Raw genomic sequence first — 113,693 nt, 5'->3', positions numbered from 1 at the left:
TTCCAGGCGCGGGTCGATGGCGATCGCCGACTTCAGGGCCCGGGCGAGCGCCTTGAAGCAGCTTTCGGCAATGTGATGGGCATTCGAGCCATAAAGCGTCTCGACATGCAGCGTGATGCCGGCGTTCATGGCGAAGGCCTGGAACCATTCGCGCACCAGTTCGGTGTCGAAGGTGCCGATCTTCTCACGCGGGAAATCGACCTTGAACACCAGGAAGGGACGCCCCGAAATGTCGATGGCGGCGCGCGTCAGCGTCTCGTCCATCGGCAGATAGGCGTCGGCATAACGCGTGACGCCCTTGAGGTCGCCCAGCGCCTTGCGGATGGCCTGTCCCAGGGCGATGCCGGTATCCTCGACCGCATGGTGGTCGTCGATATGCAGGTCGCCCTTGGTGCGCACGGTGATGTCGATCAGCGAATGGCGCGCGAGCTGGTCGAGCATATGGTCGAAGAAGCCGACGCCGGTGGCGATGTCGTGCTTGCCGGTGCCGTCGAGTTCGACGGCCACGGACACCGACGTTTCATTGGTGACGCGCTCGATCGACGCGCTGCGCATGGCGGACCCCGCTGGAACCTGGTGCCGAAAGGCGGTGGCGACTTTCGGCGTGGGCGATGCAACGACGAGAGCAAGGCGCGGTTTCTCGCTTTGCTCTGGGAGACATGGCCGGATTCGCTGGCCGAGCCGCGACCATGACCCCCAAGGGGCAGCCTTATAGCGGGGCGGGGGGTGCGGGGAAAGCCCGTATTGTGCGGTGCATTCACGCAGAAAGGTGCTCTGCGATACAGCGCGTCCATGGCATCATGCTTAACTGGGGCAAGTGACCGGGCATTGATGCCCGTTGAGGAGGATGGGGCATGGGCCGCCGCGCAGAGTTTGCAGTATCGAGGAGAGCCTTGATGATCCTTGGCTTGCTCGCCGCCATGCCGCTGCAGGCGGGGGCCGCACCCAAGTCCAAATCGTCAGATGCCAAGCCGGCCGAGAAGGCGCAATCGGCCCCGAGCGCCGTATCGCAGGCCTCCGCCCGCTTCGGCTTCGATCTGCTCGTCGCGCAGGGCAAGGCGGCGGCGGGCGAGCCCAACCTCGTGGTTTCCCCGGCCAGCCTGGCGGCCGCCTTCTCGCTGCTCGACCTCGGCGCCAGCCCGAAACTGCATGCCGCGCTGCTCAAGACGCTGCGTCTCGAAGGCAAGGCCGGCGATTTCGCTAAGCTGCGCCAGGCCCTTTCGCCCCTGATCGCGGGCAGCAAGGATGAAAGCCCGCTGGCCGGCATCGGCGCGGTCTATTTCGACCGGGAGGCCGCTCCCAAGCCGGCCGCCCTGGCGAAACTGAAGCAGGCGGGCGCGACGGTGGAGGTCACCGACATCGCCAGTCCGGCGACGCGCGATGCCATCAACGCCCTGGTCAAGGAGCGCACGCGCGGGCTCATCCCCAGCCTCATCGACAATCCCCTGCACAAGGGAGGCCTCGTCCTGCTCAACGCCTTGCATTTCAAGGACGAGTGGCGCATGGCCTTCGATCCCGCCCAGACCGGCGAGGCCGATTTCCATCGTGCCGATGGCGGGGCGGCCAAGGTGGCGATGATGCATTCGGGTTCGGCCTCGCGGCTGGCCCGCCAGGACGGGCGCTTCGTCGGCGTTTCCCTGCCCTACCGCACCAAGGGCTATGCGCTGATCCTGATCACCACCACGGACAAACCGGCCGGCCTTGCCGATTTTTCGGAGGTCTCCGGCTGGCTGACGGGGGAGGGGTTCGCCGAGATGACCGGCAGCGTTGCCCTGCCGCGCCTCACCATCAAGGCCGGTGGCGATCTCAGGGCCAGCCTCGATGGCCTCGGGCTCGATCCGGCCGCCGGGGCACCGGACGCGCTGCGCCAGTTCTCGGCCAAGCCGCAGAAGATCGACGAGATCATCCAGAAGGTCGCCATCGCCATCGACGAGAAGGGGACCGAAGCTGCGGCGGCTACCGCCATCACCTCGCGCAGTCTTGCCGACAAGCCGGAGCTCTCCTTCGTCGCCGACAAGCCCTTCCTGTTCGCCTTGCGCGACGAGACCAGCGGTCAGACCCTGATGGCCGGCTATGTCGGCGATGCATCCAAGGCGAAGTAGCGTTCCCAGGAGGGTCGATCTCCTCAGCCCCATCGAGAGATGGAGCGAGATCGACCATTTTGGTCTCCTCGGCTCCGTTTGCGAACATTGAGTCTGGCTCTGGTGATCGACCCTCGTCGATGTCTCCCGCTCTCGATCAAATCTTTTTGTCGTAAGCCGTCCCGGCGTCTGTTGCGGCGCGGCGTCGGCGGCTATCTAACTAGCAGTCCTTTTTCGATAGCCTGGAAATCCGAGGAATTGGCTGATGAAGCTCACCGTTGCCGTGCAGATGGACCCGATCGAGCGCATCAACATCAAGGGGGATTCCACCTTCGCGCTGATGCTGGAGGCGCAGGCGCGCGGCCATTCGCTGGCCGTCTACACGCCCGACACCCTGTCCCAGCGGGGCGGCGTCGTCTCCGCCCAGGTCAGGCCGGTCACCGTGCAGGATGTCGAGGGTGATCACGTCAAGGCCGGCGCAGAAAGCCGTACCGATCTGTCCGGCTTCGACGTGGTGCTGCTGCGCCAGGATCCGCCCTTCGACATGGCCTATGTCACCACCACCCATATGCTGGAGCGCATCCATCCCAGGACATTGGTGGTGAACGACCCCTTCCATGTGCGCAATGCGCCCGAGAAGATCCTGGTCACCGAATTTCCGGACCTGATGCCGGCGACGCTGATCACCCGCGACCGCGCCGAGATCGAGGCCTTCCGGGCCGAATATGGCGACGTGGTGATGAAGCCGCTCTATGGCAATGGCGGCGCGGCCGTGTTCAAGGTGAGCAGGCAGGATCCGAATTTCGGTTCGCTCTACGATCTCTTCGCTTCGCTGTCGCGCGAGCCCTGGGTGGTGCAGCATTTCCTGCCCAAGGTCTCCGAAGGCGACAAGCGCATCATCCTGGTCGACGGCGTCGCCGCCGGCGCGGTCAACCGGGTGCCGCAGCCGGGCGACATCCGCTCCAACATGGTGCGCGGCGGCGCCGCCAAGCCGACCGACCTCTCGCCACGCGAACGGGAAATCTGCGATCGGATCGGGCCGGCGCTGCGGGAGAAGGGCCTGCTGTTCACCGGCATCGACGTGATCGACGGCCATCTTACCGAGATCAATGTGACCTCGCCGACGGGCTTGCGGGCGATCAAGCGGCTCGGTGGCCCCGATCTCGCCGCCCAGATCTGGGATGCGATCGAGGAAAAACGGCGCTGAGTGATTTTTGGGTGCATTTCTCTACGGTTTCCGTAGGGAAAGCCGCACTTTGCGGTGGCGCCTGCCGGCAAATCATGCCCTAATATTCCACGCTTGTTTCGACCAGCAAATAACTGCGTCCGATGCATCGTGATTCAGGAGGAATGCGCACCGATGTCTGATCTGGCTACCTACGTCGCTGATATCAAGAAATACACCTCCAATGTGAACGAAGCCGCTGTGGCCGGTGTCGTGAAACATCTCGGTATTGCTCTGCGTAATCGCGACTCTTCGCTCGTCGCCGGCAAGGATCCCGCGGAACTTGCCCGTGTCCGCGACAGCTTCCTCAAGAAGAAGCTTGCCTTGACGGATGCGGACGACAAGCTCGACGCGGCCGTCGTGGCGGTGATCGAGAAGTTGAAGGCCGACAATTCGAAATCACGCGTGACGGTCTATTATCTCCTCGCCGAGCATTTCAAGAAGCTCGACCTCTTTGTGAAATCCGCCTGATTCTTGTCGCGACGCGTCCCGTCGCGCCGCCCGCTCGGGTAACTTTATGTTACAGAAAAGCCCCGTGGAATTGTCGCGGGGTTTTTCTTTGGCGCTTCCTGATACAAAAATTACAAACGCCACGGAAATGTCAGATTCCGATTGCCGAAAACGCATAAAAAGGCTTCCATACGCGCCAACTGGGCAAGGGGCGTAACGTCGGGTATGGTTTGGAGCTAGATGAGGCCGAAAATGGCCGGTGAGAGCGCAAGCGCGGCCGGGACATGCTTCCTGGCAGGCGCAGCCGCGCTGCGGAGGGCCATTCATCGCCTCACCGCCTTCGGTGGCGCTGCGGCTTTGGCCGATGAGCAGGTCGTTTCGGCCATGGGTTTGGCCCATGGCGGACGTGGCAAGCCGCAAGGCTGGCGTCCTCGAGCGTCTGCTCCTCGGCTCGAAACGCTTTTGTCTGGCCTGAAACAATGACCGACGGTACGCCCTGAATGCCCGTTCGGCGTTTGCGTTCGCTTGCAGGCGGACGGAACAATGCACCATGACAGTGGGGAACAAATGTCAAAACTGCTGAAGACAGGCCTTCTGGCGGCCGGCTTTGCCGCGTTGCTGGGAACGACGGCAATGGCCGCGACCAAGACGCTGGTTTATTGCTCGGAGGGAAGTCCCGAGAACTTCACCCCGGCCCTGAACACCACCGGCACCTCGCTCGATGCCGCCCGGCCGGTCTACAACCAGCTGGTGGAATTTGCACCGGGCACCACCGATCTGCGGCCCGGCCTCGCCGAGAAGTGGGATGTTTCCAAGGACGGCACCGAGATCGTCTTCCATCTGCGCAAGGGCGTGAAGTTCCACTCCTGGAAGGGCTTCAAGCCGACCCGCGACTTCAACGCGGACGACGTCCTGTTCTCCTTCAACCGCCAGTGGAAGGATGACAATGCCTATCACAAGGTTTCCGGCGGTTCGTACGACTACTTCAACGACATGGATATGCCCGGTCTGTTGAAGTCGATCGAGAAGGTCGACGACTATACCGTGAAGATGACCCTGACCAAGCCGAATGCGCCCTTCATGGCCAATCTCGGCATGGACTTTGCCACCATCCATTCGGCCGAATATGCCGATTTCCTGCAGAAGGCCGGCACGCCCGAGAAGTTCGACCAGGAGCCCGTCGGCACCGGCCCCTTCCAGTTCGTCGCCTATCAGAAGGATGCGGTGATCCGCTACAAGGCCTTCCCGCAATATTGGAACGGCAAGGTCAAGCTCGATCAGCTCGTCTATGCGATCACGCCGGATGCGGCTGCCCGCTATGCCAAGCTGCAGAAGAACGAATGCCAGGTCATGGTCGGCCCCAATCCCTCTGATCTCAAGTCGATGGAGGCCAACAAGGACATCAAGGTCCTGACCAATGAAGGCCTGAACGACATGTACTTCTCCTTCAACACGGAGAAGCCCCCGCTGGACAAGAAGGAAGTGCGCCTGGCCCTGGCCAAGGCGATCAACCTGAAGGCGATCCTCTCGGACGTCTATGAAGGCAGCGGCAAGCCCTCGACCACGCTGATTCCCTCCTTCATGCTCGGCTACAACGACAAGATTCCCGAATATGGCTATGACCCCGAGGCTTCCAAGAAGCTTCTGGCCGATGCCGGGGTGAAGACCCCGATCGACATCGACCTGTGGTACATGCCGGTCTACCGGCCGTACAATCCCAACGGCAAGCGCATGGGCGAACTGATGCAGGCCGATCTGGCCAAGATCGGCGTCAACGCCAAGCTCGTCACCTACGAATGGGGCGACTACCGCAAGCGCCTGCAGAACGGCGAGGCCTCGCTGCCGCAGATGGGCTGGACCGGCGACAATGGCGATCCCGACAACTTCTTCTTCCTGTTCGCCTGTGACATCGAGAAGAAGAAGCCCGTCTCGCAGAACTATCCGCGCTGGTGCAACAAGGACCACCAGGAACGCCTGGAGAAGGCCCGCGCCAGCTTCGACAAGGCCGAACGCACCAAGCTCTACCAGGAGATGCTGCAGATCGCCCATGACGAGGTTCCCTATCTGAACATCGCCCATACGGTGGTCTACACGCCCGTTCGCAAGAACGTCGAAGGCTTCAAGCCCTCGCCGCTCGGCCGCTTCGAGTTCTTCGATACCGATCTGAAGAAGTAATCACGCTTTCAGGCTGCCAGGTCTTCATCGGCCCGGCAGCCTTTTTGTATCCTGTTTTCTACTGCTGACCCGCGAGCGCCCATGCTGACTTTCCTGCTCAAGCGCGTCGCCATGACCGTTCCGACCTTCATCGCGCTGGTCGCCTTGGCGTTTTTCGCCATTCGAATGGTTCCCGGCGACCCGGTCGAAGTGCGTGTGGGCGAAAGAGGTATTTCGCCCGAACGCCTGGCCGAATTCCGCCACCAACTCGGTCTCGATCAACCTGTCTACGAGCAGTTCGGCCGCTATCTCTGGCAACTCCTGCATGGTGATTTCGGCACCTCCCTCGTCACCCAACGGCCGGTGCTGAGCGAGTTCTTCACCCTCTTTCCCGCCACGGTTGAACTGGCCTTCGCGGCCATGATCTTCGCCGTCGGACTCGGCATTCCCTTCGGAATCCTCGCGGCCCTCCAGCGGGGCAAGTTTGCCGACTACATCGCCACCGCTTTCGCCGTGATCGGCAATTCCATGCCGATCTTTTGGTTCGGCATCCTCCTGATCCTGCTGGTGTCGTTGAAGCTCGATCTGACGCCTGTCGGCGGGCGTATCGACACGATGTTCTATTTCGACGAGGAAACCAGCACCGGCTTCATGCTCTGGGATGCCTTCTGGTCCGATCAGGAAGGGGCCGTCTGGTCGGCCTTGCAGCATCTCATCCTGCCCGCCATCGTGCTCGGCACCATCCCCCTGGCGGTGATCATGCGCATCACCCGCTCCGCCATGCTGGAAGTGCTGAACGAAGATTATGTCCGCACTGCCAGGGCCAAGGGGCTGGCGCCGGTCCGGGTGATCGGGCTGCATGCCTTGCGCAACGCCATGATCCCGATCGTCACGGTCGTCGGCCTGATGATCGGCATGCTGTTCGCCGGCGCGGTGCAGACGGAATCGGTGTTTTCCTGGCCCGGCGTCGGCAAGTGGCTGATCGATTCCTTCTCGCGCCGTGACTATCCGGCGCTGCAGGGCGGCATCCTGATCATCGCCATCCTCGTCACTTTCATCAATCTTTTCGTCGACCTGCTTTACGGCGTCATCAATCCAAGGATTCGCCATGGCCGCTGACACGCAAGCCGCGGCGGCAATCCGCCCGGCCAAGCCGCCTTCCGCCGCCGCCGAGATCTGGGACTCGCTCAAGCAGAACAAGGGCGCCGTTGCGGGCCTTGTCGTGCTCGTCCTGGTGGTTCTCGTTGCTGTTTTCGCCGACTTCCTGGCGCCCTATGCACCCTATAACGCGCCGGGCTGGCCGGATGCCGGCCATCCCGGCCATGTTGGCCAGCCGCCGGCCTGGGTCGAGGGCGGGAGTTGGGAGTTCATCCTCGGGACCGACAAGAGCGGTGGCCGCGACGTGCTTTCGCGCCTGATCTATGGCGCCCGCTACTCGCTCGGCATCGGCCTGACCGTGATGGCGGTCTCGATGCTGCTCGGCGTCATCCTCGGGCTGATCGCCGCCTATCTCGGCGGCTGGTTCGACTTCGTCCTGATGCGTCTGATGGACCTGATCATGTCGATCCCGGATCTGGTGCTCTCGATGGTGATCGTCGCCATCCTGCAGCCCGGCCTGGTGCCGACCGTCGCGGCCATCACAATCGTCTTCCTGCCGCGCTATGTCCGCATCGTCAGGGCGGCCGCCCTCGGGGAATTGTCGAAGGACTATGTCACCGCCGCCACGGTGGTGGGGGTCAAGCCGCCCCGGCTGCTGTTCCGCACCATCCTTCCCAATTGCATGGCGCCGCTGATCGTGCAGGCGACGCTCGGTGTCTCCGACGCCATCCTGCAGGCTGCAGCACTGGGCTTTCTCGGCATGGGCGCGCAGCCGCCCATTCCCGAATGGGGCGCCATGCTCTCCGACGTCCGCCAAGACATCCAGAGCGCGCCCTGGCTCGCCATCGCGCCCGGCATCTGCATTCTGGTCACAGTGGTCGCCATCAATCTGTTTGGCGACGGCCTGCGCGATGCGCTCGATCCCAAGTTGAAGCGAGGGTAGGACATGGCGCTGCTCGAAATCTCCAATCTCACCGTCGAGTTCCAGGTCAAGCACGGCTTCTTCCGGGCCGTGGACGGGGTCTCGCTCTCGATCGATCCTGGCGAGATCGTCTCCATCGTCGGCGAGTCGGGATCCGGCAAGTCGGTTGCCATGCTGGCGCTGATGGGGCTCCTGCCCAAAACGGCCCGCATCACCGCCGACAGGCTCTCCTTCAACGGGCAGGACCTGCAGAAGATCACCCCGCGCGAGCGGCGCAAGATCATCGGCCGCGACATGGCGATGATCTTCCAGGAGCCGATGACGTCGCTCAATCCCTGCTTCACGGTCGGCTTTCAGCTCACCGAGGCCATACGCACTCATATGTCGATATCGCGGCGTGAGGCGCGGGAGCGGGCGGTGGACCTGCTGAAGGCCGTCGGCATCACCGATCCGGCGCGCCGCCTGTCGGCCTTTCCGCATCAGATGTCGGGCGGCATGAGCCAGCGCGTGATGATCGCCATGGCGATCTCCTGCAATCCCAAGCTGCTGATCGCGGACGAGCCGACGACGGCGCTCGACGTCACCATCCAGGCCCAGATCCTCGATCTCCTCGTCAAGCTACGCGAGGAACGCGGCATGGCCGTGGTGCTGATCACCCATGACATGGGCGTGGTCGCCGAAACCGCCGAGCGCGTGGTCGTGCAATATGCCGGACAGCAGGTCGAGATGGCCAAGACGGGCCCGTTGTTCCACACGCCGCGCCATCCCTATACGTCGGCCCTGCTGGCGGCCTTGCCGGAGCGGGCCACCTCGCAGATCCTGCCCTCGATCCCCGGCGTGGTGCCCGGCCAGTATGACCGCCCGCGCGGCTGCCTGTTCTCGCCGCGCTGTTCCTATGCCACCGATGAATGCCGCGCCGCGCCGCCCAAGCGGGCCGGCGTGGACTACAACCAGGCCTTGTGCATCCACCCGCTGGCGGGTGGCGAAGCGGCCCGCATGGAGGCCGTGTAATGGCAGCCCTCGTCGAAGCGCGTGACCTCGCGCGCTCCTATGAAGTCAAGCGCGGCATGTTCGGCGGCACGGCGGTCGTCAAGGCGCTGGCCGGCGTCAGCTTCTCCCTGGAGGCCGGCAAGACGCTGGCGGTGGTGGGCGAGTCCGGCTGCGGCAAGTCGACCCTGGCGCGTCTGCTGACCATGATCGAGCAGCCCAGTGCGGGGTCGCTGACCATCGGCGGCATCGATGTGAAGCTGGCGACGGCAGAGCAGCGCAAGACCCTGCGCCGCGAAATCCAGATCGTGTTCCAGAACCCCTTCGGCTCCCTCAATCCGCGCCAGACCATCGCGCAGGCGCTGGAGGAGCCTCTGCTCGTCAACACCCGGATGAGCGCGGGCGAGCGGCGCGAGGCCGCCCTTGCCATGATGAGGCGGGTGGGCCTGCGCCCCGAGCAGGCGCTGCGCTATCCCCATATGTTTTCCGGCGGCCAGCGCCAGCGCATAGCCATCGCCAGGGCCCTGATGCTCAGGCCGAAGATCCTGGTGCTGGACGAGCCGGTCTCGGCCCTGGACGTGTCGGTGCGCGCGCAGGTGCTCAACCTGCTCGCCGAACTGCAGCAGGAGTTCAAGCTCGCCTATATCTTCATCAGCCACGACCTGTCGGTGGTGCGCCACATCGCCGACGACGTGATGGTGATGTATCTGGGGCGGGCGGTCGAGATGGGCTCGCGCGACGCGCTGTTCTCGGCGCCGCAGCACCCCTATACCAGGGCGCTGATGTCGGCGACGCCGCAGGCCGATCCCGACCGCAAGCGCGAGCGTATCGTATTGCAAGGCGAGTTGCCCTCGCCCTTCGCTCCGCCGGCCGGGTGCGCCTTCAACCCGCGCTGTCCGATCGTCAAACCCCATTGCCGGGACGAACGCCCGGGGCTGGAGCTGAAGCACGATCGCCTGGTTGCCTGCTTCGAGGTTTGAGGGGAGCGCCGGCACCCCTCATCCGGCTGCCGCCACCTTCTCCCGCAAGGGGAGAAGGGGTTTCATTCGGCTCGTTTTATCCCACTCGAGTCCCTTCTCCCCTTGCGGGAGAAGGTCCCGGCAGGGGGATGAGGGGTTATGCAGCCCGCTCCTTACTTCCCCGGATTGAAGAAGAAGTCCTCGCCCGGCAGCGAGCCGTAGGTGAAGGGCTCCTGCTGGCGTTCGGTCGCCTTCATCACGTCGTCGCGCACCAGGCGGAAGAGCTTTCCGATCTCGACATTGGGCTTGCGCAGATTGGTGTCGAGCGCGGTGACGAAGGGCGAGTTGCCGTCCGCCCCGTCCAGGGCGACCTGGCCGGCCTTGGCGGCATAGACCACCAGGGTCGCGCCATCCGGCTCGACCCGGCTGAGGCCGCGCGTGACGGCGCGGGTCGCGCTCTTCTTGGCCATGCTGCCCTCGAAGGGGTTGTTGCGGCAGGCGTCGAGGATGACCAGGCGCAGCGACTTGGCGCCTTCGCCTGCCGCCATCACGCGATCGAGCGGCACGGCCTCGAAGAGGATGTCGCGTTCGCTCTTCAATTTGACGTCGATTGGAAGGAGATAGTTGACGTTGTCGACCTCCATGCCATGGCCGGCATAGTAGACCACCGCCCAGTCGGCCTGCGCCGCCTTGTCCGAAAACGCCTGCAGGGCCCGGTTGAAGCCTTGGTTGTCGAGGTCTTCCGCCAGGGTGACGTCAGTGAAGCCGATGCTGCGGAAGGTTTCCGCCAGCCTGGCGGCGTCGCGCTTGGGATTGGGCAGCGGGCTGGTGCCGGTATAGGCGCCGTTGCCGATGATGAGGGCGATGCGCTTGCCCATCGGCGCGGGAGCTTGCGCGGGCTGTTGCGCACCGCCAGTGCCTTCGCCCGAGGCCGGCGGCGTGCTGGTCCCGAACTTCTGGACCACCGCCTGCTTGGCTTTTTCGAGACCCGAGGCGGCCAGCGCATTGGTTGGAAACTGGTGCAGCATCGCCAGGTAATCGGCGGCCGCCAGGTCTGGCTGGCCGGCGGCGAGATAGGCATCGCCGCGCTGGCGCAGGATGAAGCTCTTGCGGCCCAGCTTGATGGCCTGGGTATAGTCCGCGATGGCCGCGTCGTAGTTTTGTTTGGCCGCGTTGGCCAGCCCGCGGGCGTGGAAGGCTTCCGGGGATTGCGGCGTGGCCGCCAGATAGCGCGTCGCGTCGGCGATGGCGCCGTCCGGGTCGTTGCCATAGGCCCTGGCCATGGCCCGGTACATCAGGCTGTAGGCATTTCTGGCGGGATCCGCAGCGAGGTCCTGGTTTGCAAGCTCCACGGCGCGGGTCAGATCCGACGTGGCTTCGTCCTTGCGGCCGAGCTCGAGCAGGGCCACGCCGCGATTGAGGTAGTCGGGGGTGACCGCCTTGCCGCCGGCGACCACCGAGGTGATGTTGTCGACGCTTTCCTGCAGGCGGCCGAGCCTGAGGGCGGCGGAGGCGCGATAGCTCAGGAGCTCGGTCCTGTCGGGCTTCAGGCGCAGGGCCTGGTCGAAGTCGGCAATGGCCTGCGCATTGTCGCCCTTGGCGAAGCGGGCATAGGCACGCCCTGAGAAGGGGAGGTCGTCATCCTGGCGCAGGGCGATGGCTTCGTTGTAGTCGACGATGGCCGTGTCGTAGTCGCCCTTGAGGTAGAAGCCCCAGCCCCGGTTCGAACGAGTTTCGGCAAGTGTCTGGGGCAGCAGGAGGTCACCGACCGCCAGCACGTCGCTGCAAGCCTTGATGATGTCGTCCGCAGCCTTGGCCCGTCCACAGAGCTGGCGATTGGCCCTGAGGTCGGCGGCTTCGGACACCGGCGCTGGCGCTGCCGAGCTGCTATCGTCGTCATCCAGCCGCAGCGAACCGATCATCACCCCAAAGGCGTCATAGGCCTCGAACATCTCCACCATCTGCGTGGTGTCCTTGCCGGTGTCGGCGTTCCAGCGGATGATCATGCCCCGCGCCGAACCGTCGGCACCCTTGATGAAGCGGGCATAGAAGCCCAGGCTGTCCTTGGTGCCGAACAGCACGAAATAGGTCGGGTTACGCTCCGCCCGTGCCTTGAAGAGCTTGGCCTGAACGATCCGGGTCACCTCCGGCGTGGCCTTCATGGCTTCGAAACGCGCCTCGAACGGCATGTCTCCTGCCGAAAAAGCCTGCAATTCCACACTCATGTCCCAGCGTGGCGCCCGCAGGCGCAGGCCCGTCGGCGTTTCTTCGCGGCTCGGCAGCAGCGAGGCGGGGTAGTCGATGGTCATGCCCTGGGCGCTGGCGGTCCTGAAGTCGAGCAAGGCTTTCTGCTTGGCTGCCTTGGTACGGGCGAGCTTGATCAATTCGGGCGAGGGAATGCTGTTTTCCTCGAACGGCTTGATGTTCAAGCTTCTCTGATTGTGCGATTGGAAGTTCCGGATCGCGACGAAGGTCGCCTCGTCGAAATTGCCCCAGAGGGGGAAATTGGTGAGGCTGTTGTAGCCAGTGTTCCACGACAGGTCGGATTGCAGCTGGCGCAGTTGCGTGCTGCTCAACTGGTCGCCGATCCGCTTGGCTGTCTCGAAGCGGGAATAATCGATGATCTGCGCCGTGGCCGGCGTGGCGATGGCCAGCGTCAGCCCGATCAGGGCGGCAATCGTCTTCAAGCGCAACATTACAGAACCCCGGATCGGTAGATTGGGCCAAGTCTTTGATCGTCAGGCCGAAGAGACCTGAGTTTGGGCGCATACCTGCATCCTGGGGCTTCTCGCCACAACCACAGGACATTGCAGTTCCCTGGTGAACACAGCTGCTCCATGGCCTATCCCTCAGCCCGGATTGAAGACGAAATCTTCGCCGGGCAGGGAGCCGTAGGTGAAGGGCTCCTGCTTGCGGTCGGTGGCCTTCATCACGTCGTCGCGCACCAGGCGGAACAGCTTGCCGATCTCGATTCCGGGTTTCTGCAAATTGGCGGTCAGGGCGGTGACGAAGGGCGAGTTGCCGCCGCTGCCGTCGAGGGCGACCTCGCCGGCTTTGGCGGCATAGACGACGAGCGTGCCGCCATCCGGCTCCACCCGGCTGAGGCCGCGCGAGACCGCGCGCGTGGCCGTCTTGCGGGTCATGTTGGCGAGGAAGGGATTGTTGCGGCAGGCATCGAGGATGACCAGGCGCATGCCCTTGGCGCCCTCGCTGGCCGCCATCACCCGGTCGAGCGGCACGGCCTCGAAGGTGACGTCACGGTCCGAGGCGAGCCTGGCATCGACCGGCACGAGATAATTGGTGTTGGCGATCTCGATGCCGTGGCCGGCATAGTAGATCACCGCCCAGTCGGCCCCGTCGGCCTGGCCGGCGAAGTCCTGCAGGGCGCGGTTGAGGCTGCGGAAATCGGTGTCCTCCACCAGCGTCACCTCGGCAAAGCCGATCTTGCGCAGGGTGTCGGCGACCTTGGCCGCGTCATTCTTCGGGTTCGGCAGGGCCGCGACATGGGCATAGGCGGAATTGCCGATCACCAGGGCGACCCGGCGGCCGAGCTCGGCCTTGGCCTGCGAGGGCGGGGCCCCGAGCGTGGCCGGGGACGTATTGCCCTGGGGAGGGACGGTGGATGCCTGCAGCTTGGCCGCCATCGCCTGCTTGGCCTTTTCGAGCCCCGCCATGGCAAGGGCATTCCCGGCTATCTGGCTCAACTGGGCCTGATAGTCGGCGATGGCCAGTTCCGGCTGCCCTGCTGCCAGATAGACATCGCCGCGCTGGCGCAGGATGAACAATTTCTTGCGGTCCAGATTGATGGCCTGGGAAAAGTCGGCCAGCGCATCCCGGTAGTTCCGCTTGGCTGCGTAGGCGAGGGCCCTGGCTTGAAAGGCATCGGCGGCCTGGGCCTGGGTCGACAGATAGCGGGAGACATCGGCGATGGCGCCATCCGGATTGTCGCCGAGCGCCCGTGCGAAGGCGCGGTCGACATACAAATAGGCCTCCGGCGTGCCGGTTCCTTCGATCTTCGCCGTGGCAAGCGCTTCGGCCTTGGCGAAATCGGCTTTGGCTTCGTCCGGTTTGCCCAGTTCGATCAGAGCAAAGCCGCGATGGGTGTAATCGCCCGGAATGACATTGTTTCCTCCCTTTTCGATCTGAAAGGTGAGGTCGGCGACAGCCTCGTTGATCCGGCCCAGCCGCAAGAGCGTTACGCCGCGATAGCCGTGAACCATGGCATTGTCGGGCGCCGTGCGCAGGGAGGTGTCGAAATCGGCAAGTGCCTTCTCATAGTTGCCGACGTCGAAATAACTCCTGCCGCGGTCGGCATAGTCTCCCGCGCCTTTCGCGCCCTTGTTTACCGCCTCGTTGAAATCGGCGAGGGCCAGATCGTTCTTGCCCTGTTTTCTGTAGAGGAGCGCGCGCAGCGTGTAGTGTCGCGCCGATTGAGGCGTGAGAGCGAGCGCCTTGGTGACATCGACGACCGCCGGATCGAATTGCAGGAGCTTGGTGTAGCCGATCGCGCGGCTATAGAGCACCATGGCGCGGTTGGGCTTCGACAATTGCTTGTCGCTGGCGGAGAGGGCGGCCGTGCAGGCCGCGACGTTCTCGTTGCCGTCCTTGGCCTTGAAGCAGATGTCGATATAGCGTTGCAGTTCGGCGGCGGAGAGTTTCGTTTGCCCCAGCGCCGTCGTGCTGCCGATCGTGCCTATGCCGAGGACCACGACAAGGAATGTCCCGAGAATGGGCCGTTTCAATCGGCGCATCGCGGTGTGTCCCGGTTTCTCAAGCCAATCCATGGCCTATCCCTCAGCCCGGATTGAAGATGAAGTCGTCGCCGGGCAGGGAGCCGTAGGTGAAGGGCTCCTGCTTGCGGTCGGTGGCCTTCATCACGTCGTCGCGCACCAGGCGGAACAGCTTGCCGATCTCGATTCCGGGTTTCTGCAAATTGGCGGTCAGGGCGGTGACGAAGGGCGAGTTGCCGCCGCTGCCGTCGAGGGCGACCTCGCCGGCTTTGGCGGCATAGACGACGAGCGTGCCGCCATCCGGCTCCACCCGGCTGAGGCCGCGCGAGACCGCGCGCGTGGCCGTCTTGCGGGTCATGTTGGCGAGGAAGGGATTGTTGCGACAGGCATCGAGGATGACCAGGCGCATGCCCTTGGCGCCCTCGCTGGCCGCCATCACCCGGTCGAGCGGCACGGCCTCGAAGGTGACGTCGCGGTCCGAGGCGAGCCTGGCATCGACCGGCACGAGATAATTGGTGTTGGCGATCTCGATGCCGTGGCCGGCATAGTAGATCACCGCCCAGTCGGCCCCGTCGGCCTGGCCGGCGAAGTCCTGCAGGGCGCGGTTGAGGCTGCGGAAATCGGTGTCCTCCACCAGCGTCACCTCGGCAAAGCCGATCTTGCGCAGGGTGTCGGCGACCTTGGCCGCGTCATTCTTCGGGTTGGGTAGGGCCGCGACATGGGCATAGGCGGAATTGCCGATCACCAGGGCGACCCGGCGGCCGAGCTCGGCCTTCGCCGCAGGCTGCAGGGCGGCCAGCGTGGCCACCTGTGGCGAACCGGTCGTGGCCGGGGCACCGCCGCCCTGCGGGGGGCTGGCCAATGCCAGCGATTTGGCGGCCATCGCCTGCCTGGCCTTTTCGAGGCCGACCATGGCAAGGGCATTGCCGGGGGTGAGATTGAGCTGGGCCTGATAGTCCGCAATCGCCTGTTCTGGCTGGCCAATTCTCAGATAGACATCACCACGCTGGCGCTGGATGAACAATCGCTTGCGCCCCATGCTGATGGCCTGGGAGAAATCGGCGATCGCCTTGGTGAAATCCTGCCTGGCCACATTGCCGAGCGCGCGCGCGTGGAAGGCTTCGCTCGCCTTGGGGTCGATGGACAAATATTTGTCCGCATCGGCAATGGCGCCCTCGCCATTGCCGATAAAGGCGCGGGCGAAGGCGCGATAGACGAAATTGTAGTTGTCCGTCTCGAGCTTCGCGGTGGCGATCTCCTCGGCCTTGACGAAGTCGGGCCTGCCTTCGTCGCCGCGTCCAAGCTCGACCAGTGCCTCGCCGCGATTCTTGTACTCGCCGGCACCGACCTTGTCGCCGCCCCGCTCGATGGTGAAGTTCAGATCGGCCATGGCTTCGGCCGGCCGGCTCAGCCTCAGCAGCGCCGACCCCCGAAATGCGTGGGTATCGACATCGTTTGGATCCAGGCGCAGCGACGCGTCGTAGTCGGCGACGGCCTTCTGGTAGTCCTCCAACCCGTAATAGCTGTTGCCGCGATAGGTGTAGTCGGCCGCCGTCGGCGTTTTCTTGGCGAGGGCCTGGCTGTAATCGGCCACCGCCGCGTCATATTTCGCCTGGCCGTAGCGGATATGTCCGCGCTGCGTGTAATAGCTCGCCTGATCGGGATCGAGGGCGATGGCCTGGTCGATATCGGCAAGAGCCAGATCGGCCTTGTTCTGCCTGTTATAACCGACAGAGCGATTGTACAGGACGGTCGGCCGGTTGTTCGCCAGCAGCGTGCTTGCCGAGAGTGCCGTCGTGCAGGCCGTAACGATCTCGGCGGCGTCCTTCGATTTGGCGCAGATCTCGAGCTGCCGGTTGATTTCGGCGGTGGAGATCACGCCATCTGCCGAAGCCGCATTGGCCGTGCCGTCGCCCGCCGCCCTGAAGGACAGCGCCATGGCCGAGGCATGCACGTTGAAGAAGGGGCCGGCACTTTCATCGTCCCAGCCGAGCGTGAAGCCGCGCGAACCGTCCCGGGTCTGCAGGAAGCGAATATAGAAGAACTGGCTGCCGTTCTTGCCATAGATCACGAATTGATAGGTGCCCATATAGGGATTGCCGAATGTGTCGGCATAGAGGACCTTCTTGCCGCCCTGCGATTTCCGCAGCCGCTGGAAGAGGGCGTCGAAGCTTTCCTTGCTTGTGGGTATAGTGAGGATATCGAGAACGACGTCGCCCGCCGGCGATTTGAAGCGCGGCCCGGAGGCGCGATCCTCGCGGACGCTCATGAGCGAAGCGGCGTAGCCGAGCGTGACGCCGCGCTCGGTGATTTCCTTGAAGCCGACCGTCTTGCGGAAGGCATCGGCCTGGCTGCGCACCGCGGCAATCAAAGCCGGCGTGATCGTGCCGCTATCGGCCATGCCCGACTTGCGTTCGAATTGGCGAATGGCCTGGAAGGTGGCGCTGTCGAAGCTGCCGAGTTCTGGCAGAGTGCTGAGATCGGCGAAGGCATCGACCCAGGGAAGGTCACTCTGAAGCGCCGTGATTTCCTCCCGGCTGTACTGGCCGGCGGCCCTCTGGGCCGATGAGAAATCGGCTTCCGCCCTCGCGGGCGACGCTAAGGGTGCCGAGACGAGCAGCAATGCAAGGATCACGGCAAACCGAGCACCGATCGCTTTCATGCCAATTTTCCTAGCGTTCCTCAAACCCGCACGGCGGTTCAAAGCCATGCAGGGCCGAAAGGTGAAGTTTTATAGCCTGAGCCATTTGTTACAACGATCGGCAGTTGTTGAATAATGAAAAATTGCAACCGCGATGCACCGGTAAGTGTCGTAGCGGAGCTTTGCCGAAGATCGTCGCGGCAGCCGGTCATTTCTTAACCGGAAGGCTCGTCTTTAAGGCTCGGGACGGCCGACGTTAAGGCTTGCCGGGGCTGCACGTCAGGCTGGCGGTTGCCTTGGTCGGATCACCCCCGCGTTCAGGAGGAGTAACGCCGGCGGCGCGCAGGAAGGCGGTCACGAACAATCCCTTCAGGGCGGTCGGCTCGCCATTGGCGGCGGCAAGGCCCGCCAAAGCCCCGTCCTTGTCGATCAGCGCGCCGGGCGCACCTGACGCCAGCGAAACTCGGCGGCTGTCGTCATGGCTGCCGGTCAGAGCCGTGACAGTGGTGGGGGTGGGCGCCGCGCCTGTCAGCAGCGACACGGCCTCGCCCTCCGTCAGCGCAGGCTGGCGCCAGGCCAGTGCCGCCAGGCCAGGGGCTGGGCTTGCCCGCACCAATGCAATGTCATTGCCGAAGTCGCCGCCGACCACCTTGGCCGTGGCCCCGCCCTGCAGGGTCACCGTTTCGCATCCGGCCACGAGGCCGGCATAGGTCAGAATGTCCCCGTTCGCCGATACCACGACGCCGATGCCGACCTTGGCCGCCGTCGAAGCGCCTGGCGGCAGGGGAATGGGCGGGCCCACGGGCTTGGGCGGCTCGGCGGGAGGCGCGGGCGGTTCCGCGGGCTTGGCCGCCGGCGGGACGTGGGCCGGCTGGTCGCCGTCCGCCAATTTCATCGAAGAGGCCATTGCGATGGCAACCCGGTCGAAGCCCGGGGAAAGCGCCGGGTCCCAGCCGAGGGCGAAACCGCGTGAATCGGCATCGGTCTTGACGAAGCGCAGATAGAAGCTCTTGCCGTCATTGGTGCCGGCGACCACCAGAAAATCCGGGCGCAGCAGCGAATAGGTGACCTTGCGTCCCGGCCGCTCCGTCTTGAGCCGGGTGAACAGGGCCTCGAAATTCTCCTTGTCGGCGGGGATGGCGAGGATGTCGAGGGTGACGTCGTTCTTGGGCGTGGCGAAATGAGGGCCGTTCTTGCCGTCCGTCCGGACCGTGGTCAGCTTGGCCGGATAGCCCAGCGTGATGCCGCGTTCCGTGATGGTTTCGAAGCCATAGCGCGCCGTGAACTTGGCGGCGTGCTGGGCGAGAGTGATGCGCTGGGGCGGCGTGAATATGCCGGTTTCCTTGGCCTTGATGCGCTTCTGGAAGGCACGGATCGCCTCATAGCTGCGCTTGCCCATCTCGCCGGATGGCAGGGAGTTGAGATCGCCGGTCCAGATCAGGTCCTGCTGGATGGAGGCGAAATCTTCCGCGCCCATCGCCGCGGCCGCAGCCTTGGCGGCCTCGAAAGCGGGATCGGGAACAGGGGCTGCCGGAGCCGGCGGGGCGGCCGGAGGCGGCTTGGTCTGGGCGGCGGCATGGCCGGCCCAGACGGTCGCAATCGCCAGCACGCAAGCGCCGATCGTCCGTGTCCGCCGCATTTTCGTGGTCCCCCCGTCACCCAGCTGCACCAGTCTTTGTATAGCGCCGCTCCATGACGGCAAGCGTTCTTCAGGAAACAATCGGGTTGGCGGCCGTCAATTTTTCGCGGAGCCGGGTCCAGCGCCGGCGCCCCATCGCATTTTCCGCTGCCAGCCGCAGAGCCCGCTTTTCGGCGACCACCACCACGAGGCGCTTGCCGCGGGTAATGGCGGTATAGAGCAGGTTGCGGGCCAGCATCGGGTAATGCGCGTTGGAGATCACCACCACCACCGCCGGATATTCCGAGCCCTGGGCCTTGTGGATGGTGGTGGCATAGGCCGGCACCAGGCTGTCGAGCTGCGCGGTGGTGTAGTGGACGTCGCGTCCGTCGAAGGTGACGGTGAGCTGCCCCGCCTTCACATCCGTGCGGGTGACGAAGCCGATATCGCCGTTGAAGATTTCGCGGTCGTAGTCATTGTCGATCTGCATGACCTTGTCATGCGGGGCGAAGGTACCGAATTCGCGCACGATCGCGCCTTCGCGGGCCGGATTGAGGACTTCGCGCAGGGCCTGCGTCAGGGTCTGTGAGCCGAGCGGTCCCTTGTTCATCGGGGTCAGCACATGGATGTCCCTGACGGGATCCAGGCCGAAGCGGCGTGGCAGGCGGTTGGTGACGATGTCGATCACCTTGTTGGCCCCGTCCTCGGCCGTCGCCATGTCGACGACGAAGAAATCGCCGTCCTCCGGGCTCTTGGCGCCTTCCGGCACCTCGCCATGATTGACGGCATGGGCCGCGGCGATGATGCGGCTGGTCTCGGCTTGGCGGAACACTTCGGTGAGCCGCACCACGGGAATGACCTCGGAGGCGATGATGTCGGCCAGCACCTGGCCGGGGCCGACCGAGGGCAGCTGGTCGGCATCGCCCACCAGGACGAGGGCGGCGCGCGGCGACAGGGCGTCGAGCAGGGCGCGCATCAGCTCGATATCGATCATGCTGGCCTCATCGGCGATGACGAGGTCTGCATCGAGCGGATAGGCCCGCTGCCGGCGGAACGTGCCGGAGAGCGGGTCGATTTCCAGCAGGCGATGGATGGTCTTGGCTTCCTGGCCGGTGCTTTCGGCCATGCGCTTGGCGGCCCGGCCGGTCGGCGCGCACAGGGCGATCGTCACGTCCTTGCGCTCGAGCGCCTTGATGATGGTGTCGATGATGGTGGTCTTGCCGACGCCGGGGCCGCCGGTGATCACCAGCAGCTTGGAGGCCAGCGCCGTTTCTACCGCCAGGGCCTGGGCGGGGGCGAGGCGCTTGCGGGTGCGTGCCTCGGTATCCAGCACCGCCTGATGCAGGCCTTCCTGTCGCCAGGGCGGGCTGCCGCCGGCCATCTGCTTCAGCCTGGTGGCAACGGCTTCCTCGGCATTCCACAGCGCCGGCAGGAAATAAGAGGGTGCCCCCTCGATGGTGTCACCGATGATCGAGCGGGTCTGCAGCAGGCGCGTGGCGGCATCGTTGAAGAGATAGTCGTCCACTTCCAGGACCCGGCCGGCCCGCTCGAACAGAGCTTCGCGCGGCACACCGCAATGGCCGTTGGTGGCGCCCTCGCCCAGCGCCCAGAGCAGACCGGCGGTCAGGCGCGAAGGATCCTCGCGCTCATGTCCGAGACTGAGAGCGAACTGGTCGGCGGTGCGAAAGTCGAAGCCCTTGACCTCGCGCGAGAGCCGGTAGGGATCGGCCTTGATCAGCTCGACCGCATTGTTGCCGAGCGCCTTCTGCACGCTGGCGGCGCGCGTCGCCCCGAGTCCATGCTCGGTGAGGAACACCAGGACGTCACGGAACTCCTGCTGGGCGCTCCAGCCTTCGCGGATCAGCCGGATGCGCTGGGGTGACAGGCCGGCGACCTCGCTCAGCCGGTCCGGCTCGCTGTCGAGGACCTTGAGCGTGTCCTTGCCGAAGGTGGCCACCAGCTTCTTGGCGGTTTCCTGGCCGATTCCGCGGACCAGTCCGGAGGCGAGATAGCGCTCTATGCCAGATGCGGAGCCGGGCGGGGTGGTGCGGATGGCGTCGGCGCGAAACTGCAGTCCACGCTCGGGATCGACGCTCCAGCGCCCGTCCGCTTCGAGCTTTTCACCGGGCGCGATGGCAGCGGTGCGGCCGATCACGGTGGCAAGGTCTTTGCGCCCCTTGACCTTGACGCGCAGCACGGCGAAGCCGTTCTCGGCGTTGTGATAGGTCACCCGGTCGATGATGCCGGAGATCGTCAGGTCGGCCGGCACTTCGCCGGGAGGGGGCGGCTTCGAATCGCGTTTGAAGGAGGGCGTACGCATGTCAGCACCATGGGCAGGCCGGTGCCACTTGTCGAGGCATGTCGTGCGGGTCGGATGACCCGGCTGTCGAAGAGGGCCGGTTGCCCTCAGGCGCTCCCGCTCGGAAAGCGGTCGGCATCGCGCAGCGGCTTGAACAGGCGCGACCATATCAGCGCGACGAGGATCGTGCCCAGGCCGCCGAGCACCACGGCCTCCACCGGGCCGAACAGCGCGGCGGTAACGCCCGATTCGAACTCCCCCAGCTGGTTCGAAGTGCCGATGAACATGGCGTTGACGGCGCTGACTCGCCCGCGCATCGCGTCGGGCGTGCCGAGCTGGACCAGGGTCGAACGCACCACCACGCTGACGACGTCGGCCGCACCCATGACCATCAGGGCCGGCAGCGAGAGAGCAAACCAGGACGACAGGCCGAAGACGACAGTGGCCAGGCCGAACAGAGCGACGGCCCCGAACATCTTCAGGCCAACCCGCCGCTCCAGCGGCCAACGGGCCAGAACCAGGGACATGAGGAGGGCACCGATGGCCGGGGAAGCCCTGAGCGCACCGAGGCCTAAGGCATTGGTGTGGAGGATGTCACGGGCATAGATCGGCAGCAGTGCCGTCGCGCCGCCGAGGAGTACCGCGACCATGTCGAGCGAGATCGCCCCGAGAATGATCGGCCTGCTCCGGATGAAGGAGAAGCCAGAAAACACCGATCTGAGTGTGGCCGGCTCGCGCGCAGCCGGCGGCGCGAGGACGCGGAGCCGCGAAACCAGGATCGAAGCCAGGCCGTAGAAGAAAGCGACGAAGAGATAAGCGGGGCCGGGGCCGACGATATAGAGCAGGCCTCCCAGGGCGGGGCCAATGATGGTGGCGGTCTGGATGGCCGAGGCGGACAGGGCCAGGGCTCGCGGCAATTGGCCGGGACTAACGATCATCGGCAACAGAGCTGCCGTCGTCGGCATCTCGAAGGTACGGCCGGCGCCGATCACGACGGCGGCGGCGAAAATGATCGCCGGGTTGATCAGGCCTTGCCACGAAGCAAGAGCGAGCGCGGCTCCCGTCAGTCCCGCCACCATCTGGCAGCAGCGCACGACGGTACGCCGGTCGAAGCGATCGGCGATGTGACCGGCCGGAATGGTGAGCACCAGCATCGGCAGGAATTGGCACAGGCCGACCAGACCGAGATGGAGGGCCGAATGGGTGAGATCATAAATCTGCCAGCCGATCACCACGGAGACGATCTGGAAACAGCCGGTGGAGAGCACGCGGGCCGACCAGAACTGTCTGAAACCGCCATGGCGAAGAAGGGAGGGCGTGTCCTGTGCGGGGGCGGACATGTCGGGACTTTCAACGGGATAGTGGAAAATGGATTGAAATAAGGGATTGCCGTATCGGCTTGAAAAAGGGCCTTTCAGTGTTCCTGCCAGAGTGGCGTCTTAGGCACTACTCCGGACAAAGAAAAAGCCCGGCGAGGCCGGGCTTTTCCTGCACATTGATCCAGTTACGCGGATCAGAACTTGTAGCTTGCGCCGATGGTGGCGTTGACCGCATCGAACTTGGTCTTGACGCGAGCGCCCTGCACGAGCGAGCTGTCCTCGCCGAGGTCGACATAGCGCACGTCGCCGCGCACGATCCAGTTCTGGTCGATGGCGTATTCGACGCCGCCGCCGGCCGTCCAGCCGACGCGGGTGTCGCTGACCGATCCCAGGCCTGCCGCGCTGGCCTTCACGCTGCCGTAAGCGACACCGCCGCTGAGATAGGGCAGGATGTTGTCGAAGGCGTAGCCGACGCGGGCGCGGGTCGAACCCTGCCACTCGTTCTTGAACTCCGTGCGGGTGCCAAGGACGGTCTTGCTCTTCTTGAAGCTCGAATAGTCGATATCGGTCTCGAGGCCGACGACGAAGCCGCCATCGAACTGAGCGTTGTAGCCGAGATGGGCGCCGCCCAGGAAACCGGTGGCATCATAAGAGGCCCGGGCCGGGATGGACGGAACTTCGGCCTTGCCCTTGCCGAAGGTGGCGCCGGCATGCAGACCCGCATAGAAGCCGGTCCAGTTGTAGACCGGAGCGACGACCGGAGCGACCGGCTCGACAGCCTGGGGCGCCAGGTCGGCAGCGAAAGCCGAGGTCGAGGTGAGGAGGAGAGCCGCGAGGGCCAAACGCATTTTCATTACTGGAACTCCAAGACCGAAATTCAATGTGAAGGTATATAAGCAGAAGCTGCTGGGAGAGTCTGTAGCATTCCGGCCACACTGCTAGACAAACGACCGAAGCCGGAGCGATGCTCGTTTCCGAAATTCAAAAATGCGATCGCCGAAGTAAGGTTAAAATTTCATTAGATTTAAGAGTTAAGTACTTAATATTGGAGTTATTCGAAATAAATTTCGGATATGGAAATGCGATGCAGTGCGGTTGTATCGGATAAGGCCAGTCGTGCCATCTTGAATCCAGGTACAGCGCCGGGACTAGCTTTGCGGCAACCGCCCCGCGATAGAGATCGGCCTTGCCAAAGGCTCGTACGGTACCAGTACATTCCGGTGCAGGGGCCAAGAGCGAACTGCAACATCCCGTGGCTGGCGCGAAGCGCAATATGTTCTTTTTCAGCACGTTCAGCCGAATGGATGCGCAGTCGGAACATGTTGTTCCAGGACTCGCTGGAGCTGTCGGAAAGCCGGGCTGTCCTAAGCGGCGTCCGCCGTGATGACAGCCGCTATTTTGGCGCGACCGTTCTGCAATCCGCCATCGGGCAAAGAAAAAGCCCGGCTTTCGCCGGGCTCTTCCTTACGCAATGATCCAGATACGCGGATCAGAACTTATAGCTCACGCCGAGGTTCAGGTTGACGGCGTCGAACTTCACCTTCGTGCGGTTGCCGGCAATGGTGACGCTCTTGTCGCCGAGATCGACATAGCGAGCTTCGCCACGGACGATCCAGTTCTGGTCGATGGCGTATTCGACGCCAGCACCAGCCGTCCAACCCACGCGGGTGTCGGTCTTGGAACCGATACCGGCAATGCTGGTCTTGACGTTGCCGTAAGCAACACCGCCCGTCACGTAGGGCAGGATGTTGTCGAAGGCATAGCCGAAGCGAGCGCGGGTCGAACCTTGCCACTCGTTCTTGAGGGTGCCACGCAGACCAGCAGCGTCCGTCTTCGACTTCTTGAAGCTGGAATAATCGATGTCGGTCTCGAGGCCGACAACGAAGCCGCCGTCGAACTGCGCATTGTAGCCGGCATGCGCGCCGCCGAGGAAGCCAGCACCGTCAGCCTTGACCGAGCCGATCTTGCCCTGAGCGATGGTAGCACCGGCATGGACACCGGCGTAGAAGCCGGTCCAGTTGTAGACGGGAGCGACGACCGGAGCGGCCGGCTCGACGGCCTGGGGAGCCAGGTCGGCAGCGAAAGCCGAGGTCGAGGTGAGCAGGAGAGCCGCGAGGGCCAAACGCATTTTCATAGTTCGATACTCCAAAAACCGGAAAATCACAGTGGCTGGATATAAGCAGAAAGCGTTGACGGAGTCTGTAGCGTTTTCGCCACACCGGCTTTCGAACTGGTGACAGGCCCGCGCAGATTTCAAGGCGAAAATAAGACCGCCGCGATGGCATCACATAGTTAAATTGTAATTAAATGACTTTATTTTTTTAAAATTTTCTCTCAATAAAACCTAAGAATGGAGATAATTCCTCAAATTTTGAAATCTATACGTGTTGCTTGAATCGAACGTCGAGGAATTAGCCGCGGAATATCGAGGGTAGCGGAGGCAAAGAGGGGAGAACTATGCTTGCGAGACGCTTCATGCTGCTGTGCAGCACGTTTCATGGCAAGTCGATCCTCCCGGCAATTGTGCAAAGAACATGCCCTATTTGCGCCACATTATGGCACCGAATGTGACGTTGGATTGCTTTGCTGCAATGAAGGGGCAGGCTTGCACCTTTTGCATGGCTGCCCGATTTTCCCTCAAAAAGGCACGGCTGGGCCACTGCCGCCCCCGATCCGCAGCGTGATTCCGGCTTCGAGGCGGGACGCCAGCCATTGCTTGGCCTGTTGGATCGAGTCGGCGAGCGTACAGCCCCGTGCGAGGTTTGCCGCGATGGCCGAGGAGAGGGCGCAGCCCGTCCCGTGCAGGTTTGCGGTTCTGACCCAGGCCCCGGCAAAGCGCCGGATGCCATTGCGACCGGCGAGAATGTCGACGGCCTCGCCGAGATGACCATGCCCGCCCTTCAGCAGCACCGTCTGCGGACCGAGTGCGAAGAGGGCTTCGGCTTGCTCGATCATCTGTGCTTCAGTCTCCGCCAGTGCCCCGCCCAGCAAGATCGCCGCTTCCGGCAGATTCGGTGTGAGGCAGGTGGCCAGCGGCAGCAGATGGGCCTTGAGCGCTGCGAGCGTACCCGTCTCACCGAGCAGCCGGCCTGTGGTCGCCGACATCACCGGATCGAGCACGATGGGCAGCGCCCGGCCCGTCAGCAATTCGGCGATGATCCGCGCGTGCCCGGCGCTCGGCACCATGCCGACCTTGACGGCGCCGACCTCGAAATCGGCAAGCACGGCCTCGATCTGCGCGGCGAGCATTTCCGGCGGCACCACATGGACGGCGCTGATGCCAAGGGTATTCTGCGCCGTCACGGCAGTAATCGCCGTGGTGCCGAACACACCGAAGGCGCGGAAGGCGGCAAGGTCGGCCTGGATGCCGGCCCCGCCGCCCGAATCGGAACCAGCAATGGTGAGGGCGATCGCCGTCATGCCTTCACTGCTGCAGGCCGGGTTGCCGCCAGCCATGCCTTGATCCGCGCATCCGGGTCGGGATGACGGGTGACGTCGCTGACCATGGCGATGACATCGGCGCCGGCAGAAAGGCAATCCGCAGCCCGCTCGAGCGTGATGCCGCCGATGGCGATCAGGGGCAGGTCGCCGATCAGCTCCTTCCATTCGCCGATGCGCTCGAGCCCCTGCGGGGCGAAGGGCATGACCTTGAGGGTGGTCGGGTAAATCGGGCCCAATGCCACATAATCAGGTTCGCATGCGAGCGCGCGCGCGAGTTCACCATGATCATGGGTGCTGATGCCGAGCTTCATGCCCGCGGCGCGGATCGCGGCGAGATCGGCGGTGTCGAGGTCGCCCTGGCCGAGATGGAGGAAATCGGCGCCGGCCGTGATGGCTGCCCGCCAGTAATCGTTGACCACCAAGTCGGCGCCATGAGCGCGGCAGATGGCGAGGGCCGCGCGGATGTCGGGCAGAGCGGTCTCGTCGTCGCGGTCCTTGATGCGCAACTGCACGAGCCTGGTGCCTTGCCGCACCAGGCGCTCCACCCAATCAACGCTGTCGACCACGGGGTAGAAGGGATCGAGCCGCCAAATATGATCGACGACGCTCATGCCAGCACCGCCTTGCCGAGCACTGGCGTCGAGGGAGCCGCCATGTCGCGTGGCGTCATGGGATCGGCGAGAAAGGCGAGGCGCCCGGCCTCGATGGCAAGGGCGAAGGCCCGCGCCATGGCGGCGGGGTCGCCTGCCTTGGCGACGGCGGTATTGAGCAGCACCGCATCATAGCCGAGTTCCATGGCGTGCGCCGCATGCGAGGGCGTGCCGATGCCGGCATCGACCACCAGGGGAATGCCGGGGAAATGCGCCCGCATGCTGCGCAGCCCATAGACATTGTTGAGGCCGCGCCCCGAACCGATCGGCGCGCCCCAGGGCATCAGGACCCGGCAGCCGGCCTCGACGAGGCGTTCGGCGACCACCAGGTCCTCGGTCGTGTAGGGAAAGACGTCGAAGCCTTCGGACACGAGGATGCGGGCAGCCTCCACCAGGCCGAAGATATCGGGCTGCAGGGTGTCGGCCTCGCCGATGACCTCCAGCTTGATCCAGCTGGTGCCGAAGACCTCGCGCGCCATCTGGGCCGTCGTCACAGCCTCCTTCACGCTGTGGCAGCCGGCGGTGTTGGGCAGCACCCTGACGCCGAGTTCGCGGATGAGGCTCCAGAAGCTCTGGCCGCTGCGTTCTCCACCGGATTCGCGCCGCAACGAGACGGTGACGATACCGGCGCCGGACGCCCGCACGGCCTCGGCGAGAATGGCGGGCGAGGGATATTGCGCCGTACCCAGCAGCAGGCGGGCGGTGAAGGGGGTATCGTAGAAGGTAAGGATGTCGGTCATGGTGTCATTTCCGGGTCCGCGGACGTCTCGTCCGCTCTTGGAAGCGCGTGTGTGCGGAAAGAAAGGTGCGGGCGCCGCGACATGCACGCATGTCGCTGTGACACCCGCGCACCCGGGATCATCCCCCCTGCCGAGGCGCAAGGATCTCGACCGCATCGCCGTCCTTGAGAGCGGTCCGCTCGCGGTCGACGGCCCTGATGAAGCGGCCATTGAGGGCGGTGGCCACCACGCTGTCGCCGAGTTCGAGCGCTTCGAGCAGGCAGGCCAGGGTGGCAGCCTCGGTTTGCTGGCGCTCGCCATTGATGATGAGGGTCATGCGCAAACTCCTTGCTGGGCTGTCCGCGCCGGGAGAATCGTGTCGGCTGCCTGCTGGGCCAAGGCCGGCGAGAGCAGGAAGCCGTGGCGGAACAGGCCGTTGAGCGAGAGGACGCGCCCTGTAACGGTGAGGCGCGGCAGATTGTCGGGAAAGGCGGGGCGCAGCCCAGCTTCGAGCTCCAGGATCTCGGCCTCTCCGAAGGCCGGATGCAGGCTGAAGGCCGCCGCCATCAGCTCCATGGCCGAGCGCACAGTCGGCGGCCCGTCATGCTCGCTCTCGATCATGGTGGCGCCGATCATGAAGCGATTGTCGGCCCGCGGCACTATATAGAGCGGAAAGCGCGGGTGCAGGAAGCGTACGGGGCGGGAGAGGGTCACGCCCCGTGCGTGGACCACGACGGCCTCGCCCCGGACACCGCGCAGATCCGGCAACTCGGCGCGCGCGGCAAAGCCCCGGCAGTCGATCACGGCATCCGCATCGAGGGCATGCGGTTCGGCCTCGGTGCCGAAGCGGATGGTCACGCCGAGCGCGGCGAGACGCCCGGCCAGCACCTCCAGCGCCCGTCTCGGGTCGAGATGGGCCTCGCGGGGAAAGAACAGGCCCTGCTGGAAGCGGCCGGCGAGGTCCGGCTCGAGCGTGGCGATGCCCGGCCCGTCCACCGGGACATGCGCCTTTGTGCGGCGGGCGAAACGGGCGATCTCGCTGCCGTCGCGGGCCGGCGCGACCACCAGGGTGCCGCGCTGCACGGTTTCGCGCACATGACGCGGCCACCAGGCCAGCGCGAGTTCGCCGCGCCGCTCGACCTCGATCTCGGCGCTTTCGCGTTCGCACCAGGGCGCCAGCATGCCCCCCGCCAGCCAGGAGCAAGCCTGGGCGCCGAGCACCTGGCTCCGCTCCAGGATCTCGACCTCGGCGCCGCGCTCCGCGCATTCCATCGCCGTGACGAGGCCGGCGACGCCGGCCCCCACCACGGTGACGCGCTTGACGTCATTCGGCCGGGACATAGAGGGCCCCGCCCTGTTCGAGAAATTCGCGCGATTTCTCAGCCATGCCCTGCCGGGCGGCTTCTTCCATCGCCCGGACCTCCTCGCGCAGATCCTGGGTGATCTTCATCGAGCAGAATTTCGGCCCGCACATCGAGCAGAAATGCGCGACCTTGTGCACGTCCTTGGGCAGAGTCTCGTCGTGATAGGCGCGCGCGGTATCCGGATCGAGCGAGAGGTTGAACTGGTCCTCCCAGCGGAAGTCGAAGCGGGCTTGCGACAGGGCGTCGTCCCGGATCTTGGCGGCGGGGTGGCCCTTGGCGAGATCGGCGGCATGGGCGGCGATGCGGTAGGTGATCACGCCGGTCTTGACGTCGTCGCGGTTGGGCAGGCCGAGATGCTCCTTGGGCGTGACGTAGCAGAGCATGGCGGTGCCGAACCAGCCGATCATCGCCGCGCCGATGCCGGAGGTGATGTGGTCGTAACCCGGCGCGACATCCGTGGTCAGCGGCCCGAGCGTGTAGAAGGGCGCTTCGCCGCAGGCGGCAAGCTGCTTGTCCATATTCTGCTTGATCTTGTGCATCGGCACGTGGCCGGGGCCCTCGATCATCACCTGGCAGCCCTTGTCCCAGGCGATCCTGGTCAACTCGCCCAGGGTCTCCAGCTCGGCGAACTGGGCCGCGTCGTTGGCATCGGCGATCGAGCCGGGACGCAAGCCGTCGCCGAGCGAGAAGGAGACGTCATAGCGGCGCATGATGTCGCAGATGTCGCCGAAATGCTCATAGAGGAAGCTCTCGCGATGGCCGGCCAGGCACCAGCGCGCCATGATCGAGCCGCCGCGCGAGACGATGCCGGTGACGCGGCTGGCGGTGAGCGGCACATGGGCGAGGCGGACGCCGGCATGGATGGTGAAATAATCGACGCCCTGCTCGGCCTGCTCGATCAGCGTGTCCTTGAACACCTCCCAGTCGAGCTTGAGCGGGTCGCCGTCGACCTTCTCCAGCGCCTGGTAGATCGGCACCGTGCCGATCGGCACCGGCGAATTGCGCAGGATCCAGGAGCGGATGTTGTGGATGTTGCGCCCGGTGGAGAGATCCATCACGGTATCGGCGCCCCAGCGCGTGGCCCAGACCAGTTTCTCCACTTCCTCCGCCGCGCCGGAAGTGACGGCGGAATTGCCGATATTGGCGTTGACCTTCACCAGGAAGTTGCGGCCGATCACCATCGGCTCGAGTTCGAGATGGTTGATATTGGCGGGCAGGATGGCGCGCCCCAGGGCGATCTCGTCGCGCACGAATTCCGGCGTAACGAATTCAGGAATGGCCGCGCCGAAGTCCTCGCCGTCCGCACGGCGCTCGGCTGCGCCGTCAAGGGCTTTCTCGCGGGCGAGGTTCTCACGGAAGGCGGCATAGACCATCTCCTCGGTGACGATGCCGGCCCTGGCGAATTCATACTGGGTTACGCGCTGGCCGTCGGCGCCGCGGCGCAGCTTGCGTGTCGCCGGGCAGGGGGCCACCAGCCTGTCGGCGGAGACATTGCCATTGTCCTCGGGCCTGACGGCCCGGCCCTCGATCGCGCCGAATCCGCGGGCGGCGATCCAGTCTTCGCGCAGGGTCGGCAGGCCCTGCTTCAAATCGATGCTGGCATTGTCCTCGGTATAGGGGCCGGAGGGGTCGTAGACGCGGATGGGGGCGAGCGAAGCATCGCTCAGCGCGATCTCGCGGAAGGGCACCCGCATCCGGGGATGCGAAGCGGGAGCCGCATAGACTTTGCGAGAGCCGGCGATCGGCCCCGTGGTCACGCTTTGCGGCGCGGCGATCTTGTTTTTGGGATTTTGGATGTTCATGGATCTCCTCCTCGTTGCGAGTCATGGAGATCCGGGGCGACGATTGTCTGGGCCGAACCGGCGTCTCAGCCGGCTCCGGGACTTTAGCCAAATAGTATGGCAGAAGCCCTGTTCCCGTCCCTTCGCCGGCATGACCCGGATCAGGTTCGAAGGGTTCGGCTCTCGGCCATCTCAGCCCCGCTCGCGCAGGACACCCCTCGGAACGGGTTCAAGGTTAGACCTGGAATCGGGCTGCGTCCAGAGGGAAGGATTGTCGCATTATTTTGGAAGATCGAAAGGCTGCCTTCTCGGCGATCGTCACGTCGGCGCGCCGGTGTCGCCGGCATCGAAGTCGTCCATCGTGGATGCGCCGAGTTTCCTGAAACCCATTTCCGACCGTCCCCTTTGGTTGACAGGGCCCCGGCCGTCGGGGAAGCTGCCGCAAAAGGCGCCTGAGCGCCGGCACGATTGGGGGAGCAAGCGCCATGACCATTGGCCTTCGGGGCAAGCAGGCGACGAAGATCACGGCCGCCGAAGCGGCGGCGCTGGTCAAATCGGGCATGTGGCTCGACTATGGCTTCGGCCTGACTCAGCCCGATGCGTTCGAGGTGGCCCTTGCCGCCCGGCGCGATGAGCTCCATGACGTCAAGATCCGCCACTGCCTCACCATGCGCCCGCGCGCCACGCAGGAATGCGACCCCAATGGCGAGCATTTCGGCTGGTTCAACTGGCATTTCTCCGGCTATGACCGCAAGCAGCACGATGCCGGGCGCTGCAATTACATCCCGTTCAATTTCGGCGAGGCGCCTGACTTCTACCGCCGTTTCATCGATCCCGTCGATGTCGCGGTGATCAAGACCGCGCCGATGGATGCCGAAGGCTATTTCAACTTCGGTGGCGGTGCCACCTATGTCGAGGCCATTCTCGAGCGGGCGCGCACGGTGATCGTCGAAGTCAACGAAGACCTGCCCTATGTCTATGGCGAGGGCAACGCCATCCATGTCAGTTCGGTCGACCATATCATCGATGGCGACGGCCAGAAGACGCCCGAGATCGGCAATCCCGAGCCGAGCGAGATCGACCGGGCGGTTGCCGCGCGCATCGTCGAGGAGATCGACGACGGCGCCTGCCTGCAGATCGGCATCGGCGGCATGCCCAATGCCGTCTGCACCATCCTCAAGGACAGCGGCATCCGTGATCTCGGCATCCATACCGAGATGATGACGGACGGCATCGTCTCGCTCTACGATGCGGGCCTGGTGACCGGCGCGCGCAAGACGATCGACCAGGGCTGCGCCGCCTTCACCTTCGCGGCCGGTTCACGCCGTCAATATGAGGCGATCAACCGCAACCCGCATTTCAAGTCCTATCCGGTCGATTACACAAATCTGCCGCACAACATCGCCAAGAACGACAACGTCGTATCGATCAACAACACCACGCAGATGGACCTGCAGGGCCAGGCGGCTTCCGAGAGCGACGGCCATCGCCATATCAGCGGCACCGGCGGCCAGCTGCAGTTCGTGCGCGGCGCCTACGCCTCCAAGGGCGGCAAATCCTTCCTATGCATGTCCTCGACCTTCGACAAGCGCGGCGATCGCCGCAGCCGGATCGTGCTCAATCTGACGCCGGGCAATGTGGTGACCACACCGCGCACGGACGTGATGTATGTCGTTACGGAATATGGCATAGCCAACCTCAAGGGACGTTCGGTGGCCGAGCGCGCCAAGGCGCTGATCGGCCTCGCTCATCCCGACTTCCGGGAGGGCCTGGAACGCGAGGCCCGCGAGAACGGCCTGATCCCGCGCTTCTGCTACGGCATGGTGTGAGTGGTTTTCGGGTGCGCGGGCATCTTGCCCGCTCCTGGAAGCGCTCGCTCGCGGAGAGGAAGAGGCGGACGAGACGTCCGCGCACCCGGGAAAGTGGCCTCGCTTGGCACTCTTCCTCGCCTGCCCTAACTTGCCCGGCTTCCGAATGAGGACGTTTTCATGACGCAAGCCATTGACCGGGTCCGGCAGGCCCTGCTGCAGGCCGGGCATCCCGACACTATCGCCATGTTCGCCGAGGGCACCCATACCGCGGCCGAGGCTGCCGCTTCGGTGGGGTGCAGCATCGCCCAGATCGCCAAATCCATCATCTTCCGCTCCGGCGAGACGCCGATCCTGGTGGTCGCCTCCGGCGTCAACCGCATCGACCGCGCCAAGGTCGGCGCTGCCCTCGGGCGCAAGGTCGAGAGGGCTGACCCGGCCTGGGTCGAGGCCACCACCGGCTTTGCCGTGGGCGGCGTGGCGCCGGTCGGCCATCTGGCGCCGGCCCTCATCCTGATCGACGAGGATCTGCTGGCCCTCGATCCCGTCTGGGCCGCGGCCGGGTCACCCAGCCATGCCTTCCGCACCACCCCTGCCGATCTCGTGCGGGTGACTGGCGGTTCGGTGGCCAATGTGAAGGCTTGAGCATTTCCGGTCTCACGGGTGCATTTTCGCGCCCTTGACGATCTTGTCGACGACCTTCTTGTCGGCCCGCAGCGCGATGCCCACCACCTTGGCATCATCGACGGCGAAATCGGCGAAAACAGCGCGGTTGGCGGCATCGTGGCCCGTCCGGAACATCTCTTCGATATAGAGCGAGGTCCTGACGTTCCGATCGAGAGAGCGGCGATGGATCGCGCTCATCGTTTCCGCGTCCGCCGCCAGCATGATCGCCGGCTGCACCGACAGGGCATTGTAGAAACGCCCGGCCCGGTCGCGGTAGGGGTCGCCGATCATGTCGGGTGCCTGGGCGACGATGCCGCTGGTGAGGAAGGCGGTGACGTTGAGCGCCTGCCAGGACGCAAGATCGTCTCGCAACACGATGGCAAACTTGGTATCGAACATGAATGACGACCTTCGAGTCAGAGTCTTCGAGCGGGGCTAGCCCGGCCATAGGACGCCAAGCCTACCAGGGTCTTGAACGTTCGTGCGGCGACAGCATTCGTACTGCACCGCCGCTGCCCGGCATCGAGCGCATGGAAGCCTGGTTCCAAGGCAATGCCTTCGAACTGCATCGCCACGATACCTATGCTGTCGGCGTCACCCTGGAAGGTGTCCAGAGCTTCCATTACCGCGGCGTCGCGCGTGCCAGCCTGCCAGGGCAGGTCATGGTGCTGCATCCCGACGAGCTGCATGACGGCGGGGCTGGCACCGAAGCGGGACTGCATTACCGCATCCTCTATCTGGAGCCGTCGCTGCTGATGCGCGGTCTCGGCGAGGGCGCGGTGTCGCTGCCCTTCGTGCGCCAGCCGGTGTTCAGCGATCCGGCGCTGCGCGAGGACATTCTCGGATTGCTCGGCCCGCTGGATCGCGGGCTGGAGCAGCTCGCCGCCGATGATCTCATTGCGCGTCTGGCACAAGGACTCGCCAGGCACGCCGGCCAGCCGCTCAAACCCATCGGCAGCCTTGCCTGGCGGCAAGTCGACCGGGTGCGCGACTATCTCGAGGCGCATGCCCTTCACGCCGTGCGCTCTCAAGACCTCGAGGAGATTGCCGGGCTGGACCGCTACGCCCTGTCACGGCATTTTCGTGCTGCTTTCGCCACCAGCCCGCACCGTTTCCTGGTGATGCGGCGCCTGGGCCGGGCTCGTGCCCTGATTGCGGCCGGCGAACCGCTCGCCGAGGTCGCCGTCGCCACCGGCTTTGCCGACCAGAGCCATCTCACCCGCCATTTCAAGAAGGCCTATGGCATGACGCCGGGGCGCTGGGCCGGCTTGGTCGAGACGGGACGGCGGCCGGATTCGGCCGCTGCCTGACCCGGCGGCCCAACTTATGGCCCCTGGCTCCCCTTCCTTCGGCCGGTGGCCCCGCCGGGATGACGGTCAGGCTTCAATTACCCACGCGTCCCGGCATATCTGTCCATGCCTACATCCTGGGCCGTGGCGCGGCGATGGATCTCGTCGAAATAGGGAAGGAAGACGCTGTTGCGGGCCTCGATCTCGGCATGCTCGGCCAGGAAGGCCGGCATGGCCTGCCGGATTTCGGCGAGAACGGCGTCCTCGTCGATGCGGGTCAAGCGGCCCTGCTCCACCACGATCTCGCCCTCGACCATCACACGTTCGATCGAAGCGCCGTTCTCGGCATAGACGAGTTGCCTGACGATGTCGTTGAGTGGCGTGAAGGCCAGGCTGTCGAGCCGGAGCATGATCAGATCGGCGCGCTTGCCGACCTCCAGCGAACCGGTACGTTCTTCCAGAAGGGCGGTGCGCGCGCCACCCAGCGTGGCGGCCTTGAGGACTTCCTGTGCCAAGACCCAGCGCTCATGATCCGGGCCGGTGGCGCTTTGCACCAGGGCGGCCGTACGCATCACGTCGAAGATCCGGGCCGTATCGTTGGAGCAGACCCCGTCGGTGCCGAGGCCTATGCTGACGCCGGCATCGATGAGGCGGCGCAGCGGCGCAATGCCGGCGCCGAGCTTCAGATTGGAGACGGCATTGTGGGCCACCGAGCAGCCCGCCGCGCCCATCATGGCGATGTCGTCGTCGTCGACCCAGACAGAGTGGGCGATGGTGATGCCGGCATGCAGCAGGCCGAGATCGTGCAAATAGCGGATCAGGCTCTTGCCGTGGAAAAGCTGGCCGGTCACCGCCTGGACCTTGGTCTCCAGGACATGGGTGTGGAAGGGCACGTGCCATTGCCGGGCCAGCTCGTCGCAGGCCAGCATCAGGTCGGGCGTGCAGCGCTGGGGCGCGGAGGGCGCGATCATGAAACGCAGCCGCCCGGCCTTGTCCTGGAAGGCCGCCAAGGCGGAGCGGCAATAGTCGATATAGCCGGCAGCGCTGATCGGCGGGCCGAAATCGAGGCGAGCCTGCAGCTCGGGCGGCATGGTCCGCCGGCCATGGGCGATGGCGTCGAGCGGGTGGATGTTCATCACCGCGCTGGAGACATTGGCGCGGATGCCCGCATCCTCATAGGCCCGGAACACGGTGCCGAGCCGATCGAGATCGTGATGGGGCGGGTCGAAGAAATCGTCGCACAGCAGGGTGACGCCGCCCTTCAGCGATTCCATCGCGAGCAGCAGCGTGCGCAGATAAAGCAGGCGCGGCGGCAGGAGCGGGCCCATCAGCAGCGGATAGGCATAGAGCAGCCACAGTTCCAGCGGCAGGCGCTCATAGCGGCCTCGGAAGAAGGTTTCGCCGGAATGGGTATGGGCGTTGACGAGGCCCGGCATCACCAGGCGGCCGCGCCCGTCGATCAGCTTCGAGCCGGGGGGGTCGCCGAGGTCGGGGCCGATGGCGGCGATGCGATTGCCCTCGATCAGGAGATCGCCGCTGAAGGGCGTACTGCCCTGCTCGCCGCCCATGGCGAGGATGGTGGCGTTGCGGATCAGGATGGTGCTCATGCCAGTTTCCCCGGGGCGCCGCCATCCAGCCAGGCATAGAGCTCCCAGACTTCCCCGTCAGGGCCGGCGAAATAGCAGCAGCGTGCGTTCCAGGCATAATCCGCCGGCGGCCTTTGGAAGCTCACGCCCTTGGCGGTGAGTTCGGCATGGCAGGCATCGAGCTCGGCGGGAGACGACATCAGCACGGCAATCAGCACATTGTGGTGGCCCGAACCGCGCTCGGCCGACAGGCCGGCATGCTGGCTAATATGGCCGATCTCCCATAGCGCCAGGGTCAGTCCGGCGCCGTTGAAATCGGCGAAGCCGGGAGCGCGGTGCTTCAAGGCGAAGCCGAGCTTGCCGGTGTAGAAGGCGATTGAGCGTTCGATATCCGCGGTGAGGATGCAGACATCGCTGATCGCATGGCGCTGGGCAAAGGCCGTCATTGTCAGTAATCCCGTAATTCGCCGCCCGTCGCGGCCGCCTTGACGCCGCCGCGCAACTGCCCGCTGATCCACACGCCCAGCACGGTGGCGAGATAGGGCAGTGCGAGCAGGAGATCGCGGGGCACCTTGTCGCCGAAGACGAGCTGGGCCCGGATGCCCAGGGCATCCACGATGGAGAAGAACAGCGCGGCCAGGGCCGAGCCGATCGGATGGCCTCCGCCGAAGATCACCGAGGCGAAGCCCATGAAGCCGCGACCGGCCGTCATGTTGATGCTGAAGAGCTGGAGCGTGCCGAGCGCCAGTTCGGCGCCGCCGAGGGCGCAGAGCACGCCGCCGCCCATCAGCGCGATCAGGCGCATGCGGGCCGGTGCCACGCCGACGCTGCGGGCGGCGAAGGGGTGCTCGCCGCAGGCCGTCAATTGCAGGCCGAAACGGGTGCGCCGCACGATCACCCAGAGCGCCAGCACCACGAAGGGCATGGCGATCACCAGCACGGAGAGCACGCCGAAGGGGCCGAAGGCCTCACCGAGCCGGGGCAGGCCTCGGCCGGCCATCACCGAGGCCTGGCTGCCATAGATGGCCTGGACGGCCAGGTCCGTACCGCCGAGCCCGAGGCCGGTGAGGCCGAGGCCGGCGATGATGGGATGGGCCCGCAGCTTCTCGACCACGAACCACAGCAGCATCGAGCCGAGCACGCAGACGACGATGGCGAGGCCGAGGCCGAAGGCGATCGAGCCCGATTTGGCGGTGCCGACGGCGGCGGCGCAGGCACCGGCGATCATCAGCCCTTCCAGGCCGAGGTTCCAAATGCCGGCGCGCTGGGCCAGCATGCCGGCCATGGCCACATAGATCAGCGGCGTGCCCGAGCGCAGGATGGCGATGAGGATGTCGCTCATGACTGGGTCCTCCGCGCCGGCAGGCGCCGCTTGATGAAGTCGGGCAGCAGCCAGCTGCGCGCCGTGATGAACAGGGCGATGGCGGCGTTGATCACGTCGATGGCGGCCGCCGGCAGACCCGCGATTACCGGCAGATAGAGGCTGGCGGCGGCGAGGCCGCCGAAGAACAGCGAGACGATGGCGGCGCCTGCCACCGACAGGCCGGCCACCAGGGCGATCAGAATCGCGGTGAAGCCGTGGCCGGGCAGGAAGCCGCTGACCAGGCGGCCATTGGGCCCGAGCAGTTCGATCGAGCCGGCGAGGCCCGCCAGGGCGCCGCTGATCAGGAAGGCCGACAGCCCGAGGCGGGAGAGCCGGGCGCCCTGCCAGGCGATCATCACCGCGTTGCGGCCGGCCAGGCTCGAGAGCACGCCATAGGCGGTGCGGTTCACCAGCAGCCAGACCAGCACCAGCACCAGCAAGGAGAGCACGATCACCGTGGGGGAGACGCCGACCGAGGTGGCGATGCGATAGGCGGAGGCGACGGGGCGGCTGGCCGTGACCTGGCCGGTGCCGGAAGGGTCCTTGAGCGGGCCGGAGGTGACATAGACCAGGAGCAGGCCGGCCATGAAATTGCCCATCAGCGTGGTGATCACCTCGTCGGTGCCGTAGCGCAGCCGGAGGATACCGGGCCAGGCCGCCCACAGGGCCCCCGCCAGCATGCCGGCCAGCATGGCCACGGGCACCACCACCAGGGCCGGTGCGCCATTGAGCAGTTCGACGGCCGTCGCCGCGCCGATGGCGCCGAGATAGAACTGGCCCTGCGCCCCGACATTGAAATAGCCGCAGCGAAAGCACACCAGCACGCCGGCGGCGGTGATCACCAGCGGCAGGGCCCAGCGCAGGCTCTTCATCAGGGCGTTGGGGGAGGTGAAGGCGCCGTCGGCGATGCTGTGGAACATCTCCGGGGCCGAATAGCCGGCAAATTCGAACACGATGCCACACAGGCCGAGGGCCAGGGCGACGAAGCTGACAGCGCGCAGGATGGCGAGGAGACGGGCGGTCATGCGGCCTGCTCCAGGCTGACGTCACCGACCATGGCCTGGCCCACCGCCGCGATCTCGAAGGGAGCCGTGAATTCGGCGACGATGCGGCCGGAGAACATCACCACAACGCGGTCGGCGATATCGAAGAGCTCGTCGAGATCGGAGGAGATCAGCAGCACGCCGCAGCCCTGGTCGCGGCTGGCCCTCAGCGCGCGCCAGACGAAGGCGGTGGCGCCGATGTCGAGGCCGCGGGTGGGCTGGGCCGCGATCACCAGCCGCGCTGTCTCGTCGATCTCGCGAGCGAGGATGACTTTCTGGGCATTGCCCCCCGACAGCGAGCCGGCCGGCTGGGTGGTGGTGGCGAAGCGCACATCCCATCCCGTGAGACTGGCCTGGCAGGCCTTGCGCAGCCGGGCCGGCGCGACGAAGGAGAGGATGCGCCCGAGCAGCAGGCGGCGGGCGGACCAGTTCTCCCACAGCGAACTGGTCAGGCTCAGGCCCTCGCTGTTGCGGTCGAAGGGAATGATGCGCAGGCCGGCGGCGCGGCGCTCCAACAAAGGGCGTCGGGTGACATCGCGCCCGTCGAGCGTGATCGTGCCGTGTTCCAGGCCGACAAGCCCGGCAAGGGCGCGCACCAGCGTCTGCTGGCCGTTGCCTTCGACACCGGCAATGCCGACGATCTCGCCGCTGCGGATGATGAGGCTGGCCCGGTCGAGCGGGCGCCCTTCGCCATCGGGGCGGGTGGTGACGGCGTTCATCTGGAGGATGGGCGCCGCGGCGGTCCGCGAGGCAGTGTGGGGAGCGGGCGCGCCGGCGGCGTCGCCGACCAGGGCTGCCTTGTCCGCCTTGTCGAGACCGGCCGCGCTGCCGATGATCGAATTGGCGAGGCGGGCGGCGTCGATCTCGCCGACGGGCACGCAGGCTTCGATCAGGCGCCCGCCGCGCAGCACGCTGACGGTCTCGGCGATGCCGAGCACCTCGCGGATCTTGTGCAGGATCAGGATGATGGTGACGCCGCGTTCGCGCAGGCCGCGCAGGCGTTCGAACAAGGTGTCGATGCCCGAGGGCGACAGCACGGCGGTGGGCTCATCCAAGATCAGGATGCGGGCATCGGTCACCAGAGCGCGGGCGATCTCGATGGCCTGGCGGGTTTCCACCGGCAGATCGCGGATGCGGGCGCGCGGATCGACCTCGACGCCAAGGCCTTCGAGATGGGCGGCCCAGCGTGCCCTGAGCGCGTTGGCGGAGAACAGCGCTCCGCCGCCCTGCGCCCCGAATTCCATGGCCTCGGCCACGGTGAAGGAGGGCGGCAGGGCAAAGCTCTGATGCACGAGCTCGACCCCGGCGGCGCGGGCGGCATTGACCTTGCCCAGCGGGACGGGCTCTCCCCCGATCAGCAATTGCCCGGAGGAGGGTCTGACGATGCCGGCGCAGACGCGGGCGAAGGTGGTCTTGCCGGCGCCGTTCTGCCCCACCACGGCATGGATGCGGCCGGCCTCGAAACCCAGGCTCACCTGGCTGAGGGCCGCGACCTCGCCGAAGAGGACGCTGACATCGCCGCATGCGAGGGCGTGCTGGGGCAAGGGTGATTTCCCGGATGCAAGGGCCATGGGGCTGCGTCCTGTGGGTTGATGGGCTATCACTACAATCGTGGTTCGGCCGAGACGGTTGGCTTGCCTCATTGCGAGCGCGGCCAAGCAATCCAGGAGCCACGAGCGATGCATTGACCAAGACTGGATTGCTTGGCCGCGCTCGCAATGACGGAAAATTTCATCGCGATCGTAGCCAGGCCGGCTTCGAGCTCTACAGCGTGGTGTTGAGCGGCACCTTCAGCGTTCCGGCGATGATCTCCTTCTTCGTCTTCTCAATGTCGGGCCAGATCTCCTTGGCCTTTGCGACGAGGTCGGCCGGGCCTTCCTTGAGGAAGGTGTCAGAGAGCTCGAAATCGATCACGCCTGTATCGATGCCGGTGGAGACGTGGTGCCCCTTCCAGCCCTCGGCCAGGGCCTTGCTGACCTCCTGATAGAGTGACAGGCCGAAATCGAGCTTGACGATGGCGGCGACCGCCTTGGGACCGAGCTTGTACTGCTCGCGGGAGATGGCGCTGACCAGGCGGCCCGGCGCTTCCGTGGCGGCCTGGATGATGCCGGTGTCGGTAGCCGCAGAGTCGGTCTGGATATAGTCGACGCCGGACTGGAACAGCTGGTTGGCGATCTCGTGACCCTTGGCGGGGTCCTGGAAGGAGCCGGCGAAGGCGCCGGTGAACTTGATGTTGGGGCCGATCACCGCGGCGGCCGCCTTGAGGGCGTTGAGATCGGCGATCTGGCCGGGAATGCTGGCGCCACCGATATAGCCGATGGCGCCGGTCCTGGAGATGCGGCTGCCGAACAGGCCGGAGAGATAGCAGCCCAGATAATAGTCATAGGCCACCGTCACCACATTGGGGATCGGCGGCTCGAACGGGTCGGCATAGAGCTGCACGAATTTGGTGTTGGGATATTCGGGCGCCACGGCCTTGAAGGGTTCGGCGACCTCGTTGAAGGTCGAGACGACCACGCTGGCACCGGCATCACCGAGGCTGCGGAAGATCGATTCATAGGTCGCGGCGTCCTGCGCATAGATGATGCGGGTGGCAAAGCCCTTCTCGCCGGCCAGTTTCTTGAGCGAGGCGATCATGCCGTCGACCGGACCGTTGTCGCCGGCCGCCTGGGTATGTACCAGCGCCACCAGGCCTTCTGCCGCCCGGGCCTGGCCCGAGAAGAGGCCGAGCGACGCCGCGCCGGCGGTGCCGATCAGGAATTGCCGGCGCGAGGCCGAATACCGGAACAGGCCGGAGGCGGAGGGAGTGTTGGTCATCTGTCAGTTCCCTTCTCTTGATCTGGATGGTGTCGGTTCTTGTTGTTTTGCCGAGGCGCTTCGGCGCCAGGGGTCGTCACGTCGTCGTCACGTCGTCGTCAGGCCGCCGGCAAGGGCGGGCAGATCGCTGTCGGCTTGAGCATCTTGACCTCCTGCGAGACCATGGCGTCGAGGGCCCAGACTTCACCGATGAACTTCGTCCAGGCCGGGTCCGCGGCCATTGCGGCGCGGCGCGTCTCGCGGTCGCCGAGGCCCTGATAGGCCCACATCATCACGATCTGGTGCAGCGGGCCGATCTCCGTCACCCAAAGGCCCATGAAAGTGCCCAGATGCTTCTTCTGGATCGGCAGGCCCTCGGTTTCGTATTTCCTGAGCCAGCGGTCGAGCTGGCCTGGCTTGAAGCTATAGGTGCGCTGTTCGACGATCATGGCGGCTTTTCCCGGCTCAGGATTTCGCGTTGAGAATGAAGTCGGCGGCCCGCTCGCCGATCATGATGGTCGGCGCGTTGGTGTTGCCGCTGGAAATGATCGGCATGATCGAGGCGTCGGCGACCCTGAGGCCCGCTATGCCATGGACCCTGAGCTCGGCATCGACCACGGCCTCGGCATCCTTGCCCATCTTGCAGGTCCCGACCGGATGCAGGGTGGTCAGGGCCGAAGCCCGCAGCCAGGCTAGCAGCTCGTCGTCGCCGAGCACGCCGGGCCCCGGCGCCAGTTCCTTGCCGCGATAGCGATCGAAGGCCGGCTGGGCGATGACCTCGCGCATCATGCGGATGGCTGATATCATCGTCTTGCGGTCGAATTCAGTGGCGAGGTAGTTGGCGCGGATCCGGGGCGCCGCTGCCGGATCGGCCGACCGCAGCGTGATGGTGCCCCGGCTCTCCGGATTGACCGGGCCGACCCGGATGGTGAAGCCGTGATTGGCTTCCACCGCCTGTTTGCGGAAGGGATTGGGCCAATGCAGATTGGCTGTCTTTTCAAGCGCGGGCATGAAATGGGCCTGAATGTCGGGCGCCAGCAGATCGGGCCGCGACTTCATGAAGGCGCCGGCCTCATAGGGAAAGGTGGTGGTGATGCCGGTGCCCAGTACCATACCCTGCGCCACCGACGCGATCAGCTTGTCGGCGCGCAGGTCGCCGTACAGCGTTACCGGTTGCTTGCATTCATAGGCGAGGCAGCAATCGACGTGATCCTGCAGGTTGCGCCCGACCCCCGGCAAATCGTGCAGCACGCCAATGCCATGCTTAGCCAGCTCATCAGCCGGACCGATACCGGAGAGCATCAGCAATTGCGGTGAGTTGACGGCACCGCCGCACAGGATGACCTCGCGGCTGGCCCGCACGCTGCGCTGCCGTCCGGCCTGAAAGAACTGGATGCCGGTGGCGCGGCCGTTCTCCACCAGGATGCGCTGGCTGAGCGCGTTCACCTCCACCGTCAGGTTCGGGCGATCGAGCACCGGACGGAGGAAGGCATGGGAGGTCGACCAGCGTTTGCCCTTGCGGATGGTGAAGTCGTAGCGCCCGAAGCCTTCCTGCTCGGCGCCATTGAAGTCGTCGTTGCGGGGATAGCCCGCCTGCACACCGGCCTCAATGAAGACATCGAACAGCCCGTTGCGGCCGCGGGCGCGACAGACCGTGAGGGCGCCGTCCGTGCCGTGGTAGGCGCCATTGCGTTCGACATGGGCCTCGGAGCGGCGAAAGGCGGGGAGCACCTCATCATAGGACCACCCCGGCAGGCCCATCTGTGCCCAGCGGTCATAGTCATGAGCGTTGCCGCGCACATAGATCATGCCGTTGATGGTGGACGTGCCGCCGAGGGCCTTGCCGCGCGGCCAATAGAGCGTGCGATCGTTGAGATGGGGCTCCGGTTCGGTGCGGTAGTTCCAGTTGTAGAGGCCGGAATGGAAGAGCTTGCCCATCAGCATGGGCAGGCGGAACAGGGGATTGCGGTCGCGCCCGCCCGCCTCGATCAGCAGCACGCGATTGTCCGGGTCCGCCGACAGGCGGTTGGCGACGACGCACCCGGCCGAACCGGCGCCGATGATCACATAGTCATACTCGGCGTCACGAGGCATGGTTTCACCAATCGATGGGAGCGGCGCCGAGCGCCTTGAGCCGCTCGTTGCCGAGAATGAAGGGATTGGGCAGGCTGAGCACCGCATCGCCGCGGGCGGGGTGTTCGCGCAGGATGCAATCGGGACCTTCCGGGATTCCGGCGGCCAGCAGGGTCTGTGCTGCCGCCTCGCCGAAGCCGAGGAAGACCACGGGCTGGCCGGTGCCGGCGAGATGACGCAGCACGGCGATCATCAAGGGGCGCCACAGCGGCAGATGGCCCTGGCTCTGATGCGGATCGATCGAAACCTGGAAGCGGCTGAGGGTCAGCGAGGCGTTGAGCAGCAGGGCACCGCTGGCCACCCAGCGATCGGCCACGATATCGGCCGGTTCGAGTGCGACGATACCGGCCTCGATGGCGGCGCGCAGGCGCGGCCAGTCGGCGGTGCTGCCGGTCCAGCCCGCCTCGCCGGTACGGGCGGCGACGATCATCTGCATCACCGTCCGGATGCTGACCGAGAACATCTTTTCGAGCTCGCGCCACTGCGCGACATTGCCGGCCTCAAAGGCCCGTCCGGTCGAAAAATCGGGGCTGGGATAGGGATCCTGTCCCAGCACCACGCAGCGCACCTGGGCGGGATCGAGGCCGTCGAAGGCCCGCAGCATATGCGCGCCCTTGGGCTGGCCGGGAAAGAGCCGCCCCTTGCGCACGGGAAAAACCGGTTCCCAGGGTTCCAGCGTCAGGCCGGCATCCATGTCGGCGAAGCCCAGCTCGACCGAGGCGAGGACCGCACGCCAGGCGGGCGGCAGGTCGGCCTGCCAGCCATCCAGCACCTCCCGCATGATTTCGCGCAATGATGTCGGCATCGTCCCTGTATCCCCTCATTGCGAGAAGGATAGGCAAAACCTGACCAAAACGTCAAGTTATCTGTTGAAAAAATCTGACGCTTCGGTCAGGTTTTGACATCGGGTTCCGATACCGGCATTTCCGGGACACGGGGCGCATTGCACAGTGCGGGAGGAGAAGGTGGCAACGACCAGCGCAAAGAAGGCGCGTAAGGACGGCTCGGACAGCGAAGAGCGTATCCGGGCCCGCAACGAGGCCGCGATCCTGACCGCCGCGATCGACCTGTTTGCCCGCAAGGGCTTCGACGGCACGCGGATCGCCGAGGTCGCCGAGCATTCGGGGCTGCCCAAGGCGAATGTCTATTATTACTTCCCGGCCAAGGAGGATATTTACCGCGCCCTGATCGACCGGCTGATCGCCAGCTGGGATACGGCGCTGGAGGAATTGCAGCCCGGGCGCGATCCGGCCGAGGCCATCATGGCCTATATCCGGGCCAAGCTCGACTATTCACGCCGCTTCGCCGCCCAGTCGAAGCTGTTCGCCAACGAAATCCTCAGCGGCGCGAAATTCCTCGACAAGGCCGGTCGCAACCATGTCAAGCAGGCGACCCGGGCCAAGGCTGCCGTGATCGAAGGCTGGATCGCCGCCGGCAGGATGGCACCGATCGCCATTCCGCATTTCTTCATCATGCTGTGGAGCACGACGCAGTTCTACGCCGATTTCGAGGTACTGGCCTGCGACGCCATGGAGGTCAGCCGGTTGACCAAGAAGGATTTCGAGGCAGCCGCGCTCGCCATCGGCGAGATCGTCCTGCGCGGCTGCGGGCTGGCCATGCCGCCGGCTTGAGGGGCCGATCAAAAATAATATTTGATTGGACGGGCATGACAAAAAATCGGGCTTTTACCGATTATTCGGTCAGTTGGAGGCGGTGTTCGTGCCTGCAAAATAAAACGGGACGGTGTCATGACGACACCGTCCCGTGTTTGAAACGGGGCTTGCGGCCCGCGAAATCAGCCGTTCACGGCATCCTTCAGCGCCTTGGCAGGCTGGAAGACGACCTTCTTGGAGGCGGCGATCTTGATGGTCGCGCCGGTGGAAGGGTTGCGGCCTTCGCGTGCGGGCTTGGCCTGCACCTTGAACTTGCCGAAGCCGTTCAGGGAGACTTCCTCACCCTTGACAGCCGCTTCGGTGATCCCTTTCAGAACGTCCTCGACAGCTGCCTTAGCGGCAGTCTTAGTCAGGCCATGAGCGGCGGCAATACGGTCGGCAAGATCGCTGGTGCTGACAGGCATGATGTTATCCTTTCGATGATTCGTCCGATCGCGTTATCGCATGACCGGTTCGATATCGCCATCGCATGTACACCGGAAACGCGCGGAAATCCTGCTTTTTTAACGGATATGAACGGATTTTCTCGCACTCAGCCCTTGTTTGGAGCGATTAGAGTTTGCGAAGGCCTGCCTGGTGATGCCGTTTGGTAAACTAAAGGCCTTTATGGTGGAGTTTTAGACAGCGCCACGGGTCTGGCAGACAATACTTGCCCGCCATAGATATCGGGTGGAAGCGCGGGGCTTTTTGCGGTGATATCGCGCCAAGTTCCACCACAGGGAGACGAAGCGATGACTTCCCCCCACTTTGCCTTGTTCGACACGGAAATCGGCACCTGCGCCCTGGCCTGGGGCGACAAGGGCCTGGTCAGCGTGCAACTGCCATCCCATAGCCCGGCGGGCCTGAGGGCGCGCATGCTGCGCTCCCTGCCGGAGGCGGTGGAGAGCGAACCGCCGGCGCCGGTCCGCCGCGCCATCACCGCCATTCAAGCCCTGCTGGCGGGGGAAGCCGCCGATCTCGGCTTCATCGAGCTCGACATGACGGCAGTGCCGGAATTCAATCGCCGGGTCTATGCCGTGGCGCGGTCCATCCCTCCCGGATCCACCATGACCTATGGCGAGATCGCCAAGCAATTGGGGGACCCCCTGCTGGCGCGCGATGTCGGCCAGGCCATGGGGCAGAACCCCTTCACCATCGTAATGCCCTGTCATCGGGTGATGGCGGCCGGCGGCAAGTTCGGCGGCTTCTCGGCCTATGGCGGCGTGGCGACCAAGCGTCGCCTGCTCGAGATCGAAGGCGCCCTGCCGAAGCCCGAGCCCACCTTGTTCGGCTGGGCCTGACTCGCGCAAGACCGAACCGCAGGGACCTGCCGGCGCAGAAGGCCGGGTCCGCTACGGAGCTGTCACCTGCCGGAGCGTTGCCTCCAGGATCTCGTCGGAAAGGGCGGCATCATCGGCGATACGGGCCAGAATCAGCGCGCCGACCATGGCCGCCCATCCGGCAATCGCGGCGCGGCGCCGTTCTTGCGGCGTTTCGCCGGGCGCGGTCGCGCTGAAATCCTCGATCTGCTCGCGCAGGGAGCGGGTCAGCACGGCACGGGTGTCCTGTGAGCCGCGCACGGCTTCCGAGCCGAGCGCGGCAAAGGGGCAGCCCTCGGCCCGCGCATCGCAATGGCTCCGGTCGAGATAGGCCGCGGCATAGGCGGCCATCGTCCGGCCCGGAGGTTTGGCGGCCTTGGTTTGAGACAGCACATGGGCGAGAGCCTGGGCGATCAGGTCCTCCTTCGACTTGAAGTGGCCATAGAAGCCGCCATGGGTCAGGCCGGCAGCCGCCATGATCTGCGCGACGCTCACCCCTTCCAGCCCCTTTTCCCGATAGAGGCGCGCGGCCGCATCCAGAATGCGGTGGCGATGCTCGGCGACCTGCTCGCGGCTGACTTTCATCACGGCTCCTCCTGTCTCGCTTGACTTTATACATGATATCCATCATGAATGCACTATACATGATAATCATCATGAATAAATTTGGAGAGTTGCCATGACCAAATCCCTTCCCACGGTCCTCATCACCGGTGCCTCGACCGGCATCGGCGCGACCTATGCCGAACGCTTTGCGCGGCGTGGCCATGACCTTGTGCTGGTGGCGCGGGACGAAGCACGCATGAACGCGCTTGCCGACCGCCTTCGCCAGGAGAACGGTGTCGCCGTCGATGTCCTGAAGGCGGATCTGACGGCTTCGGAGGATCTCCTACGCATCGAGGCGCGCCTGCGCGAGGACGCGAAGATCGGCATCCTGGTCAACAATGCCGGTGCTGCCTCCCGCGGCAGCTTTGCCGACCAGGACTCGGAAGCGCTGGACAAGCTCATTCGCCTCAACGTGACGGCAGTGACCCGCCTGGCCGGAGCGGTGACGCCCCGCTTCCTGGCCGCGGGGGGCGGCTCCATCATCAACATCGCCTCGGTGGTGGCGCTCGCCCCGGAAATTTCCCTGGGAATCTACGCGGCAACGAAGGCTTTCGTGCTCACCCTGTCGCAGACCCTGCAGGTCGAGTTCGGTGCGCGCGGTCTCTATACCCAGGCCGTGCTGCCGGCGGCGACCCGCACCGAGATCTGGGAGCGCTCCGGCCGCGACGTGAACGCGCTGGAGGGGGTAATGGAGGTCGGCGAACTGGTCGACGCCGCGCTGGTCGGCTTCGACAGGCGTGAAGCCATCACCATTCCGCCTCTGCCGGATGCGGGGCAGTGGGAGGCCTTCGACGCCGCCCGTCGCGCCATGCTGCCGAACTTCCGTCAGGAGCATGCGGCCGAGCGCTATCGGGCAGCCTGAACGGGCCTCTACTTGCGGGGATCGGCGAAGCGCTGTTCGGGCAGGATCGAATACCAGCCCGGACGGCCGGGGTCGCGGTCATAGGTGTAGCCGCCGACCTCGCGGTAATACTCGGCGTAGCGGGCGAGCTTGTCGCGGTCGAGCTCGACGCCGAGGCCCGGACCCTGCGGCAGCGCAATGGTGCCATCGACATAGCGCAGCGGGCCGCCGACGATGATGTCGTCGGTGAGATGATGGTAATGCGCGTCGGCGGCGAAGGAGAGATTCGGCAGCGCCGCGCCCAGATGCAGCATCGAGGCGAGCTGGATGCCGAGCTCGCCCGAAGAATGCACGGCGGCGCCATATTGGAAGGTCTCCAGCACCGTGCCGGCCTTGTGCGCCTGGCGCAGGCCGCCCCAGAAGGTAGTGTCGAGCAGCACGACGTCCACCGCCTCCAGGCGCAGATTGGCGGCGAGCTGCTCGAAATTCACCACCACCGTGTTGGTTGCGGTGGGAATGCGCACGAGGCCACGCAGCCGCCGCATGCCTTCCAGACCCCAGGTCGGATCCTCGAAATAATCGTTGTTGAGATCCTCGATCGCGCGCCCGACGCGCACCGCTTCCTCCACCGACCAGGCGGCATTGGGGTCGAGGCGCAGCCGGTCCCCGGGAAAGGCCGCGCCCAGGGCCCGGAAGGTCTCGACATCATGATCCGGTGGAAACAGGCCGCCCTTCAGCTTGTGGCTGGTGAAGCCGTGCCGCGCCTTGAGCTCCCGGGCGTGGGCGACGATTTCGTCGGGGCCGGTTTCTCCGCCCTGGCCGGTCGCCTCATGGGGGTAGCGGTAGAAAAGGTAGCTGGCAAAGGGAATCGCCTCGCGGACGGCCCCGCCGATCAGGTCGCAGGCCCGGATGCCCAGCTTCTTGCCGGCGGCATCCATGCAGGCCATTTCGATGGCGGCATGGAGCTGCATGCGATTGTTATAGAGCGAGGCGGTGGGATTCATGATCTTCCAGCGCAACTGCTCGAGCTGCAGCGGATCATGCCCCTCGAGATAGGGCAGCAGGGCGCGCACCGCCGCCTCGGCCGATTCACCGCCGCCGCCCATCTCGCCGAGCCCGATGATCCCTTCGTCGGTGATCACTTCCACGATGGTGCGGATGAAGCGCCCCCAATGCGCACCCGCGGCATGGCGCAGCGGCGCCTCGAGCGGCACGGCGACGGTGGTGGCCTTGAGGTCGACGATCTTCATCGCATTATCCGGTTGCAGAAGGAGAAAGGGGATGAATGGCGCATCAGCTCGTGGTTCCCAGGGCCAGGCCGCGGACGAAGTGCTTCTGCAGCATGAGGAACAGGATGAGCGTCGGCAGCGAAACGATCAGGGTGGCGGTGATGATGGTGGGCGCGTCGGCCTGGCCATAGAGGCTTTGCATACCGAGCAGGGCGACCTGGACGGGCCGGGCATCCGGCGAGCGCACCAGGATCATGCCGAAGAGCAGGTCGTTCCACACCCAGGTGAACTGCACCAGGGTCAGCATCAGGAAGGGCGCCTTGGCGAGCGGCATCATGATCTTCCAGAATACCTGCCAGCTCGAGGCGCCATCCATCTCCGCCGCCTCCTGGATGTCCCAGGGTACGGTGAGGAAGAAGCCGCGCATCACGAAGGTGGCGAAGGGAATGCAGATCGCGGTGTAGAAGGCGAACAGCCCGAGCTTGGTATCGTAGATGCCGAGGGCGATATAGCTCTTGAACAGCGGGATCAGATACATCTGCAGCGGGAAGATGGTGCCCGAATAGATGAACAGGAACCACGCCAGCCCCCGCGGCAGCTTCAGCCTGACGATGCCATAGGCGGCGAAGGCGGCGAGCAGCACGGCGAGGAGGGAACTCGCCGCGCCATAGATCAGCGAGTTGATGAAGCCGCCCTGGATTCCCTGCGCCCAGGCCTTGGCGATGTTGTCGAGGAGGTTGAAGCTGGTCGGCAGCTTGAGCGGGCCGCGGGTGTAGTCGGTGGCCGTCTTGAGCGTGTTCATCACAAGGAAGGCCATCGGCGACAGCCAGACCAGCGTTACCGCCAGCATGGCGCCCGAGGCCACGGTCTTCCTGAGGTCGCGCGGGGCCGCGGTGATCGTGCGTTGCCTGCTCATACCTGGCTTTCTCGCGCGAGCATGTTGCGCAGATAGAGATAGGAGAACACCAGCGAGAGCGCCGAGATCACCACGGCGACGGCGGAGGCGTAGCCCATCTTGAAATTGGCGAAACCCTCCTTGTACATGGTCACCGCCAGGGTTTCGGACATGCGGGCCGGCCCTCCGCCGGTCATCACCCAGATGGTGTCGAACACCTTGAAGGAGTTGATCACTGCCAGGAGCGAGGCGATCACCACATAGGGCATCAGCATGGGAATGATGATCCTGGTAGCCAGCACGAAGCCGCCCGCGCCGTCGAGCGTCGCCGCTTCCACCGGTTCCTTAGGCAGGTTCTGCAGGCCCACCAGGAAAATCATCACGTTGATGCCGGTCGCCTGCCAGGTATAGGCCCCGATCATCGCATAGGTGTTGTAGGGCTGGACATAGAGCCAGTTCACCTTGAGCGCCCCGAGGCCGATGGCGTCCAGCAGGATGTTGAGGGCGCCCTGGTCGCGCAGCACGAAGCCGAAGACGATGCCGGCGGCGGAGGCGGAGATGGTGGCGGGAATGTAGATGCAGATCTGCATCAGCTTCGCGCCCTTCAGCCCCGAAATCGCATAGGCGAAGAAGAAGCCGAGCCCGACCGGCAGCACCACGCCCAGCACCATCCAGCGCAGCGTGTTGACGAAGGGACGGGTGAAATTGGTGTCCGCCACCAGCTTGAAGAAATTGGCGAGGCCGACGAAGCGTGGTGCCGTCATGCCGTTCCAGTCGGTGAAGGCAAGCAGGGTGGTGTAGAGCATCGGCAGGATCAGGAAGACGCCCACCATCAGGGCCGCGGGAGCGACATAGAGATAGGCTTCGCGCTGCTTGTGGTCGGACAGGGGAGTCATGATCGCTGCGTCGGGCTTCTTGTTCGAGGTCAGGCGGGGGCATCGCTGGTTTTTTCCGAGCGGCACGAGGACATGCACGCTCAGTTCGCCCTTAGATCGGCAACGGCAATGCACTCCCCGTTGTCATGCCCGGGCTCGGATCCGGGCCTCCAGCCCTCAAAGGGCCTTGCCCGTGCGGGAAAGCCGGCTGGATTGCCGGGACAGGCCCGGCAATGGCAAAGGTCGCGCTTTCTCTCACGGTTTGGGTTGGGCCGCCCAGTAATCGTCCGCGATCTTCTGCAGGTTCTGCATCACCTCCGGAGCGGAATTCGGATCAAGCACGAATTTGGAGATCTCGTCGACGGCCGCCTCGGCGATCGGCGAGGGCGTGGATTCCCAGTAGCGGCCGAGCAGCTTGTAATTGCCCTTGGCCACGGTGTCGTTGAGCTTGGCGACTTCCTTGTCGGCCGGCAGCTTGGCATCGCTGTTGGCGACGAGGAAACCGGTGAGGTCGGCCCAGCGCTGCTCGCCTTCCTTGCTCATCCAATAGGCTGCAGCCTTCACCGCGGTGTCATGCGTGTCGGAATTCTTCGACACCAGCAGCGGTCCTGCCTCGAAGATCACGCTCGGCGGCAGGCTGGCGGTCTTGTTGGGCAGCACGAACAGGCCCCAGTCCCGCCCTTCGATGGTGCCGGCCTTGGTGACGGTGTCGGCGAACCAGGTGCCGACCAGCATGTGCACGACCTTCCCCTGGGCGAAGGAGTTGTTCATGCTGTCGCCGGTGGTGAAGCCGAAGGGCGAGGTGCCGTCATCCATCCAGCCCTTGCTCATCCAGTCCTTCCAGGTGGCGAAGGCCGCCACGACCTGTGGATCGGTATATTTAGCCTTGCCGGCCATCAGCTTGACGTAGAAATCCGGATCGGACCGCACCAGGAATTCGGAGAACCAGATGAAGGCGGGCCACCGCCCCTCGATGGTCTGGCCGATCGGCACCTTGCCGGCGGCCTTGATCTTGGCAAGGTTGCCTTCCAGTTCTTCCCAGGTCTTGGGAACCTCGAGGCCGAGCTCCTTGTAGACGTTCTTGTTGTAGAACATCGCCCAATAGGCGACATTGTTGGGCACGGCGTAGATCTTGCCGTCGAAGGAAAAGGCATCGGCGACTTCCTGCTTGACCTTGCCTTCGGCCAGCAGCGGCTTCCAGATCGCGGTCAGGTCCTCCAGCAGGCCGGCCTCCACCAGATCCTTCATGCGGTAGCCCGACCACCAGGTGAACATGCCGGGCGCGGAGGGCGTCGGCAGGGCGGCCCTCACGGCGGCCTGGTAATTGGTGGTATCGCCGAAGGGAGTGACGAGCCAACTCGCGGTAGGGTCGTCCTTGCCATAGGCTTCGAAATTGGCCTGCCAGCCGGCTTTGTCATGCGACACCGTCAGCTGTGGCTTGTCGGCGGCGTGGCTCACCGGAGCCAGCAATCCCGCGGCGAGCAGGCCGGCAACGGCCGCCGCACGTAGCTTGGTGAAGATCATGGGTTCCCTCCTGCCTGCGGTCATTGCCGCAGCCCTGGTTTTGTCGTTATGGCGGCCACCTTTGCGGCGGCTCTGGTTCAAGGCGCGCGCGTGACGAAACTGTCGAGCGCCTGAAGAATCGTGCGCAGATGATTGCGCATCGCGATGACGGTGGCGTCCTCGTCGCCAGCCGCAAGGCCGGCAAGGATGTCGCGATGTTCGGCGATGATGGCTTCCAGCCGGTTCGGCCAGTTCACGGTGACGAAGCGCAGCCGATTGAGATGGGCCTTCATGTCCTCCAGCTCGTCCGCGGCGGCGAGACAGTCGACCGTTGCGAAAATACGGCGATGGAAGGCTTCGTCCAGTTCATAGAAGCGGCGCACATCCTTGCGGCTCGCCGCGAATTCCTGTTCGTCGACGATGCCTGCCAGCGCATCGAGATCAGCTTGGTTCGCCGCCTGACAGGCCCTGCGGCTGACCTCCACCTCGACGACCTCGCGGATCAGCTGGGCGGCCTTGACCTTCTCGACCCGGATCGGCGCCACCACCGTGCCGCTCTGGGGAAAGATCTCGACCAGACCGAGATTGGCGAGGCGCAGCAGGGCCTCGCGTACCGGTGTGCGCGATACGGAAAGGCTGGCGGCGATCTCGGCTTCACGAATCGGCTGCTGAGGCCTGAGCACGCCGAGTACGATGTCGCTGCGCAACATCTCATAGACATTGGTTGCGGTGGAGCGCGGCCTCACATTCGCATGTCGCAGCGTGTCCAGCATGATGGGTGGCTCCGGTGATCGGTCCCTGCGTGGCGTTGATTAATATATTAGTGCATTGATATGGTTGCAAGCGTCTTCTTGAAGGTGACCGAGATATCCTGGCAGGACAAACCGGTGACCCCCGCAACGTCGGCCTGTTGCGTCCGTCCGAGTTTGGATCATACTGACGGTGCAAGAACTCTATCCTGTTGTTTTGACACGAATAAAAACCAGCCGATTCAGGGGAGACGCAGTCGATGGCCGCCGATGAAGAGTTTGTCACGGTCGAAGCGCGCGGCATCCGCGTGACTGTGGATCTTGCGGTCGGGCATATCCGGGAACTCGTGGTGGAGCGCGACGGGCGCCAGGTCGCGCCGCTGCACCGCGCCCCCTGGCTCGAGGAAACGCATGCCGCCGATACGCCGGCCCATCTGCAGCGCCTGTCGGGCGATTTCCTGTGCGCCCCTTTCGGCCTGAGCGATATCGATGGCTCGCCGGCCCATGGCTGGCCGGCGAATTCGGCCTGGAAACACGTGGAAACCCGCGCTGTCGATGGCGGGCGCCAGGCCCGCTTCGAGCTGGAAAAAAGGGTGATGGGGGCGCGTGTCGTCAAGGAGTTCACCCTGCGCGACGGCCATCCCTTTCTCTATCAGCGCCATCTGTTCCAGGGAGGCGACGGCGCCGTCTCCGTGGGCCTGCACATGATGGTGTCGCTGCCGCAGGGCGGCCATCTGAGCTTTTCGCCCAAGCGTTTCGTCGAGACGCCTGCCGATCCGCAGGAGGCCGATCCGCTCAGAGGGCGCTCGGCCCTGGTCTATCCCGCGCGCTTCAGCGATCTCAAGAAGGCTCCCCTTGCCGATGGCGGCACGGCCAATCTCAGCTGCTATCCCTTCGACCGCAACCACGAGGATTGCGTGATGATGCCCGAGGCGCCGGGCCGGGAACTCGCCTGGGGCGCTGCGCTGCGCCACCGGGAGGCGGATCTGGTGCTTAGCCTGAAGCGGCCGGAAGACTTTCCCTCCACCCTGTTGTGGATGAGCAATGGCGGCCGCTACTACAGTCCCTGGAACAGCCGCCATCGCGGCGTGCTCGGCCTTGAGGAAGTGCGAACCTATCTATTGGCTGGCCACAAGGCCTCGATCGAGCCGAACGACTACAGCGAACAGGGCATCGCGACCTCGATCAGCCTGACGCCGTCGAGCGAGGTCGACCTGCGGCAGGCCATCGGCATCATGCCGGTGCCGGCGGGATGGGACAGGGTGACGGAGGTGGAGGCACGCGCCGAGAGGCTGGCGGTGCTGTCCGATGTCGGCGAATTCAGCGTGCCCTACGACCCGGCCTTCGTGCTGCATCGCTGACGCGTTTTGGGATGTGATGCGATCGCCTCGGACGCGAGGACGCATGCCGGCGAGGATCTGAAACGGACCGCGCTTCGCCAAGCGCTCTTGGCTCCAAGGACTCTTGGCTCCAAAGAAAAAGGCCGGTCGACCGGCCTTTCAGTACAGTGTGATCCTGGCAAGGTCAGCGCCGGGCCAGGGCGTTGTAGCCCACCAGCACGATGATCGAACCGGCAATGGCGATGAGAATGCTGCCGATATTGATGCCATCGACGGTACCGATGCCCATGGCCTTGGCGATGAACCCGCCGACGAGTGCGCCGATAATGCCGATCACGATATCCATCAGCAAACCGGAACCCGATTTGTTGACGACCTTGCTGCCGATAAAGCCCGCGATCAAGCCCAGAATAATCCAAGACAAGATACCCATGGAGTCGCCTTTCCCTCGTGGCGGATAACAGATCCGAATCTTACCATTAAACGATCGTAGGGTGACAAATTCTTTTGGCAAGGTCTAACCTGCCGTAAGGCAAACTAATCTCGGAAAAAATTTTGCCGCATTCATTGTTGTAAAATGCTTGTCGTCGGAGACAGGATACACAAGACTAGAGGCGACCGCGGCTATCGCGGCACCCTATTCCTACACGAGGAGACGCAGACATGGGCCTTTTCGACACTGCCGTGAACGATGCGGTGCCACAGAACAATTTCACCAAGCCGCTGATCATCGCGGCCGGCGCGCTTCTGCTCGCGAAATGGCTGAAGGGGGGCAGCAGCGATGAGGCCCAGCCCGAAACGCAGGCCTCCAGCCCTGCTCCGGCTCCGGCGCCGTCTGCGCAGCAGGCGGATACCTCCGGCGATGGCGGATTGCTCGGCGGCCTTGGCGGCCTGCTGGAGAAATTCCAGCAATCGGGCCATGGCGACGTGATCAATTCCTGGATCGGAGGAGGGCAGAATCAGCCCATCCAGCCGGGCCAGCTCGGGCAGGTCCTCGGTCAGGACACGCTGAACAACCTCGCCCAGAAGGCGGGGGTCAATCCCAACGACCTGCTCGGCCAGCTCGCGCAGCATTTGCCCGAGATCATCAACAAGCTGACGCCGAATGGTCGCCTCCCCACGCGGGAAGAGCTCGGCCAGTAAGGCACGGCCTGCCGGAGCACGGCATCGGATCGAAACAGGGGCGGGCGGTTTGGCCCGCCCCTTTTGCGTGGTGCCGGGCGGAGAGGGAGGCACACCCGGCCTATCACATAAAGAAATCCTTATATCCTTATTGCCGACAACGGCCGATTGTGCTAGACGCCCGCCATGTCAAATGCGGGAAGCATCGAATGAGCACGCACGATTACATCGTCAAGGATATCGGTCTGGCCGATTGGGGCCGTAAGGAAATCGAGATCGCCGAGAGCGAAATGCCGGGCCTGATGGCCACGCGCGCCGAATATGGCCCGCGCCAGGTGCTCAAGGGCGCCCGCATCGCCGGCTCGCTGCACATGACCATCCAAACGGCCGTGCTGATCGAGACGCTGAAGGCCCTCGGCGCCGACGTGCGCTGGGCGTCCTGCAACATCTACTCGACCCAGGACCACGCCGCCGCGGCCATCGCCGCCGCCGGCACGCCGGTCTTCGCCGTCAAGGGCGAGACGCTGGAAGAATATTGGGAATACACCCACAAGATCTTCGAATGGGCCGATGGCGGCACGCCCAATTTGATCCTCGACGATGGCGGCGACGCCACCATGCTGATGCATCTGGGCCTGCGCGCCGAGAAGGGCGACACCGCCTTCCTCGACGGCGCCACCAATGAGGAAGAGGAAGTCGTCTTCGCCGCGATCAAGAAGCGCCTCACCACGCATCCGGGCTGGTACACCAAGAATGCGCTCGCCATCCGCGGCGTGACCGAGGAGACCACCACGGGCGTGCATCGCCTCTACGAGATGGCCAAGAAGGGCACGCTGCTGTTCCCCGCCATCAACGTGAACGACTCGGTGACCAAGTCGAAGTTCGACAATCTCTATGGCTGCCGCGAATCGCTGGTGGACGGCATCCGCCGCGGCACCGACGTGATGATGGCCGGCAAGATCGCCATGGTCGCCGGCTTCGGCGACGTCGGCAAGGGCTCGGCTGCCTCGCTGCGCAATGCCGGCTGCCGCGTGCTGGTTTCGGAAGTCGATCCGATCTGCGCCCTGCAGGCTGCGATGGAAGGCTATGAAGTCGTCACCATGGAGCAGGCTGCCCCGCGCGCCGACATCTTCGTGACCGCCACCGGCAATGTCGACGTCATCACCATCGACCATATGCGCGCCATGAAGGACCGCGCCATCGTCTGCAACATCGGTCACTTCGACAGCGAGATCCAGGTCGCCAGCCTGCGCAACCTGAAGTGGACCAATGTGAAGCCGCAGGTCGACGAGATCCAGTTCGCCGACGGCCATCGCATCATCCTCCTGTCGGAGGGCCGCCTGGTCAATCTCGGCAACGCCACCGGCCATCCCTCCTTCGTGATGTCGGCCTCCTTCACCAACCAGACGCTGGCCCAGATCGAGCTGTGGACCAATCCCAGCCAATACGGCAAGCAGGTCTACACGCTGCCCAAGCATCTGGACGAGAAGGTCGCCTCGCTCCACCTCGCCAAGGTCGGCGCCACCCTGACCAAGCTCACCGACAAGCAGTCGGCCTATATCGGCGTGAACCAGAACGGCCCGTTCAAGCCGGAACTCTACCGTTACTGAGTTCGCGCAGCGCGCCCGCATTCCAGCCCCTCCCGCAGCCGCGGGGAGGGCTTTTTGCTATCTGTTCTCTCGTGCCCGCTACGAACGTCAGATCACCAGCTTGCCTTGCTTCGCGAGCGCATAGCGTTCCCCGATCTTGCGCCAGTCGACCACCTTCCACCACGCCTTGAGGTAATCGGGCCGGCGGTTGCGATAGGTCAGGTAATAGGCGTGTTCCCACACATCGTTGCCGAAGAGCACGCGCTTGCCGTCCATCAGCGGCGTATCCTGGTTGGGCCTGGTATCGAGGGCGAGCTTGCCCTCGCCCGTCACCGTGACGAACACCCAGCCTGAGCCGAAGACCTTGGCGCCGGCGGCACCGAACGCTTCCTGCAGCTTGGCGACATCGCCGAAATCGCGCTCGATGGCGGCGAGGACGTCGCCTTCGGGCTCGCCGCCCTTGGCGCCCATGATCTGCCAGAACATGGTGTGGTTGACATGGCCGCCCAGATTGTTGCGCACCGCCTGGCGAACGCCCTGCGGCACCTTGTCCAGACCGGCCAGGATATCGGGATAGCTGAGATCTGCCAGCGACGGCTCCTGTTTCAGCGCCGCGTTGAAATTGCTGACATAGGCCTGATGGTGCTTGTCGTGATGCAGCGTCATGGTTTCGGCATCGATGATGGGCGTCAAAGCCGCGGCCTCATAGGGGAGAGGCGGCAGTTCGGCCGGGCCTTTCGGGCCGGCGGAAGCCGAGGCAGCGGCGCCTGCGGGAGCGGTTCCGGCACCGGCCGCCAAGGCGATGCCTGTCGCGGACGCAAGGAGGGTGCGACGGTTCAGCATGGTCAAGGTCATTGAAAATGTCTCCGGCCTGTTGAATGAAGAAAGCAATACGGCGAGCGCCTGCAGCCAGGCGCTGGAACCGCGCCGAGGCTAGAGCGGTAATTTGGTGGCACCATGGCCGGAAGGCTGAACCGTCTCCGCCTATCGCTAAACGCGGGAGTGCGAAGTTCGTTCGTGCCCCCCGCCGAAGGCCTGGACGTGTCGGCAGGTGGCTGTTTGCTCCGGCATCGCGTTGGGGGCATCCGGTCGCAAAACGCCTTGAGGAGAACGGTATGTCGGTTGTCAAAGTGAAGCCGAGGCAGACGGGGGCGACGGCCGTGCTCTCCCGCCTGGGACAGCCGGTGGTGACATCGGTCACCGGCGGCGAGATCGGTGTGGTCACCCGTCCCTCGGAGGCCGGCTTCAATCCGCTCGACCTGCTCTATGCCTCCTTGTCGGCCTGCCTCGTGCTCAGCGCCCGCATCGCTGCCAGCAATCTCGGCGTGCTCGACAGGCTCGGCGAGGTCCGCGCCGAGGTGAAGGGCGAAAAGGCCGCAGACGAACCTTCGCGGATCGAACGCTTCCATGTCGCGATCGAGGTCGGCGGCGATTTCGACGAGGCGACCAAGGCGGCGATCATTGCCGATGCGGAGCGGATCTGCACCGTCAGCAACACGCTCAAGGGCAATCCGATCCTGGTCAAAACAAAGGGTTAGAGAGAAAGGGCGATTCAGGGAAATCGCCCTTTCTCCAAGTTTCAGCCGCGTGCCAGATCCTGGCGGTCGAGCAGCGCCTCGATCCGGCCGCCCGCCATGCGTGCCGCCCTGTCGCACATATGGCCGATCACGTCGGGATCATGGCTCACCAGCACCAGCGTCATGCCATGGCGCCGCTTGAGATCGTTGAGCAGATTGAGGATGCCGGCCTGTACCGAGATGTCGAGCGCCGAGGTCGGCTCGTCGAGCAGCAGCAGGCGGGGTTCGAGCAGCAGCGCCCGGGCGATGGCCACGCGCTGGCGCTGGCCGCCGGACAACTGGTGCGGATAGCGGCCGGCGATCTCGGCGGCGAGGCCGACATCGGCCAGGCTGCTCCTGACACGGCGGGGAATATCGGCCAGCCCCCGTATTTCCAGCGGTTCGCCGAGCACGCGCGCGACCGTGTGGCGCGGGTGCAGCGAGGCATAGGGATCCTGGAATACCATCTGAATGTCGCGCCGCAGCGTGCCGTCGATGGCGTGCCCCGGTTGCAGGGGATGCCCGAATGCCGAGATCCTGCCCTGCCAGTTCAGGTTCAGTCCGGCAATGACGCGCAGCACCGTGCTCTTGCCGCAGCCCGACGGGCCGACCAGGCCGAAAGTCTCGCCCGGCTCTACGGCAAAGCTCACCCCGCGCACGGCGGCAAAGCTTCGGCCGCGGCGCTGGAAGGTGACCTCCAGATCATCGATCGACAGCGCCGTCATGGCCGTGCATCCCCCGGGTAAGGCGCTTGCGGCGTGTCGGGCGCCGGCAGGCGGGTGCCGTAGGTCGCCGCCGAGGGCCGGGCCTGCCACAGGCCGCGCGTATAAGGTTGTGTTGCCTGGGCGAGTTGATTGGCCGGGAGGGCATCGACGATCGAGCCCCGGCGCATCACCAGGACGCGGTCGGCAAAGTGGGAAACCTGCTGCAGGTCGTGACTGATCAGCAGCAGGCCCATGCCACGCTCGCGCGCCAGGCGTTCGATCAAGGCGAGAATTTGATCGCGTACGACATGGTCGAGCGCGGAAGTCGGCTCGTCGGCGATCAGCAACTCGGGTTCGCCGATCAGCATGGCGGCGATCATCACGCGCTGGCCCATGCCGCCGGAGAGTTCGGCCGGCAGGCTGGCATAGATACGTTCCGGATCGTCGAGCCCGACGTCAGCGAGCATGGCGAGGGCCTTTCGCCGCCGTTCTGCCTTGGGCAGGCGGCCATGCAGCAGCAGGACTTCCTCCACCTGGCGGCCGATACGGTGAGCCGGATTGAGCGAGAATTTCGGATCCTGCAGCACCAGGCCGATGCGCCGGCCACGCAGGCGCTGCCAGCCCCGGGCATCGAGGCCGGCGAGATCCGTCTCGCCCAGCCTCAGCCCGGCGGCGCGTGCTGCAAGGCTGGTCGGCAGCAGGCCCATGATGGCCCGGGCGGTGAGGGACTTGCCCGAGCCGGATTCGCCGACGATCGCCACTTTCTCGCGTCCGACCGTGAAGGAGATGCCGTGCACGAGCTGGCGGGGCAGTGTCCCGGCCTCTTCGTCCCGGACCGTCCTGTCCCTGGTCTCGACAACAAGATCTTCGACCTGCAGCAAGCTATCAGTCATGACGCGGATCCAGGATATCGCGCAACCCATCACCCAGCAGGTTCAGGGCAAGGCTGGTGACGAAGATGGCGAGGCCCGGCGCGGCGGCAATCCACCACTGGTCGAAGATGACCTTGGTGCCGTCCGCCACCATCGATCCCCATTCGGCCATGGGCGGGCGCACGCCGAGGCCGAGGAAACCCAGGCCCGCCGCGGCGAGGATGATGCCGGCGAGGTCGAGCGCCAGGCGGATGATGGCCGAGGGCAGCACGAGCGGCAGCACATGGCCGAGAAGCAGGCGCGGCCCCCTGATGCCGACCATGGACGCGGCGGCGAGATAGTCGCTGCGCGCCAGGGCGGCGGTTTCCACCCTGGCGAGCCGGGCATAAGCGGGCCAGCTCGTCAGGGCCAAAGCGAGGGCGCCATTGACCAGGCCGGGGCCGAGAATGGCGACGAAGGCGAAGGCCAGCACCAGGCGCGGGAAGGACATCACGATGTCGGTCAGGCGCATCAGTACCCGCTCGGTAAGGCCGCCGAAAAAGCCGGCGAGCAGCCCGACCGCCACGCCGAGCGGGGCCATCAGCACGGTGACCAGGGCGATCAGCAGCAGGGTCGGCTGGGCGCCGTAGATCAGGCGCGAAAGCAGGTCGCGCCCGAAGCCGTCCGTGCCGAGCCAATGCTGCCAGGACGGGGCGGCGAGGCGGATGGCGCTGTCCTGCAGGTCGGGATCGTAGGGGGCGATCAGCGGGGCTGCCAGCGCCATGAAGACGAGCAGGACGAGTACGCTCGTCCCGATCAGAGCGGATGGCGAACGGCGCAGGGCCGACAGGACGGAGGCAAGAAAGGCCATCAGCCGCGCTCCGCCAATGCGGCCGGATCGACCCGGGTGACGAGCAGGTCGGTAAGGCTGTTGAGCAGCACGAAGGCCATGCCGATCGCCAAAGTGGAGCCCAGAATGGCGGCGGTATCGCCGGCGAACATGGCGACGGTGAGATAGCGCCCGATGCCCGGCCAGGCGAACACCGTCTCGGTGAGCACCGCGCCCTCCAGCAGGCTGGCATAGGCAAGGGCGACCACGGTGATCAGCGTGCCGGCCACATTGGGCAGGATATGGACCAGCACCACGCGCAGGCTCCCGGCTCCCTTGGCGCGGGCGGTGAGCACATATTCCTTGGAAAGCTGATCGAGAATGGCGGCGCGCGTCAGCCTCGAAATACCGGCCATGGCATAGAGGGCGAGAACCGCCGTCGGCAAGGCGAGATGGGCGAGGGCACTGCGCAGGGCACCCGGCGTTCCCGAAAGCCAGGCGTCGATCAGCGCGAAACCGGTGATCGGCTTCATGGTGTATTGGAAGACGATGTCGAGGCGGCCCGGTCCAGGCGCCCAGTGCAGGCGGGCATAGAACAGCAGCAGAAAGATCAGGCCGAGCCAGAAGATCGGCGTGGAATAGCCGATCAGCGACAACAGGCGGGCGATGGTGTCGACCAGGCCGCGCGGCCGCAGCGCGGCCAGGACGCCGAGGGCCAGGCCGAGTGTGGCGCCGATCAGCGCCGCGGCGGTGGCGAGTTCAAGCGTCGCGCTGAAGGTGCGCAGGATGTCGGAGCGGACAGGCTGGCCCGTCGCGGTGGCCATGCCGAGATCGCCTTGGACGACATGGCCGAGATAGCGCAGGAACTGCATCACCAGCGGTTGGTCTAGTCCGAGTTCGCGGCGCGCGGCCTCGTAGCTCGACTGGCTGGCGTGATCGCCGACCTGCTGCAGGGCGGGATCGATGCCCGAAAGCCGGGTCAGGATGAAGGTGACGACGATCAGGCCGAACAATGTGAGCACGACGGACAGCAGCCAGCGCAGCAGCCTGAGCACCGGGCGGAGGAAGGGCCTGGCGCCCGGCGTTTCATCAGCTTGCATCGTCGATCCTGGAGGTGGCGCGGATCTTATGAGCGGGCACCCTGGGAGGGAAGAGTGTCTCGTTCCAATCCCGACGATCGGAGAGAGACATCAAGTCACTTCTCGACCTGATCGTAATAGACCTGGTCGGCGTTGAGGCCCTGGGCATATCCCTTGACGGCCTTGCTGAGCACCACCTGGTCGCTGCCCTGGAACATCAGCACATAGGGGGCGCTCTTCTGGAGCTTGCGCTGGAGGTCCTCATAGAGGGCGGCGCGCTTGGCCGGATCCTGCTCCTTCACCGCGGCGGCCGTCTCGTCGCTGAGTTCGGGGATCACCCATCCGGCCTGCTTGGCGATGGTGTTATACTTGTTGTCGCGGTTGACGGCGAAGGCGCTGGCATTGGAATGCGGATCGAAATAGTCCGGAATCCAGTAGCGCAGCGTGAATTCATACTGGCCCGAGCGGCCCTTGGCATAGATGTCGCTGGCGACGCCGGGCTGGATGTCAAGCGTGAGGCCAGCCTGGCCGAAGGTCTGCTGCAGGGATTGGGCGATCTGCAGATAGGGCTCTTCGTTGAAGACGGGGAAGGCGATCTTGGTCGGGCCGATGCCGGCATCGGCCAGGATCTTCTTGGCCCTGGCGACATCGAGCTTGTAGGGATTGTCGTTCAGCGCTCCCGGGAAACCGGTGGGCAGGAAGGCCTGGTGCACCTGCGATTGGCCGCGCAGGAGGTTCTTGGCGATGCCGTCATAGTCGACGAGATAGCGAGCGGCCTCCCAGAAGGCCGGATTGCCGAGGGCGGCATTGGCCTTGGTGTTGATCAGGAGATAGTCCGAACGGGCCGAGGGTACGGCGAGCACGTTGAGCTTGCCCTCCTTCTTGAGGGCGTCGATCTGGTCGGCGCCCAGGCCGCGGGCGATGTCGATGTCACCCTGTTCGACCAGGAGGCGGCGGGCGGCCGCATCAGGCACATTGCGCAGGATCACGCCCTGCAGCTTGGGAGCACCGCCCGGCGAGGCCGGGTTGGCGTCCAGCACCAGCGCTTCATGCGCGGTATAGGTGTTGATCTTGAAGGCGCCGCTGCCGGCCGAGTGCGACTTCAGCCAGCCATTGCCGAAATCGCCATTGGCAGCCTGCGCAGAGACCGTGGCTTCGTCGACGATGGAGGCGATCGGCGCGGTCAGGATGGCGAGCACGAAGGCGGGGCCGACATCGGCCTGCCAGGTCAGCTTGACCTTGCCGTCATCCGTCTTGGTGGCGGACTTGTCGACATTCTCCGCGTTCCAGCCGAGTTCGCCCAGGATGAAGGCGGGCGACTTGTTGAGCTTCACGGCCCGGGAGAAGGAGAAGATCACGTCCTCCGGGCGCACGGGATTGCCCGAGGCGAATTTCGCATCCTTGGCCAGGGTGAAGGTCAGGCTCTTGCCGTCGCTGCCGGCCTCCCAGGCGGTGGCGAGAGCGGGCTCGATGCGGGTTCCGTCCTGCCGGTTCGACTGCACGAGGCGCTGATACAGGGCATTGAACGCCTGTACCGTCGTCAATTCGAAGCCTTCGGCCGGGTCGAAGCTGACGGCATCGTCGATCGACTGGCCGACCACCAGCAGACCGGGCGGCGTTTCGGCCTGCGCCGTGGCCACCAGCATGGTCGACAGGCCGGCCAGCATGGCGATGCCCGCCTTGTTCCAGAACTTACCCATTTCATACCTCATGACAGCCGAACTGCGGTGAATGTTGCGGTTTGCGGCCCTGCGGCCGGACGATTAGGCAAGCCGGTTGCAACGGTCAATATCTTTCTATCAATTCTGTAGACTATAAATCCCGAGCCGTTGCGGCTGGCTGGTCGATCACGAAATTTCGGCTTCCCTACACGAAAACGTGTGCGGCTAGAGGCTCGTTGTGCCGGATGAGAAACAATGCGTTCACATACTCGCTGCAATTTGTACGCATTGATACATCATAATACCCGTTTCCGGATATGACCGGCGGCGGGGGGTATCGTCGTGAAAAAAGGGGGAGGCTTCGCCTGCCCGGACCTAATACAGATCTGATGGCGGCTCGATGAAGCGTCTCCTCAATTTCGTGCTTGTTCTCGTCCTGATCGTCGGCCTGGCCTGGTGGCAGCGTGCCACGCTGGTGCCTTGGCTGGTGCAGGCGGTGCCTTCCTCGAAGACTCTCATTGCCGCCCTTCCCGGCTTCTCCGATGCATTGCATGCTCCCGAAGCGCCGCAGGCGGCCGGCGGAAGCAAATCTTCCCAACGCAATGTCACGCCCGTGCCCGTGGTGCTCGCCCAGGCGGTCGCCAAGCAGATGCCGATGGTGATCGATGCCGTCGGCACCGCCACGCCCTATGCTTCCATCCAGATCCGCACCCGCATCGACAACACCGCGGTGACCAGCGTTCGCGTCGCCGAGGGCTCCGAGGTCAAGCAGGGCGACGTTCTCTTCACGCTGGACGATCGGGCCATCAAGGCGCAGATCGCGCAGATCCAGGCGCAGATCGCGCGCGACCAGGCCCAGATCGCCCAGGCCCAGATCGACCTTTCCCGCGCCAATGACCTGCTTGCCCGCAATGCCGGCGCGGCGACCACGCGCGATACCGCCGCCACCGCCCTCAAGGTCGGGCAGGCGCAGCTCCAGGCGGACCAGGCCTCTCTGGAAGCAGCCGAGGTAACGCTCGATTACACCGTGATCCGCGCCCCCGTTCCCGGGCGCATCGGCTCGATCCCCGTCAAGCCCGGCTCGACGGTGCGCACCTCCGACACCAGCCCGCTCGCCACCGTGAACCAGCTCGACCCGGCCGTGGTGGCCTTCTCCATCCCGCAGTCGCGCCTGGCCGAGCTGCGCGAGGCCATGGCGAAGGGGGCGGTGCGCGTCGACGCCATCACCGGAAAGAATACCCTGACCGGCCAGGTCTCCTTCGTGGAGAACGCCATCGATGCCGCCACGGGCACCATCATGGTCAAGGCCGACATCCCCAATCCGCACGAGATCCTGTGGGGCGGCGCCTTCGTCAACGTGCAGGTGTTCCTGCCCGATGCCAGCCCGCAGGTGGTGGTCCCCGACGCGGCCGTCCAGCTCGGCCAGAAGGGAAGCTACGTCTTCGTGGTGAAAGATGGTAAAACGGCCGAGCTTCGGCCCGTGACCGTGGCGCGCGTCAGCGGCGCCGACGCCGTGCTCGCCAAGGGCGTCGAGAGCGGCGAGCAGGTGGTGGTCGACGGGGTGCTGCGCCTGGTCGACGGCGCGCCGGTCGCCATCAATGCGGGAGCCAAGGAGAGCACTGCCGCCAGTACCAGTGCCAAAAGCTGAAACCGGGAGACAAGCCGTTGCTTTCGGAACTGTGCATCCGCCGCCCGGTCATGACCATCCTGTTGATGGTCTCCTTCATTGCGGCCGGCTGGTTCGGCTATCGGCAATTGCCGGTAGCGGCCGTGCCGCGCGTCGACTACCCGACCATTTCGGTGACCGCCACCCTGCCGGGCGCCAGCCCGGAAACCATGGCGTCCTCGGTGGCCGCCATTCTCGAAAAGCAATTCTCGGCGATCTCCGGCATCTCGACGATGTCGTCGACCTCCTATCTGGGCTCGACGCAGATCGTTCTGCAGTTCGATCTCAATCGCAATGTCGACGGTGCTGCGCTGGACGTGCAGGCGGCGATCGCCACGGCGCAGCGCCAGCTGCCCAATGAGATGACCACGCCGCCGAGCTTCAGGAAGGTCAATCCGGCCGACCAGCCGGTGATCTTCATGGCGCTGACCTCCGACCAGGCGCGCATGTCGGATATCGACCGTTTCGCCCAGTCCAACATCCAGCCGCTGCTGGCGACCCTGCCGGGCGTCGCCCAGGTCAATATCTGGGGATCGCAGCAATATGCCGTGCGGGTGGAGGCGGATCTCGATCAGCTTTCCGCGCGCGGTCTCACCCTCGACGACCTGCAGAAGGCCATCTCCGCGGCCAATTCCAACACGCCCGTCGGCTCGACCAGCAATAACGGCCGCAACCTCATCCTCGATGCCACCGGGCCGATCCGCTATGCCAAGGGCTATATGCCGATCGTGGTGTCCTCCAAGAACGGCGCCCCGGTGCTGTTGCAGGACGTCGCCCGCGCCATCGACAGCGTGGAGAACGACAAGACCGCGGCCTGGCGCAACGAGACCCGCGGCATCATCATTGCCATCCAGCGCCAGCCCGACGCCAATACGGTCGCCGTGGTCGACGCGGTCAGGAACACCCTGCCCAAGATCCGCGAGAGCCTGCCGGTCGGCGTCAGCCTGGACACGCTGATGGACCGCTCGGTGCCGATCCGCGCGGCGGTGGAGGATGTCGAGTTCACGCTGGGCCTGTCGATCCTGCTGGTCGTGATCGTGATCTACTTCTTCCTGCGCAGCGCGCGGGCCACCTTGATCCCGGCCATTGCCCTGCCGATTTCGCTGATCGGCACCTTCGCGGGCATGTATGTGCTCGGTTTTTCCATCGACAACATCTCGCTGCTCGCCCTGACGCTGTGCGTCGGCTTCGTGGTCGACGATGCCATCGTCATGCTGGAGAACATCGTCCGCCATGTCGAACTGGGGCAGAAACCCTTCGCCGCGGCCCTGATCGGTTCGCGCGAGGTCGGCTTCACCATCCTCTCGATGACGCTGTCGCTGATCGCCGTGTTCATTCCGGTGATCTTCATGGGCGGCATCATCGGGCGCATGTTCTCCGAGTTCGGCTATGTCATGGCCATCGCCATCCTGATCTCGGGCGTCGTCTCGCTGACGCTGACGCCGATGCTGTGCTCGCGCCTGATCAAGGAGCATTCGGAAGAGAAGCGTCCGGGGCTGCTGCTGCGCCTGTTCGAGGCGGGCTTCAACTGGCTGACCAGGGGCTATGCCCTCACGGTGCGCTGGGCCGTCAATTCGCCCGGCTTCATGCTCACCGTGACGGCGGCGACCTTCGTGGTCACCGCCATCCTGTTCGTCAACATCCCCAAGGGTTTCTTCCCGCAGGAGGACATGGGCTTCGTTTCGGTCTCGACCGTGGGGCCCGACGACGTCTCCTTCGAGGCCATGATGGCGCGCCAGCAGGCCGTCGTCGCCGAATTGCGCAAGGATCCGGACGTCGTCGCCATCCTGTCGAGCATCGGCGGCGGGGCGACCAGCCAGATCAGCTCCGGCAGCATGAACATCCAGCTGCGCGACAAGCCGGCCCGCAAGGACCCGATCGATGTGGTGATCAAGCGCCTCGCCCAGGAAGCGGCGAAGGTCCCCGGCATCAACACCTATTTCCAGGCGGTGCAGTCAATCAATATCGGTGCCACCCGCTCGCGCAGCCAGTACCAATACGCCCTGATGTCGCCCGACGTCGACGAACTCAGGGCCAACGCCCAGAAGCTGCAGGCGCGCATGGCCCAGATCCCGGGCATCACCGGCGTCAATTCCGACCTGCAGATCAAGGCGCGCGATGCCGTCGTCTCGATCGACCGCGACAACGCCGCCAAGCTCGGCGTCACCGTCGACCAGATCCGCTCCGCGCTCTATGCGGCCTATGGCACCAGCCAGGTCTCGACCATCTATGCGCCGGAGAACACCTATGAAGTGATCCTGGAGGCGAGCCAGGCCTATAGCTCGCCGCAGGACCTGATGCGCAAGCTCAATGTCCGCTCGAGTTCAGGGGCGCTGATCCCGCTCGACAGCGTGGCGCGCATCGAGCAGAAGCCGTCGGCGGTCTCGCTCTCCCATATCGGCCAGCTGCCGTCGGTGACGATCTCCTTCAACCTCCAGCCCGGCGTGGCACTCAGCCAGGCGGTCGACGCCATCCAGCAGGCGACGGCGGAGCTCGACATTCCCAAGACGATCGCCACCCAGTTCCAAGGTACGGCCCAGCAGTTCCAGGATTCGCTCGCCAGCATGCCGCTGCTGCTCTTCGCCGCGGTGCTGGTGGTCTATATCCTGCTCGGCATCCTCTATGAGAGCTTCATCCACCCGATCACCATCCTGTCGGGCCTGCCCACGGCCGGCATCGGCGCGCTTTTGACGCTGCAGCTGTTCGCGATGGACCTTTCCATCATCGCCATGATCGGCTTGATCATGCTGATCGGCATCGTCAAGAAGAACGCCATCATGATGGTGGACTTCGCCGTGCAGCGCCGGGCGGCGGGGCTGCCGGCAAAGGAAGCCATCGTGGAGGCGGCGGTGCTGCGCTTCCGCCCGATCATGATGACCTCGCTCGCCGCCATTCTCGGCGCCCTGCCGATTGCCCTCGGGCACGGCGCCGGCGCTGAATTGCGCCGCCCGCTCGGCGTCACCGTGGTGGGCGGCCTGATCGTCTCGCAGCTGCTCACGCTCTACATCACGCCGGTGGTCTATCTCGCCCTCGACCATGTCGCGGGCTGGTTCGCGCGCAAGCCGGAGAACCTGCCGGCGCGCACCGACGACGTCCTGCCCGAGCCCGAGCAGCACGACGTCAGGCCGTCCGCGCCGGGCGAGCCGGCCATTGCCGCCGAGAAGAAGCCCGGCCTGATGACCGCCGCAGAGTAGATTTCCCGGGTGCGCGGGCATCCTGCCCGCTCTTGGAAGCACTACGCTTGCAGGTGACGGGACGTCCGCGCGCCCGGGAAACCTCATTTGCCCTCCGGCCGCTCTTTCGCTTATGAAGGCTCCGATTTTCCCGGATGCCTTCCCATGCGCCTCAAGGCGATCTGCCGTATTGCCGCCGTCGCCCTGCTGGCCATGCCCCTGATCCCGCTGCAATGGCTGGCGGTGAGGCAGGACTGGGCGTTGGCCCGGCGCCTGCCGGTGTTCTTCCATCGCGGCGTGCTCGCCATCATCGGTGTTCGCGTTGCCGTCAACGGCACCCAGGCCCGGCAGCGGCCGCTGCTGATCGTTGCCAACCATGTTTCCTGGCTCGACATCGTGGTGCTGGGCGCCCTGGCGCCCTTGTCCTTCATCGCCAAGAGCGAGGTGCGCGGCTGGCCTGTGATCGGCCTGTTCGCCCGGCTGCAGCGCTCGGTCTTCATCGAGCGCGAACGCCGCCACAAGACCGGCCATGCCACCGCCGCCATCGGCGCCCGACTGAAGGCCGGCGACGCCATGGTGCTGTTCGGCGAGGGCACGACCGGCGATGGCGTGCATGTCCTGCCCTTCCGTTCCGCCCTGGTGGGGGCGGCGCGCGAGGCGCTCGACGGCGGCGAGGCGGCGGCCTATGTGCAGCCGCTCGCCTTGCGCTATGCCAAGCGCGGGGGGCTGCCGATCGGCCGCGGCGCCATGAAGGAGGTTGCCTGGATCGGCGACATGGATCTGGCGCCGCATCTCGTCGGCATTCTGTCAGGCCCGCCGATCGACGCCGTGGTGAGCTGGGGCGAGGCGATCGCCTGCGACGCCGCTACCGACCGCAAGACCCTGACCCGCCAGCTCGAAGCCGATGTGCGCAGGCTGGTACGGGCGGGCTAGCCGGAGCCTTCCGGCTCCGCCTGTGCCGAGGTCTCGATCGTCCGCGCGAAAGCTGCCAGCGCCGCCTTGACCGAGGCGGCAATCTCGGGATCCTCGACCATCCCCATTGCGTCCAGCCGGGTCGCCAGCAAGGGCAGGGTGATCGAGGCTTGTTCGACGATGCAGGCCGACATCGTCGTCAGCACCAGACGCAGGGCTGCCTGCGCGTCGCTGGCGCGCGGCGAGGCGTTGAAGAGGGCGACGGGCTTGCCCGGGAATTCGAAGCTGCCGACCAGCCAGTCGAGCGCATTCTTGAAGGAACCGGGAATGCCGCGGGCATATTCCGGGCAGGATATGAGGAGGCCATCGGCGGCACCGACCCGGCGCCGCAGGTCCAGGACGGTCTCGGGCGGATTGTCGCCATCGAGATCCGGATTGAAATGCGGCAATGTGCCGATGCCGCGATAGAGCTCGATCCGCATGCCGGCCGGCGCCAGCAACCCCGCCGCTTCGAGCAGCACGCTATTCGACGAGCCAAGGCGGAGGCTGCCGGACAGCGCGAGAAGTGTGGTCATTGGCGACTCCGCAGTGGTTTTGAATGTCCACTCTTACCAAGGGCTGACCGGGCGGCAAGCACACGCGCAAGTGACTGCGGCGAGGCGAGATAGGAGGCTGACATTCGCTCCCATGAGGCGTATTGTCGCGGATCTACAGGTCGCGCTCGTCGTGGCTGTTCCCGCGCCGGCAGCCTGCTCGGCGTTCCACCTCGGTCGCGGCCTCTCGAAATTCCTTTCGGGAGTAGGACCATGACGATCAGAAATCCCGTCGAATGGGGTATCGACGCCGTCCGCGGCGCCGCCAATGGCGTGGGCGCCCTCGGCACCACCCTGCATCGCCCCGCCGCCCAGTTCGAAACCTCGACGCCCGTCGTCCGGCAGGTCGATTTTGCCGATCTGCGCGAGGTCCTGACCAAGGGTTTCCAGGATTTCGGCGCCTATCGCACCGACGTCATCTTCATCGGCCTGATCTATCCGCTCGCCGGGCTGGTCCTGGCCCAATTCGCCTTTGGCAACGGCATGCTGCCGATGCTCTTCCCGCTGGTCTCCGGTTTCGCGCTGGTCGGGCCGGTTGCTGCAATCGGGCTCTATGAGATGAGCCGCCGCCGCGAGCAGGGCCTCGAGGCCACCTGGGCACATACGCTCGACGTGGCACGTTCGCCCAATTTCGGCGCCATCCTCGGTCTCAGCCTGATCCTGGCGGTGATCTTCGCGCTCTGGCTCGGTGTCGCCGCGCTGATCTATCGCTATACGCTCGGCCCCGCCCTGCCGGTCTCAGTCTCCGCCTTCGTCTCGGATGTCTTCACCACGCCCGCCGGCTGGGCGATGATCGTGCTCGGCGTCGGCGTCGGTTTCCTGTTCGCGCTGGTAGTGCTGGCGATCAGCGTGGTGTCGTTCCCCATGCTGCTCGACCGCAAGGTGCGGATCGGCACGGCGGTCAGGACGTCGGTGGACGTGGTGCGCGCCAATCCCGGCCCGATGCTGGCCTGGGGCTTCATCGTCGCCTGTGCCCTGGTGCTCGGTTCGCTGCCCGCACTGCTCGGCCTGATCGTCGCCATGCCCGTGCTGGGCCATGCGACCTGGCATCTCTACCGCCGCGCAGTGGGATAGGCGCCCCCGGTTTTGCCGTGCCCGGGACTTGCCTAGAGCAAAGCGCGTTCAAGCCTGAACGCTTATTTGCTCCAGCTCATTGTTCTGACGCGTCTTTGCGATCCCTGGTGACTCCGTCTGATCGCAAAACGCTATAGGGCATCCGGCGCCGGCTTTTTGGCGATCCTGGAGCGCAGCCGTCATTTCGGTGTCGCTTCGGCGAAATCCTGCTGGAATTGCTTCAGTTCCGGCTCGTTCAGGTCGGAAACCGCCCAGAAATTCAGTCCTGCCTGGGTCCAGTTCAGAAGGGAGTAACCCTCGCGCTCGCCGGCAGGCGCAGGGGCGCTCGCGGCCGGCCAGATGAAGAGATTGATGACATGACCGTTGCGTCGATAGATCAGCGCGGCAACCACCCGTCCGTTGAGGTAATCCACCCGCCCGCCGAGCAGTGGAAAGCCACGGTCCTTGAGATCGACCACCGGCGGTGAGAAGTCGATCTTGCCGTTGAACCAGGGCTTGACGGTATGCTGGTCGGAGGTTGTGACGTCAGTCAGATGGTTGGCGAGCAGCGAATGGACGTGACTGGAAACCAGTTCGTCTTCCAGTGACGGACCCGGCTCGGGCCGCGTCGTCACGAACAGCACGCAGGCGGCCAGCACCGCCAGCGACGGCAGCAGGCTCCAGCGCGTGAAACGGTCGAGGAGGAGGCGCCAGTCGAGGCCGGCGAGGGAGGTGGCTCGGGTGGCGCCGGCTTCGCGGCGCAAGGCTGCCGCCACGCGGCCATGCAGGGCTGCCGAGGCCGGCCAGCGCACGCCATCCTGGCTGATCATCGCGCGGATCGCCTCGATTTCGGCAAGCCGCGCCTTGCACTCGGGGCAGCCGGCAAGATGCTCCTCCACCCGTACCGTATTGGCAGCATCGAGCTCGCCATCGGCATAGAGCTGCAGCAGCCTGTCCCAGTCCTGATGAGGTGTGTCGGCCATGCTCATGCCTCTCCTCCCGGCGTTGCCTGCCGGCTCTTCCAGGCTGCGGCGAACAAAGCGCGGGCGCGGGCGAGCCGCGACATCACAGTGCCCATGGGGGCGGCTATCGTTTCCGAGATCTCCCGATAGGAAAGCTCCTCCATTTCCCTGAGCACCAGGACCTCGCGGAAGGCCTCGGGCAGGCGGTCGAGAACCGCGCGGATCTCGCCGGCTTCGGCCCGTTGCAGCAAGGCGGCTTCCGGGCTCGCCTCGTCATGCGGCAGGTCGGTCCGCTCCTCCTCGCCATCGCCGGCGTCGAGCGGCTCGGTGCGGACGCCGCGCTGGCGCGCCTGCCACCAGGAGCGATGGCAATTGCGCACGATGGTCAGGAGCCAGGCGCGCGGGCTGCCGCCGCGATAATCGGCGAAGCCGCGAAAGGCACGCAGGAAGGCCTCCTGCACGATGTCCTCGGCGGTGTCGGCATCGCGGCAGAGATAGCGCGCCAGATTGTGGGCGGCATCCAGATGCGGCAGCATCAGTGCCTGGAAGCGGGCGAGCGTGTCGGCCTTCCCCGCCGCCTGTGCGGAGGGCTGCCCGTCTGCGGCCATGGCCCAGATGCCGTGCCACCATGCAGCCAGCCGCCGGATCGCCGGCAGCGGCCATGGCGTATCGGGATGCGTGCCGGCATGGGCCGTCATGGCCGCTCGTCCTTCCCGTCCCAGCCCGAGTTCGATCAATATGCAGCTCACCGCATCGCGACCTTGCCCGTCATCGGCATGGGCCGAGAAGGCATGGGCCGAGAAGGCATGGGCAGAGAACAGGAATAGCTGAAATCCAAGGCCTGCGTGAGGGCGAAGTTGTCGGCCGCGGCTTGAAGAGGGCACCGTGCCCCGACCAGGGCCGGCAGGGACAAGAGGACCAATTGCAGGACGAGCCGCGCCAGGGCAGGGCGATAGCGGCGGGTGGCCGGGGATATCTCGACAAGGCTCTCGCGCCAGCGACGGCCGGCACGGCTCTCACCCGGTAAGGGAGGTTCGTCGGAATGGATCATCTCGCGCTCCGGATAGGAAGGTGGCTGCCAGCAGCCCATGCCGATCCAGATCGCGGTGATCGCTGTTTTATTCCCGGGCGTTCGATTTTTTCCGGTGCGGCTTGCGATGGACAGAAGGAGGCGGCGTAGGCGTGGCAAGCCGGTTTCCACCTAAGGGGCCGTCAGCCAAGAAACGCGTTGTCATGCCCTTTTTGCCACCTGCAGTGGCGCTGGCGATGAGCGTCCGATTCACTTCTTCGCGGACGGATCCCAAGTTTCGTGAAATCCTGTTGCCGAAGGCAGTGTCCAGTCTTCCAGTCTGAGCCGCGGAATTCGACTGAATTCGCCCACATTATTCGACACCAGAGTCAGCGATCGGGCGATGGCCTGCCCGGCGATCAGCAGGTTATAGGGCCCGATCGGCGTTCCGGCCGTAGCCAGAGCAGCCCTGATATCGCCGGCTTCGCGGGCATCGCCGTCATCGAGGTCGAGAACCTCGAAATCACGCTTGATCAGACGGATGACCTCGAGATTGCGCTCGAGCTTCTGGCTGCGATAGGCGCCGTAATAGAGTTCATGCAGGACGATGGTGGAGAGGGCAATCTCACCCGGCTTGCACGCCAGTATGCGATCGAGCAGCGGACGTGAACGCTGGTTCTTGAGAGCAATGATCGCGTTTGTGTCGATGAGGTAGCGGATCATTCGAAGAACTCGTCGAGCCCGGGCAGATCCGGTATCGCCGGCTGCTCGCGGCCTTCGGCCAGAAAATCGTCGCTGAAACCAAGCTCGAGAGCCGCGCGCAGGGAGGCCCAGCTCTGGGCAGGGCCAGCACGGGGGCGCAGTATGAGAGCATCCCCCTCCCGGATGACCTCGACCTCATCGACCTGGAAGCGGAATTCCTTCGGCAGGCGGACCGCTTGGGAATTCCCGGAACGAAAGACCTTGGCGTAGTGAGGCATCATCGATTCCGTCATGGATGTATACACTCTATTGTATACACATCCATTCGGTCCAGGCTACAACGCCAGATATTCCGTCTGCACGGCACTGTCGGCTTCCAGCTCCGCCATCGTGCCGGAATAGCGGATCGCGCCGCTCTCGATGACATAGGCGCGATCGGCGATCAGGCGGGCGAAATGCAGGTTCTGCTCGGAAAGCAGGATCGACAGCCCTTCCTGCTTGAGGCGCAGGATGGCGCGCGCCATGTCCTCGACGATCTTGGGCGCCAGGCCTTCGGACGGCTCGTCCAGCAGCACGATGGCGGGATTGCCCATCAGTGTGCGGGCGATGGTGAGCATCTGCTGCTCGCCGCCGCTCATCCGCCCGCCGAGCCGGCCCGGCATGGCGGCGAGATTGGGAAAGAGCTCGTAGAGCCGCTCCGGCGTCCAGGGCTTCAGCCCCTCGCGCGGCGGACGCCGGCCTACCTCCAGATTTTCGGCGACCGTCAGGTCGGTGAAGACGCGGCGATCCTCCGGTACATAGCCGATGCCGTGGCGGGCGATCTCGTAGACCGGCAGGCGGATGATGTCGGCGCCGTCGAGGCGGATCGCACCGCGCCGGTCGGCGACCAGGCCGATGATGGAGCGGAAGGTGGTGGATTTGCCGGCGCCGTTGCGGCCGAGCAAGGCGACGACCTCGCCCGGCCCAATCTCGAGGCTGACCTGATGCAGGATATGGGCGGGGCCGTAGAAACTGTCGAGATCCCTGATTTCCAGCTTCATCGGGCGGGCTCCTGCGCATGGGCGCCCGCGGGCGCAAAGACCGTGCCGTCGCCGAGATAGACCGCGCGCACCTGCGGGTCGTTGCGCACGGTCTCGGCGTCGCCGGCGGCGATCAGGCGGCCGCGATCGAGCACGAGGAGCCTGTCGGCATGCTCGAACACCACGTCCATGTCGTGCTCGGTGAACAGGATGCCGATGCCGCGCTGGCGGGCGATGTCGGCCGCGAGTGCCATCATGGCGATGCGGGCGCCCGGCGCCATGCCGGCGGTCGGCTCGTCCATCAGCAGGAGGCGCGGCTGGTTGGAAAGGGCCACCGCCAGTTCCAATCGCTTGAGATCGCCATAGGCGAGCTCGCCGCAGGGGTGGACGGCCAGGGCGCCGATGCCGACGAGGTCGAGCAGGGCCTGCGCCTCCTCGCGCTTGTAGCGGTCGAGGCGGGCGAGGCGGCGCCAGGTCATGCCGTCATGGCTTGCCAGGGCCACCTGGAGGTTCTCGATCACCCGCATCGAGCCGAAGGTGGCGGTGATCTGAAAGGTGCGCCCGACGCCGAGGCGGCAGATCGCGGCGGGGCGCATGCCGGCCGTCTCGCGGCCGAACAGGCGGATGGAGCCACGGTCCGGCTTGATCTGGCCGTGGATCATGTTGAAGCAGGTGCTCTTGCCGGCGCCATTGGGGCCGATCAGCGCCACCATCTCGCCCGCCGCGACGGTGAGCGAAACGTCCTTCACCGCCTCGACGCCGCCATAGGTCTTGGCGAGTCCCTGCACCTCGAGCAGCACCGTCATGGCCGACTCCCCTTGCTGGGCAGGAGATCGCGCAGGCCCGCCAGCCCGCGCGGCAGCAACACCACCACCGCAACGATGAACAGGCCGATGGCGAGCTTGGAATAGTCGGTCGCGCTCATCAGCCAGATCGACAGGGTCTTGAACACGCCGGCGCCGACCACGGCGCCGGAGACGCTGCCCATGCCGCCGAGCAGCACCATCACCAGCCCGTCCACCGAGGTGGTCACGCCGAAGGCGTCGGGAAAGACGCTGCCCTTGAGGAAGGCGAACAGGGCACCGGAAACGCCGGCCAGCAGGCCCGCCAGCACGAAGGCGGCCCATTGCACCGGCGCCCTGGTGATGCCGATCGCCTCGGCGCGCAGATCGGAGTCGCGTACCGCCCGCAGCATGAAGCCGAAGGGCGCGAAAGTGGCGAGCCTGAGCAGGCCGACGCCCAGCATGGCCAGAACCAATGTCAGCTCATAGAAGGCCCAGGGTTTGGAAGCCCATTTTGCCGGCCAGACGCTCAATATGCCATTGTCGCCGCCGGTGAAGTCGACCCACTGCGAGGCGATCGACCAGCAGATCTGCGCGAAGGCAAGGCTGAGCATGGCGAGATAGACGCCCGAAAGCCGGACGGCGAAGCCGGCGAACAGCACCGCCCCCACAAGTGCCAGCAGGGGGGCGACCAGCAGCACGGTCTCCATCGGCCAGCCCAGCATCGTCGTCAGCAAGGCGGCGCCGTAGCTGCCCAGGCCGAAAAAGGCGGCATGGCCGAAGGAGACCAGGCCGCCGACCGAGACCAGGAACTGCAGGCTGGCGGCATAGAGCACGAAGATCAGGATCTCGCTGCCGACCGACAGCACATAGGGGCTGGCGCCGAGCGGAAGCAGGGCCGCCAGGGCGATGGCGGCGGCCGCGACCAGCCGCCCGGCAATGCCCATGGGTCGCCAGGGCTGTGCCGTGAGGCCCGGGGCGGCGCGCTGCGGGCTCGTCGGCTTGCCGAACAGGCCCCAGGGCCTGACCACCAGTACCACCGCCATCACCAGGAAAATCAGCACGATCGAGATCTTCGGGAAGGCGAGAATGCCGAAGGCGTTGAGTTCTGAGATCAGGATGGCGGCGACGAGCGCTCCGACGATGGAGCCGAGCCCGCCGGTGACCACGATGATGAAGGCTTCGACGATGATGGCGAGGTCCATCTGATGCGTGACGGCATCGCGTGGGATCTGCAGGGCTCCGCCGAGCGCGGCAAGGCCGACGCCCAGCATGAACACGCCGGTGAACAGCCATTTCTGGTTGACGCCGAGCGCGGCGACCATGTCGCGGTCTTGCGTGGCGGCGCGCACCAGGATGCCCCAGCGCGTGCGGTTGAGCAGCAGCCAGATCAGGCCGAGCACCAGGGGCGACATGGCGATCAGGAAAAGGTCATAGGCGGGAATGGCCTTGCCGGCGATCTCGACCGCTCCCTTCAGCCCTGGCGCGCGCGGCCCCAGCAGGTCGTCCGCGCCGAAGACGATCACCACGAGGTCCTGCACCACCAGGGTAACACCGAAGGTGGCAAGCAGCTGGAAGAGTTCCGGCGCCCGGTAGATCCGCCTGAGCAGCGTCATCTCCAGCAGCCCGCCCAGGACGGCGACGATCGCAACGGCGGCCGGCAGGGCCAGCCAGAAGCCGAGCGGGCCGGACCAGGCGTTGGCGAGCGTGCAGGCGATATAGGCGCCCAGCATGTAGAAGGCGCCATGGGCGAAATTGACGATGCGGGTCACGCCGAAGATCAGCGAGAGGCCCGAGGCGACCAGGAACAGGGAGGCAGCCCCTGCCAGGCCGCTCAGGAATTGGGCGATGATGGTTCCCACGAAGACCTCAAATTGGGGAGCGTCGGAGATCAGGTGGCTTGTCTGATCGGTGGTGCAGCCCCTCAGGATGGGGCGAGGGGGCGCAGGCGTTGCGATTGATCCTTTGATCGCTCCTCGCGCCCAACGGTCGGGCGAGAGTAGATGCTTTCAGTTCGAGGCGCGCGGTCCGAGTCCCCCTTGCACCGCCACTGCGGGGAGAGGGTGGGGGTGAGGGGCACCGCAGCGTTTTGGGCTTCTTGGGCGCTTGTCCCGCACTTCCTGGCCTGGCCTTCTTTACGGCGCCGGCCGCATGCCCTTCACCGTGGCGTCATCCGGCAGATAGTCCTTGCCGTCGCGATAGACGAAATCGGTCATCACGCCATTGCCGTCCTGCACCGCCGTCTTGCCGACAAAGGCGCCCATGGTGGATTGATGGTCGATGGCGCGGAAGCTGATCGGCCCGAACGGCGTCTCCAGCGGCAGGCCTTCCGCCGCCTTGATCAGGGCGGCCGTATCCGTCGAGCCGGCCTTGGCCAGGATGGCTGCGGCAGCTTTCATGGTGACATAGCCGACGATCGAACCGAGGCGCGGATAGTCATTGTATTTGGCCTGGTAGGCCTTCAGGAAGGCGTCGTGCGCCGGGGTCTTCACCGCGTTCCAGGGATAGCCGGTGACGATCCAGCCCGTCGGCGCCTCGTCCTTGAGGGGGGCGAGATATTCCGGCTCGCCGGTGAGGAAGCTCACCACGGCCCGGTCCTTGAACAGGCCGCGGGTCGAGCCCTCGCGCACGAACTTCACCAGGTCGCCGCCGAAGGTGACGTTGAGGATGGCATCCGGCTTGGTGGCGAGCAGCGCTTCCACCACCGGGCCGGCATCGATCTTGCCCTGCGTCGGCCATTGCTCGCCCACCCATTTCACGTCAGGGCGCTTGGCGCTGAGGATCTGCTTGAACACGGCGACAGCCGACTGGCCATATTCGTAATTGGGCGCCACGGTGGCCCAGTTCTTGGCCGGCAGTTTGGCGGCTTCCTCCGCCAGCATCGCCGCCTGCATGTAGTTGGAGGGGCGCAGGCGGAAGGTCTGGGCATTGCCCTTCGACCAGGTGATGGCGTCCGTCAGCGGTTCGGCCGCCAGGAACATCACGTCCTTCTGCTTGGCGAAGTCCGAGACGGCGAGGCCGACATTGGAGAAGAAGGTGCCCATCAGCATGACCGCGCCGTCGCTCGAAGTGAGCTCATTGGCGGCGGTGATGGCGCTGGCGGGCTTGCCGCCATCGTCCTTGGAGATCACTTCCAGCGGCTTGCCGTTGACGCCGCCGGCGGCGTTGATCTCCTCCAGCGCCAGCTGCCAACCCTTGCGATAGGGCTCGGTGAAGGCGGGCAGGCCGGAATAGGAGTTGATCTCGCCGATCTTGATGCTGTCGGCCGCTAGGGAAGGTAGGGCCGCGAACAGGGTCACGGCAACGGTGCCGGCGAGGGCCAGTCGAGACAAGATCCGCATTCAGGGTCTCCGCTCTGGATGTTGGAGGCTTTATGATTCTTGGACTGTGTCGGCTTGTGTCCTCCCGGTCCAGCCTCATGGCTGGCGGGAAGGGCGCAAACCGCCGCAGGCAGGCTGAAACGGCGGAAAATCGTTCGTATGCAAACGAGTTTCCGCCGAGGAGAGCAGCCCTGTCAAGAGCGGATGCGATTGGGGAAGGTAATCCACGTGCACGGGGCATCCTGCCCGCTCTTCCGCATGCCGGCGCTGCTTTCAGGGGAGCCGACGACACGTTCGTCGTCCTAGCTTTGGCGCTGTCGATCCGAATCTCGCCGGTATCGGCGAAAGAGGCGACGCGGCTGGGATCGCGGACGTCTCGTCCGCCTCTTTCCTTCTCCCGAGCGCGGCAATCTCCAGGCGGAACAAGATGCCCGTGTACCCGAAAAAAGACGCTTACACCTCGTCCTTTGCGTAGGAGATGATCGACAGGAAGCGGATCGGCAATTGCCGCATCTCGTCGGGGCCGTGGGGGGCGTCGGCGTCGAAGAACAGGCTGTCGCCCGGCGTGAGATGGTAGAGCTTGTCGGCGTGGCGGTAGATCACCTCGCCCTCCAGCATGTAGATGAACTCCAGGCCCGAATGCTGGAACAGGGGGAAGACGTCGGACTCTTCCGTCAGCGTGATGACATAGGGTTCGACCACCACGCGGCCGGTATTGCCGGCATTGTGGCCGAGCAGACGATACTGATGGCCGGCGCGCGTGCCGCGCCGCTCGATCAGGAGGCCTTCGCCCGCCTTGACGAAAACCGCCTCGCGCCGCTCCTCGAAACGCCGGAAGAAGGCGGTCACGGGCACGCCGAGCGCGCGCGACAGGGTTTGCAGCGTGGTGAGCGAGGGCGAGGTCACGCCATTCTCGATCTTGGAGAGCATGCCGAGCGACAGCCCCGTCGCGGCGGCGAGGTCTGCGACGGTGATGCCGAGCTTGTTGCGGAACGAGCGAACCTCGCGTCCGATCGCCACTTCCAGGATATTGTCCCGGGCGCCACCGAGGGCATGCGGGTCCTGGCCGGGAAAGGCGGAGGCAGGCGGCAGTTCGCGGGTGGGGAAGGCATCCGAGAACAGGCCTTCGCCATCGTCCGGATCGATCGGATCGGCATAGCGGGGCCCCAATGTCGGGGCAATGACCGTCTGGCCGCCGCGCCCGGCGGCGGGCGTCGGCACTGTCCTGACAGCCGGCGTAACCACCCGCTTCGTCATCCTCGTTCCTTTCACGTCCCTGCGGAGAGGAGCGCGTGCTTGGCACGTCCCCTTCGCTCTTTCCATTGGCCGCGCATGCCGACGCTCCGAATTCAAGAACCCGGCCGGTAGCGGAAAAAGGCGCCCTCCCCAAGCGGGAGGTGAGTTGTTCCCGCCCCTGCGAAGGCAACCCTGTGGTTGCGGCACAGCTGTGCGACAGTCACGTCATCAGCCGCATGGGGCTGATCCTCGAAAAAATACCGTGCAGCCCTCCGAGCGACAAGCTGGGTGCCGCCCGTTATCCCGCCAATATGGCAACCATCGGCCGGGATTCCAGACAAGGAGCTGCGATTTTTGAAGCGGGAGACGATCAAAACAGGTCTTCCACCCGGCCGCGCCTGGGCCCGTTTCAATCGCGCGGGATCGATTGGCGAATCGCTGCCTGCCTTCCGGCAAGGTCCATGTCCGCGCAAACTGCAGTTGACTCTCATGCCCGCCTCCTGCTCCCGGTGATCTTGCGGCGGGTCTTCCTGAAGTGCAAGAAATTTTCCGAGCATTAAACGACTGAAAAAGTGGCCTGAATCAGCCAAAAAGTGTCGCGAATGCGAAGTTTCTTGTCAGACAAGCGCTTGACAGCGGCCGAGCAACGGGCGCAGACTTTCCTGGCATAAAAACAAATTGCCTCTCAGTAACAAAAGCGGATCCGCAAGAGGCGATATTCGGGAGGAAATAGTAATGACACCGGGATCGGAAGATCCGCGGATCGAGGTGATGTATCGCCGCGACCGCGCCTGGGCCTTCGCCGCCGTCGGCGTTCTCTGGCTCGTCCTCTTGTTCGTGTTTTTCAAGATCATGCCTGACAGCGGCTCGACTGGGGTCACCGTTGCCCTGCTCGTCGCCGGGAGCCTGGTGTTGTTGTTCAACACGGCAGCGATCGCCGCGCTCCTGCGGCACTATCACGAGGACAAGCTGCATCTCTACGGCCTCGACCTGCACTACATCGACGAAATGAAGAAGAGCAAGCGGTGAGGAACTGACATGGCCAAAACGCCCTATCAGCCACCCGAGCAATCGGCGCTCGGTCAGATCGTCGATTCCATCGTCCTGTTAGCCCTGGTGGTCGCCAGCCTGTTCGCCCCGATCGCTTTGGGTCTCGCCGGCGGCGGCAAGACCGATATCGACTTTGCCGACAAGAGCTGGACCGGCATGGGACAGTCGTCGCTTGCCCAGGCGCTGTGGGAAAAGCTCGGCTACACCGCTGAAACGGCGGCGCCGATCATCGCCTCGCGTTTCGACTATTCCTTCTCGCTGCCGGCCTTCCTGCTCACCGCGGCGATCATCGTGATCTATTTCGGCTTCCTGATCTATTATTCGGACAAGGAATACCGGGACGTGATCGCCGAACGCTTCGACGACAAGTGAGGGCGGCGCCATGAATGCATTCCATTTTCTCGAATATGCCGCCTGGGCGATCTCGATCCTGATCGGTGCCTGGATGCTCTACGACCTGATCAAGACCAATGCCGCCTATTCGGAGGACATGCTGATGTCCTCCCGCGAAGGCGAAATCGAAGACGAACTGGTCATCGACCCGACGCACAGGGGGGCGAAATGAGCGAGATCACCTCCAATGCTGCCGATGGCGCAACGCATGTCCAGCAGACGGTCATCCATGGCGAGAAGATCTCGCTTCTGCGCGTGCTCGGCCCCGCCCATGTCTGGGCGCTCGGGGTCGGCATCGTGCTGGTCGGCGAGTTCATGGGCTGGAACTTCGCCGTCGGCAAGGGCGGTGCGCTGGCCGCACTGATCGCCTGTTGGGCGGCGGGATTGCTCTATACCTGCGTCGCCATGATCGATTCCGAGGTGACCTCGACGGTTGCCGCGGCCGGCGGCCAATATGCACAGGCCAAGCACATCGTCGGGCCGCTGATGGCCTTCAATGTCGGCCTCTTCCTGGTGATGGCCTACACCATGCTGGAGGCGGCCAATGCGATCACCGCAGGCTATCTGATCCAGACGGTCGGCGGCATGGCGGGCTTCGAGGCGGTGCACGACAAGCCCTTCATCGTGCTCACCATCATGGGCCTCGCCTTGCTGAACTATCGCGGCGTCTATGCCACGCTCACCTTCAACCTGGTGATCACGGCCATCGCCTTCCTTGCCATCGTCTTCCTGTTCATTGGCGCCAAGCCCTGGTCGGAGGACCTGCTCAAGCCCGGCGAATTGCTGACGGGCCTGCCCTATGGCTGGCTCGGCGTGGTCGCGTCGCTGCATTTCGGCCTGTGGTTCTATCTGGGCATCGAGGGCACCTGCCAGGCGGCCGAAGAGGTGCGCTCGCCCGCGCGTTCGCTGCCGCTCGGCACCATGCTCGGCATGATCACCCTTCTGATCGCCGCCGCCATGACCTGGTATGTCTGCGTCAGCCTGATGCCCTGGGAATATCTCGGCCAGGCCACCACGCCCCTGTTCGACGCCGCCCGCCTGACCGGTTCGACCGGGCTGATGGTGCTCTTGTTCGTCGGCACCATCTTCGCCACGCTGGCTTCGGCCAATGGCTGCATCAACGACGCCTCGCGCGCCTGGTTCTCCATGGGACGCGACCGCTACATGCCGGCCTGGTTCGGCGCGGTGCATCCGAAATACCGCACGCCCTTCCGCTCGATCTTCTTCCTGGTGCCGATCGCCCTGATCTTCGCGCTGGGAGCGCCGCTCGACCAGGTGGTGACCTTCTCGATCCTGTCGGGCCTGCTCGGCTACTCCTACATGACCTTCAACGTGATGATGTTCCGCTGGAAATGGCCGGTGGGCAGCATCAAGCGCGGCTATGTGCATCCCCTGCATCCGCTGCCGGCGATCGTGCTGTTCCTGCTGTGCTTGACCGCCTATTTCGCGGTGTTCCTGGGCTATGGCACCCAGCTCATCGCCATGATGGTGTTCTATATCGTGGTCTCGCTGTGGTTCGCCTTTCACCGCTACAAATATGTGCGGCGCGGCGACCAGTTCACCATGCCCTGGCCTCGGCCCAAGGGCTACTGAGGGGATGAGGAGGCGGCCAGCATGACCTTGTTCGCATTTCTCGCCGTCCTCGGGGCGGGCTTTGCCGGCCTCGGCTGGCTTTTAAATCGCGAGAGGTCGGCGCTTTGGCGCCGGCGGAGGGCCTTGCTGGCCGATTGCCGCCCGCTGTTCGAACGGGCGGAGCAGGCGGACGGTGTCGGGGGATTTCCCCGGCTCGCTGGTGAGATCGCCGGCCGCCGTGTCGTTGTGGAGATGGTGCCCGATACCATGACGTTGCGGCGCTTGCCGCAGCTCTGGCTTTCGCTGACGGTGATGACGCCGCTGCCGGGGGGTGCCGCCTTCGGCGTGCTGGCGCGACCTTCAGGAAGTGAGTTCTACGCCCGCACGCCCGACCTGCCGGCGCGTCTCGAGCCGCCCGCCGGCCTGCCCGAGGACGTGATGGTGAGAGGCCGGCGGCGCGGCGCAGCCTTCCTGGCCCAGGCGGAGCGGGCGGTCGCTGACCTCATGGCCGATCCCAGGGTCAAGGAGGTGCTGGTGATGCCGGCCGGCCTGAGGGTGATCTTTCAGGCCGCCGAAGGGCAGCGGGGCCAGCATCTGCTGCTGCGCCAATGCGATTTCGGCGATGCGCGCTTCGAACCGGCCCTGTTCATGCGGCTCTATGATGGCCTGGAGGAGATCGCCCGGCGGCTGTCGCCCGTGGCAGCGCCGGCGCATCTGCCGGAAACACGGGGGCAGCGGGCGTAAGGCTTGCCGGCCCTGATTTGGCGGGTTGAGCGAGATGGCGGCCGGCGTCGCGCCTGTTGGTCCAAGGCGCGCCTACAGAACGGAGTGCCCGCTTCGAAAAGTCGTGAGCCTAAAGATCTTACCAGGAGGCACCATGGCCGCAGCCATGCTCGCGAAACCCTTTCATCCCTATCTCATCCTCGCCCTCGCCATTGCGCTTCCAGGGGTGGGGCATGTCGCTCTCGGCCGCCAGATGCGGGGGCTGGGATTTGCTTTCTTCACGCTCCTGTTCGCTTTCCTGAGCTGGCACTTGTCGACGCCGGAGACCTCCCCGATCGGCCGCATGGCGGGAGGATTGTTCGTCTGGGCGCTTTCGATTCCGGATGCCTATCGGGTTGCGCGCCTGCGCTGGGAACGCTGGCGTCACCAGCTCTGAGGGCTTCATTTCCCACCTGTTTCCTGTCAGGAAAATCCATTTCCTAAAAAATATTCCTCACAGGAAAAAAATGTTCAGGTGGATGTTGCTGGCCTCGCAAGAAATTGCTAGCCTCCCTGAAATCAATCGCATGAGGGACCCGTGCTATGTGTGGCATTGTCGGCCTGTTTCTGAAGGATAAGAGCCTGGAGCCCCAATTGGGTACGCTCCTGTCGGGTATGCTCGCCACCATGTGCGACCGTGGCCCGGATTCGGCCGGGTTCGCGATCTATGGCGCGCCCCAGGCCGGCAAGGCCAAGGTCACCGTGCAGTCGGCCGATCCGGCCCAGGATTTCGATGGTCTCGCAGCCCTGGTGGAGAAGGCCGTCGGCGCGAAGGTTTCCATCACGCCGAAGGACACCCACGCCGTTCTCGTCCTCGATGCCGACAAGGCCGAGGCGGCGCGCCAGGCCATCAAGGCGGAGCGCCCTTCGATCCGCATCATGGGCGCGGGCGAGGCGATCGAGATCTACAAGGAGGTGGGCTATCCCACCGACGTCGCCAAGCGCTTCGGTCTCGCCCAGATGACGGGCAGCCACGGCATCGGCCATACCCGCATGGCGACCGAATCGGCGGTGACCACCCTCGGTGCCCATCCCTTCTCGACCGGCGCCGACGAGTGCCTCGTGCATAATGGCTCGCTGTCCAACCACAACAATCTGCGCCGCGAACTCAGGCATGACGGCATGAGCTTCGAGACCGAGAACGACTCCGAAGTCGCGGCGGCCTATCTGACCTGGCGCATGAACCAGGGCCTCAATCTCGGCGAGGCCATGGAGAAGGGGCTCGACGATCTCGACGGCTTCTTCACCTTCGTCGTCGGCACCAAGGATGGCTTTGGGGTCGTGCGCGATCCTGTCGCGTGCAAGCCCGCCGTGCTCGCCGAGACCGATCAATATGTCGCCTTCGGTTCCGAATATCGCGCTCTGGTGAACCTGCCCGGCATCGAGGATGCCAAGGTGTGGGAGCCCGAGCCCGCCACCGTTTACTTCTGGGAGCGCTGAGGCATGGATCAACTTGCGAAGAAGGTCGCGAGCGTGGGTGTGGACGTTGAGACGGCCGATTTGACCAGTATCGATCTCGCCAAGACGCCCTTGCGTGAGCTCAACCAGGCGCTGCACGCCCTCAAGGCCGGCACCAACGCCACCTCCTGGGAGGTGAGCAATCCCAAGGGCTCGCACGCTTTGGCCGTCGGTGTCGACGCGCCCGTGCGCATCGATGTCAGGGGCAGCGTCGGTTATTACTGCGCCGGCATGAACAAGGAAGCGACCGTCGTCGTGCATGGCTCGGCCGGTCCCGGCGTGGCCGAGAACATGATGTCGGGCGAGGTGCGTATCAAGGGCGATGCCAGCCAATATGCCGGCGCCACCGGCAAGGGCGGCCTGCTGGTGATCGAGGGCAACGCGTCCTCGCGCTGCGGCATCTCGATGAAGGGCATCGACATCGTGGTGAAGGGCAATATCGGCCACATGTCCGCCTTCATGGCCCAGTCCGGCAATCTCGTGGTCTGCGGCGATGCCGGCGACGCCCTGGGCGACTCCATCTACGAGGCCCGGCTGTTCGTCCGCGGCAAGGTCAAGAGCCTGGGGGCCGATTGCATCGAGAAGGAGATGCGCCCCGAACATCTGGAAATCCTCGGCGGGCTGCTCGCCAAGGCCGGCTTCACCGACGTCAAGCCCGAGGAGTTCAAGCGCTACGGCTCGGCCCGCACGCTCTACAACTTCAACATCGACAATGCGGATGCGTACTGACCTGGGATCGCAGGCTTCTCAGCAACACCGAGTCCTGCTCGATGTTGCGAAACCTGCTCTTCCCGCCGCATCGACCGTTTCAAGAGCAGGCCGGAAGCCTGCGATCCCAGGATTGACCTCATGAGCTATCACAATCCGCCGACCGTTCCGCGCAAGTCCGCGACCTTCGACGATTACACCCTGTCCGAGATCCGCCGCGCCGCCACCACTGGCATCTACGACATCCGCGGCGGCGGCGCCAAGCGCAAGGTCCCGCATTTCGACGACCTGCTCTTTCTCGGCGCCTCGATCTCGCGCTATCCGCTGGAAGGCTATCGCGAGCGTTGCGCCACCAATGTCGTGCTCGGTTCGCGCTTCGCCAAGAAGCCGATCGAGCTGAAGATCCCGATCACAGTCGCGGGCATGAGCTTCGGCTCCCTTTCGGGCCGCGCCAAGGAGGCGCTCGGGCGCGGCGCCTCGCTGGCGGGCACCTCGACCACCACGGGCGACGGCGGCATGACGCCGGAGGAGCGTGGCCAGTCCAAGACCCTGGTCTATCAATATCTGCCTTCGCGCTACGGCATGAATCCGGACGATCTGCGCAAGGCCGACGCCATCGAGGTGGTGGTCGGCCAGGGCGCCAAACCCGGCGGCGGCGGCATGCTGCTCGGCCAGAAGATCTCCGACCGCGTCGCCCAGATGCGCACGCTGCCCAAGGGCATCGACCAGCGCTCCGCCTGCCGCCATCCCGACTGGACGGGGCCGGACGATCTCGAGATCAAGATCCTCGAACTGCGCGAGATCACCGATTGGGAGAAACCGATCTATGTGAAGGTCGGCGGCGCCCGTCCCTATTACGACGTGGCCCTGGCGGTGAAGGCCGGTGCCGATGTGGTGGTGCTCGACGGCATGCAGGGCGGCACCGCGGCGACGCAGGAAGTCTTCATCGAGCATGTCGGCCAGCCGACGCTCGCCTGCATCCGTCCGGCCGTGCAGGCGCTACAGGACCTCGGCATGCACCGCAAGGTGCAGCTGATCGTCTCCGGCGGCATCCGCAACGGAGCCGATGTCGCCAAGGCCCTGGCACTCGGCGCGGATGCGGTCTCCGTCGGTACGGCGGCCCTGATCGCGCTCGGCGACAACGATCCCGTGCATGAGGACGAATATCGCAAGCTCGGCACCACCGCCGGCGCCTATGACGACTGGCATGAGGGCAAGGATCCGGCCGGCATCACCACCCAGGATCCCGAGCTGATGGAAAGGCTCGATCCGGTCAAGGCCGGCCGCCGCCTCGCCAACTATCTCAAGGTGATGACGCTGGAGGCCCAGACCATCGCCCGTGCCTGCGGCAAGAACCACGTGCACAATCTGGAGCCGGAAGATCTGTGCGCCCTCACCATCGAGGCTGCCGCCATGGCACGCGTCCCGCTGGCCGGCACGAATTGGATCCCCGGACAGGGCTTTTAAAAGTGTGCCGGTCTTTTCAGCTCCATCGGCGTGCCAATGGAGCGATTCCGGCATATCTTCGTCCAACACCATCAAAGATGCCGGTCTGAAGGCCGGCACACCCCACCATCCATTATCGGGATTCCGCACATGACCCAGGATTTGGCGACGCTCGCCAGGGAAAAAGGCATTCGCTATTTCATGATTTCCTACACGGACCTGTTCGGCGCCCAGCGCGCCAAACTGGTTCCGGCAGCAGCGATCGCCGACATGCAGAAGGACGGTGCCGGTTTCGCCGGCTTCGCCACCTTCCTGGACCTGACGCCCGCCCACCCCGATCTCTTCGGCGTGCCCGATCCCAGCGCCGTCATCCAGCTGCCCTGGAAGAAGGAAGTCGCCTGGGTCCCCGCCGACTGCGTGATGGAAGACAAGCATGTCGGCCAGGCTCCGCGCGTGGTGCTCAAGAACGTCATGGCCAACGCGGCCAAGGAAGGGCTCTATGTAAAGACCGGCGTCGAGGCCGAGTTCTTCCTGATCGATGCCGACGGCACGGCCATCTCCGATGCCAAGGATTGCGCCGCCAAGCCCTGCTACGACCAGCAGGCCCTGATGCGCCGCTACGACGTCATCGCCGAGATCTGCGACTATATGCTGGAGCTGGGCTGGGGCCCCTACCAGAACGACCATGAGGACGCCAACGGCCAGTTCGAAATGAACTGGAACTTCGACGACTGCCTGGTTACGGCCGACCGGCACTCCTTCTTCAAGTTCATGGTGCGCTCGGTCGCCGAGAAACACGGCCTGCGTGCCACCTTCATGCCCAAGCCCTTCATGGGGCTGACCGGTTCGGGCTGCCATGCCCATATCTCGGTGTGGGACGAGACCGGCAAGGTCAACATGTTCTATGACAGCAAGGACGAGATGGGCCTGTCGCGGCAGGGCTATCACTTCCTCGGCGGCATCATGAAGCATGCCGAAAGCCTGTCGGCGATCACCAATCCGACGGTGAATTCCTACAAGCGCATCAATGCGCCCCGCACCATCTCGGGCGCGACCTGGGCGCCGAATTCGGTGACCTGGACCGGCAACAACCGCACCCATATGGTGCGCGTGCCGGGCAAGGGGCGCTTCGAGCTGCGCCTGCCTGACGGCGCCGCCAATCCCTATCTGATGCAAGCCGTGATCGTCGCGGCCGGCCTCGACGGCATCCATTCCAAGGCCGATCCCGGCAAGCGCTACGACATCGACATGTATCAGCACGGCCATACCGTGACGGACGCGCCCAAGCTGCCGCTGAATCTGCTCGATGCCCTGCGCAATTTCGACAGGGACGAGTCGCTGAAAGCCGCCCTGGGAGAGGACTTCTCCGCCGCCTATCTCAAGCTCAAGCACCAGGAGTGGAACAGCTACGCCAGCCACTTCACCCAGTGGGAGCGCGACCACACGCTCGATATCTGAGCAGTCGGGACTAAAGCGTTTTCCAGCTCTGCGAAGGGCGCCGGAGCGATCCGGCGCCCTTCTCTTTAGGAAAGATGACAGTCGATAGGGCCTTGATGCCGGTCCGGGAGATGGGGGGCTATCGCGCGCGACGCGCGGCTTCAGCCCAGCAATGCGGTGGCGATCTCGAGCCAGAAGGCCGTGGTCACCACGGAAAAGGCGGTGGCGATGGTGATCTGGTTGGAGGCCAGGGATTGTTCCGTCTTGAGCTGGATCGCGATCAGATAGGAGTTCACGCCCGACGGCAGGCTCGCCGCGGCCACGGCCACCTTGGCCGGGAAGGGCGGCAGACCGAACAGCCAGGCGGCGGCGAGGGCAACGGCCGGCATCAGCAGCAGTTTCAGACCCGACAGGACCAGCGCGGGCTTGAGGTTGCCGGACAGGCCGAATTTCTTCAGGCCGAGGCCCATGGCGAACAAGGCGATGGGCCCGGCCACGTCGGCGAGGGCATCGACGAAGCGATTGGCTATAGTCGGCAGCGGAATGCCGCTCGCCCGCCAGGCAAGGCCGGCGAAGATGCCGATGATCAGGGGATTGGTGAGCAGCCTGCCCAGGAAGTCGCGAATGATCGCCAGGGGATGCAGCGGCTCCCGGCGCCGGGGCCCGAACCAGTGGAACAGCAGGATCGAGGCCATCAGCATGGTGGGCAGATGCACCGAGATGATCAGCGAGAGGATCTCGAAGCCTTCATTGCCGAAGACACCGAGCATGAAGGGAATGCCGAGCAGCACCAGGTTGGAGAAGGCGGCGGAGACGCCGCCGATCACGCCGGCCTGGCCGTCGCGCCGGAACAGGCGGGTGGTCGCCAGGTGGCCGGCGATCCATGCTATGGTGACGGCGGTGAAATAGGTGGCCCATAATTGCCAGGGGGCCGAGCCATGGAAGCTCGACGTGACCATGGTGCGGAACAGCAGCAGCGGCAATGCCACCCGGACGGCGAAATCGGAAAGGGCATCCCCCGCCTCGGCTTTGAGATAGCCGCTCGCCCCCGCGCCATAGCCGAGCGCGACCAGGCCGAAGACGAACAGCGCGGTTTCAACCAGGGGCGACATCGGTTCCTTGGGGCATGTGCGCGGCGGCGCCATGCCGCCTCTCCTGCCCCAAGGTCTCGCAACGACCGCTGATTCCGTCAAATGGCGAGGCGTAGCGGGTGCTTCCTCATGACAGGAAGCGGCGGCGAGCTTCACCCTCCCCTGGAGGGGGAGGGTCGGCCTAAAAGGCCGGGGTGGGGTGACTTCTGAGTAAGTACGAGTGAAGAACAGAATTGCGCGCTATTCCTGTAGGGGCTGTGCCATATCACCCCACCCCGACACTGTGTGTCGACCCTCCCCCTTCAGGGGAGGGTAAAGATTATGTCCTCACACCTGCCCGATGCGCCATTGATAGGGCGGCGGCGTGCCGTTGACGGCAAAGTCTCCGATGATCCGGTCCTTGTAGATGCGCGGATTGTGGGAGGAGAGGGTGCGCGCATTGCGCCAGTGACGGTCGAGGGCGGCGGAGCGCTGCGTGGCGGAGGCGCCGAGCGCGTCGAACACGATGGTGGAGGCATCGAGGATCAGGGTGGAGACCACGGTCTGGGCCTGCGCCACTTCGAGTTCGGCGATGGCATTGGCCTGCTCCTCCGCGGCGGCGTCACCGGCAAAGCGGGTGTCGAAGGCGCGCCGCAGGGCGTCGGCGGCCTTGAGCACGATGGCCCCGGCCGAATAGGCCGCGCCGCGGATCCGCCCGACCACCTGCAGCACCTGGGCATCCTCGCACGGGCGCGGTGAGGGGGCGTTGGAATAGCTGCGGCGCCTGGCCTTCACCGCCGCGGCGACGTCGTCGCTGGCGGCGCGGCCGATGCCTGCGAGCGTCGCCAGATGCACCAGCTGGTAGAAGGCAGCCGAATATTTGAAGCGGTCGTCATCGATGACGACGTCGGCGGGATCGACCGGGGCATCGGTGAAGGTGGTGGTGCCGCTGGCGGTGAGGATCTGGCCGAAGCCGTCCCAATCGTCGATCACGTCGACGCCCGGTGCGTGACGGGCGACCACCGCCGAGAGCGACTGGCCCCCTTCACCGCTCGCACCGATATCGATCCAGTCTGCGAAGAGGGAGCCGGTGGTGTAATATTTGGCGCCGGTGACCGAGGCGGCCTTGCCGGCCTGGAGCTTGACGATGGTGGAGAAGGCTGCCTGCTTGGCTTCGCCGATTTCGGTCCAGGCGCTGCCGGCGATCTCCCCGCGCGAGAGGCGTGGCAGCCAGCGGTCGCGGCGATCCTGTGAGCGGGCATTCACGATGTCCTCGGCGAAGCCGAAATGGGCGCGCAGGGCCTGCGTGACATTGGAATCGGCGTGGGAAAGCTCGATCAGCAGGGCGAAGAGCTGCGGCAGGCTGGCGCCGAAGCCACCTTCCTTTTCCGGCACGCGCAGGGCGCCGAAGCGGGCATCTTTGAGCCAGCCGATCGGTTCATGCGGCAAAGTGCGACTGAGCTCCCGCTCGACGGCGCCCGCGCGAATGCGTTCGAAAACCGGGCGGAAGGTGGCGGCGAGTTCGTCGTAATTATCTCCCGGCCCGCTGCCCCAGCCTGCCGTCACTATCGATGCCTTCTGTGTCATCTATCTGATTCTCTTGTGTTTTATCCGGTGCTCCCACGCCGATCCCGGTTTCCTGTCCAATGGGGTTCGGCGCCGGCTCATCATTTTGTATATATTCTCTATAAAAATACTAGACATTTAGGTCGGAGGGCGTTTTCATAATCAACGACCGATGCGGTAGCCGGGTGCGGCATCGCCGCTGTTTCAGATGTGGAGATTGGGAATGGCCCGCCAGATACGCTTCAACGCCTTCGACATGAATTGCGTGGGCCACCAGTCACCGGGCCTGTGGGCGCATCCGCGCGACCGATCGTGGAAATACAAGGATCTCGACTACTGGCAGGACCTGGCGCGGACATTGGAGAAGGGGATCTTCGACGGCATCTTCATTGCCGACGTGATCGGCTATTACGACGTCTACAAGGGCTCGAACTACCACGCCATCCAGCAGGCGGCGCAGATCCCGGTCAATGATCCGCTGCAACTGGCGGCGCCGATCGCGCTCGCCACCGAGCATCTGGGCATCGGCATCACCGCCTCGACTTCCTTCGAGCATCCCTATACCTTCGCCCGGCGTCTCGCCACGGCGGATCATCACAGCAAGGGACGCGTCGGCTGGAACATCGTCACCTCCTATCTTGAGAGCGGCGCCAAGAACATCAGCCAGGGCGGCCTGCGCCAGCACAATAATCGCTACGAAGTCGCCAGCGAATATGTCGAGGTGCTCTACAAGCTCCTGGAAGGCTCCTGGGAGGAAGGGGCGGTGCGGCGCGATCGCGAGAACCGCATCTTCACCGATCCCGACAAGGTCCACGAGATCGGCCATAAGGGCAAATATTTCGAGGTGCCGGGCTACCATCTCACCGAGCCATCGCCGCAGCGTACGCCCGTGCTCTACCAGGCCGGCGCCTCCGGGCCGGGCAAGGCCTTTGCCGCCGGACATGCCGAGTGCGTCTTCGTGGCGGCGCCGACCAAGTCGCTGCTGAAGGCCTATGTCGCCGATATCCGGCGCCAGGCCGCAGCCGCCGGCCGCGATCCGCGCAAGATCCTGATCTACAACCTCACCACGGTGATCGTCGACGAGACCGAGGCCAAGGCGCAGGCCAAGTTCAAGGATTACGAATCCTATACGTCCTATGACGGCTCGCTGGTCTTCCTCTCCGGCTGGAGCGGCATCGATTTCGGCCAATATGCGCCCAGCGATCCGATCAAGAAGGTGGAGACCAACGCCATCATCTCCGTGGTCGAGCATTTCGCCGGCGAAGACAAGACCTGGACCATGGAGGAACTGGCGCGCTGGGGCGGCATTGGCGGCCTCGGGCCGGTTTTCGTCGGTTCGGCCTCCCAGGTCGCCGATACGCTGCAGGAATGGGTCGAGGAGACCGATGTCGACGGCTTCAACCTCGCTTATGCGGTGACGCCGGAGAGCTTCGAGGACGCTGTCTTCTATCTCGTGCCGGAACTGCAGAAACGCGGGGCCTATCCCACCGCCTACAAGGCAGGCACGCTGCGCGAGAAGCTGTTCGGCGAGGGCCCCTATCTGCCGGCCAGCCATCCGGCCCACGCCTATCGCGACATCGAGGCGGTGAAGCGCCGCGAGGCGGCCGAACGCGAAGCCGGCGTCTCCCGTCTCGCGACCGGGCGGTGATGCCGATGCCGGCGCCCCTCCTGCAGCTTCACGACGTCTCCCTGTCCTTCAAAGGCGTCAACGCCCTCAGCCGGCTGAGCTTCTCGGTCGGGCAAGGGGAGATCTGCGCGCTGATCGGGCCCAACGGCGCCGGCAAGAGCTCCCTCCTCAACGTGATCAACGGCGTGTATCGCGCCGACGAGGGCGACGTCGTCTTCGACGGCGCCAGGTTCGAGGCGATCCACCCCTACAAGGCGGCTCATCTCGGCATCGGCAGGACCTTCCAGCACAACGCCCTGTTCGGCCGGCTGAGCGTCGTCGAGAACGTGCTTGCAGGGCTCGCGCGCTGGGGCCGCGCCACCTTCGTGGAGAATATCTTCCGGGTGGGACGGGATGGGGCGGAACGCTGGCGCTTCCAGGCGCGTGCGCATGAGATCCTCGGCTTTCTCGGCCTGGAGCGCCACGCCCACACGGTCGTCTCCACGCTGCCCTATGGCCTGCAGAAGCGCGTCGACCTCGCCCGGGCCCTGGTCGCCTGGCCGAAACTCCTGCTGCTCGATGAGCCGATGGCCGGCATGAACCAGGAGGAAAAACAGGCGATGAGCCGGCTCATCGCCGATGTGAACGGCAAGCTCGGCACCACCATCGTGTTGATCGAGCACGATATCGGCATCGTCATGGGCCTGGCCCACCATGTCGTCGTGCTCGATTACGGCCGCAAGGTCGGCGATGGCACGCCCGACGCGGTGCGCGAAAATCCCGATGTCATCGCCGCCTATCTCGGCACGGTTCACTGAGGGGGAGGATGATGATCGGGCGTATCAATCTCAACTATCGAGAAACAGGCGCGACTCCCTTCTCCCCTTGTGGGAGAAGGTGGCGCGCAGCGCCGGATGAGGGGTGTTGGTGCTCCCCTTGCGAAAGCTGTGTTTCTCCCCTCATCCGCCCCTTCGGGGCACCTTCTCCCGCAGGGGGAGAAGGCTGGTCGTGCCTCACCAAGCCAGGGCCCACGCTGTTCCCATGACCTTCTTTCTCGAAACCCTGATCGGTGGCCTCCTCGCCGGGGGGATGTACGGCCTGGTCGCGATCGGCTTCGTGCTGATCTACAAGGCCTCGGGCGTCTTCAATTTCGCTCAAGGCGCCATGCTGCTGTTCGCCACGCTCACCTTCGTGACGCTGGTGGAGCGCGAGGTACCGTTCTGGGCCGCGATCCTGCTGACCGTCGCGGTGATGGTCATCGGCGCGGTGCTGATCGAGCGTCTGGTGCTGCGTCCCCTGGTCAACCGCGACGCGCTGACCCTGTTCATGGCGACCCTCGGCCTCACCTTCGTGATCGAGGGGCTGGCGCAATTGCTGATGGGCTCTGATGTGCACATGCTCGACCTCGGCATCGACGATGTGCCGATCTCCCTCGCCGGCCTCTCGATCAGCCAGTTCGATCTCTTCGTCTCCGGCGGGGCCCTCGTCCTGGTTGTCGCGCTTTCCATCCTGTTCGACCGCACCCGCATGGGCATTTCGCTGAGGGCCGTCGCCGACGACACGCTTGCCGCCCAGTCGATCGGCATCCGCCTGCCGGCAATCTGGCGCATCGTCTGGAGCGTGGCCGGCATCGTCGCCTTGGTCGCCGGGCTGGTCTGGGGCGCCCGCCAGGGCGTGCAATATTCGCTGTCGCTGGTGACGCTGAAGGCCCTGCCGGTGCTGATCATCGGCGGCTTCTCCTCCGTGCCGGGCGCCATCGTCGGGGGGCTGCTGGTCGGCGCCGCCGAGGCCCTGGCCGACATCTATCTCGGGCCGCTGCTGCAGGGCAGCGTGTCGACCTGGTTCGCCTATATCCTCGCCGTGGCCTTCCTGCTGGTGCGTCCGGCAGGCCTGTTCGGCGACCGCGCCATCGAAAGGGTCTAGCGATGTCCTTCCTTTCACAATCGAGCGAAGGTCTCGTCCTGGCACAGGGCCGCAGCCTCAATCCCCGTCTCTTCGCCGTCGCCGGCGTGCTGACGGCCGCCTTCGTGGTCGTGCCACTCGTCGCCAGCGACTATTGGCTGTCCTCCATCATCATCCCCACCATCGTGATGGGGGTGGCCGGCCTCGGCCTCAATCTCCTGATGGGCTATACCGGCCTGGTGTCGCTGGGATCGGCCGCCTTCATGTCGATCGGCGCCTTCGCGAGCTACAATCTCCTGCTGCGCGCGCCGTTCCTGCCGCTGCCCGTGGTGCTGGTGCTGGCAGGCCTGATCGCGGCGCTGGCCGGCATCGTCTTCGGCCTGCCGAGCCTGCGTATCAAGGGTTTCTATCTCGGCGCCTCGACGCTGGGGGCGCAGTTCTTCTTCGAATGGCTGTTCACCAACTACAACTGGTTCTCGAACGGCAGCCAGTCGCTCACCATCTCGGCGCCGCGGCTGCAGGTCCTCGGCCATGATCTCACCTCGGCCACCGGGCGCTATCTCTTCGTGGCGGTGACGGCGGCGGCCCTGGTCGCTTTCGCCCATGCGGTCGTCAAGAGCCGGGTCGGGCGCGAGTGGATGGCGATCCGCGACATGGACACAGCCGCCTCGGTGATCGGCATCCATGTCGCCAGCCGCAAGCTCCTGTCCTTTGCCATCAGCTCCTTCGTCTGCGGCATTGCCGGGGCGCTCTGGGCCTTCGGCTATCTCGGCACCGCGGATGCCCATGCCTTCAACCTCGACAAGTCCTTCCAGGTGCTGTTCATCGTGCTGATCGGCGGCACCGCCACCCTGGCCGGCAATTTCCTCGGCGCGGCCTTCATCGTGCTGATGCCGATCCTGCTCGACCGCCTCGCCCCGCTCACTGGTCTGCAGTTCCTGGCCGACCAGGGGGCGCTCGCCAATATCCAGCACATCATCTTCGGCGTGATCATCATCGCGCTGCTGATCAAGGAGCCTGATGGTCTCGCCCGCCTGGTGAGGCGGATCCGCCTGCCGCGGCGGCGGTCGGCAGCCGCCGCAACGGGCGACTGAAAAACCCTTCCCGACAACGCTGCAACCCGGAGAGCGGATGTCATTTCCGCCGACGGGAGACCTTTGCCCTCGAACATCCCAACCGAATGGAGACGAACCGGATGTCACCCTCCCTCATCAAGGCCCTCGCGCTGGCGACCGGGCTCGGCTTTGCAGGTTTTGGCCTAGCCGCTCTTGCGGCGGCCGGCCCCGCCATGGCCCAGGACCACAAGAACGAGCAGCTCTATCCGCTCTTCACCTATCGCACCGGCCCCTATGCGCCCTCCTTCATTCCCTTCGGCGCCGGCAACCGGGATTATCTGACCTATATCAACGAGGTCGAGGGCGGGGTCGACGGCGTCAAGATCCTGATCCAGGAATGCGAGACCGCCTATACGATCGAACGCGGCATCGAATGCTACGAGCGCTACAAGAACGGCTATGACGGCGCGCCGACGGCGGCGATCTATCCCCATTCCAGCGGCCTGGACGTGGCGCTCACCGACAAGGCGCGCGTCGACAAGGTGCCAATCGTCTCGCCCGGCGGCGGCCAGAACATCGCCACCGACGGGCGGGTCTTCCCCTATCAATATCCGCTGATCTTCGACTATTGGAGCGAAGCCCAGATCATCGTCGACTTCATCGCCCAGAAATCGGGCGGCTACGACAAGCTCAAGGGCGTCAAGATCGCCACGCTCTATCATGACTCCGGCTATGGCCGCGACACGATCGAGCCGCTCGGCATCCTCGCCAAGAAATACGGCTTCACGGACATCCAGATTCCGGTGCCCCATCCCGGCGAGCAGCAGCAGGCGCAATGGCAGCAGATCCGCAGTGCCGGCGCCGACTGGGTCTTCCTGCGCGGCTGGGGCGTGATGACGCCGGTGGCGATCAAGACGGCCGCGCGCGTGGGCTTCCCGGCCGATCGCATCATCGGCGACATCTGGAGCGGCTCGGAGGACGATGCCCGGCCGGCCGGCAGCGCCGCCAAGGGCTATCTCGCCGTCTCCGTGTTTCCGCCCGGAACCGACTACGGCATCATCAAGACGCTGAAGGAAAAGATCGTCGACGCCGGCAAGAGCGACCTGAAGGACAAAGCCAAGTTCGGCACGGTCTATTACAATTACGGGGTGATCGAGGCGATCACCTTCGTGGAGGCCCTGCGCGTCGGCCATAAGAAGTTCGGCAACCGTCCTCTTACTGCCGAGGAGGGACGCTGGGCCCTGGAAAACCTCAATATCGATGACAAGCGCATCGCCGAATTGAGGGCGAAGGGCCTGATCTCGCCCCTGAAGACCTCTCCAGCGAACCACAAGGGCGAGACCGTTGCGGCCAAGATCATCCAGTGGGACGGCAAGTCCTGGACCGCGCTGACCGATTGGATCAAGGCTGACGCCTCGCTCTTTGCCGAGACCATCCGCGCCAAGGCCGCCGCCTATGCCCAGGAGAAGGGCATCACGCCGGTGGCGCAGACGAATTGAGCGGGGCCGGGCCGGCTCAGACACGTTATGGGTTTGATCCATAGCGGAAAAGCACAGACCTTTGTCATGCCCGGGCCTGACCCGGGCATCCAGAAGCCCTGGCCAAAAGCTCGCCGGATTGCCGGGTCAAGCCCGGCAATGACAAAGGTCGCGCTTGGTCTGGAATGGCTGCACTCGGCGCGACGACCGGATACTGCCCTTTGGGAGAATTGCGATGAGCCGACCATCCGCCCTGCCGCGTACGAGCGGCTTCCTCGATGTCGCCGGCATCGAGGTGCACTACCAGGCGATCCTGGCGGTCAGGGACGTGTCCCTGACGGTCGACGATGGCGCCGTGGTCGCCCTGCTCGGCGCCAATGGCGCGGGCAAGTCGACCACGCTGAAGGCGATTTCCAACCTGCTCGGCCCCGAACGGGGTACCGTCACCCGCGGCAGCATCTCCTGGCGAGGCGAGCCGGTCAGCCGCCTCACACCGGCCGTCCTGGTGGCGCGCGGCGTGGTGCAGGTGCTGGAAGGGCGCCACTGCTTTCCCCAGCTCACGATCGAGGAGAACCTCCTTTCGGGTGCCTTCCTGCGCCGGCCCGGCCGGCGGCAGATCGCACAGGATCTCGAGCAGATCTATGCCTGGTTCCCACGCCTGAAGCATAAGCGCCGCACCAAGGCCGGCCTGACCTCCGGCGGCGAGCAGCAGATGGCGGCCATCGGGCGGGCCTTGATGACCAAGCCGAAGCTGGTGCTGCTCGACGAGCCCTCGATGGGCCTCGCGCCGATCGTGGTGCAGGAGATCTTCGAGATCATCCGCACGCTCAATCGCGAGAAAGGCGTGAGCTTCCTGGTGGCCGAACAGAACGCCACACTGGCCCTGCGCCATGCCGACTACGGCTATATTCTCGAGAATGGCCGCGTCGCCGCTTCGGGGCCGGCCGCCGACCTCGCGGCGCGCGAGGACGTCAAAGCCTTCTATCTCGGCGGCGCCAGGTGAAATCTCTGGATATTCCGGCACCACCAGCATCCTGCTGGCTCTTTCTACCTTCAGGCGCGATGGATTCAGGAGCCAGCAGGATGCTGGCGGTCCCTGGGGCACTTCGCCGCCTCCACACTCGTCGGACCATTACCCATCTACCGCTTGACAGCCTTGCGAAAACTTGACTTAACTGGTCTGCTGGCTGGTCCAGTAGATCAGATGCCAAGCGTCGCTCGCATGAATCTGCCCAATGTCCTGTCGGTGTTCGAACGCGTGCCCGAGCTGCGCCACGGCGTGGTCAGGCGCAATGTGCGTGAGCTCGTCGCCGACAAGATCGCCTCCCTGATCGCAGCCGGCATGCTGCAGGTCGGCGAGGCCCTGCCGAGCGAGCGCGATCTTGCCGCGGCCCTGCAAGTCAGCCGCGAGACGGTGCGGGGGGCGCTGCAGATCCTGGCGGCCCGGGATATCATCGCCATTTCGCAAGGGGCTCGTACCCGCGTGCTCAGTGCCGAGGTCGGTTCGCTGGCGATCGGCGGGCGCGAGCCGAAGCGGATCAACAGCTACGATATCGAGGCCATCCATGCCGCCCGCCTGCTGGTGGAGCGCCCGGTCGTCGAGGAGGCGGCGCGACGGATCGACGACGAGACGCTCGCCATGCTCGACGCCTCGCTGGAAACGCAGCGCGAGGCCCTCGAGGATCCCGTCCGTTTCCTGATCTGCGATCGCGAATTCCATGCCGCGATCTATCGAGCCTGCGGCAACGACCTGCTCGCCGACTTCGTCATCGATCTCTATTTCTATGCCATGGCGCACCGGCGCAAGGCCGTGTCGCGGCCGGGCGCGATCGCCCAGAGCTGCCAGGACCATGCCGCCATCCTGGCGGGGCTGCACGCCCGGGACCCCCGGGCTGTCGTCGAAGCCTTCGGCATTCACCTCGACAGGATCTATGCCAGCACGCGCTCCATCCTCGAGGAGGAGGGCGCGCTGTCTAATGCGTGAAACGGGCCCGTGAAAGAAGGACCGGTTTCCAAGACAAAGAGCCCATAACGGCCGAGACGGAACCACAGGAGCCGCCCGAGGGCGGGAGGGAGGAAGACATGAAGAGAAGAACATTCCTGCAGCTTGCCGCAGGCGCCGCTTTGGCCGGCACCGGCAGCCTGGGCTTCCAGCCGGCGCGCGCCGCCGGCAAGGACATCGTCTATCTGACGCCGGGTCTCGACCTGCCGTTCTGGCGCTACCTCGCCAAGGGCGTCGAATCCGCCGCCAAGGCCAAGGGCTATGGGTTCCAGGCCCTCGATTCCCACAACAGCCCGCAGACCCAGCTGCAGAACGCCCAGGATTCGATCGCCAAGGGCGTGGCCGGCATCGTCATCTCGCCCACCGATTCCTCCACCGCGCCAAGCGTGCTGGCGCTCGCCGCCAAGGCTGGAATCCCGGTGGTGATCGGCGATATCGGCACCAATAGCGGCGACTATGCCTCCTTCATCATCTCCAACAATTATGACGGCGCCAAGGGCGTGGGCGAGGCGCTCGCCGCCGCGCTCAAGGCCAAGGGCTGGGAGGGCGGTTCGGTCGGCCTCATCACCATCTCCCAGGCCCGCAAGAATGGCCAGGCCCGCACCAAGGGCTTCCGGGACGGCCTTGCGGCCGGCGGCTGGACCGGCAAGGAGGCAGGGCTGCAGCAGATGCAATCCTATACCACCGACGAGACCTTCAAGTTCACTCAGGACATGCTCACCGCCAATCCGGACATGCGCGGCCTGTTCATCCAGACCGACCAGCCGGCCCTGGGCGCCCTGCGCGCCATCAAGGCCGCCCGGCGCAGCTCCGACCTGCTGGTCGCGGCCTTCGACGGCATTCCGGAATTCGTCGATCTCCTGAAGTCCAAGCAGATCGTCGCCTCCGGCATGCAGCAGCCCTATCTGATGGGCCAGAAATCGGGCGAGGCGCTGGTGGCCAAGCTCGCCGGCGGCCCTGTCGAGAAGGAAATCTCGGTGCCGATCCTGGTGGTGACCAGCGAGAACATCGACAAGGAACTGCCGGTCGTGAAGGAAACCGTGTTCGCCAATGAGATGAAGTGAGCGTTCTTGACGGTGTTGCGGCCGGCTCATCTCGAGTGCCGCAATGCCGACGATGGTGCAACCTTTGTCATTGCCGGGCTTGACCCGGCAATGCAGTCCACCTTTCGATGTGACAAGGCGGATAGGCTGGATGCCCGGGTCAAGCCCGGGCATGACAAAGGACAGTGCTTCCAATTGGCCGATTTAGACGGCGGAGCCCGAAAGACATTAAGTCTGGGTTCGGCCACAATACCCTCGGATCGATCGATGAACGTGCAGTCTTCTCCCGCGGCGGCGGAACCCTTGCTGGTCGCCACCGGCATCGCCAAGACCTTCGACCGCACGCGCGCTCTTGCGGGGGCCGGTTTCGAGCTGCGTTCGGGCGAAGTCCATGGCCTGCTCGGCGCCAATGGTGCTGGCAAATCGACCTTGTCCAAGGTGATCTCCGGTCATGTCAGGCCGGACGAGGGGGAGCTCGTCTATCGCGGCCGCGCGGTGCGGCTGCGCTCCACCCGCGACGCGCTCGATATCGGCATCGCCATCGTGATGCAGGAGACGAGCCTGGTGCCGGATCTCAGCGTCGCCGAGAACATCTTCCTGCCCGAGCTCGGGCGCCCCGGGCGCCTATCCTATTCGGCACTGCATCGGCGTGGGACCGAACTGCTCTCCGTGCTCGGCCAGGCAGACGCATTGCCGCTCGATGTGGAGGTGCGGCGCCTGTCGGCCGCCCAGCGCCAGCTCGTCGAGATCGCCAAGGCGCTCGGCGTCAACGCCAAGCTGATCATTTTCGACGAGCCCACCTCGTCGTTGAGCCCGAGCGAGGTCGAGCGCCTGTTCGACATCATGGCCCGGCTCAGGGCGGATGGGCGCGGGCTCGTCTTCGTCTCGCATAGGCTCGAAGAAGTCTTCGCCATCACAGACCGCGTCACCATCATGCGCGAGGGGCGCACGGTGGCGGCCTCGCTCGCGACCGCCAGCCTGAGCCAGGCCGAACTCATCCGCCACATGGTCGGCCAGGATGCCGGCGCCATCTATGCGCGGGATGCCGACGCGACGGCCAGGGATGCCCCGATCGCATTGGAGGTCAAGGGATTGGCGACGCCGCCTCTGGTCCGGGACGTTTCCTTCCAGGTCCGCCACGGCGAGATCCTGGGGCTGGGCGGCCTGGTCGGTGCCGGACGCTCGGAAACCGTGGAGGCCATTTTTGGCCTGAGGCCGCGGAGCGCCGGCACCATCCTGGTCGACGGCAAGCCGATCGATCCCCGCAAGCCGGCGCAGGCGGTGAGGGCCGGCATCGGCTTCGTGGCCGAGGATCGCCGCACGCAGAACATCGTGCCCGATCTTTCGGTGAAGGAGAATTTGCTGCTCGCCCATCTCGGCGCGCACAGAGGCTTCGGCGTCGGCTATCGCAGCCGCGAGAAGGCCGTCGATGCGCTCCTCAAGAGCCTTGGCCTGCCGCCCGACCGCCTGCTCGACGCCAACATGCTCAACTTCTCGGGCGGCATGCAGCAGAAGATCATCATCGCCCGCTGGCTGCTGCTCGAGCCGCGTGTGCTGATCCTCGACGAACCCACCAAGGGCGTGGATATCGGCACACGCGCCTCGATATATGCCATCCTACGCGACATTGCCGCGAAGGGCGTCGCCGTGGTGGTGGTGTCTTCCGATTTCGAGGAGTTGCTCGGACTCTCGCACCGCATCGTCGTCATCAGTGACGGCATCAGCGTCGCCGACCTGCCCGCCGACCTGCTCGATGAGGAGAAGCTCACGCTGCTGGCGGCGCCGCGCACCTCGATGGCCCGCAACACCGAGGTCCTGCGCGGCCTGACGAACGCATGCGGCGGTGCCGGCTTCTGGGCCCTGATCGACCAGGATCGCCTGATCTGCCTCAATCTCGTCACCGCCGACAAGGCGGCGCATCCGGGCTTTGCGGCGGGCGAGGTGAAGCCGCTCGCCGCGACCCGCATCGCCACGGCGCTTGTGGCGCGCGAACCCATCTTCGTGCCCGAAGCCGATGGCTCGTGTTCGACCCTGCTCCTGCCGATCGTCAGCCCGCGCGGGCACGATCTCGGCTGGGTCGGCCTGACCCTGCCGCAGGGCGCCACCCTGCCATCGCCCGAAATCATCCGCAGCCATGTCGACGAACTCGCTGCAACGCTCTGACCTCCCGTTTGCCAAGGACCGCCGCATGTCGACCACCACCTCTCCCGATCCCACGCGACGGCGCCTCGGCTGGCTGACGGGGCGGCTCGAAGTGCGCATGCTCGGCCTCGCCATCGTGCTGGCGATCTGCTTGTCGCTGCTCTCGCCCTATTTCCTGACGCGCTCGAACATCTTCAACATCCTCGACCAGTCCGTGGTGATCGGCATCGTCGCCGTCGGCATGACCTTCGTCATCCTCACCGGCGGCATCGATCTTTCGGTCGGATCGGTCGCCGGCTTGACGGGCATCATCCTCGGCCTTGCCGTGCAGCAATATCCGCCGGCCCTGGCGGTGGCGCTCGCTATCCTCAGCGGGGCCGGCATCGGCCTCGTCTCGGGCATCCTGATTGCCTATTTCGGCCTTGCCGCCTTCGTGGTGACGCTGGGCGTGATGGCGATCGGGCGCAGCCTCGCCTATATCCTCTCGGGCCAGACGGCGATCGCCTCAATCCCCGATTCCATGCAGGCGATCGTCTATACCGACTTTTTCGGCATTCCCGCCAACGTGCTGTTCCTGGCGCTGCTCTATATCCTGGCCTGGGCCTATCTGACTTATACCAAGGGCGGGCGCACCATCTATGCCGTCGGCTCCAACAAGGAGGCGGCGCGGGCGGCGGGATTGAGCGTGATGTTCTACTCCATCCTGCCCTATGTGGTTTCGGGGGCGCTCTCGGCTGTGGCGATCACCTTCTCGATCGGCCAGATCCTCTCGGCCGATCCGCTGATGGGCAATGCCTGGGAGCTTGACGCCATCGCCGCCGTGGTGATCGGTGGCGCCAGCCTGTTCGGCGGACGCGGTTCGATCATCGGCACGCTGATCGGCGTGCTGATCATGGTGATGATCCGCAACGGCCTCAATCTGATGGGCGTCTCGCCCTTCTGGCAGGGCTCGGCCATCGGCACCATCATCATCGTGGCGCTGCTATTCGAGCGCCTGATCGGGCAGCGGGCGGGACGGTGAGAAACGGCGGGTCGATCTCCACTCTACTGCGTCACGAAGCGTGACCATACCCTCCCCATCAAGGGGAGGGTAAAGAGGCGCTGCGCCCACTCGGCCCGCCCGCTCGCTTACCCCAGGCTCTTGGCCAGCACCTGCGACAGGCGCTCGGCAAAGCCCGCCGGGTCGGTCGGCACCGTGCCGTCGAGAATACGGGCCTCGTCGAGCAGCAGGCGCGTGGCGCTCTCGATGAAGGCCGCGTCGCCGCCGGCCTCGCGCGCCGTGGCGAGCCGCGTCACCAGAGCGTGGCGCGGATTGATCTCCAGGATGGGCTTCTGCAGGGCGCCGTCGAGCTTGCCGGCGCTGGCAAGGATCTGCTCCATGCGCTTGTCCATGCCGTTGTCGGGCGCCACCAGGCAGACCGCGCTGGAGGTCAACCGCTCGGAGGCGCGCACGTCGGAGACGTCCTCGCCCAGCGTGGTCTTGAGATAAGCGATGTAGGAGGCGATGGCCGCGCTCACTTCCGGCGTCTGTTCCTCCGGCTTTTCGGCCAGCGGGATGAGGTCGAGATCGGCAGCGCCCTGCGTCACCGACTTGAAGGGCTTGCCTTCGAAGCCGAGAGCCGAGGTCACCCAGAAGCTGTCGACCGGATCGGACAGCAGCAGCACCTCGATGCCGCGCGCGCGGAAGCCTTCGATATGGGGCGAATTCTCCAGGCGCTTGGCGTCGTCCCCGGCGAGATAGTAGATCGCCGTCTGGTTGTCCTTTAGGCTGGCGACGTAGTCCTTGAGCGAACGCCATTCGCCGCCCGAGGTCGTGCTCTTGAAGCGGGCGAGGCCGAGCAGGGCGTCCCGGCGTTCGAAGTCCTCATAGAGGCCTTCCTTCAGGACGGCGCCGAAATTCTCCCAGATCTTGACATAGGCCGGGGCGTCCGAAGTCGCGAGCTTCTCGAGGTCGGAAAGCACGCGGCCGGTCGCCGCCTTGCGGATCGCCGTGAGAAGCGGGCTTTCCTGGATCATCTCGCGCGAGACGTTGAGCGGCAGATCGGCGGAGTCGATCAGGCCGCGCACGAAGCGGAGATAGCCGGGGAGCAGGTCCGCCTCGTCGGTGATCAGCACCCGCCTGACATAGAGCTTCATGCGGCCCTTGCGCTGGGGATCGAACAGGTCGAACGGACGCGAGCCCGGCACGAAGGCCAGCATCGTATATTCCTGCCGGCCCTCGGCCCGGAAATGGATGGTCAGCGCGGGATCGTCGAACTGGCCGGCGGCGCTGCGATAGAAATCGGTGTAGTCCGCTTCGGAAATGTCGGATTTCGGACGGGTCCACAGGGCTGCGCCATCGGCGATCTGCTGCGGTTCGGCATCCGGCTTGTCGGCGAGCAGGATGGGCACCGGCACATGGCCGGAATGGGTCTTGATCAACCGCTCGATGGTGTAGGTCTCGGCATAGGACTTGGCGTCCTCCATCAGGTGGAGCACCACCTTGGTGCCGCGCGCGGGGGCCTCGTCGAGGCCGACAGGCGCCACCGAATAGGAGCCCTTGCCGTCTGAACTCCAGACATTGGCGACATCGCTGCCGGCACGGCGGGAGAAGACTTCCACCTTATCCGCCACCATGAAGGTCGAGTAGAAGCCGACGCCGAACTGGCCGATCAACTGGCTGCCTTCGGCCTGTTGGGCGCTTTCCAGCCGCTCGACGAAGGCCTTGGTGCCGGAGCGCGCAATGGTGCCGAGAGCCTCGATCATCTCCTCCGCGCTCATGCCGATGCCGTTGTCGGCGACCGTGATGCGCCTGGCCACGGCATCGAGGGTGATGCGGATGGTGCCCTTCTGGTCTTCGCCCAGCAAGGAAGGATTGGACAGGGCTTCGTAGCGCAGCTTCTCGCAGGCATCGGCCGCATTGGAGATCAATTCGCGCAGGAAGACATCCTTGTCGGAATAGACCGAGTGCACCATCAGATGCAGCAGCTTGGCGACGTCGGCCTCGAAGGTGTGGTTCTGCGGCGCGGCAATGTCCGGGCCTGCGCTTTCGGCTTCAGCGCTCATGAAAACTCACTCTTGCTTGATGATCGTCTTGGGACTGGGTGGCGGGAACGCCGCTGCACAGATGGACAATCTCGGCGAGGGATTCAAGAGCGGGTTTGAAAAGGGGCGGCGGGCGCCGGACTATGGAGGCATCGCATCCGTGGGAGGGGCAGAAGCGGACGTCCCTTCCGCTTCTTGGTGGCCAGCATGCGCGACGGATCGTGAGCCTAGGCCCGCCCAAGAGAGCCAAAAAGAAAGGCCGGTTCCAGAGGAGCCGACCTTTGATATTGGGTCATCAAACGCCACCTCGGCGGACCCGGTCCGACAAAGTCGGGGGGCTGGGGGGCTGAGGTTTCCGGCTTACGCCGGACCGGGTGCCGAGGTAACGAGAAGGAAAGTCGCGCCGGGCTGGGGCGGCCCCTTGGCTGGATTGCGGCAAAGTCGTGACTTTTGGTGAAGTTATATTTCCAGTGTGCGTTGCGGCAATATCCTGCCCAAAAGGCTCTGATCCACGCACGAAAATGCCACCGCGGCATCGCCGACGGGCCCCGACAAGATGAAGATGGGGAAGTAGGCGGGCGAGCCGCCTCTTATCGCCGCCGCGGCCTCGAGGCCACCAGAGGGCGTGACGTTGCCTCAGGCTTCCTCGCCGAACTTGTCGGCCAAGAGCGCTTCCAAGGCGTCCATGCAGGCCTGGGCATCATGGCCCGCCGTCTCGACCACGATGCTGGTGCCGCGGGCCGCGGCCAGCATCATCAGACCCATGATCGACTGGCCGCCGACCGTCTCGCCGCAACGCGTCACCTTGACGGTGGCATCGAACCCTTCAGCCGTCTGCACGAATTTCGCCGAGGCGCGGGCGTGCAGGCCCTTGAGATTGATGATGGGGAGGATGCGGACGATACCACCGTCCATGGTGGGAGCGGGAACCGCTTCCGGCTCTTCGCAAGCTTGCTCGTCAGTGCTGCCGGTCTGCATCTGCTGCTTGTGCATCGAGGAGGTCTCCGCCTGCATCTGCACCGGGGTGCACCCGCTTGGGGCACTGCTGCCCCAACATTTGGCCCAAGGATTACTGAAGGCGAGCGGTACCGCAAGAGCCGCTTCGGCAAGTTTCTGGCCGTGGCCAGCATAGTTGAATGAACGTCGAATCATTGGCCTGACAACACACGACTGGCAATGTTGATATATTTCCTGCCAGCCTCTTGAGCACGCGTGACCGCCTCGGCGAGGGGAACCTCGCTTCGCAGCCGCGCCAGTTTGACGAGCATGGGAAGGTTGATGCCGGCCACGACCTCGATGGAGGGGCCGCTCATCACGGAAATCGCCAGATTTGAAGGTGTTCCTCCGAACATATCCGTGAGTACAGCCACGCCGGAGCCGTCCTCGACCCGGCCGATGGCATCGATGATGTCGCGGCGTCGCTGCTCGACATCGTCTTCGGGGCCGATATCGATGGCCTCGACATTGCGTTGCGGCCCTACCACGTGTTCGAGGGCCGACAGGAACTCGGTCGCAAGATGACCATGCGTGACAAGCACCATGCCGATCATAGGTTGATCCGCATTGAATCTTTCCGGTCGCCGTCGCTATCGCGACAACAATCCAGGTCCGTTTCGCTTTCGCGCCACCCGGTGTTGAGCAAAATGAGACGACGCCTCCGCAACGCACGGCCAGGATGCCCTTCGGACAGCCTGCAACCCGTAGCTTCGGGAGCTGATATTATTCCCGCGCTGCACAAAAACAAGCCTCTCTCCGGCTCACATTGTCGCAGTCTCGTCACATCAAGGCCATAGGCGTCAACGTTTCGTTAACGCAACCTATGACGGTTCGGGCCTGAAAAATCGGTCAAACCGGCGGCAATTGCGGCAAGATGGCCTCGATGAGAGCGACAGCCCGCTGAAAATCGCGCGGAACGGGCAAATAGGGCAGGTCAACGCCTTTCAGGCGAATGTGCCGAATTTTTTTGCTGGGGATGGCGATCTCCGCGTCATCGTCGAGGATATCCACAACCAGGCCTACGGGCACCGAGGGCTGCCAGTCGATCCGTTCAATGCCGGCATCCCTCAGGCCGGTTGCGCGCCGCTCGATCAGGCCGGCGATGCTGGCCGGCACGGAGGCGATCAGCCTGTCCTCGGCGGGCTTGAGGTAAACCCGGTCATCACCCACCAGACGGGCCTGGCGGCCGCGGGCCGATGCCGTCTCGATGAAATGCAGGGCGATCCGGCTCTTGCCGGCACCGGAGGCGCCGCGCAGCAGAATGCCCCGCCCGTCGAGGACGAAGCAGGTGGCATGCACGGTGGGCGAGGCGGACATCGTTTGGGCCCGAGTACTGGAGCAAAGCGCGTTTAGACGGAAACGCCGCATTGCTGCAACCCTTTGATTGGACGCGTCATTGCGATTCTCGGCAATTCCGCCAAATCGCAAAACGCTTCAGGGTCGGAATTCTGATTTCCGGGCGACTTTCCTATGTCGTTGCGAGCGAAGCGAAGCAATCCAGAGGCGGGAAACCTTGCATTCATGGGTCTGGACTGCCTCGCCCGCAATGACGGCCGGACAGCGCAAGGATGACGGCGAGGCTAAAGCGGTTTCCAGAGACGCTGATAGGCTTTTCGATTAGGAAATCGCTGTTTTCTCTTTACGCCTGCGCGGCCGGCAGGCGGGCGACGAAACGGGCGCCGAGCACCTTGTCGCCGTCCTTGCGGTTCTCGACCCAGAGCTTGCCGCCATGGGCCTCGATGATCTGCTTGGAGATGGACAGGCCGAGGCCGGAATTCTGGCCGAAGCCCTGTTCCTCGGGACGGTCGGTGTAGAAGCGCTCGAAAATCCGCTCGATGGCATGGTCCGGTACGCCCGGCCCGTCGTCCTCGACCGCGATCTCGACGTCATTCTTGTTCCGCCGCAACTCCACCCGTACCTCGCCGTTTCGGGGCGAGAAGGAGCGGGCATTGTCAACGAGATTGTTGATGACCTGACCGAGCCTGGAATCATGGCCGTTGATGAAGAGCGCCGTCGGTGGAAGGCCCGTCGGCATGGACAGGCGGACCTTGACGCCGTCCTCGCGCTCGACGCTGTTGAACACGCCGGTGAGGGCGGTCAGGAGCTTGACGAGGTCGACGGGCTCGGCGCCGGAGCGCAGCAGTTCGGCATCCAGACGCGAGGCGTCGGAAATGTCCGAGATCAGGCGATCGAGGCGACGGACATCATGCTGGATCACCTCGAGCAGCCGGTTGCGCGAGGTGTCGTTGCGGGCGAGCGGCAGGGTCTCGACGGCCGAGCGCAGCGAGGTCAGCGGGTTCTTGAGTTCATGGGCAACGTCCGCCGCGAAGCTCTCGATCGCCTCGATGCGCTTGAACAGGGCGTTGGTCATGTCGCGCAGGGCGCCGGAGAGATGGCCGATCTCGTCGGAGCGCTCGGTGAAATCGGGGATTTCCTGGCGTGATTTCACGCCATAGCGCACGCGCTCGGCCGCTCGGGCCAGCTGGCGGATCGGCCCGGCGATGGTGCTCGCCAGCAGGATCGACAGGATCACCATCACCACGGCGGCAACCGCGAAGACCCGGAGGATGGCGAGGCGTTCGGCCGTGACGATCTCGTCGATCTCGCCGGGACGGGTGGAGAGCAGCAGCACGCCCAGCACAGATTTGAAGCGCTGGATCGGCACGGCCACCGAGACGATCGATTCGTTCTGCTCGTTGATGCTCACCTGGGTGGAGGGCGCGCCGTTCAGCGCCGTTATCACCTCCGGATAGCCCTTGCCGTTCTGGTTGCCGAGTTCCTTGTAGAGCGGCGCATCGGAGCGGAAAAGATAGCGCTTGACCGTATTCCAGACTCTCTCGGCCAGATTGGGTTCCGGCTTGGGCTGCGGCAGGTCGGTGCGGACGATGTCGGAATAGATGAACAGGGCCCTGGAATCGATCACCAGATTGCCGTCGCGATCATAGACCCGGGCGCGCAATTTGGTCGGCGAGATCAGGCGCCGCATCAGCGGCGCGACCTTCTCGGGATTGATCGGAAAGTCGAGCGAGCTTGCTTCGTCGCTATCCTCTTCGCCCGCCGCCTGCTGTTCCAGGAGCTTTTCCGGATCGATGCGAATCGACCCGGTCTCGACCGTGGCCGAGGCCGCCACCGCACTCGCCATGATCTCGCCCTGGGTGAGCAGGGCCTGCACGCGCGCGTCGATCAGGCCTTCGCGGAACTGGTTGAGATAGAAGATGCCGACGACCAGGGCGACCAGACCCGCCAGGTTCAGCACGACGATGCGCCGCGTCAGGCTCGAGAAGGTCTGCACGGTGATGGCGCGCAGGGCCAGCCGCAAACGCCGCCGGATGATCGACCTCGACTTCGGGTGCTCGGATTGGGACGCGCGCTCGGGGCTCATCGGGGCTGGTACGAAATTCTATCGAGAGGAGCGCGAGAGCCTGCTTCACGACATGAAGAAGGCATTATTTGACAGAGCGGCCTTCCCCGCCGTGCGGGGAAGGCCCTCAGAACTGGCCGGAAGGAAACCCTCACGCTTCCTTGAAGCGATAGCCGACGCCGTAGAGCGTTTCGATCATCTCGAAATCGTCATCGGCCTGCTTGAACTTCTTGCGCAGGCGCTTGATGTGGCTGTCGATAGTGCGATCGTCGACATAGACCTGGTCGTCATAGGCCGCATCCATCAGGGCGTTGCGGCTCTTGACCACGCCCGGGCGCTGGGCGAGCGCATGCAGGATGAGGAACTCGGTGACGGTGAGCACCACGGCCTCGCCCTTCCAGGTGCAGGTGTGGCGTTCGGGATCCATGCGCAGCTGGCCGCGTTCCAGGATCTTGGCATCCGAAGCCTTGGCGGCGGCGGCATCCTTGGGCTGGAAACGGCGCAGCACCGCCTTCACGCGCTCCACCAGCAGGCGCTGCGAGAAGGGTTTGCGGATGAAGTCGTCGGCGCCCATCTTGAGGCCGAACAACTCGTCGATCTCCTCGTCCTTGGAGGTGAGGAAGATCACCGGCAGTTCGGACTTCTGGCGCAGGCGGCGCAGCAGCTCCATGCCGTCCATGCGGGGCATCTTGATGTCGAAGATGGCGAGATCCGGCGGATTGGCCTTCAGACCGTCGAGAGCCGACATGCCATCATTATAGGTCTGGATGCGATAGCCTTCCGCCTCCAGCGCGATGGAAACCGAGGTCAGAATGTTGCGGTCGTCGTCGACCAGCGCAATCGTCGGCATTGCAATCCTTTCATGACGCGGTGTAACCGCTAAAGGCTATTATGATGCTTTGCGCGGCAAATCACCATACTTGCCATCGCATTCTACGCCTAAACCGGCAGAAGTGTGACAATTATCGGTTCAAAACGGTACTTCTTGTTGCCAGTTGGCGGTAAACCGGCATTTTTGCACGATCCGGAAGCGTTTTGCGATTTGGCGGAACCGCCAGGCATCGCAAAGACGCGCCGAACCAAAGATTTGAGAGCAAGCGAGTCTTCCGCGCCATGTCTTCGAGCGATACCACGCGTCTGCCCGGCCAGCCGGTTCCGGCGAACCAGCCTGCCGATTTCGAGCCCGTGAAGGAGGGCAAGGCCCTGCTCAGGCGCATCCGCGCCGGGGCTCTGGCGACGCTTGATTCGACCGATGGCTTTCCCTTTGCCAGCCTCGTCAACATCGCCACCGACTTTGACGGCGCCCCGCTCCTGCTGCTTTCCCGGCTGGCGGCCCATCGGACCAATATCGAGAAAGACGCCCGCATTTCCCTGCTGCTGAGCGAAGGCGGCAAGGGCGATCCGCTCGCCCATGCCCGCCTGAAGGTGAAAGGCATGGCCGAGATGGTGGAAGGGGAAGAGGCCGCGGCTCGCTGCAAGGCACGCTTTCTCGCGCGCCATCCCAAGTCAGCGCTCTATGCCGATTTTCCCGATTTCAGCTTCTTTCGCGTGAGGGTGAGGGCGGGCCACCTCAATGGCGGCTTTGCACGTGCTGCCCAACTGTCGGCGGATGAACTCCTCACCGATATCGGCGATGCCGCGGCCTTGCGCGACGCGGAGGCCGGGGCGATCGAACATATGAACGCCGATCATGCCGATGCCGTCAGGCTTTATGCCACCAGGCTCCTCGGTGGTCGTGACGGCCCCTGGCGCATCACCGGCATCGATCCGGAGGGCCTGGATCTCGCCTTTGCCGACGATACGCTGCGCCTCGCCTTCGACAAGCCGGTCCTGGATGCCACCGCCCTGCGGCTGACGCTGGTGCACCTGGCCGAGAAGGCGCGGGGCTGAGGGGTATTCCGGCCAAGACGGATAAAGCGCAACAAACCTTCTCCCGCTATAGCGTTTTGCGAGACGGAGCCACCAAGAATCGCAAAGACGCGTCAGAACAATGAGCTAGAGCAAGTAAGCGTTCACGCTTGAACGCGCTTTGCTCCAGGGGAGAAGGTTAGTCGCGTCTCCTCACCCCTTGATGAAGGCGAGCAGGTCGGCGTTGAACTGATCCTGCTGAGTCAGGGTCAGACCGTGCGAGCCGCCCGGATAGACCTTGAGCGTTGCGTTGGGGATCAGCTTGACCGACTGATGGGCGGAAGCGCCGATCGGTACGATCTGGTCGTCGTCGCCATGAATGATCAGGGTCGGCACGTCGATCTTCTTCAGGTCCTCGGTGAAGTCGGTTTCCGAGAATTGCTTGATGCAGTCGAGCTGGCCCTTGAGGCCGCCCAGCATGCCCTGCAGCCAGAAGGATTCGCGCGCGCCTTCGGAAACCTGGGCGCCCGGACGGTTGTAGCCGTAGAAGGGCAGGGTCAGGTCCTTGTAGAATTGCGAGCGGTTGTCGAAGGTGCCCTTGCGGATGCCGTCGAAGACCTCGATGGGCAGGCCGCCCGGATTGGCATCGGTCTTCAGCATCAAGGGCGGCACGGCGCCGACCAGGACCGCCTTGGCGACATGCTTGGTGCCGTGGCGGCCGAGATAGCGGGTGACTTCACCGCCGCCGGTGGAATGACCGACGAGAACCGCATCGTGGAGATTCAATTCCTCGATCAGTTCGGCGAGGTCATCCGCATACTGGTCCATATGGTTGCCGTCCCAGGTCTGGGTCGACCGGCCATGGCTGCGGCGGTCATGGGCGATCACCCGGTAGCCATGCTGTCCCAGGAACACCATCTGGGCGTCCCAGGCATCGGCGCTCAAGGGCCAGCCATGCGAGAAGACCACGGGCTGCCCGCTGCCGAAATCGCGATAGAAGATCTGGGTGCCGTCTTCCGTTGTGATCGTGCTCATCGTTTGTCTCCTGTCGGGTTGCAGTACCGGCCGCCTTGGTGGCGTCGCCTTGTGCAACATTGAATAGCGCGCGGCAGACGTGATACGGATTGGCGAAACTGACATTGTTCGAGGCAAAACTGACAAATGGAGATCGGTAATAGCTTACCAGAAATCGGCTTGCTGCTGTATCCGGGCGTGCGCACGGCCGCCGTTTACGGCATGGTCGATCTCTTCGATGCCGCCAACGACATTGCGCGTCGCCGGGCCGGCGATGCCGACATCGGCATTCGTGTCTCCCAGTGGAAGATCGCCGCGGGCGGCGGCATCGAATGCGTGGCGGACAGCCATGCTTCGAGGCCCCACAAGCCGGTGGCGATCGTCGCCTTGCCGGGGCTCGGCGATCTGCCGTCCCATGCCGTCTCCGCTCCTTTCGCGGCCTGGCTGCGCCAGCGCCACGACGAGGGTGCCATCCTGTGCTCGGTGTGCGCCGGCGCCTTCCTGCTCGCGGAGACCGGCCTGCTGGGCGGGCGGCTGGTCACGACGCATTGGAGCTTTGCCCAGGCTCTTTCCCGGCGCTTTCCCGACATCCTGATCGATACCGACAAGATGATCGTGGACGATGGCGACATCATCACGGCCGGCGGCATCATGGCCTGGACGGATCTCGGTTTGACTCTGGTGGAGCGGGTACTCGGGCCGGAAGTGATGCTGGAGACGGCGCGCTTCCTGCTGGTCGATCCGCCGGGGAGGGAACAGCGCTATTATTCGAGCTTCGTGCCCAATCTGCGCCATGGCGATGAAGCCGTGC

103 protein-coding genes and 1 riboswitch (2 of these 104 running past the window's edge) are annotated in these 113,693 nt (G+C 64.9%); of the genes, 44 read left to right on the top strand and 59 right to left on the bottom strand.

From position 1 onward, the window contains the following. On the bottom strand, window positions 1-555 hold the 5' portion of the coding sequence (gene hisB, locus C5L14_RS18595; protein WP_105863543.1) for an imidazoleglycerol-phosphate dehydratase HisB. The gene continues 39 nt to the left of window position 1, outside the view; only the first 555 of its 594 coding nucleotides appear in the window; the start codon lies at window positions 553-555; its stop codon lies off the left edge, out of view. 341 nt (window positions 556-896) lie between these two features. Here hisB and C5L14_RS18590 point away from each other — a divergent pair, with 341 nt between their 5' ends. The 8 genes from C5L14_RS18590 (at window position 897) to C5L14_RS18555 (ending at window position 9,897) form a co-directional block, all read left to right on the top strand. Then, entirely contained in the window at window positions 897-2,102 is a 1,206-nt protein-coding gene (locus tag C5L14_RS18590) for a serpin family protein (RefSeq protein WP_181161231.1), read from the top strand. Between the two features lie 244 nt (window positions 2,103-2,346). Beyond that, window positions 2,347-3,288, top strand: coding sequence for a glutathione synthase (gene gshB, locus C5L14_RS18585; protein WP_105863541.1), 942 nt, complete (start codon window positions 2,347-2,349; stop codon window positions 3,286-3,288). Between the two features lie 162 nt (window positions 3,289-3,450). Next, a complete protein-coding gene (locus C5L14_RS18580; protein WP_209433440.1) occupies window positions 3,451-3,777 on the top strand; it encodes a DUF2853 family protein in 327 nt (108 codons plus the stop codon). 546 nt (window positions 3,778-4,323) lie between these two features. Then, on the top strand, window positions 4,324-5,931 hold the full coding sequence (locus C5L14_RS18575; protein ID WP_105863539.1) for an ABC transporter substrate-binding protein: 1,608 nt from the start codon (window positions 4,324-4,326) through the stop codon (window positions 5,929-5,931). 81 nt (window positions 5,932-6,012) lie between these two features. Further along, on the top strand, window positions 6,013-7,029 hold the full coding sequence (locus tag C5L14_RS18570; protein WP_105863538.1) for an ABC transporter permease subunit: 1,017 nt from the start codon (window positions 6,013-6,015) through the stop codon (window positions 7,027-7,029). Continuing rightward, window positions 7,019-7,951, top strand: coding sequence for an ABC transporter permease (locus tag C5L14_RS18565; RefSeq protein ID WP_105863537.1), 933 nt, complete (start codon window positions 7,019-7,021; stop codon window positions 7,949-7,951). The genes C5L14_RS18570 and C5L14_RS18565 overlap by 11 nt, the downstream gene beginning before the upstream one ends. Window positions 7,952-7,954: 3 nt before the next feature. Next, the gene (locus tag C5L14_RS18560) at window positions 7,955-8,941 is read left to right on the top strand and encodes an ABC transporter ATP-binding protein (protein ID WP_105863536.1); all 987 of its coding nucleotides are present in this window, start codon (window positions 7,955-7,957) and stop codon (window positions 8,939-8,941) included. Continuing rightward, window positions 8,941-9,897 (top strand): dipeptide ABC transporter ATP-binding protein, encoded by a 957-nt coding sequence (locus C5L14_RS18555; protein ID WP_105863535.1) that lies wholly within the window; start codon window positions 8,941-8,943, stop codon window positions 9,895-9,897. Before C5L14_RS18560 ends, C5L14_RS18555 begins: the two co-directional genes overlap by 1 nt. Window positions 9,898-10,049: 152 nt before the next feature. On the opposite strand, the gene C5L14_RS18550 is transcribed toward C5L14_RS18555, so the two are convergent. The 14 genes from C5L14_RS18550 to thiC all read right to left on the bottom strand — a co-directional run bounded on the left by C5L14_RS18550 (window position 10,050) and on the right by thiC (window position 30,459). Then, window positions 10,050-12,572, bottom strand: coding sequence for a caspase family protein (locus C5L14_RS18550; protein ID WP_105863534.1), 2,523 nt, complete (start codon window positions 12,570-12,572; stop codon window positions 10,050-10,052). Window positions 12,573-12,725: 153 nt separating this feature from the next. Continuing rightward, entirely contained in the window at window positions 12,726-14,660 is a 1,935-nt protein-coding gene (locus C5L14_RS18545) for a caspase family protein (protein WP_105863533.1), read from the bottom strand. Between the two features lie 10 nt (window positions 14,661-14,670). Then, a complete protein-coding gene (locus C5L14_RS18540; RefSeq protein ID WP_181161230.1) occupies window positions 14,671-17,268 on the bottom strand; it encodes a caspase family protein in 2,598 nt (865 codons plus the stop codon). Window positions 17,269-17,503: 235 nt separating this feature from the next. Next, window positions 17,504-18,886, bottom strand: coding sequence for a hypothetical protein (locus C5L14_RS18535; RefSeq protein ID WP_181161229.1), 1,383 nt, complete (start codon window positions 18,884-18,886; stop codon window positions 17,504-17,506). Between the two features lie 70 nt (window positions 18,887-18,956). Continuing rightward, entirely contained in the window at window positions 18,957-21,185 is a 2,229-nt protein-coding gene (recD2, locus tag C5L14_RS18525) for an SF1B family DNA helicase RecD2 (protein ID WP_105863530.1), read from the bottom strand. Window positions 21,186-21,271: 86 nt separating this feature from the next. After that, the gene (locus C5L14_RS18520) at window positions 21,272-22,504 is read right to left on the bottom strand and encodes an MFS transporter (protein ID WP_105863529.1); all 1,233 of its coding nucleotides are present in this window, start codon (window positions 22,502-22,504) and stop codon (window positions 21,272-21,274) included. Window positions 22,505-22,677: 173 nt separating this feature from the next. Next, on the bottom strand, window positions 22,678-23,337 hold the full coding sequence (locus C5L14_RS18515) for an outer membrane protein (RefSeq protein ID WP_105863528.1): 660 nt from the start codon (window positions 23,335-23,337) through the stop codon (window positions 22,678-22,680). A 635-nt stretch (window positions 23,338-23,972) separates the two neighbouring features. Next, a complete protein-coding gene (locus C5L14_RS18510; protein WP_105863527.1) occupies window positions 23,973-24,617 on the bottom strand; it encodes an outer membrane protein in 645 nt (214 codons plus the stop codon). Window positions 24,618-25,120: 503 nt separating this feature from the next. After that, window positions 25,121-25,939 (bottom strand): bifunctional hydroxymethylpyrimidine kinase/phosphomethylpyrimidine kinase, encoded by an 819-nt coding sequence (thiD, locus tag C5L14_RS18505; protein WP_245443425.1) that lies wholly within the window; start codon window positions 25,937-25,939, stop codon window positions 25,121-25,123. Further along, window positions 25,900-26,535, bottom strand: a complete 636-nt coding sequence (locus tag C5L14_RS18500; RefSeq protein WP_105863525.1) for a thiamine phosphate synthase — start codon at window positions 26,533-26,535, stop codon at window positions 25,900-25,902. The genes thiD and C5L14_RS18500 overlap by 40 nt, the downstream gene beginning before the upstream one ends. Next, entirely contained in the window at window positions 26,532-27,305 is a 774-nt protein-coding gene (locus C5L14_RS18495; RefSeq protein ID WP_105863664.1) for a thiazole synthase, read from the bottom strand. Before C5L14_RS18495 ends, C5L14_RS18500 begins: the two co-directional genes overlap by 4 nt. 127 nt (window positions 27,306-27,432) lie before the next feature. Next, window positions 27,433-27,630: a sulfur carrier protein ThiS gene (thiS, locus tag C5L14_RS18490; RefSeq protein ID WP_105863524.1), complete on the bottom strand. Its 198-nt coding sequence runs from the start codon at window positions 27,628-27,630 to the stop codon at window positions 27,433-27,435. After that, window positions 27,627-28,634, bottom strand: a complete 1,008-nt coding sequence (gene thiO, locus C5L14_RS18485) for a glycine oxidase ThiO (RefSeq protein ID WP_105863523.1) — start codon at window positions 28,632-28,634, stop codon at window positions 27,627-27,629. The genes thiS and thiO overlap by 4 nt, the downstream gene beginning before the upstream one ends. Further along, entirely contained in the window at window positions 28,618-30,459 is a 1,842-nt protein-coding gene (gene thiC, locus C5L14_RS18480; RefSeq protein WP_105863522.1) for a phosphomethylpyrimidine synthase ThiC, read from the bottom strand. Before thiC ends, thiO begins: the two co-directional genes overlap by 17 nt. A 100-nt stretch (window positions 30,460-30,559) precedes the next feature. Further along, window positions 30,560-30,667: riboswitch (TPP riboswitch) on the bottom strand. 256 nt (window positions 30,668-30,923) lie between these two features. On the opposite strand from thiC, the gene C5L14_RS18475 reads away from it, so the two are divergent. Beyond that, on the top strand, window positions 30,924-32,267 hold the full coding sequence (locus tag C5L14_RS18475) for an acetyl-CoA hydrolase/transferase family protein (RefSeq protein WP_105863521.1): 1,344 nt from the start codon (window positions 30,924-30,926) through the stop codon (window positions 32,265-32,267). 159 nt (window positions 32,268-32,426) lie between these two features. Beyond that, the gene (locus C5L14_RS18470) at window positions 32,427-32,891 is read left to right on the top strand and encodes a YbaK/EbsC family protein (protein ID WP_105863520.1); all 465 of its coding nucleotides are present in this window, start codon (window positions 32,427-32,429) and stop codon (window positions 32,889-32,891) included. Between the two features lie 12 nt (window positions 32,892-32,903). On the opposite strand, the gene C5L14_RS18465 is transcribed toward C5L14_RS18470, so the two are convergent. Continuing rightward, window positions 32,904-33,311, bottom strand: coding sequence for a DUF2000 family protein (locus C5L14_RS18465; protein WP_105863519.1), 408 nt, complete (start codon window positions 33,309-33,311; stop codon window positions 32,904-32,906). A gap of 2 nt (window positions 33,312-33,313) precedes the next feature. On the opposite strand from C5L14_RS18465, the gene C5L14_RS18460 reads away from it, so the two are divergent. After that, a complete protein-coding gene (locus C5L14_RS18460; protein WP_105863518.1) occupies window positions 33,314-34,222 on the top strand; it encodes a helix-turn-helix domain-containing protein in 909 nt (302 codons plus the stop codon). Between the two features lie 77 nt (window positions 34,223-34,299). Here C5L14_RS18460 and C5L14_RS18455 read toward each other — a convergent pair whose 3' ends face one another. The 9 genes from C5L14_RS18455 to C5L14_RS18415 all read right to left on the bottom strand — a co-directional run bounded on the left by C5L14_RS18455 (window position 34,300) and on the right by C5L14_RS18415 (window position 43,927). Next, window positions 34,300-35,808: an amidohydrolase family protein gene (locus C5L14_RS18455; protein WP_105863517.1), complete on the bottom strand. Its 1,509-nt coding sequence runs from the start codon at window positions 35,806-35,808 to the stop codon at window positions 34,300-34,302. Then, window positions 35,805-36,233 carry a VOC family protein gene (locus tag C5L14_RS18450; protein ID WP_105863516.1) on the bottom strand — a complete coding sequence of 143 codons (429 nt, stop codon included), beginning with the start codon at window positions 36,231-36,233 and terminating at the stop codon, window positions 35,805-35,807. The genes C5L14_RS18455 and C5L14_RS18450 overlap by 4 nt, the downstream gene beginning before the upstream one ends. Before the next feature lie 2 nt (window positions 36,234-36,235). Further along, a complete protein-coding gene (locus C5L14_RS18445) occupies window positions 36,236-37,129 on the bottom strand; it encodes an ABC transporter permease (RefSeq protein ID WP_105863515.1) in 894 nt (297 codons plus the stop codon). After that, on the bottom strand, window positions 37,126-38,175 hold the full coding sequence (locus C5L14_RS18440) for an ABC transporter permease (RefSeq protein ID WP_105863514.1): 1,050 nt from the start codon (window positions 38,173-38,175) through the stop codon (window positions 37,126-37,128). Before C5L14_RS18440 ends, C5L14_RS18445 begins: the two co-directional genes overlap by 4 nt. Beyond that, entirely contained in the window at window positions 38,172-39,737 is a 1,566-nt protein-coding gene (locus C5L14_RS18435) for an ABC transporter ATP-binding protein (RefSeq protein ID WP_245443424.1), read from the bottom strand. Before C5L14_RS18435 ends, C5L14_RS18440 begins: the two co-directional genes overlap by 4 nt. A 220-nt stretch (window positions 39,738-39,957) precedes the next feature. Further along, a complete protein-coding gene (locus C5L14_RS18430) occupies window positions 39,958-41,010 on the bottom strand; it encodes a BMP family ABC transporter substrate-binding protein (protein WP_105863512.1) in 1,053 nt (350 codons plus the stop codon). Window positions 41,011-41,108: 98 nt separating this feature from the next. Beyond that, entirely contained in the window at window positions 41,109-41,438 is a 330-nt protein-coding gene (locus C5L14_RS18425) for an NIPSNAP family protein (RefSeq protein ID WP_105863511.1), read from the bottom strand. Between the two features lie 16 nt (window positions 41,439-41,454). Then, on the bottom strand, window positions 41,455-43,083 hold the full coding sequence (locus C5L14_RS18420; protein WP_105863510.1) for a GMC family oxidoreductase: 1,629 nt from the start codon (window positions 43,081-43,083) through the stop codon (window positions 41,455-41,457). 4 nt (window positions 43,084-43,087) lie between these two features. Further along, window positions 43,088-43,927 carry a uracil-DNA glycosylase gene (locus C5L14_RS18415; RefSeq protein WP_245197296.1) on the bottom strand — a complete coding sequence of 280 codons (840 nt, stop codon included), beginning with the start codon at window positions 43,925-43,927 and terminating at the stop codon, window positions 43,088-43,090. 160 nt (window positions 43,928-44,087) lie between these two features. Here C5L14_RS18415 and C5L14_RS18410 point away from each other — a divergent pair, with 160 nt between their 5' ends. Further along, window positions 44,088-44,753 (top strand): TetR family transcriptional regulator C-terminal domain-containing protein, encoded by a 666-nt coding sequence (locus C5L14_RS18410; protein WP_105863509.1) that lies wholly within the window; start codon window positions 44,088-44,090, stop codon window positions 44,751-44,753. A 164-nt stretch (window positions 44,754-44,917) separates the two neighbouring features. Here C5L14_RS18410 and C5L14_RS18405 read toward each other — a convergent pair whose 3' ends face one another. Continuing rightward, entirely contained in the window at window positions 44,918-45,199 is a 282-nt protein-coding gene (locus C5L14_RS18405; RefSeq protein WP_068297566.1) for an HU family DNA-binding protein, read from the bottom strand. A 327-nt stretch (window positions 45,200-45,526) separates the two neighbouring features. On the opposite strand from C5L14_RS18405, the gene C5L14_RS18400 reads away from it, so the two are divergent. Then, complete coding sequence (locus C5L14_RS18400; RefSeq protein ID WP_105863508.1) at window positions 45,527-46,075, top strand: methylated-DNA--[protein]-cysteine S-methyltransferase; 549 nt, start codon at window positions 45,527-45,529, stop codon at window positions 46,073-46,075. A 51-nt stretch (window positions 46,076-46,126) separates the two neighbouring features. On the opposite strand, the gene C5L14_RS18395 is transcribed toward C5L14_RS18400, so the two are convergent. Beyond that, window positions 46,127-46,678: a TetR/AcrR family transcriptional regulator gene (locus tag C5L14_RS18395; protein WP_105863507.1), complete on the bottom strand. Its 552-nt coding sequence runs from the start codon at window positions 46,676-46,678 to the stop codon at window positions 46,127-46,129. Window positions 46,679-46,772: 94 nt separating this feature from the next. Here C5L14_RS18395 and C5L14_RS18390 point away from each other — a divergent pair, with 94 nt between their 5' ends. Further along, entirely contained in the window at window positions 46,773-47,561 is a 789-nt protein-coding gene (locus C5L14_RS18390; RefSeq protein WP_105863506.1) for an SDR family NAD(P)-dependent oxidoreductase, read from the top strand. An 8-nt stretch (window positions 47,562-47,569) separates the two neighbouring features. Here the strand turns inward: C5L14_RS18390 and C5L14_RS18385 are convergent, their stop codons facing one another. From C5L14_RS18385 to C5L14_RS18365, 5 genes are all read right to left on the bottom strand, one after another. Continuing rightward, a complete protein-coding gene (locus tag C5L14_RS18385) occupies window positions 47,570-48,790 on the bottom strand; it encodes an enolase C-terminal domain-like protein (RefSeq protein ID WP_105863505.1) in 1,221 nt (406 codons plus the stop codon). A gap of 43 nt (window positions 48,791-48,833) precedes the next feature. Next, on the bottom strand, window positions 48,834-49,685 hold the full coding sequence (locus C5L14_RS18380) for a carbohydrate ABC transporter permease (protein WP_105863504.1): 852 nt from the start codon (window positions 49,683-49,685) through the stop codon (window positions 48,834-48,836). Further along, window positions 49,682-50,560, bottom strand: a complete 879-nt coding sequence (locus C5L14_RS18375) for a carbohydrate ABC transporter permease (RefSeq protein WP_146126950.1) — start codon at window positions 50,558-50,560, stop codon at window positions 49,682-49,684. The genes C5L14_RS18380 and C5L14_RS18375 overlap by 4 nt, the downstream gene beginning before the upstream one ends. 234 nt (window positions 50,561-50,794) lie before the next feature. Continuing rightward, the gene (locus tag C5L14_RS18370; protein WP_181161228.1) at window positions 50,795-52,063 is read right to left on the bottom strand and encodes an ABC transporter substrate-binding protein; all 1,269 of its coding nucleotides are present in this window, start codon (window positions 52,061-52,063) and stop codon (window positions 50,795-50,797) included. A 77-nt stretch (window positions 52,064-52,140) separates the two neighbouring features. Next, window positions 52,141-52,815, bottom strand: a complete 675-nt coding sequence (locus C5L14_RS18365) for a GntR family transcriptional regulator (RefSeq protein ID WP_105863501.1) — start codon at window positions 52,813-52,815, stop codon at window positions 52,141-52,143. A 236-nt stretch (window positions 52,816-53,051) separates the two neighbouring features. Between C5L14_RS18365 and C5L14_RS18360 the strand changes: the two genes are divergently transcribed. Further along, a complete protein-coding gene (locus C5L14_RS18360) occupies window positions 53,052-54,152 on the top strand; it encodes a hypothetical protein (RefSeq protein WP_105863500.1) in 1,101 nt (366 codons plus the stop codon). Window positions 54,153-54,315: 163 nt separating this feature from the next. On the opposite strand, the gene C5L14_RS18355 is transcribed toward C5L14_RS18360, so the two are convergent. Beyond that, window positions 54,316-54,564 carry a GlsB/YeaQ/YmgE family stress response membrane protein gene (locus C5L14_RS18355; RefSeq protein WP_105863499.1) on the bottom strand — a complete coding sequence of 83 codons (249 nt, stop codon included), beginning with the start codon at window positions 54,562-54,564 and terminating at the stop codon, window positions 54,316-54,318. Between the two features lie 230 nt (window positions 54,565-54,794). Between C5L14_RS18355 and C5L14_RS18350 the strand changes: the two genes are divergently transcribed. Together C5L14_RS18350 and ahcY are read left to right on the top strand one after the other, a co-directional pair. Continuing rightward, window positions 54,795-55,274: a YidB family protein gene (locus tag C5L14_RS18350; protein WP_105863498.1), complete on the top strand. Its 480-nt coding sequence runs from the start codon at window positions 54,795-54,797 to the stop codon at window positions 55,272-55,274. Window positions 55,275-55,462: 188 nt separating this feature from the next. Further along, the gene (gene ahcY / locus C5L14_RS18345) at window positions 55,463-56,863 is read left to right on the top strand and encodes an adenosylhomocysteinase (RefSeq protein WP_105863497.1); all 1,401 of its coding nucleotides are present in this window, start codon (window positions 55,463-55,465) and stop codon (window positions 56,861-56,863) included. Window positions 56,864-56,950: 87 nt separating this feature from the next. Here ahcY and C5L14_RS18340 read toward each other — a convergent pair whose 3' ends face one another. Further along, window positions 56,951-57,691, bottom strand: a complete 741-nt coding sequence (locus C5L14_RS18340; RefSeq protein ID WP_105863662.1) for a superoxide dismutase — start codon at window positions 57,689-57,691, stop codon at window positions 56,951-56,953. A gap of 266 nt (window positions 57,692-57,957) precedes the next feature. On the opposite strand from C5L14_RS18340, the gene C5L14_RS18335 reads away from it, so the two are divergent. Next, window positions 57,958-58,380: an OsmC family protein gene (locus C5L14_RS18335; protein WP_105863496.1), complete on the top strand. Its 423-nt coding sequence runs from the start codon at window positions 57,958-57,960 to the stop codon at window positions 58,378-58,380. 41 nt (window positions 58,381-58,421) lie between these two features. On the opposite strand, the gene C5L14_RS18330 is transcribed toward C5L14_RS18335, so the two are convergent. From C5L14_RS18330 to C5L14_RS18310, 5 genes are all read right to left on the bottom strand, one after another. Next, window positions 58,422-59,123, bottom strand: coding sequence for an ABC transporter ATP-binding protein (locus tag C5L14_RS18330; protein ID WP_105863495.1), 702 nt, complete (start codon window positions 59,121-59,123; stop codon window positions 58,422-58,424). Next, window positions 59,120-59,995 carry an ATP-binding cassette domain-containing protein gene (locus C5L14_RS18325; protein ID WP_181161227.1) on the bottom strand — a complete coding sequence of 292 codons (876 nt, stop codon included), beginning with the start codon at window positions 59,993-59,995 and terminating at the stop codon, window positions 59,120-59,122. Before C5L14_RS18325 ends, C5L14_RS18330 begins: the two co-directional genes overlap by 4 nt. Then, the gene (locus C5L14_RS18320; RefSeq protein WP_105863493.1) at window positions 59,988-60,824 is read right to left on the bottom strand and encodes an ABC transporter permease; all 837 of its coding nucleotides are present in this window, start codon (window positions 60,822-60,824) and stop codon (window positions 59,988-59,990) included. The genes C5L14_RS18325 and C5L14_RS18320 overlap by 8 nt, the downstream gene beginning before the upstream one ends. Next, entirely contained in the window at window positions 60,824-61,882 is a 1,059-nt protein-coding gene (locus C5L14_RS18315) for an ABC transporter permease (RefSeq protein ID WP_105863492.1), read from the bottom strand. Before C5L14_RS18315 ends, C5L14_RS18320 begins: the two co-directional genes overlap by 1 nt. Before the next feature lie 95 nt (window positions 61,883-61,977). Then, a complete protein-coding gene (locus C5L14_RS18310) occupies window positions 61,978-63,561 on the bottom strand; it encodes an ABC transporter substrate-binding protein (RefSeq protein WP_105863491.1) in 1,584 nt (527 codons plus the stop codon). Window positions 63,562-63,922: 361 nt separating this feature from the next. Here C5L14_RS18310 and C5L14_RS18305 point away from each other — a divergent pair, with 361 nt between their 5' ends. The 3 genes from C5L14_RS18305 (at window position 63,923) to C5L14_RS18295 (ending at window position 69,294) form a co-directional block, all read left to right on the top strand. Beyond that, a complete protein-coding gene (locus C5L14_RS18305) occupies window positions 63,923-65,170 on the top strand; it encodes an efflux RND transporter periplasmic adaptor subunit (RefSeq protein ID WP_105863490.1) in 1,248 nt (415 codons plus the stop codon). Window positions 65,171-65,187: 17 nt separating this feature from the next. Beyond that, window positions 65,188-68,382, top strand: coding sequence for an efflux RND transporter permease subunit (locus C5L14_RS18300; RefSeq protein ID WP_245443423.1), 3,195 nt, complete (start codon window positions 65,188-65,190; stop codon window positions 68,380-68,382). A gap of 144 nt (window positions 68,383-68,526) precedes the next feature. Continuing rightward, entirely contained in the window at window positions 68,527-69,294 is a 768-nt protein-coding gene (locus tag C5L14_RS18295) for a lysophospholipid acyltransferase family protein (RefSeq protein ID WP_105863660.1), read from the top strand. Here C5L14_RS18295 and C5L14_RS18290 read toward each other — a convergent pair. Then, the gene (locus C5L14_RS18290; RefSeq protein WP_105863489.1) at window positions 69,291-69,848 is read right to left on the bottom strand and encodes an NADPH-dependent FMN reductase; all 558 of its coding nucleotides are present in this window, start codon (window positions 69,846-69,848) and stop codon (window positions 69,291-69,293) included. The two genes, C5L14_RS18295 and C5L14_RS18290, sit on opposite strands and share 4 nt — an antisense overlap. 231 nt (window positions 69,849-70,079) lie before the next feature. Here C5L14_RS18290 and C5L14_RS18285 point away from each other — a divergent pair, with 231 nt between their 5' ends. Continuing rightward, window positions 70,080-70,940, top strand: coding sequence for a DUF2189 domain-containing protein (locus tag C5L14_RS18285; RefSeq protein WP_105863488.1), 861 nt, complete (start codon window positions 70,080-70,082; stop codon window positions 70,938-70,940). 179 nt (window positions 70,941-71,119) lie between these two features. Here the strand turns inward: C5L14_RS18285 and C5L14_RS18280 are convergent, their stop codons facing one another. The 10 genes from C5L14_RS18280 to C5L14_RS18235 all read right to left on the bottom strand — a co-directional run bounded on the left by C5L14_RS18280 (window position 71,120) and on the right by C5L14_RS18235 (window position 79,970). Further along, entirely contained in the window at window positions 71,120-71,902 is a 783-nt protein-coding gene (locus C5L14_RS18280; RefSeq protein ID WP_245443422.1) for an anti-sigma factor family protein, read from the bottom strand. Window positions 71,903-71,904: 2 nt separating this feature from the next. Then, entirely contained in the window at window positions 71,905-72,579 is a 675-nt protein-coding gene (locus C5L14_RS18275) for a sigma-70 family RNA polymerase sigma factor (protein WP_245197304.1), read from the bottom strand. Between the two features lie 47 nt (window positions 72,580-72,626). After that, window positions 72,627-73,070: a hypothetical protein gene (locus tag C5L14_RS18270; RefSeq protein WP_146126949.1), complete on the bottom strand. Its 444-nt coding sequence runs from the start codon at window positions 73,068-73,070 to the stop codon at window positions 72,627-72,629. A gap of 90 nt (window positions 73,071-73,160) precedes the next feature. Beyond that, window positions 73,161-73,613, bottom strand: coding sequence for a type II toxin-antitoxin system VapC family toxin (locus C5L14_RS18265; RefSeq protein WP_105863485.1), 453 nt, complete (start codon window positions 73,611-73,613; stop codon window positions 73,161-73,163). Then, window positions 73,610-73,870 (bottom strand): antitoxin, encoded by a 261-nt coding sequence (locus C5L14_RS18260; protein ID WP_105863658.1) that lies wholly within the window; start codon window positions 73,868-73,870, stop codon window positions 73,610-73,612. The genes C5L14_RS18265 and C5L14_RS18260 overlap by 4 nt, the downstream gene beginning before the upstream one ends. Window positions 73,871-73,927: 57 nt before the next feature. Then, window positions 73,928-74,632, bottom strand: coding sequence for an ABC transporter ATP-binding protein (locus tag C5L14_RS18255; RefSeq protein WP_105863484.1), 705 nt, complete (start codon window positions 74,630-74,632; stop codon window positions 73,928-73,930). Beyond that, a complete protein-coding gene (locus tag C5L14_RS18250) occupies window positions 74,629-75,417 on the bottom strand; it encodes an ABC transporter ATP-binding protein (RefSeq protein WP_105863483.1) in 789 nt (262 codons plus the stop codon). Before C5L14_RS18250 ends, C5L14_RS18255 begins: the two co-directional genes overlap by 4 nt. Next, on the bottom strand, window positions 75,414-77,255 hold the full coding sequence (locus tag C5L14_RS18245) for an ABC transporter permease (protein WP_105863482.1): 1,842 nt from the start codon (window positions 77,253-77,255) through the stop codon (window positions 75,414-75,416). The genes C5L14_RS18250 and C5L14_RS18245 overlap by 4 nt, the downstream gene beginning before the upstream one ends. A 273-nt stretch (window positions 77,256-77,528) precedes the next feature. Beyond that, window positions 77,529-78,734: an ABC transporter substrate-binding protein gene (locus C5L14_RS18240; RefSeq protein ID WP_105863481.1), complete on the bottom strand. Its 1,206-nt coding sequence runs from the start codon at window positions 78,732-78,734 to the stop codon at window positions 77,529-77,531. Window positions 78,735-79,166: 432 nt separating this feature from the next. Next, window positions 79,167-79,970 (bottom strand): helix-turn-helix domain-containing protein, encoded by an 804-nt coding sequence (locus C5L14_RS18235; protein WP_245443421.1) that lies wholly within the window; start codon window positions 79,968-79,970, stop codon window positions 79,167-79,169. A gap of 714 nt (window positions 79,971-80,684) precedes the next feature. Between C5L14_RS18235 and C5L14_RS18230 the strand changes: the two genes are divergently transcribed. From C5L14_RS18230 to glnT, 10 genes are all read left to right on the top strand, one after another. Then, on the top strand, window positions 80,685-80,978 hold the full coding sequence (locus C5L14_RS18230; protein WP_181161226.1) for a hypothetical protein: 294 nt from the start codon (window positions 80,685-80,687) through the stop codon (window positions 80,976-80,978). 9 nt (window positions 80,979-80,987) lie between these two features. Next, complete coding sequence (locus C5L14_RS18225; protein WP_105863480.1) at window positions 80,988-81,371, top strand: hypothetical protein; 384 nt, start codon at window positions 80,988-80,990, stop codon at window positions 81,369-81,371. Between the two features lie 10 nt (window positions 81,372-81,381). After that, window positions 81,382-81,564 carry a hypothetical protein gene (locus C5L14_RS18220; protein ID WP_105863479.1) on the top strand — a complete coding sequence of 61 codons (183 nt, stop codon included), beginning with the start codon at window positions 81,382-81,384 and terminating at the stop codon, window positions 81,562-81,564. After that, window positions 81,561-82,985, top strand: a complete 1,425-nt coding sequence (locus C5L14_RS18215) for an APC family permease (protein ID WP_105863478.1) — start codon at window positions 81,561-81,563, stop codon at window positions 82,983-82,985. Before C5L14_RS18220 ends, C5L14_RS18215 begins: the two co-directional genes overlap by 4 nt. Window positions 82,986-83,006: 21 nt before the next feature. Further along, a complete protein-coding gene (locus C5L14_RS18210) occupies window positions 83,007-83,708 on the top strand; it encodes a hypothetical protein (RefSeq protein ID WP_105863477.1) in 702 nt (233 codons plus the stop codon). Between the two features lie 133 nt (window positions 83,709-83,841). Continuing rightward, window positions 83,842-84,123, top strand: coding sequence for a hypothetical protein (locus C5L14_RS18205; protein WP_105863476.1), 282 nt, complete (start codon window positions 83,842-83,844; stop codon window positions 84,121-84,123). Between the two features lie 146 nt (window positions 84,124-84,269). Continuing rightward, window positions 84,270-85,166: a class II glutamine amidotransferase gene (locus C5L14_RS18200; protein ID WP_105863475.1), complete on the top strand. Its 897-nt coding sequence runs from the start codon at window positions 84,270-84,272 to the stop codon at window positions 85,164-85,166. Between the two features lie 60 nt (window positions 85,167-85,226). Beyond that, a complete protein-coding gene (locus C5L14_RS18195; RefSeq protein WP_245443432.1) occupies window positions 85,227-85,913 on the top strand; it encodes a GXGXG domain-containing protein in 687 nt (228 codons plus the stop codon). A gap of 120 nt (window positions 85,914-86,033) precedes the next feature. Beyond that, window positions 86,034-87,359, top strand: coding sequence for an FMN-binding glutamate synthase family protein (locus C5L14_RS18190; protein ID WP_105863473.1), 1,326 nt, complete (start codon window positions 86,034-86,036; stop codon window positions 87,357-87,359). Between the two features lie 129 nt (window positions 87,360-87,488). After that, on the top strand, window positions 87,489-88,796 hold the full coding sequence (glnT, locus tag C5L14_RS18185; RefSeq protein ID WP_105863472.1) for a type III glutamate--ammonia ligase: 1,308 nt from the start codon (window positions 87,489-87,491) through the stop codon (window positions 88,794-88,796). A gap of 140 nt (window positions 88,797-88,936) precedes the next feature. Here glnT and C5L14_RS18180 read toward each other — a convergent pair whose 3' ends face one another. Together C5L14_RS18180 and C5L14_RS18175 are read right to left on the bottom strand one after the other, a co-directional pair. Further along, window positions 88,937-89,887, bottom strand: coding sequence for an AEC family transporter (locus tag C5L14_RS18180; protein WP_105863655.1), 951 nt, complete (start codon window positions 89,885-89,887; stop codon window positions 88,937-88,939). Between the two features lie 306 nt (window positions 89,888-90,193). After that, complete coding sequence (locus C5L14_RS18175) at window positions 90,194-91,432, bottom strand: acyl-CoA dehydrogenase family protein (RefSeq protein WP_105863471.1); 1,239 nt, start codon at window positions 91,430-91,432, stop codon at window positions 90,194-90,196. Between the two features lie 202 nt (window positions 91,433-91,634). Here C5L14_RS18175 and C5L14_RS18170 point away from each other — a divergent pair, with 202 nt between their 5' ends. From C5L14_RS18170 to C5L14_RS18125, 10 genes are all read left to right on the top strand, one after another. Then, window positions 91,635-93,059 carry an LLM class flavin-dependent oxidoreductase gene (locus C5L14_RS18170; RefSeq protein ID WP_105863470.1) on the top strand — a complete coding sequence of 475 codons (1,425 nt, stop codon included), beginning with the start codon at window positions 91,635-91,637 and terminating at the stop codon, window positions 93,057-93,059. Between the two features lie 5 nt (window positions 93,060-93,064). Then, a complete protein-coding gene (locus C5L14_RS18165) occupies window positions 93,065-93,835 on the top strand; it encodes an ABC transporter ATP-binding protein (RefSeq protein ID WP_105863654.1) in 771 nt (256 codons plus the stop codon). A gap of 223 nt (window positions 93,836-94,058) precedes the next feature. Continuing rightward, a complete protein-coding gene (locus tag C5L14_RS18160) occupies window positions 94,059-94,940 on the top strand; it encodes a branched-chain amino acid ABC transporter permease (protein ID WP_105863469.1) in 882 nt (293 codons plus the stop codon). 2 nt (window positions 94,941-94,942) lie between these two features. Then, complete coding sequence (locus tag C5L14_RS18155) at window positions 94,943-96,013, top strand: branched-chain amino acid ABC transporter permease (RefSeq protein ID WP_105863468.1); 1,071 nt, start codon at window positions 94,943-94,945, stop codon at window positions 96,011-96,013. 101 nt (window positions 96,014-96,114) lie between these two features. Beyond that, on the top strand, window positions 96,115-97,473 hold the full coding sequence (locus C5L14_RS18150; RefSeq protein WP_105863467.1) for an ABC transporter substrate-binding protein: 1,359 nt from the start codon (window positions 96,115-96,117) through the stop codon (window positions 97,471-97,473). Between the two features lie 214 nt (window positions 97,474-97,687). Then, the gene (locus C5L14_RS18145) at window positions 97,688-98,455 is read left to right on the top strand and encodes an ABC transporter ATP-binding protein (protein ID WP_105863466.1); all 768 of its coding nucleotides are present in this window, start codon (window positions 97,688-97,690) and stop codon (window positions 98,453-98,455) included. Window positions 98,456-98,674: 219 nt separating this feature from the next. Then, the gene (locus C5L14_RS18140; RefSeq protein ID WP_105863465.1) at window positions 98,675-99,436 is read left to right on the top strand and encodes a FadR/GntR family transcriptional regulator; all 762 of its coding nucleotides are present in this window, start codon (window positions 98,675-98,677) and stop codon (window positions 99,434-99,436) included. A gap of 98 nt (window positions 99,437-99,534) precedes the next feature. Further along, a complete protein-coding gene (locus C5L14_RS18135) occupies window positions 99,535-100,518 on the top strand; it encodes a substrate-binding domain-containing protein (RefSeq protein WP_105863464.1) in 984 nt (327 codons plus the stop codon). A gap of 246 nt (window positions 100,519-100,764) precedes the next feature. Further along, window positions 100,765-102,660, top strand: coding sequence for a sugar ABC transporter ATP-binding protein (locus C5L14_RS18130; protein WP_105863463.1), 1,896 nt, complete (start codon window positions 100,765-100,767; stop codon window positions 102,658-102,660). A 25-nt stretch (window positions 102,661-102,685) separates the two neighbouring features. Continuing rightward, the gene (locus C5L14_RS18125; protein WP_105863653.1) at window positions 102,686-103,660 is read left to right on the top strand and encodes an ABC transporter permease; all 975 of its coding nucleotides are present in this window, start codon (window positions 102,686-102,688) and stop codon (window positions 103,658-103,660) included. Between the two features lie 107 nt (window positions 103,661-103,767). On the opposite strand, the gene htpG is transcribed toward C5L14_RS18125, so the two are convergent. From htpG to C5L14_RS18095, 6 genes are all read right to left on the bottom strand, one after another. Next, the gene (gene htpG / locus C5L14_RS18120; RefSeq protein ID WP_105863462.1) at window positions 103,768-105,684 is read right to left on the bottom strand and encodes a molecular chaperone HtpG; all 1,917 of its coding nucleotides are present in this window, start codon (window positions 105,682-105,684) and stop codon (window positions 103,768-103,770) included. A 615-nt stretch (window positions 105,685-106,299) separates the two neighbouring features. Then, window positions 106,300-106,578, bottom strand: coding sequence for an HPr family phosphocarrier protein (locus tag C5L14_RS18115; protein WP_245197316.1), 279 nt, complete (start codon window positions 106,576-106,578; stop codon window positions 106,300-106,302). Between the two features lie 233 nt (window positions 106,579-106,811). Next, complete coding sequence (locus C5L14_RS18110) at window positions 106,812-107,213, bottom strand: PTS sugar transporter subunit IIA (RefSeq protein WP_068296680.1); 402 nt, start codon at window positions 107,211-107,213, stop codon at window positions 106,812-106,814. A 295-nt stretch (window positions 107,214-107,508) separates the two neighbouring features. After that, window positions 107,509-107,976, bottom strand: a complete 468-nt coding sequence (locus C5L14_RS18105; protein WP_181161225.1) for an HPr kinase/phosphorylase — start codon at window positions 107,974-107,976, stop codon at window positions 107,509-107,511. A gap of 322 nt (window positions 107,977-108,298) precedes the next feature. Then, window positions 108,299-110,041 (bottom strand): sensor histidine kinase, encoded by a 1,743-nt coding sequence (locus C5L14_RS18100; RefSeq protein WP_105863460.1) that lies wholly within the window; start codon window positions 110,039-110,041, stop codon window positions 108,299-108,301. A gap of 130 nt (window positions 110,042-110,171) precedes the next feature. Beyond that, window positions 110,172-110,870 carry a response regulator transcription factor gene (locus tag C5L14_RS18095; RefSeq protein ID WP_105863459.1) on the bottom strand — a complete coding sequence of 233 codons (699 nt, stop codon included), beginning with the start codon at window positions 110,868-110,870 and terminating at the stop codon, window positions 110,172-110,174. Window positions 110,871-111,133: 263 nt separating this feature from the next. On the opposite strand from C5L14_RS18095, the gene C5L14_RS18090 reads away from it, so the two are divergent. Next, on the top strand, window positions 111,134-111,910 hold the full coding sequence (locus C5L14_RS18090) for a HugZ family protein (RefSeq protein WP_105863458.1): 777 nt from the start codon (window positions 111,134-111,136) through the stop codon (window positions 111,908-111,910). Window positions 111,911-112,081: 171 nt separating this feature from the next. On the opposite strand, the gene C5L14_RS18085 is transcribed toward C5L14_RS18090, so the two are convergent. Continuing rightward, the gene (locus C5L14_RS18085) at window positions 112,082-112,903 is read right to left on the bottom strand and encodes an alpha/beta fold hydrolase (RefSeq protein WP_105863457.1); all 822 of its coding nucleotides are present in this window, start codon (window positions 112,901-112,903) and stop codon (window positions 112,082-112,084) included. Between the two features lie 126 nt (window positions 112,904-113,029). Here C5L14_RS18085 and C5L14_RS18080 point away from each other — a divergent pair, with 126 nt between their 5' ends. Continuing rightward, window positions 113,030-113,693: the 5' portion of a GlxA family transcriptional regulator gene (locus C5L14_RS18080; RefSeq protein ID WP_105863456.1), read on the top strand. 347 nt of this gene lie beyond the right edge of the window; 664 of the gene's 1,011 nt are visible here — the first part of the coding sequence; it begins with the start codon at window positions 113,030-113,032; the stop codon falls past the right edge of the window.

This window comes from Labrys okinawensis (genome assembly GCF_002982075.1).
GTDB classification, from domain to species: domain Bacteria; phylum Pseudomonadota; class Alphaproteobacteria; order Rhizobiales; family Labraceae; genus Labrys; species Labrys okinawensis_A.
This window is presented reverse-complemented; position numbering and strand designations above follow the sequence as displayed.

Bases quoted from the DNA above. Each gene is read 5' to 3' on its own strand.
- C5L14_RS18450 (WP_105863516.1), bottom strand. From the start codon at position 36,233: ATGACGGCCTTTGCCCAGCGCCATGCGATCAGCGATGTCTGCATCCTC.
- C5L14_RS18590 (WP_181161231.1), top strand. From the start codon at position 897: ATGATCCTTGGCTTGCTCGCCGCCATGCCGCTGCAGGCGGGGGCCGCA.
- C5L14_RS18130 (WP_105863463.1), top strand. From the start codon at position 100,765: ATGAACGTGCAGTCTTCTCCCGCGGCGGCGGAACCCTTGCTGGTCGCC.
- C5L14_RS18085 (WP_105863457.1), bottom strand. From the start codon at position 112,903: ATGAGCACGATCACAACGGAAGACGGCACCCAGATCTTCTATCGCGAT.
- C5L14_RS18255 (WP_105863484.1), bottom strand. From the start codon at position 74,632: ATGAAGCTGGAAATCAGGGATCTCGACAGTTTCTACGGCCCCGCCCAT.
- thiD (WP_245443425.1), bottom strand. From the start codon at position 25,939: ATGGCTGGCGGCAACCCGGCCTGCAGCAGTGAAGGCATGACGGCGATC.
- C5L14_RS18220 (WP_105863479.1), top strand. From the start codon at position 81,382: ATGAATGCATTCCATTTTCTCGAATATGCCGCCTGGGCGATCTCGATC.
- C5L14_RS18250 (WP_105863483.1), bottom strand. From the start codon at position 75,417: ATGACGGTGCTGCTCGAGGTGCAGGGACTCGCCAAGACCTATGGCGGC.
- C5L14_RS18390 (WP_105863506.1), top strand. From the start codon at position 46,773: ATGACCAAATCCCTTCCCACGGTCCTCATCACCGGTGCCTCGACCGGC.
- C5L14_RS18190 (WP_105863473.1), top strand. From the start codon at position 86,034: ATGAGCTATCACAATCCGCCGACCGTTCCGCGCAAGTCCGCGACCTTC.
- C5L14_RS18165 (WP_105863654.1), top strand. From the start codon at position 93,065: ATGCCGGCGCCCCTCCTGCAGCTTCACGACGTCTCCCTGTCCTTCAAA.
- C5L14_RS18330 (WP_105863495.1), bottom strand. From the start codon at position 59,123: ATGACGGCGCTGTCGATCGATGATCTGGAGGTCACCTTCCAGCGCCGC.
- C5L14_RS18150 (WP_105863467.1), top strand. From the start codon at position 96,115: ATGTCACCCTCCCTCATCAAGGCCCTCGCGCTGGCGACCGGGCTCGGC.
- C5L14_RS18260 (WP_105863658.1), bottom strand. From the start codon at position 73,870: ATGCCTCACTACGCCAAGGTCTTTCGTTCCGGGAATTCCCAAGCGGTC.
- C5L14_RS18200 (WP_105863475.1), top strand. From the start codon at position 84,270: ATGTGTGGCATTGTCGGCCTGTTTCTGAAGGATAAGAGCCTGGAGCCC.
- C5L14_RS18535 (WP_181161229.1), bottom strand. From the start codon at position 18,886: ATGCGGCGGACACGGACGATCGGCGCTTGCGTGCTGGCGATTGCGACC.
- C5L14_RS18290 (WP_105863489.1), bottom strand. From the start codon at position 69,848: ATGACCACACTTCTCGCGCTGTCCGGCAGCCTCCGCCTTGGCTCGTCG.
- C5L14_RS18320 (WP_105863493.1), bottom strand. From the start codon at position 60,824: ATGGCCTTTCTTGCCTCCGTCCTGTCGGCCCTGCGCCGTTCGCCATCC.
- C5L14_RS18205 (WP_105863476.1), top strand. From the start codon at position 83,842: ATGGCCGCAGCCATGCTCGCGAAACCCTTTCATCCCTATCTCATCCTC.
- C5L14_RS18170 (WP_105863470.1), top strand. From the start codon at position 91,635: ATGGCCCGCCAGATACGCTTCAACGCCTTCGACATGAATTGCGTGGGC.
- C5L14_RS18420 (WP_105863510.1), bottom strand. From the start codon at position 43,083: ATGCCTCGTGACGCCGAGTATGACTATGTGATCATCGGCGCCGGTTCG.
- C5L14_RS18465 (WP_105863519.1), bottom strand. From the start codon at position 33,311: ATGTTCGATACCAAGTTTGCCATCGTGTTGCGAGACGATCTTGCGTCC.
- C5L14_RS18570 (WP_105863538.1), top strand. From the start codon at position 6,013: ATGCTGACTTTCCTGCTCAAGCGCGTCGCCATGACCGTTCCGACCTTC.
- C5L14_RS18365 (WP_105863501.1), bottom strand. From the start codon at position 52,815: ATGCTGGACACGCTGCGACATGCGAATGTGAGGCCGCGCTCCACCGCA.
- C5L14_RS18565 (WP_105863537.1), top strand. From the start codon at position 7,019: ATGGCCGCTGACACGCAAGCCGCGGCGGCAATCCGCCCGGCCAAGCCG.
- C5L14_RS18560 (WP_105863536.1), top strand. From the start codon at position 7,955: ATGGCGCTGCTCGAAATCTCCAATCTCACCGTCGAGTTCCAGGTCAAG.
- thiO (WP_105863523.1), bottom strand. From the start codon at position 28,634: ATGTCCCGGCCGAATGACGTCAAGCGCGTCACCGTGGTGGGGGCCGGC.
- C5L14_RS18280 (WP_245443422.1), bottom strand. From the start codon at position 71,902: ATGGCCGACACACCTCATCAGGACTGGGACAGGCTGCTGCAGCTCTAT.
- C5L14_RS18475 (WP_105863521.1), top strand. From the start codon at position 30,924: ATGACCATTGGCCTTCGGGGCAAGCAGGCGACGAAGATCACGGCCGCC.
- C5L14_RS18180 (WP_105863655.1), bottom strand. From the start codon at position 89,887: ATGTCGCCCCTGGTTGAAACCGCGCTGTTCGTCTTCGGCCTGGTCGCG.
- C5L14_RS18395 (WP_105863507.1), bottom strand. From the start codon at position 46,678: ATGAAAGTCAGCCGCGAGCAGGTCGCCGAGCATCGCCACCGCATTCTG.
- C5L14_RS18375 (WP_146126950.1), bottom strand. From the start codon at position 50,560: ATGACTCCCCTGTCCGACCACAAGCAGCGCGAAGCCTATCTCTATGTC.
- C5L14_RS18090 (WP_105863458.1), top strand. From the start codon at position 111,134: ATGTCTTCGAGCGATACCACGCGTCTGCCCGGCCAGCCGGTTCCGGCG.
- C5L14_RS18175 (WP_105863471.1), bottom strand. From the start codon at position 91,432: ATGACACAGAAGGCATCGATAGTGACGGCAGGCTGGGGCAGCGGGCCG.
- C5L14_RS18275 (WP_245197304.1), bottom strand. From the start codon at position 72,579: ATGACGGCCCATGCCGGCACGCATCCCGATACGCCATGGCCGCTGCCG.
- C5L14_RS18405 (WP_068297566.1), bottom strand. From the start codon at position 45,199: ATGCCTGTCAGCACCAGCGATCTTGCCGACCGTATTGCCGCCGCTCAT.
- C5L14_RS18455 (WP_105863517.1), bottom strand. From the start codon at position 35,808: ATGAGCACCATCCTGATCCGCAACGCCACCATCCTCGCCATGGGCGGC.
- C5L14_RS18575 (WP_105863539.1), top strand. From the start codon at position 4,324: ATGTCAAAACTGCTGAAGACAGGCCTTCTGGCGGCCGGCTTTGCCGCG.
- C5L14_RS18265 (WP_105863485.1), bottom strand. From the start codon at position 73,613: ATGATCCGCTACCTCATCGACACAAACGCGATCATTGCTCTCAAGAAC.
- C5L14_RS18500 (WP_105863525.1), bottom strand. From the start codon at position 26,535: ATGAGCGTCGTCGATCATATTTGGCGGCTCGATCCCTTCTACCCCGTG.
- C5L14_RS18360 (WP_105863500.1), top strand. From the start codon at position 53,052: ATGGCCGCCGATGAAGAGTTTGTCACGGTCGAAGCGCGCGGCATCCGC.
- C5L14_RS18430 (WP_105863512.1), bottom strand. From the start codon at position 41,010: ATGACCAACACTCCCTCCGCCTCCGGCCTGTTCCGGTATTCGGCCTCG.
- C5L14_RS18145 (WP_105863466.1), top strand. From the start codon at position 97,688: ATGAGCCGACCATCCGCCCTGCCGCGTACGAGCGGCTTCCTCGATGTC.
- C5L14_RS18315 (WP_105863492.1), bottom strand. From the start codon at position 61,882: ATGCAAGCTGATGAAACGCCGGGCGCCAGGCCCTTCCTCCGCCCGGTG.
- C5L14_RS18105 (WP_181161225.1), bottom strand. From the start codon at position 107,976: ATGTCCGCCTCGCCCACCGTGCATGCCACCTGCTTCGTCCTCGACGGG.
- C5L14_RS18110 (WP_068296680.1), bottom strand. From the start codon at position 107,213: ATGATCGGCATGGTGCTTGTCACGCATGGTCATCTTGCGACCGAGTTC.
- C5L14_RS18100 (WP_105863460.1), bottom strand. From the start codon at position 110,041: ATGAGCCCCGAGCGCGCGTCCCAATCCGAGCACCCGAAGTCGAGGTCG.
- C5L14_RS18285 (WP_105863488.1), top strand. From the start codon at position 70,080: ATGACGATCAGAAATCCCGTCGAATGGGGTATCGACGCCGTCCGCGGC.
- C5L14_RS18555 (WP_105863535.1), top strand. From the start codon at position 8,941: ATGGCAGCCCTCGTCGAAGCGCGTGACCTCGCGCGCTCCTATGAAGTC.
- recD2 (WP_105863530.1), bottom strand. From the start codon at position 21,185: ATGCGTACGCCCTCCTTCAAACGCGATTCGAAGCCGCCCCCTCCCGGC.
- C5L14_RS18135 (WP_105863464.1), top strand. From the start codon at position 99,535: ATGAAGAGAAGAACATTCCTGCAGCTTGCCGCAGGCGCCGCTTTGGCC.
- C5L14_RS18515 (WP_105863528.1), bottom strand. From the start codon at position 23,337: ATGAAAATGCGTTTGGCCCTCGCGGCTCTCCTCCTCACCTCGACCTCG.
- gshB (WP_105863541.1), top strand. From the start codon at position 2,347: ATGAAGCTCACCGTTGCCGTGCAGATGGACCCGATCGAGCGCATCAAC.
- C5L14_RS18350 (WP_105863498.1), top strand. From the start codon at position 54,795: ATGGGCCTTTTCGACACTGCCGTGAACGATGCGGTGCCACAGAACAAT.
- C5L14_RS18235 (WP_245443421.1), bottom strand. From the start codon at position 79,970: ATGACGAAGCGGGTGGTTACGCCGGCTGTCAGGACAGTGCCGACGCCC.
- C5L14_RS18400 (WP_105863508.1), top strand. From the start codon at position 45,527: ATGACTTCCCCCCACTTTGCCTTGTTCGACACGGAAATCGGCACCTGC.
- C5L14_RS18295 (WP_105863660.1), top strand. From the start codon at position 68,527: ATGCGCCTCAAGGCGATCTGCCGTATTGCCGCCGTCGCCCTGCTGGCC.
- C5L14_RS18125 (WP_105863653.1), top strand. From the start codon at position 102,686: ATGTCGACCACCACCTCTCCCGATCCCACGCGACGGCGCCTCGGCTGG.
- C5L14_RS18370 (WP_181161228.1), bottom strand. From the start codon at position 52,063: ATGATCTTCACCAAGCTACGTGCGGCGGCCGTTGCCGGCCTGCTCGCC.
- C5L14_RS18155 (WP_105863468.1), top strand. From the start codon at position 94,943: ATGTCCTTCCTTTCACAATCGAGCGAAGGTCTCGTCCTGGCACAGGGC.
- C5L14_RS18325 (WP_181161227.1), bottom strand. From the start codon at position 59,995: ATGACTGATAGCTTGCTGCAGGTCGAAGATCTTGTTGTCGAGACCAGG.
- C5L14_RS18210 (WP_105863477.1), top strand. From the start codon at position 83,007: ATGACCTTGTTCGCATTTCTCGCCGTCCTCGGGGCGGGCTTTGCCGGC.
- thiS (WP_105863524.1), bottom strand. From the start codon at position 27,630: ATGACCCTCATCATCAATGGCGAGCGCCAGCAAACCGAGGCTGCCACC.
- C5L14_RS18240 (WP_105863481.1), bottom strand. From the start codon at position 78,734: ATGCGGATCTTGTCTCGACTGGCCCTCGCCGGCACCGTTGCCGTGACC.
- C5L14_RS18440 (WP_105863514.1), bottom strand. From the start codon at position 38,175: ATGACCGCCCGTCTCCTCGCCATCCTGCGCGCTGTCAGCTTCGTCGCC.
- C5L14_RS18470 (WP_105863520.1), top strand. From the start codon at position 32,427: ATGACGCAAGCCATTGACCGGGTCCGGCAGGCCCTGCTGCAGGCCGGG.
- ahcY (WP_105863497.1), top strand. From the start codon at position 55,463: ATGAGCACGCACGATTACATCGTCAAGGATATCGGTCTGGCCGATTGG.
- C5L14_RS18230 (WP_181161226.1), top strand. From the start codon at position 80,685: ATGACACCGGGATCGGAAGATCCGCGGATCGAGGTGATGTATCGCCGC.
- C5L14_RS18550 (WP_105863534.1), bottom strand. From the start codon at position 12,572: ATGTTGCGCTTGAAGACGATTGCCGCCCTGATCGGGCTGACGCTGGCC.
- C5L14_RS18305 (WP_105863490.1), top strand. From the start codon at position 63,923: ATGAAGCGTCTCCTCAATTTCGTGCTTGTTCTCGTCCTGATCGTCGGC.
- C5L14_RS18310 (WP_105863491.1), bottom strand. From the start codon at position 63,561: ATGGGTAAGTTCTGGAACAAGGCGGGCATCGCCATGCTGGCCGGCCTG.
- C5L14_RS18520 (WP_105863529.1), bottom strand. From the start codon at position 22,504: ATGTCCGCCCCCGCACAGGACACGCCCTCCCTTCTTCGCCATGGCGGT.
- C5L14_RS18160 (WP_105863469.1), top strand. From the start codon at position 94,059: ATGACCTTCTTTCTCGAAACCCTGATCGGTGGCCTCCTCGCCGGGGGG.
- C5L14_RS18335 (WP_105863496.1), top strand. From the start codon at position 57,958: ATGTCGGTTGTCAAAGTGAAGCCGAGGCAGACGGGGGCGACGGCCGTG.
- glnT (WP_105863472.1), top strand. From the start codon at position 87,489: ATGACCCAGGATTTGGCGACGCTCGCCAGGGAAAAAGGCATTCGCTAT.
- C5L14_RS18115 (WP_245197316.1), bottom strand. From the start codon at position 106,578: ATGGACGGTGGTATCGTCCGCATCCTCCCCATCATCAATCTCAAGGGC.
- C5L14_RS18215 (WP_105863478.1), top strand. From the start codon at position 81,561: ATGAGCGAGATCACCTCCAATGCTGCCGATGGCGCAACGCATGTCCAG.
- htpG (WP_105863462.1), bottom strand. From the start codon at position 105,684: ATGAGCGCTGAAGCCGAAAGCGCAGGCCCGGACATTGCCGCGCCGCAG.
- C5L14_RS18095 (WP_105863459.1), bottom strand. From the start codon at position 110,870: ATGCCGACGATTGCGCTGGTCGACGACGACCGCAACATTCTGACCTCG.
- C5L14_RS18355 (WP_105863499.1), bottom strand. From the start codon at position 54,564: ATGGGTATCTTGTCTTGGATTATTCTGGGCTTGATCGCGGGCTTTATC.
- C5L14_RS18425 (WP_105863511.1), bottom strand. From the start codon at position 41,438: ATGATCGTCGAACAGCGCACCTATAGCTTCAAGCCAGGCCAGCTCGAC.
- C5L14_RS18385 (WP_105863505.1), bottom strand. From the start codon at position 48,790: ATGAAGATCGTCGACCTCAAGGCCACCACCGTCGCCGTGCCGCTCGAG.
- C5L14_RS18545 (WP_105863533.1), bottom strand. From the start codon at position 14,660: ATGGATTGGCTTGAGAAACCGGGACACACCGCGATGCGCCGATTGAAA.
- C5L14_RS18380 (WP_105863504.1), bottom strand. From the start codon at position 49,685: ATGAGCAGGCAACGCACGATCACCGCGGCCCCGCGCGACCTCAGGAAG.
- C5L14_RS18445 (WP_105863515.1), bottom strand. From the start codon at position 37,129: ATGAGCGACATCCTCATCGCCATCCTGCGCTCGGGCACGCCGCTGATC.
- thiC (WP_105863522.1), bottom strand. From the start codon at position 30,459: ATGAACATCCAAAATCCCAAAAACAAGATCGCCGCGCCGCAAAGCGTG.
- C5L14_RS18225 (WP_105863480.1), top strand. From the start codon at position 80,988: ATGGCCAAAACGCCCTATCAGCCACCCGAGCAATCGGCGCTCGGTCAG.
- C5L14_RS18460 (WP_105863518.1), top strand. From the start codon at position 33,314: ATGACGACCTTCGAGTCAGAGTCTTCGAGCGGGGCTAGCCCGGCCATA.
- C5L14_RS18510 (WP_105863527.1), bottom strand. From the start codon at position 24,617: ATGAAAATGCGTTTGGCCCTCGCGGCTCTCCTGCTCACCTCGACCTCG.
- C5L14_RS18140 (WP_105863465.1), top strand. From the start codon at position 98,675: ATGAATCTGCCCAATGTCCTGTCGGTGTTCGAACGCGTGCCCGAGCTG.
- C5L14_RS18415 (WP_245197296.1), bottom strand. From the start codon at position 43,927: ATGCCGACATCATTGCGCGAAATCATGCGGGAGGTGCTGGATGGCTGG.
- C5L14_RS18540 (WP_181161230.1), bottom strand. From the start codon at position 17,268: ATGAAAGCGATCGGTGCTCGGTTTGCCGTGATCCTTGCATTGCTGCTC.